This is a genomic window from Nonomuraea guangzhouensis (genome assembly GCF_019396345.1).
GTDB lineage: Bacteria > Actinomycetota > Actinomycetes > Streptosporangiales > Streptosporangiaceae > Nonomuraea > Nonomuraea guangzhouensis.
The window spans coordinates 227370-335151 of sequence record NZ_JAHKRM010000013.1 but is presented as its reverse complement, the minus strand read 5'-3'; the positions used below and the strand labels follow the sequence as shown (position 1 = coordinate 335151).

Genomic DNA, 107782 nt, shown 5'->3' with positions numbered 1-107782 from the left:
GGGGTGCGGGGTGCGGGGTGCGGGGTGCGGGGTGCGGGGTGCGGGGTGCCGGGTGCCGGGTGCCGGGTGCCGGGTGCCGGGTGCCGGGTGCCGGGTGCCGGGTGCCGGGGCTTAGCTATTTGCCGATGTGGCAAGAAACTTTGTCATGTCGGTGTATGCGGGTGAGAGTACGAGGCATGACAACACAAAACCTGCAGTCCCCGGCCGCCGATTCCGTACCTCCGGAGCAGCGCTATGACGTGGTGGTGCTCGGGGGCGGAGCCGCCGGGCTGAGTGGGGCGCTGGCCCTGGCGCGGGCACGGCGCTCGGTGCTGGTGATCGACGCCGGGCGCCCACGCAACGCTCCTGCGGCCGGTGTTCACAACTACCTGGCGCTTGAAGGCACTTCTCCCGCCGAGTTGCTGGCCTCGGGGCGGGCGGAGGTGAGCGGGTACGGCGGGGAGTTCCTGGACGGGACCGTCAAGACCGCTGAACGCCTTACGGGAGGGGGCTTCCGTGTCGTCCTCGACGACGGGACCGGGGTCGAGGCGGATCGGCTGCTGGTGACCACGGGCCTGGTCGACGAGCTGCCCGAGGTGCCGGGACTGGCCGAGCGGTGGGGGCGGGACGTGCTGCACTGTCCCTACTGTCACGGCTGGGAAGTACGGGATCAGGCGATCGGCATCCTGGCGACCGGGCCGATGGCGGTCCACGCGGCCTTGATGTGGCGGCAGATGAGCGCGAACGTGACGCTGTTCACGCACACCGCGCCCGAACCCAGCGACGAGGAACGTGAGCAGTTCGCCGCCCGTGGCATCTCCGTCGTCGACGGCCAGGTGACCGGCCTGGAGGTGACCGGCGACCGGCTCACCGGCGTGAACCTGGCCGACGGGCGGGTGATCCCCATCCAGGCGCTGGTGGTCATCCCGCGCTTCACCGCTCGCGCCGACGTCCTCGTCGGACTGGGCCTGGAGCCGGCCGAGCTGGAGGTACGTGGTCACGTGATCGGCAGCCACATCGCCGCCGATGCGACGGGGGCGACCTCCGTGCCCGGGGTGTGGGTGGCGGGCAACGTCGCCGACCCGATGGCTCAGGTCATCGGCGCTGCCACGGCGGGGTTGAAGGCCGGAGCGGCTATCAACGGCGATCTGATCGCGCAGGATACGGCTCGCGCCGTTACCGCGTACCGCGCCCGGAAACCGGCCGCGCACGATCCGTTCTCCGCCGAAGTGGAAGCAGAGCTGACCGAACGCGTTCTGGGCGACCGCCGCCACGGCTTGTGACAACTGAGGTCGTGTACGCCTCCGCCACCACTTCGCGGGCGACGCACGGTGGACCACGGACCACAGACGGTGGACCACGGACCACGGACCACGGACGGCGCACGGCGGACGGCGGACGGCGGACGGCGGACGGCGGACGGCGGACGGCGGACGGCGGACGGCGGACGGCGGACGGCGAGAGACCGTTGGCTGTGAGGGACCGCCGGGTGGCAGAGCAGGCCGGTTGCGGCGCAGGCCCAATGGCGGCGCAGGCCCAGCGGCGGGCGCAGGCCCAATGGCGGCGCAGACCCAGCGGCGGGCGCAGGCCCGGTAGCAGCCGCAGGCCCGGAGCCGGTGCAGAGCGAGCAACGGTGCAGGGTGGGTGGCGTGTCTACCGGATGGCTGCTGGGCCGATATTTCGTTTTCTAGTGGGAATCATGCCCGTTCGGGGAAGGCCTGGGTGTCAGGGGAGGCCACCATGAGCGACCGGACACGGGCGTTGGGCGTCTGTCTCGCGTCGGCGTTCATGGCCGGACTCGACGTGAGCATCGTCAACGTGGCGTTGCCCTCGATCCGGGCGGGCCTGCGGGCCTCCGAGGACGGGCTTCAGTGGACGGTGTCCGGGTACGCGCTCACGTTCGGGCTGCTGCTCGTGCCCGCCGGTCGGCTCGGTGACGCGCGTAGCCGCCGGGCGATCTTCATGGTCGGGGTCGCCCTGTTCACGGTGGCGAGCGCGGCGTGCGGTTTCGCGCCGAGCATGTCGGTGCTGCTGGTGTCCCGCCTGGTGCAGGGCATGGCGGCGGGCATTCTGAACCCGCAGGTGTCGGGGCTGATCCAGCAGATGTTCCGGGGCTCCGAACGAGGGCGGGCGTTCGGTGCTCTGGGCGCCACGATCGGCGTGTCCACGGCGCTCGGGCCGCTGATGGGGGGCGCGCTGGTCTCGGCTTTCGGGCCCGAGCAGGGCTGGCGCTGGGTGTTCCTGGTGAACCTCCCGATCGGCATCGTGCTCCTCCCCCTGGCCTACAAGTTCCTGCCCGCTCCGCAGACCGGCCTGCCTCGGCGGCAGGAGAGTCTCGACCCCGTCGGCGTACTCCTTCTCGGCACAGGCGTGGCCGCCCTGCTCCTGCCCTTCATCCAGCAGCACCAGTGGCCGGGAGGCACCAAGTGGCTGCTGCTTCCGGCCGCGCTGCTCGTGCTGGTGGGCTTCGTGGCCTGGGAACGGAGCTACCGCAAGGAGCCCCTGGTCGATCTCGGGCTGTTCGCCAAACGCTCATACAGCCTCGGCACGGCCATCGCGCTCTTCTACTTCGCCGGATTCACTGGCATCTTCTTCATCTTCACCCTGTACCTGCAGAGCGGTCTCGGTTACAGCGCGCTCCTGGCCGGGCTGTCGATCAGCCCCTTCGCGCTGGGCTCGGCGGGCGCGTCGGCGGCCGGCGGGCGCCTGGTCTCGCGGGCCGGGCGCCGCCTGGTGGCCATCGGCCTGGTCACCGTACTGGCCGGACTGGGGGCGACGATGGTCGCCACCATGCTGGTCCCTGGCGCCGGCGTGGGCGCGGCGACGGCGGTGCCCCTGCTGATCGCCGGGATGGGCAGCGGTTTGGTGATCTCTCCCAACCAGGCCATCAGCCTGTCGGAGGTGCCCCCGGAACAGGGTGGGAGCGCGGCCGGAGTCCTTCAGACGGGTCAGCGCCTCGGCTCGGCCATCGGCATCGCCGCCGCGGGGTCGGTGTTCTTCGGCGCGCTGGGGCAGGGCTGGCCGACCGCGTTCCGGCACGGTCTGTGGGTGGTGGCGCTGTTCGTCTCGATCGCGCTGGCGGCGGCGCTCTACGACCTGGGCCGCGAGTACGCCGACCGCCGCAGACTCCACTCCGCTCCATGACCGCGACCGTGTTCACCGGTCAACGCCCGACCATCTCCTGGTACGGCCCGGCGAAGGCGTAGTAGTCGCGTACGTACGCGGCGGCGCGTTTCTGAGCCGGCGGCTGGGAATAGGTCGGTCAACTATAGTGTCAGATGACACTATAGATGGGGACGTCATGGCCGAGCTGGATCCGGGATGGCAGCGGTTGGTGGACCTCACGGTCCTGGCCTTCCTGTCTGAGGCGCCGCGGCACGCGTACGACATGAACACGCAGGTTCAGCTGCGCCACAAGACGTTCGTCTCCGGCCTGCCCCGGAGCATGTACCGGGCGGTGGACCGCCTGCACAGAGCGGGTCTGATCGAACCGGCGGAGACCACCAGGGTCGGCAACCGGCCCGAACGCACGGTCTATCGCCTCACCGAGGACGGACGCGGAGAGTTCTTCCTGCGGCTCAACGCCCTGCTCTCCACCCCAGGCCCCGAGCAGGGCGGTTTCTCCGCGGCGATGTCGTTCATCGCCCACCTCGACCCGGCCGCGGCCGCCGAGATGCTCCAGTTGCGGGCGGTGGCGCTGGAGGGGCGCATCGCCCAGGTCGCGGCGGAGTCGGAGCTGGCGGAGCCGCACGTCCAGCGGGTGTCCCTGCTCGAATCCGAGCACCTGCTGACCGTGTGGCGGGCCGAGCTGGACTGGATCCGGCGGGTCATCGCCGACCTGCGTTCCGGAGAGCTGACCTGGGACCTGAGCGAGATGATCGCGCGCACCGGAACCGCCGAGGAGGACTCCACCAACGATGGCGAGCGCGAGGAGAACGAGCACCTGCGCGTGGTGAAGAAGGACGAATCTGCGTGAACCGTGATGATCTCCCCTGAGCTTGTCATACCTCTTTCGCGGAGTGGCCTGACGGCGACCGACCAGGGCGGGCGGAAGGCCGCGGTGCTGCGGGCGAACGGGCTGGGCGACCGCGCCTCCCCCCAGCGTCGGCGCGCTCGGCACCGACACGGGTGGGCTGCTGTCCCACCCGGCGATCATCGCCCGTGAATATCGCGTCCCCGCGGTGCTCGCCACCCGCGACGCCACCACCGTGCTCCGCGACGGCCAGACCGTCACCGTGGGCGGCAACGCGGGAACCGTCGACACCGGCTCGTAGCACCGTCGGGAGGACGCACCCCCTGCGCATCCTGTTCGCGTCACTTCTACCTCGCGTGGACGGCCAGGATGGCGGGCACGATGTCCGCGTCGGCGTGCTGTTCCGCCGATCACCCTGATGCGGCGCTTGACCTCCATGGGTTGAGGGCGCACGTCGGCTCCGGCGACATACGCGATGCCTCGGTCTTCCGCAGGTTCACCGTACGAACGGCAGGGGCCCTGCCGTCAGCCACGCCCGTCCGATCGCAGCCCGCGGCGGATGCGGCGCATATAGATGCCGGAACCCACGGCGAGCACGGCCAGGATGGCGACGAGAGTCGCGGTGGCCCTGGTGAAGGCGAGATCTGGCGGCAGGGTGACGACGTAGACGACCCGGCAGGTGGCCTCGATCATCAGGCCCACCGCCCAGAACGCGGTCATGATGTAGACGGCGCGGCGGAAGCTCGGTGCCCGCCAGCGCCGCGCGAAGAACGCCTCGCTCTCCGGTGTGCCGCCCGACTTGCGCATGAACTCGAAGATCAGCGGGCGCCGCACGATCACGGAGCCGAGCAGGATGAGGCCGAAGCCGCCGCTGAAGACGGCTTCCCTGGCGACGGCGATCCCGGGCCGCCCGGTGATCAGCGCCGCGCCGATGCCGAAGACCAGGATGAGCAGGACGAGCACGGCGAGCCCGTCCACGCGCCGGGCCTGAGCCAGGCGGACGACGAACCGGGCGAGCGGCGCCACCGCGGCGACGGCGAGCGAGGTGATCAGGCTCCAGCCCAGCACGTTGTGGCCGACCACGTAGATCGCGTACGGGATCACGGCGTCTATCAGGAGCGCGGGTAACAGCGACCGGATGAGCTTGCGGGGGTCGGGGCGCGGAGGCGGCGCCTGATCTGGCGACAGAGGACTCATGCCCGGCCCTTCCGCTGATGACATGTCGATTATCTATAATGTCATCTGTCATTATAGTCGACTGTCCCTAAGCTGAAGGGCATCGCCCACAAGGGATGCGAGCGGCCTTCGATCGGGCGCGTGGTGGGGTCGAAAGCGACGAGGCATGGATGAGCTGTTCGCGGGTGACCGATCCGTGGTCGACTGGCCGGCGGCGGCGTACTAGCGGATGCTCGCCCACCGCTTCCCCACAGCGAAGGTGATGCTGACGGTCCGCGTCATTGAATCGGGTTCTGGAAGCGACCGTCTGCCAGCGGGTCTTCTCCGGGGACACGGCGAACGAGGACCACCTGATCGCTCCGCTTTCTGAGCGATCAGGCCAACCTGCGGGGACCGCCGTCCGGGCGGGGGCCTGGTGGGGTGCGGATCGTGGCCCGGGCGCCCAGGATGATGACGCCCTCCCTGCCCACCAGCACCTGGTCGAGGTCCAGACGGGCCACCTCCGGCAGGTCGTTGGCCAGGCGGCCCACCCTGACCAGGAGATCCTCCAGGGCGTCGACCGCCACGGGCGGGTAGCCGTACTCGCCGAACAGCAGCGGGGCCGCGCGGACGGAGCGCACCAGCCCGGCGGCGTCCTCGCCCGCGAGCGGCGCGAGCCGGAAGCCCTGGTCGAGCAGGAGCCGCGCCGTCACCTCGCCGAGCCCGAAGGAGACTATGGGCCCGAACGCCGGGTTGTCGGTGACGCTCACCACGGTGGGTACGGCGGGCTGCGGCGCCATCCGCTGGACCGCCAGCTCCACGTCCTCCCCGAACTGGCCGGCGAACTCGGCGTAGGCGTGCCGCACACTGTCGGGCCCCGCCAGCCCGAGCCGTACGGTGCCGGCCCGGCGGGCCGCCTCAGGACCGGCCACCTTGAGCACCACCGGCCAGCCCAGCCGTTCGGCCGCCGCGACCGCCTCGTCCGGGGACCGCACCGCCTCGCCCGGCCAGACGCTCAGCCCGTAGCAGGCGAGCAGCTCGGCCACGTCGGCCGCCGCGGCCTCGACCGACGGCCCTGGCTCGGCGAACAGACTCCGCGCGGCAACGGAAGCCGCGGTGGGAACCGCAGTGGGAACCGCAGTGGGAGCCGCAGTGGGAACCGCAGTGGGAGCCGCAGTGGGAGCCGCAGTGGGAGCCGCAGTGGGAGCCGCAGTGGGAGCCGCGGACTCCGCAGGAGGCGCGACGGGAGCGACGGACTCCGCGGAAGGTGCGGCGGCGGTGGCTTCCGGATAGAGGATGCGGTGAATCAGGGTGCGGGCGCGGTGTGGGTCGATGTCCGGCAGTTCGGGCGGCGGCAGCGACGGCTGTGCGCGCCACCGCGCGTACCGGGCCACGTACGCCAGCGCCCTGACCGCCTCCTCCGGCGCCGCGTACGAGGGGATGGACCCCCGCGAGGGCACCGCGCCCACCCGCAGATCGGGATGCATGCCGAGATGTCCCTGGAAGGTGGCGAGCACCGGCTTGGCCGAGCCCTCCGACACCCGCAGCAGCTCGGCCGCCACCTCCGTGTCCTCGCCCGGGATCGGTGGCATGTAGATCACCACCACCGCGTCCACCGACGACGAGCCGAGCCGGTCCGCGAGTGCCGCGCCGAAGGAGGCGGCTCCGGCGCCGGCGCCCAGGTTCACCGGCGGCAGGGGCTCCAGGCCCGCGGCGACGCAGGCGTCGGCGGCCAGTAGGCCCAGGGCGTCGGAGTTGGTGACCAGCCCGACGCGTGGACCGGCGGGCAGCGGCTGGTAGGCCAGGAGCTGGCCCACGTCGAAGAGCTGGATGAGATCGTCCACCCGGATCAGCCCCGCCTGCGAGAACAGCGAGCTGATCGCCGAGTCGGGCAGCCCGAGCGCCTCCGCGGAGTGGCTGTCGGGCGTCCCGCCGCTCTTGACCACCACGATCGGCTTGCTCCGCGCCAGGCGCCTGGCCAGCCGGGTGAACTTACGGGGATTGCCCAGCGACTCCAGGTAGAGCAGGATCACCTCGGTCGAGGCGTCCTCCTCCCAGTACTGGAGCAGATCGTTGCCCGACACGTCGGCCCGGTTGCCCGCCGAGACGAACGACGAGATGCCCATCCCCCGCTGCGCCACCCGCTGGAGCAGGGCGGTGCCGAGCGCGCCCGACTGGCTGAAGAAGCCGACCCGGCCCCGGCCGGGCACGGTCGCGGCGAGGGTGGCGTTGAGCTTGACGGCCGGGTCGGTGTTGGCGATGCCGAGGCAGTTGGGCCCGACCACCCGCAGGCCGTACGCACGGGCGATGCGGGCCAGCTCGTCCTGCCGCTCACGGCCCTCGGTGCCCGTCTCGCCGAACCCGGAGGAGACCACGACCAGCCCGTGTACGCCCTTCTCCGCGCACTCCTTGACCACCTCGACGACACCGGCGGCGGGCACGGCCACCACGGCCAGGTCCACCTGGTCGTCGATCGCCGTCACGCTGGGATAGGCCCGTACGCCCGCCATCGCCCGTACCTCCCGGTGCACCGGGTAGACGGGGCCGCTGAAGTCGGCGGCGAGCAGGTTGCGCAGCACGGTGTGGCCGACGCCCCCCGGCTCGCGCGAGGCGCCGATGACCGCCACCGAGCCCGGCGCGAGCAGCCGGGCGATGGATCTGGCCTCGGCACGGTGTTCGCGGGCGGTCGTGACCTCGGTCGAGGTGTCGGTGGGTGTGAGGTCGAGCGTCATGCGGACGACGCCGTCGGCGAAGCGGCTCTCGGCCGTGTATCCGGCCTGGCGCAGCACGCCCATCATCTTCATGTTGGCGGGGAGCACGTCGGCCACGAAGCGTTCGATGCCGCGTTCGCGGGCCGTGGCGGCCAGGTGCTCCAGGAGCACCGAGGCCACTCCCCTGCCCTGGTGGGCGTCCTCGACGAGGAAGGCCGTCTCGGCCTCACCGGGCCCCGTCCGGTCGTAGCGGATCACGGCCACCATCTCGGTGCCGATGGTGGCGATCAGCGCGACCCGGTCGGCGTAGTCGACGGTGGTGAACCAGGCGACCTCCTTGTCGGAGAGCCGCGGCCTCGGGCCGAAGAAGCGGAAATAGATGGATTCGTCGGAGAGCCGGGAGTAGAAGGCACGCAGTCGGTCGGCGTCGGCGGGCTTGATCGGGCGCACGTGAGCGGTGCCGCCGTCGGCCAGGACGACGTCGGCCTCCCAGTGGGCGGGGTACTGAGCCTCCACAGTCCCGAGCGTAGACCGCATCCCGGTTGCCGAGCTCCGCAGGGCCTATTGGGCAACGCTTGTGCATCGACTGCCCCCCTGTGTCCGGGGTACGCCCCACGGGTAGCCCGGAAGCTGTTAGTTTTGCCGTTGGCCAGGCTCGTTCTGAAGGCAGCAAGGTGGTGGCATCATGACGCGGGTCGTCGTGGTGGGCGATCTCATGACCGACGCGGTCGCGCGCGCCCGTTATGCACTCGCCAGGGCGAGCGACACTCCGGCGATCGTGACGATGCACGGCGGTGGCTCAGGGGCGAACATCGCCTCCTGGCTGGCCGTCGAGGGTGCCGAGGTGGCCTTCATCGGCCGCCGGGGCGCCGACATCACCGGTCGAAACCGTGACATGGAGCTGATGGGCTACGGCGTGGACGCCCGGCTCGTCATGGACCCTGAGCGACCGACCGGCACCTGCGTGGTGCTCGTCACCCACAAGGGTGAGCGGACCATGCTCTCCGACCCGGGCGCCAACGCGGCGCTCTCGCCGGAGGACCTGCCCCGTGACCTGTTCGGCGGGGGTCATCTGCATCTGTCCGGCTACACCCTGATCAACGAGGGGTCCCGCGACGCGGGGCTGGCCGCGCTCGACATGGCGCGCCGGTCCGGGATGTCGATCTCGGTCGACTGCTCGTCGTCCGCGCCGCTGGAGCGTACGGGTGCCGAACCGTTCCTCGAGTGGACCAACGGGGCCAAGCTGCTGTTCGCCAACGTTGACCAGGCCAAGGTGCTGACCGGCCGCGACGATCCCGAGGCCGCCGCCAAGGTGCTCACCGCCTGGTTCCCGCAGGTCGTGATCAAGATGAACGACGAAGGCGCGCTCTGGTTCGGCAACAGCCGCTCCGAGCCCGTCCGGGTCGACGCCGAGCCGGTCGACCGGATCATCGACGGCACGGGGGCGGGCGACGCGTTCTGCGCCGGATTCCTGCCGCCGTGGCTGGAGGGCAAGCCGCCGACCGAGGCGCTGACGGCCGGCTGCCAGCTGGCGGCACAGGCGATCGGGCACCTGGGAGCGCGTCCGCGCCTCTAGTGCGATCTTTCCGGCGCCCTTTATCGTAGGAGTCCCGAAAAAGGACGATTCACGAAAAGGACGATAAGGAGCCGGATGCTGGGCGTGCGTCCGTTACGACCAGGCGACCCTGTGTCGGTTGGTTCCTATCAGGTCACCGGGTTCCTCGGCGAGGGTGGCCAGGGCAGCGTCTATCTGGGCACCTCCCCGAGCGGGGAGCGGGTGGCGATCAAGCTGCTGCACGCCAGGTTCGCCGACGACGAGCAGGCCGTACGACGCTTCCGCCGCGAGGCCGAGGCCGCCCGGCGGGTGGCCGAGTTCTGCACGGCCCGGGTGCTCGAAGTGGGCGCCGTCAACGACCAGCCGTACATCGTCGGCGAGTACGTGGACGGTCCCTCGCTCCAGCGCCAGGTGACCGGGGAGGGCCCGCTGCGGGACCAGGCGTTGATACGGCTGGCCGTCGCGACCGCCACCGCGCTGGCCGCGATCCACCGGGCCGGGGTGATGCACCGCGACTTCAAGCCGAGCAACGTGCTGCTCGCTCCCGACGGGCCCCGGGTGATCGACTTCGGCATCGCGCGGGCGCTCGACGTGAGCCAGAGCCTGACGACCAGCATCGTGGGCACGCCCGCGTACATGGCGCCGGAGCAGTTCCACGGCGAGCCGGCTCCGGCCAGCGACGTGTTCGCGTGGGCGGGGACGATGGTGTACGCGGCCACGGGGCACAGCGCGTTCGGGTTCGGGGCGCTTCCGGTGGTGATGCACCGGATCCTGAGCATGGATCCGGACCTGTCGGGGGTGCCGGAGCCACTCGCGGCGCTGCTCTGGACCGCGCTGGGCAAGGATCCCCGGCGGCGGCCCACGGCGGAGCAGGTGCTGGGCGAGCTCATCCGGACGAGCGCCCCACCACCGCCACCACCCGGCGCGGCCTACCCGCAGACCCCGCCACCCGGCGCGGCGTCCCCACAGGCTCCGCCACCTGGTGCGGCGCACCCTCAGTACCCGCAGGCCCCGTCACCGAGCGCGGCCTACCCACAGGCCGGCTCGCCGGTGGGGCCCCGCTGGGGGTCCGGGCCGCAGGTGCCTTCGCCGTACCCGCGGCCCTCGGGGACGGACCCCGGCGGCGTCACGCCCGTGACCGCGCCCGGCGCCCGGCGGCGCGGGGTGCTGGTGTCGGTGGCGGCGGTGGCCACGGCGCTCGTGGTGGGTCTCGGGGTGTGGCTGATCCCCCGCGCCCTCACCCTGACAGGATCGGAAACGGGCCCGACGGACCAGGCAACCCCCTGGTCCGACCGCTTCGACGCAGCGGTCGCGGCGGTCGCGAACCCGTCCACCAAGACAGGGGGCACGCTCCGCCTGGCCTCGGCGTACAGCCTGGACTCCACCGATCCGGGCAACACCTACTATCCCGACGTCATGAACGCCATCCGCCTCTACGGCCGGTCGCTGACGATGTTCAGGCCGGCCCCCGGCAAGGCGGGCACCGAACTCGTTCCCGACCTGGCCGAGTCCCTGGGGCAGGCGAGCGACGGCGGCAAGACGTGGACCTACCGGCTGCGGGCCGGCGTGAAGTACCAGGACGGCGCGCCGGTCACCGCGGCGGACGTGAAGTACGCGGTGCTGCGGAGCATGGACACCGACTTCAGCAACGGTCCCACCTATTTCGACACCATGCTCGACCTGCCCGCCGGCTACCTCGGACCGTACGACTCGCCCAACGCGAACACGGACTCGGCCATCCAGACGCCGGACGACCGCACGATCGTGTTCCACCTCAAGAAGCCGTACGGCGCCTTCGACGCCATCGTCCAGTTGCCCGAGACCGTCCCCGTGCCACGGGCCAAGGACACCCACGACAAGTACCGGTACGCGGTGATCTCGTCGGGACCGTACAAGTTCGACAGCGCCACGGACAACAAGATCGTCCTGGTCCGCAACCCGAACTGGGACCCCGCGACCGACCCGAACCGCAAGGCCCTCCCGGACCGGTACGAGCTGCAGTACGAGCAGTCCGCTATCGACGCGCGCACCAAACTGCTGAACGGCGACACGGAGGTCGGCTCACCGATCCCGGACCTGGACTCGGCCAAGGTCTACGACAGTCCGGGGGTCAAGAACCGCGCCGACGCCCCGGTCGGCACCAGGATCAACTATCTGGCGATCAACCCGCAGGTCCCGCCGTTCGACAAGGTCGACTGCCGCCGCGCGGTGATCCGCGCCCTGGACCTGACGACGATCAACCGGGCCTTCGTCGGGGGGCTGAACCAGGGCGGCCAGATACCGAACGCGCTCGTGCCGCCGCTGATCCCCGGCACGCACGCGCTCCTGCCGGGTCTCACGCCGTCCGGCGACGCGGACGCGGCCAAGGAGTCGCTCACCGCCTGCGGCAATCCCGGCGGGTTCACCACCACCTACGTCTACCGCGACTCCTTCGGCGAGTCCGCCGCCGCGCAGGCCGTGCAGGCGTCCCTGGCCAAAGCCGGCATCAAGGTGCAGATACGGGGCTTCCCGATCGCGGACTTCCACGCGAAGTACGGCGGCAATCCCGACTACCTCAAGAAGGAGGGCGTCGGCCTGATCGCCAGGGCGTGGGTGCCCGACTGGCCGGACGTGGAGTCGTTCGTCACCCCGCTGGCCGACAGCAGGGAGATCCTGGAGAAGGGCCACTCGATCAACGTGAACGTCCGCCTGCCCGCGCTCGACGCCCTCATCGACACGGCCAAGCAGGAGCTCGACGCCACCAGGCGCGCCCAGCGGTGGAGCGAGGTCGAGCAGAAGATCGCCGACGAGGCCGTGCTGGTGCCGCTCTCCTGGCAGCGCACGCTGCTCGTACGCGGCAAGAAGGCGACCAACGTGCACGTCAACCCGGTCTACGCCGGCTATGACCTGCTGACGATGGGCGTCAGCTGACCGTCGCCAGGGCCAGCGGCAGCACGGCGGGGGCGCCCGCGTGGCGTACGAGGGCGGCGGCGAGCGTCATCGTCCAGCCGGTGTCGATGCGGTCGTCGATCAGCAGGACGGGACCACCGCACGCCGCGATGGCGGCGCCGACGTCCTTCGGCATGGCCAGCGTCGCCCGGACCGCCTGAACCCGCTTGGCGCTGTTGAACTGCTTGCCCGGCGAACCGTCACGGTAACCGAGCTCACCCAGGTAGGTCAGCCGTCCGACCTGCGCGAGCCGCTCGGCGAAGCCGCGCACGAGCAGCGGCCGCGATGCCGACGGCACGTTGACCACGGCGACGGGCCGCTCCCGCCAGTCCCAGGCGGACAGCACCTGGATCACGGCCTTGAACATGTCGTCGGCCATCGGCCCGTCGGCGCCGTGGAACAGCTCGCGCAGCCGGTTGCCCCAGCCGATGTCGGTGAGCCGCCCGAGCGCCCGGCCCGGCTCGGCGCCGAGGTCCGGCTTGATCCGGCCGGACAGGTCGGACAGGCCGGTCGGCCACTGCCTGCGGGCGTCGACCTCGACGCCGGGCCTGGTCAGCCGCTCGCGGGCGCCCGCCACGGCCTGTGGGGCGATCTCCGGCGAGCGGTGGTGGCCGGTGCAGTTGTCGCACCTGCCGCAGGGGCCCGCCGTCTCGTCGTCGAGGTGGCCGCGCAGGTAGCGTTCGCGGCACTCGGTCGTGGTCAGGTAGCCCAGCATGGCCTCCTGCTCGGCCTTGCGCTCGCCGGCGATGCGGGCGTAGCGCTCGGCGTCGTAGTCCCACGGCCGGCCGGTCGCCTCCCAGCCGCCTTTGACCCGGCGTACGGCGCCATCCACGTCGAGGACCTTGAGCATCATCTCCAGCCGCCCCCGGCTGAGGTCGACGGCCGTCTCGAGCGCCGGGGTGGAGAGCACGCCACGCTCCTCGAGCGCCTGGAGCGTGGCCCGCACGACGGGCTCGGGCGGGAAGGCCAGCGAGGTGAAATAAGCCCAGATGTCACGGTCTTCGGTGCCGGGCAGCAGGATCACCTCGGCGCGTTCGACCCCGCGCCCCGCCCGGCCGACCTGCTGGTAGTAGGCGACGGGCGACTGCGGCGCCCCCACATGGACGACGAACCCGAGATCGGGCTTGTCGAACCCCATCCCGAGCGCGCTCGTCGCCACCAGCGCCTTGATCTTGTTGTTGAGCAGCGCCTCCTCGGCGGCCAGCCGCTCGGCGGGATCGGTCTGCCCGGAGTAGGCGGCAACCTCATAGCCCTGATCGCGTAGATATCCGGAGATCTCGTGGGCCGCGGCCACGGTCAGCGTGTAGATGATCCCGGACCCGGGCAGCTCCCGCAGCGCCTGGGCCAGCCACGCCAGCCGCTGCTCGGCCGTCGGCAGCCGAACGACGCTCAGGTGCAGGCTCTCCCGCTCCAGCGGCCCGCGCAGGACCAGCGTGCCCTCGCCCATCTGCTCGGCCACGTCACGCGTGACCCGCGCGTTGGCGGTGGCGGTGGTGGCGAGCACCGGAATGCCGGGCGGCAGCTCGTTGAAGAGCGTGGCGAGCCTGCGGTAGTCGGGCCGGAAGTCGTGCCCCCAGTCGGAGATGCAGTGCGCCTCGTCGACCACGACCAGGCCCGCGCTCTCGGCGAGCTCGGGCAGCACGTTGTCGCGGAAGTCGGGGTTGTTGAGCCGCTCGGGGCTGACCAGCAGCACGTCGACCTGCCCCTCGGCCACCTGCGCGTAGATCTCCTCCCACGCCTCGGGATTGGCCGAGTTGATGGTGACGGCCCGGATCCCGGCCCGCTCGGCGGCGGCGATCTGGTTGCGCATCAGGGCGAGCAGCGGCGAGACGATGACGGTGGGCCCCTCATCGAGCCCGCGCAGCAGCGCGGTGGCCACGAAGTAGACGGCCGACTTGCCCCATCCGGTGCGCTGGACGACGAGCACCCGGCTCCGGTCCACGACCAGCGCCTCGATGGCGGCCCACTGGTCGTCGCGCAGCCGGGCGTGATCACCGGCCAGCGCTCGCAGCCGAGTCTCAGCCTCTTCACGCAACATCGCCGAATCGGGGGCGTCAATCATGTGCTCCTTGTTACCACCTCCCACCGACTTTTGGCGCCGCATGTCTACGGTCCGGACAGACCCCCAATGTCTACGGTCCAGACAAACCCCTTCCATCCGTTACGGCACAGCCGCACCCACCGCCACCCGCCGCACGTGGCTGAGGGCCTCCAGGAAAACGCCCGCTGAACCCGCACGGGGCCGGGCGCCGCTACGTGCGCGTTCTCGGCCGGTGGCAGCCAGTGGTTCGGCCGGTGACCACGAGTGTCGCCCGCCCCATGCGATGGGTGGGCTTGGTGCCGCGTGCGGTGGGGGCGGCTATGCCGTAACGGAGAGAAGAGCGTTGCCCGGACAGCCCGGCGCAGCGGCGGTTTTCCTGGAGGCCCTCAGCCCGGTGTGGCTATTGGTGTTCTGGGAAAGCGTTGATCGTGACGCGGTGCATGCGGCGGCGCTCCGTGTAGTCGGCGACCGCGTAGTGCTGCGTGGGGCGGTTGTCCCAGAACGCCAGCGTGCCCGGCCGCCAGCGGAGCCGGAGCTGATACTCCGGCGACCGGATGTGGTCGATCAGCAGCGGCAGCAGCGCCTCGTTCTCCCGATCGGTCAGCCCGACCAGCCGGGTCGTCGACGCCCGGTTCACGAACAGCGCCTTGCGTCCGGTCTCGGGGTGTACGCGCACGACGGGCCGTTCGAGCGGCGGCCACTTCGCCTGGATCTCCGCCAGGTCGAACGGATGCCCCTTGGAGATGGCCTTCTTCATCGACATCGTGATGTCGTGCACCGCCGTGAGCTCGTCACAGAGCCGCTGGATCGACGGTGAGAGCGTCTCGTAGGCCAGGTAGGTGTTGGCCCAGCACGTGTCGCCGCCCACGCTCGGCAACTGGACGCAGCGCAGCAGCGACCCCATCGGAGGCGTCGGCTCGAAGGTGTTGTCGCTGTGCCACTCGTCGCCGCCCTCGCCCTTGGGGTCGGTCTGGTCGAGCACGTGGATCGGGCTGGCGCTGTCCTTCTTGAAGGCCGGGTGGTTGAGCGTGCCGAAGTTCAGGGCGAACTGCAGGTGCTGTTCATCGTCGAGTTCCTGGTCCCGGAAGAACAGCACGAGGTACTTGAGCCAGCCGGCCCGCAGGGTCTCGACCTGTTCCTGGGCCAGCGGCTTGCGCAGGTCTACACCTGTCACTTCGGCGCCGATGTGCTTGGTCACGGGATGGAATTCGATCATGACGCCTCCGGAAGCGAGTGTGCCGCTTATTTCCGAACGTAACGCCCAAGCAATTGCTTGGTCAAGCACACTCGTTCCGACCGGCGTAGCCGATGCGTCGCGGGCACTCAACTTTCTTCGGCACAATGTTCGACATGGCCCGACGTACGACTGCACCCCCACCCGAGGACTTCGAGGAGCGGATCGTCGACATCGACGTCTCCTCGGAAATGCGCGCAAGCTATCTCGAGTACGCCTACTCGGTGATCTATCAGCGCGCGCTGCCCGACGCGCGCGACGGTCTCAAGCCCGTGCAGCGGCGCATCCTCTACTCGATGAGCGAGATGGGTCTGCGTCCCGACCGCGGCCACGTCAAGTCCTCCCGGGTCGTCGGCGATGTGATGGGCAAGCTCCACCCGCACGGCGACGGCGCGATCTACGACGCCCTCGTCCGGCTGGCGCAGCCGTTCTCGATGCGCCTGCCCCTGGTCGACGGCCACGGCAACTTCGGCTCCCCCGACGACTCGCCGGCCGCCATGCGTTACACCGAGGCCAGGCTGGCCCCGGCGGCGATGCTGATGGTCGAGTCGCTCGACGAGGACACGGTCGACTTCAAGCCCAACTACGACGGGCAGGAGACCGAGCCCACGGTCATGCCGTCGGCCTTCCCCAACCTGCTGGTCAACGGCACGACCGGCATCGCGGTCGGCATGGCCACCAACATGGCGCCGCACAACCTCGCCGAGGTCGTGGCCGCCGCCCGGCACCTGATCAAGAAGCCCGACGCGACGCTCGACGAGCTCATGCGCTTCGTGCCCGGCCCCGACCTGCCCACGGGCGGCTCGATCATCGGCCTGCAGGGCATCCGCGACGCCTATGAGAGCGGCCGCGGCACCTTCCGCATGCGCGCCAAGTGCAGGGTCGACCAGATCACCCCGCGCCGCAAGGGCCTCGTCGTCACCGAGCTGCCCTACAACGTCGGCCCCGAGCGGGTCGTCGCCAAGATCAAAGAGCTGGTCACCAGCAAGAAGCTGCAGGGCATCGCCGACCTCAAGGACCTCACCGACCGGCACAAGGGCCTGCACCTAGTCATCGAGATCAAGAACGGCTTCATCCCCGAGGCCGTGCTCGAGGAGCTCTACCGGCTGACGCCGATGGAGGAGACCTTCGGCATCAACAACGTGGCGCTCGTCGACGGCGAGCCGCGCACGCTGGGCCTGCGTGAGCTGCTGAGCGTCTACGTCGATCACCGGCTCGAGGTCGTGCGCCGCCGCTCGGAGTTCCGCCGCCGCAAGCGCGAGGAGCGCCTGCACCTGGTCGACGGCCTCATCATCGCGCTGCTCAACATCGACGAGGTCATCCAGGTCATCCGCACCTCCGACGACTCGGCGCAGGCCCGCGCCCGGTTGATGGAGGTCTTCGACCTGAGCGACATCCAGGCCGCCTACATCCTGGACACGCCGCTGCGCCGCCTGACCCGCTTCGACAAGCTGGAGCTCGACCGCGAGAAGCAGACGCTGAGCGACGAGATCGCCGAGCTGACCGGGATCCTGTCGTCGGAGGCCCGCCTGCGCCAGGTGGTCTCGGGCGAGCTGGCCGACGTGGCCAAGAAGTACGGCACGCCGCGCCGGACCGTCCTGCTGGAGGCGTCGGGCGCGCCCCGCACGGCGGCGGTGGTGGACCTGCAGGTGGCCGACGACCCGTGCCTGGCGATGCTCTCCTCCACCGGGCTGCTGGCCCGCACCTCCGACGCCTCGCCGCTGTCGGGCGGCGACGAACGCTCCGCGCACGACGTGCTGGTCTCCGTGGTCCGCACCACCGTCAGGGGTGAGGTCGGCGTGGTGACGTCGGCGGGGCGGTTGATCCGCGTCGCGGTGGTCGATCTGCCGACGCTGCCGCCCTCCGCCAACCCGCCGTCGCTGTCGGGTGGCCATCCCGTCTCCGAGTTCGTCGCGCTGGAGCCGGACGAGACGGTCGTCGGGCTCGGCTCACTCGACCCCGACAGCCCCGGCCTGGCCGTGGGCACCGTGCAAGGCGTGGTCAAGCGGGTGGTGCCCGACTACCCGGCCAACCGCGACGACTTCGAGGTGATCACGCTCAAGGAGGGCGACAGCGTGGTGGGCGCCGTGGAGCTCCAATCCGAGGCGCACGACCTGGTCTTCATCTCCTCCGACGCGCAGTTGCTGCGCTTCCCCGCCTCACAGGTACGCCCGCAGGGACGTCCGGCGGGCGGCATGGCGGGCATCCGGCTCGACGACGCGGCCCGGGTGGTCTGGTTCGGCGTGGTCGACCCGTCGCGGCCGTCCCAGGTGGTGACGGTGGCGGGCTCGTCCACCGCCCTGCCGGGGACGCAGGTCGGCGGCGGCAAGGTGTCCGACTACGCCGAATACCCGGCCAAGGGCCGGGCCACCGGCGGGGTCCGGGCCCAGCGCTTCCTCAAGGGCGAAGACGTGCTGCTGCTGGCCTGGGCGGGGCCCGCGCCGGCCAAGGCGGTCTCCTCGGTGGGCAAGCCGGTGCCGCTGCCGGACGAGATCGGGCGCCGCGACGGGTCGGGCGTCCGCCTCACCAACACGATCGGCGCCGTCGGCGGCGCCCTCGGCGCCGGATCGGCGGACTCATCCGAGTCGGCCGACTCGGCCGGCTCGGACGCTCCGGCTCAGCCGGACGAGGACGCGCCGCTGTTCTAGCGTGCTGCCGCCCGGCCCACGTGCGGGCGCCCAGCTCACGTGATGCCGCCCCGCCGCATGCGGCCGGGTGGCATCATGTGGGTGCGCATGGGTTGTCAAAAAACGCTCCCGTGACACGATCCCCTAGAAGAGAGCGCTCTCTCTTGCCTTGGGAGGAATTGTGTCCCGATTAAGAACCCCGCTATGGGCGGCGCTGGCCCTGGTCGCCGCTCTGGTCGCCGCACCTCCGGCCCAGGCCGCCGCCGAGCCGCTGACCGTCACCGACTTCGAGGCCACGACCCTGCCCGCCGGCGTCTCCGCCTGGGGCAACGACGGCGCCTCGACCCCGGCCCTGACCGTCGAGCCCGACGCGACCCGGCCCGGCGCCCCCGCGACCAACCGGGTGCTCAAAGCCGTCTACAACGTGAGCCAGTGGGGCGGCTGGTCCCACGACCTGACGACAGCCCAGGACTGGTCCGCCTACGCGGGCTTCTCCTTCTGGGTCAACGGCACCGGGTCAGGGCAGAAGGTGTTCTTCGAGGTCAAGGACGGCGGCGGCGGAGCGGGCAGCGCCGAGCTGTTCGAGTCGTCCTTCACCGACGACACCGCCGGATGGCGGCAGGTGCAGGTGCCGTTCTCCGGCTTCACCCGCCGCGCCGACTACCAGCCGGGCGGCGCTCCCACCGACGGCGAGCTCGACCTGGTCGCCATGTGGGGCTACTCGATGCGCCTCCCCGCCGCCTCGGGCACGCTGTTCTGGGACGACGTGCAGGTGTACGGCACGGCCCCGCCCCGGCCGGTACGCCTGGCCACGGACAAGCCGGTCTATCCGGTGAACGAGAAGGGCACGGCCGAGATACGCGTCTCGGTCACCACGGCCACCGGCGGCCCGCTCCCCGCCGACCTGGCCGTCGGCTACCGCACCGGCACCGGCACGGCCACATCCGGCCAGGACTACACGCCGGTCGAGGGCACGCTGACCTTCCCCGCGGGCACCGCCTCCGGCTCGGCCAAGGCGTTCACGGTCAAGACGCTGGCCGACAACACGGCCGAGGTGGCCGAGACCATCCCGATCGTGCTGTCCGGCACCGGCACCAGGCCCCCGGCCGAGGCCCCGGCCATCGTGATCAACGCGCACGGCCTGCCGTACCTCGACGCCCGTAAGCCCGTCAAACAGCGGGTCGCCGACCTGCTCGGCCGGATGAGCACCGAGGAGAAGGTCGGCCAGATGACGCAGGCCGAACGCCTCGCGCTCGGCTCGCCGAACGACATCGCCACCTACCTGCTCGGCTCGCTGCTGTCGGGCGGCGGCTCCACCCCGCCGTCGAACACGCCGAAGGCATGGGCCGACATGATCGACGGCTTCCAGCTGCGCGCCCAGCAGACGCGGCTGCAGATCCCGCTCATCTACGGCGTCGACGCGGTCCACGGGCACAACAACGTGGCCGGCGCGACGATCTTCCCGCACAACGCCGGCCTCGGCGCCACCCGCGACGCCGAGCTGGTCGAGCAGGCGGGCAAGGTCACGGCGAAGGAGGTCAAGGCCACGGGCGTGCCGTGGGACTTCGCGCCGTGTCTGTGCGTGTCGCGGGACGACCGGTGGGGACGCGCGTACGAGTCGTTCGGCGAGGACCCGGCGCTGGTGTCGCGGATGGCCACGATCATCGACGGGCTGCAGGACAACGGTGTGCTGGCCACGGCCAAGCACTACGTCGGCGACGGCGGCACCACGTACGGCTCCTCGACCAGCGGCGACTACAAGATCGACCAGGGGGTCACCCAGCTCAGCAGGGAACAGCTCGCGGCCGTCCACCTGGCGCCCTTCGCCGAGGCGGTCAGGCGCGGCGTGGGCAGCGTCATGCCGTCGTTCTCCAGCGTCGACTTCGGCCAGGGGCCGCTCAAGATGCACGCGCACAAGGAGCTGATCACCGACGTGCTCAAGGGCCGGCTCGGCTTCAAGGGCTTCGTGATCAGCGACTGGCAGGCGATCGACCAGATCCCCGGCGACTTCCCGAGCGACGTGCGCACCTCGATCAACGCCGGGCTTGACATGATCATGGTGCCGTACGCGTACCCGCTGTTCACGAGCACGCTCAAGGACGAGATCGCGGCCGGGCGGGTGCCCATGGCGCGGATCGACGACGCGGTCGCCAGGATCCTGACGCAGAAGTTCCGGCTCGGCCTGTTCGAGCACCCGTACGCCGACCGGTCCGGCATCGGCGACGTCGGCTCGGCCGCGCACCGCGCGGTGGCCCGCACGGCCGCCGCGAAGTCCCAGGTGCTGCTGAAGAACGAGGACCGGCTGCTGCCGTTGCGCCGCGACGCCAAGGTGTACGTCGCCGGGTCCAACGCCGACGACCTCGGCAACCAGACCGGCGGCTGGACGATCACCTGGCAGGGCTCGTCCGGGCCCATCACACAGGGCACCACGATCCTGTCGGCGATCCGCGGCCGGGCGGCCTCCGTCACCTACTCGGCCGACGCCTCCGTGCCGCTGACCGGGCACGACGTGGGGGTCGTGGTGGTGGGCGAGAAGCCGTACGCCGAGGGCCAGGGCGATGTGGGTGTCAACGGGCACACGCTCGACCTGTCGGCCGCCGACCGGGTGGCGATCGACCGGGTGTGCGCGGCGATGAAGTGCGCCGTGCTGGTCGTCTCCGGCCGCCCGCTGCTGATGGGCGACCTGTCGAAGGTCAAGGCGCTGGTGGCGTCGTGGCTGCCCGGCACCGAGGGCGCCGGCGTGGCCGACCCGCTGTTCGGGGCCGTGCCGTACACCGGGCGGCTGCCGTTCACCTGGTTCCGTACGGCGGAGCAGGTGCCGATCAACGTGGGCGACGCGAGCTACGACCCGCTCTACCCGTACGGCTGGGGCCTGCGCACCGACCGGGCCCGCGACCGGCTCAAGGCGGCCCACGACCGGCTCTCCGGCGGCGACGGGGCCTCCAGGGCGGCTTCCGCGGCGCTGCTGGTGGCGCTGCCGGCCAACAACTGGAACGCCGACGGCTCGGTGCGGAACACCCGCGTCGTGCTGGGAGCGCTCGGCATCGCGGCCGCGCTGCTCGACCGTTCGGGCACGGACGCGTACTCCCAGGACGACGCCGTCGTCTCGGTGGCCAGGGACCTCGCCCAGGCCGGCGGCAGGCGGCCCGATCTGCAGGCGTCGGCCGACCACGAACTGGCGGCCGGCAACGTACGGAAGGCGGTGGACCTGCTGACGCGGGCGGCTCGCTGAGACGAGGACCGGCTCCTGGCGCCGGTACGCCAGGAGCCGGAATCCGCCGCTGGTTACCGGCAGAGGCAGAACGGGTGGCCGGCCGGGTCGAGGAAGACGCGGAAGGTGTCGCCCTCGCTCGGCTGGTACTCGTGCTTGGTGGCGCCGATCTCCAGCACCGCGGCCTCGGCCTTGTCCATGTCGTCGACCGTCACATCGATGTGCACCTGCTGGGGGTGCTCCACACCGGGCCAGACCGGCGGCCGGTAGTCGGCGACCTGCTGGAAACCCAGCCGCGCGGGCGGGCCCCCATCGGTGATGACGGCCCACTCCTCGTCGGACCCATCCAGGACGGCCCAGCCGAGCAGCCGGGAGTAGAACTGAGCCAGCTCCATCGTGTCGGCGCAGTCGAGGACCGTCGTGCGGAACTGTGCGATGCCGTTCATGTACTTCCCTCCGATATCCCTTTAACTACCGCCCACCAACAGGAAACCGTTCCTACGGGGAGGTACAGGCGACAATAGATGCCATGGCTGCCAACTCCTTCATGGTCCCTCTCGGTTCCCCAGCGCCCGATTTCCACCTGACCGCGATCAGCGGCGGCAGCGTCTCGCTCGCGGATCTCAAGGACTCGCCCGCCATCCTCGTGGCGTTTCTGTCGAACCACTGCCCCTATGTGCGCCACATTGAGCAGGGCCTCAGCGCCCTGGCCGCCGACTACGGAGCCATGCTGTCGATGGTCGCCATCTGCAGCAACGACAGCGTGAACTACCCCGACGACGACCCGACACACCTGGCCGAACAGGCGAAGCGGGCGCACTTCACCTTCCCCTACCTGCTCGACGACACGCAGGAGACCGCCAAGGCGTATCGGGCGGCGTGCACGCCCGATTTCTTCTTGTACGACGCGGCGTTCCGGCTGGCCTACCGCGGTGAGTTCGACGGCGCCCGGCCCCGCAACTCCGTACCGGTGACGGGCTCCTCGCTGCGCGCGGCGATCGACGCCCTGCTGGCCGGCGAGCCGGTGAGCGAGGAGCAGAACCCGTCACTCGGCTGCGGCATCAAGTGGAAGCCGGGCAACGCCCCGGTCTGACCGCGGTCAGGCGGTGGCCGCGATGGCGGCCGGCAGGGCGAGCAGGAGTGCGTGGGGCTCGCCCTGCCAGCCCCGGATCAGCCGGTAGCCGACCTCTCCGGGGTCGAAGTCGTCACAGCCCAGCGGACCGAAGCAGCCTGCCTGGTCGAGCAGCGTGAGGAGCGGGTCGTCGTCGGGGAGGCCGCTCGCGTAGGCGGCCGCGTCGAGGAGCGCCAGCGCGCACTTCGCGTTGCGGCCGTCGTCTCGGGTCTCCACACGGTCGAGGCGGCGCCGGGCTTGGGTACGCAGGTACGCGGCGAGCGATTCGGACCTACTCACGACAACCTTCTTCGATCACGTTCTGGACTGTGTTCGCACACTGGGCTACGACATCATCACGCAAAGTGATGGTCGTGCGTGGGACCTTGGGCAACTCCGGCCGTGTCGCCACCCCGGGAAACACCACGAAACGGGTATGAGGGATCATCTGTCCCATGAGTGCGTTTGACGACGTGATTGCTGGCAACGCGAAATATGCTGCTAAATTCCGGAATTCCGAACTGACCGGCCGGGCAGCTCGCGGACTCGGCGTGGTGACCTGCATGGACTCCCGCATCGACCCCCTGGGACTGCTCGGCCTGAAGGCGGGCGACGCCAAGATCCTGCGGAACGCGGGCGCGCGCGTCACGGACGACGTCCTGCGTACCCTCGTCCTGGCCGTCTACCTGCTCGGCGTCGAACGGGTCCTGGTGATGCCGCACACCGACTGCGGCATGTCCAAGGTCACCGACGCCGACGTGCACGAGCTCACCCAGCGGCACGGCGTCGACACCCGCAGCCTGGAGTTCCACACCGTCCCCGACCAGGACGCGGCCCTGCGCCACGACCTGACGCGGATCAACTCCTCGCCCTTCCTGCCCCCGGGACTGCCGGTGGGCGGCGCGATCTACGACGTGCACACGGGCAAGCTGCTGCCGGTCGACCTGTCCTGACTTTCCGTATTTCCCGATAACTCTGCGTTTTGTGATAAATATCGCACCAAAACGATCTCCCACATTGCCGGGCTGTTGCCTGTGATATTCCTGTGACCCGTCGGCGATCTTGTTCGCCGACGACAGAAACGGGGACGTCATGTTAACGATCAATCCGGCACCGCCTAGCGATCGGTGATCGTCGCCGGGGGCCAGACCCCCGCCGACGCCCTGAAGTCAGCGCATTCGCGCTGCTCCACATCCACCGAATCGTTAGGACGTAGATTTGCGTAAGTCTCTCAACCGTTCCATGGGCCGCCTGGCTCTCGGACTGAGCGCCGTGACCGTGCTCACCGGCGCCACGGCCTTCCCGGCCTCGGCCACGACCTTCACCGGCCAGAGCGCCGAGGAGATCGCCTCGGCCCAGGCCGCCGCCGACGGCCGGCCCGTACCCGTGCCGAGCCTGTCGGACGAGTCGAGCACCACCGTCGCCAACCCGGACGGCAGCTTCACCGCGACCATCACCTCGGGCCCCTCCCAGGTCCAGCAGAACGGCCAGTGGGTGCCCATCGACACCTCACTCGTCGCCGACGGCGCGGTGCTGAAGCCGCGTGTCTCGCGCGCCAAGGTCGAGGTCTCCAACGGCGGCGAGGGCACGCTGGCCAAGATGACCGACGACGACGGCCGCGTGTTCTCGCTCAAGTGGCCGACCGCGCTGCCCAAGCCGGTCGTCAACGAGAACGTCGCCACCTTCACCGACGCGGCCGGTCCGGGGGCCGACCTCGTCGTCACCGTCCTGCCCACGGGCTTCCGCCACGACGTGGTCCTGCGCGAGAAGCCCTCCGGCCCGCTGGAGCTCCGCATCCCGGTGCAGACCGAAGGCGTGGAGCTGTCCGAGTCCGCCGATGGTCGCCTGCTCCTGACCAGTACGGCCGATGACAAGGTGGTCGCCGCGGCGCCGCAGCCGGTGATGTGGGACGCCAAGGGGCACGGCAAGCCCCGCGGCGACTCGCTGTCGAAGATCGACACCGCGGTCGAGACGCAGAACGGGACCAAGGTCCTGGTGCTCAAGCCGGACGCCAAGTTCCTGGCGGACCCGGCGCGCGTCTACCCGGTGACCGTCGACCCGGTGATCACGCTGCCGAGCGTGACGGACACCGACGTCGCCACCTCGTGGGCCTCGCACCCCGGTGACCCGATGATCATCGCGGGCACGATGCCGTGGGAGAACGGCCAGGGCGGCGACGTCATGCGCAGCCTGGTCAAGTTCAACACCCACAAGCTGACCGGCAAGCGGGTCATCTTCGCCAACATGGCGCTGTGGAACCTGGAGACGAACGCCTGCGGTCTCGTAGTGGGTTCCGGCCTCACCGCCCAGCGGATCACCAGCGCGTGGGACGAGACCGACCTGAACTGGGACAACAAGCCCACGACCACCACGGCGGGCCAGGTGACGAACCGCCAGGGCCGCGGCCGCACCTGGACCGCCCCGTGCGCCGGGGGCGCCGGGTACCTGGCGTGGCCGGTGACCACCATGGCCAAGGCATGGGCCGCCGGCGCCACCAACTACGGCGTCCAGCTGAAGGGCGCCAACGAGTCGGAGACCACCAACTGGCGCGCCTTCGCCGCCTCGGAGAACAAGGACAAGGGCGTCAAGCCCCCGACCCTGACGGTCATCTACTGGCGCTGACCACCTGACGGCCGGCCGCTAGGGCCGACCAGCTGAAACACCGAAGGGGGCCGGGACATCCCGGCCCCCTTTCGCGTGTCCGGACCCGGCCGGGTCAGCTCGACGGGCCGGCCCGCATCTGCTCGACCTCGTCCTGGAACACGGCCTGCGTCCTGCTCATGAAGTCGGTGATCACCTCGAGCTGCTCATCGCTGTACTCGCTCAGCGATTCGCGCCAGGCCTTGAGCAGCGGCATGAACACCGGCGCCACGTCCACCGCCGCCCGCTCCAGCACGAGCGTCACCACGACCTTCCGCCGATCGGCGTCGTCGCGCTCCCGCCGTACGTACCCGACGGATTCGAGCCGGTCGATGACGCCGGTGACGGACGCGGTGGTGATCCCCGCTCGCCGGGCCAGCTCGCTGGCGGTCAGCGGTCCTTCACTCAACAGGTTGAGGCAGTGGAGATCGGTGGTGTTGATGCCGATGCGGACTGCGGCCGCCTGACTCATGGAGACCGACAGCACGTTGGTCTTGCGCAGCGCTTCCAGCAACGCGGTCACCAACGCCGCACGTCTTGACATCGCCCACCAAACTCCTTAACGTTCCAAGTGTCTAGGAAAACTAGAAATATCCGTTTCTAGTTACTAGCTCACCGAAAGGATATACTGATGAAGGACGTCGTCATGCGCCTGTACGACGAGGTGCTCAACCAGGGCAGGCTGGACGTGGCCGACGAGATCATCGCCAGCACCCTCTCCACTGCTCCCGGCGACTCACCTGGCCCGGAGCGCATCAAGCAGATCTCCACCCACATCCGCTCAGCCCTCCCAGACATGCACTTCGACGTCCAGGACATGATCGCAGAAGACAACAGGGTTGCCACCAGATGGACCCTGACGGGCACGCACACCGGCACCTTCTTCGGCGTCCCGCCGACGAACCAGCCTGTGGAGATCAAGGCCTGCGTCATCTTCGAGCTCAGGGACGACCAGATCACCAACCTGTGGCCGGTCCTCGACACCAGCTCCTTGCGCCCCGCCTAGTCTCTTCAGGGGCGGGTGGTCACAACTTCTGCCCGGCCTTGTCGACCACACCGACGGCGGTGCGGGTGGTCATCATCCAGACCACTCCCTTCTCGATGCTCCACTCCACGTGAGGAGACTCGGGAACCAGCTTGCCGTTCTTGACCGTGTACTGCTTGAACCCCGGCTGCGGATATCGCTCCTCATGATCAGCGATCGCGGTCTCGCGCCGGCCCCGGTAGGCGTAGGTCGCCGGGTCCAGCAGGATCTCGAACTTGCGCCACCCGTCGAGGACGCGGGAGACCGACAGCGCCGGACGGCCCTCGACGTCCACCGCCGACTCGTCCACCTTCACGCCGGGGAGCTTGGCCATCGCCTGGAAGATGGCCGCCTCCTGGGCCGGGGGGACGATGTTCTGGCCCAGGGTCACCTCGAACCGCTGGAAGACCCAGCCATCCGGATCTTTGTCCTTTACGGCGTTGATCTTGCGGAATCTGTCCAGCAGTTTGTCGGGATCGGTGGGCAGCGCGGCCACCAGGGCGTAGGTGTTCTCCGGTGTCCGGGCTCCGGGGTTGGTGGTCATCAGCTTGCCGTTCACCATGTATCCGACCCGCTTGCCGTCGGCTCGAGTCCAGAATTCCTCCACCGTGTTCTTCAACGGCGTCTGCGGGGTGAACCGCGTGCCCCTCTTGAACCCCTTGCCGCGGGCCTGCATGTGATCTTCGGTGTAGATCCACTGATCGTCGCGCGGCGGCACGAAGTCCTTCTTCTGTACGGCCGCCGCGATCCTGGTGAGCACCACCTGCGCGTTGGCGGCGGGCAGCGTCGGCTCTCCCCCGCCCACGGACTGCACCAGGGTCGCCCCCGTCGCGATCACCACCGCCGATGCGGCCACCGCCAGCGCCCGCATCGCCCACCTGCGCTTGGGACGGCGGCCGGCGGCTCGCGCCATGAGGGCGGCCCTGGCCGCCGCCTGCGCGGCGGGCGAGGGAGGCTCCGGCCCGTCCCAGGCCTCACGTAGCGTCTCCACGTCCTTCATGATCCGTCCCCTCCCAATGCGTCCTGGATCTTCCTACGGGCCCTGTGCAGCCGTGAGCGCGCCGTACCCGCCGGAATGCCGAGCGCCTGGCCCGCCTGCTCCGAGGTGAGCTCGGCCCAGGCGACCAGGAGCAGCACGTCCCTGTCGCCGTGGGCGATCTTGGCCAGCGCCTGGGCGAGCGCCGGTCTGCGCGCGACCGCGTCCACTTCTCCGGCGACCCGATCGGCGTGGTCCTCTACGGGACTCCCCGGGCCGGCCTTGGCCAGCGCCCGGTACTGGCGTTCCTCGGCGCGACGGCGCCGGGCGATCAGGTTGGAGGCTATGCCGTACAGCCAGGGCCGCGCGTCGGCGCGGGAGACGTCGTAACCGGCGCGCTTGTCGAAGGCGATCAGGAACGTCTCCGCTGCGACGTCGTCGGCCAGCCCGCCGCCCAGCCTGCGTGAGGCGTAGCCGTGGATCTCGGAGTAGTAGCGGTCGAAGATGGCGGAGAAACGTTCGGGCTCCCGCCAGGACTGCTCGATGATCACGGCGTCCCCGGTTTGAGCGGGTAACGCCTGTGTCATCGCGGTCACCTCTCGGTCCTTGGGTTCACACCCCTCCTTCACCGATCGACCGGGAGGTGTTCACGCCGGAACTGGCCGAAGGGACCGCGACGACTTCAACGACGGCTGCGCACGTCGCGGCGCCCAGCCCCGCGCACCGGAGGAGCGTGCCCCTGGACAGGCCTCAGCACGCTACGGCGATTGGGGCTCACCGTGCCGGCCGTAAAAGAGAAGCCTGAACACCCGCGCAGTGGGTCAGACTCTGCCGTCGACCTGCTTTCCGCTGGGCCCGTAGACGAAGTCGGTCGTGGTGTCCAGGATGAACTCCATCGGGAAGCCCAGGTCGATCGCGCTGGCCTCGTCCAGCCGGCGCACCGCCTCGTCGGGCAGTCGCAGGTCGATCGCGGCGAGGTTGTCGGTCAGCTGGTCCAGGTTGCGGGCGCCGAGGATCGGGTGGATCCAGGGCCGCTGCGCTCGCGTCCACGCGATGGCCACCTGGGAGGAGGAAACGCCCAGTTCGTCGGCCACGGCGTCCACCGTACGCGCGATGCCCAGGTCGCGTTCGGAGACGGTGGCAGGGTCGACCCGGGAGGGGCCATCGGCGCCGGAGCGGGTGAACTTGCCCGACAGGACGCCGCCGGCCAGCGGCGACCACGCGGCCACCGACAGCTCCAGAGCCTCGGCCATGGGCAGCAGCTCCCGCTCGATGTCCCGCTTGAGCAGGCTGTAGGGCAGTTGCAGGCCGGCGAACGCCGTCCACCCGCGAAACTCGGCGATGGTCTGCGCGCGGGAGATCAACCAGGCGGGCGCATCGGAGATCCCGACATACAGCACCTTGCCGGCCCGTACGAGATCGTCCAGCGCCCGCATCGTCTCCTCGACGGGGGTGTTGGGGTCCCAGATGTGCACCCACAGCAGGTCGATGTAGTCGGTGCCCAGCCGTCGCAGGCTGGCCTCCACCGAACGGACCAGGTTCTTGCGGTGGTTGCCGCCGGCGTTGGGGTCGGTGCCGTCCATGGTCAGCGTGTATTTCGTGGACAGCACGAAACGGTCGCGGTCGGAGCCCAGCAGGTCTCCGACGATTCGCTCACTGCTGCCCTCGGTGTAGCGGTTGGCGGTGTCGATCACATTGCCGCCCGCCTCGGCGTACACGCTGAACATCTTGCGGCATTCCTCGACCGAGGCGCCCCACCCCCAGTCCTCGCCGAAGGTCATCGTGCCCAGAAACGCTTCGGACACCCGCAACCCCGTGCGGCCCAGCAGCCGGTAACGCATCACATGCTCCCGTCGAAAAAGAACGGCCCGAGGGACACGGCACACTCGCCGAATCTCCGTCGCGCTCGGGCCAAGTTGGCGTCGCCGAGGAAACTATCCGCCGGGGTCGGCATCCGTATTGCACGTTCTTGCCCCGCCTGGATCAGCGTGCGGCCCAGCCGGTCCACGCCGTGCCGCGATATGTCGACTGGTACAGGGCGGGAGTCAGCCCGTAGGCCCGGGCGAACACCCGGGTCAGGTGGGGCTGATCGTGGAATCCCGTCTCGTACGCCACCTCGGCGATCCCCGTACCGCGCCGGAGCAGTTGCCTGGCCCGATCGAGCCGGAGACGCAGATGCAGCTTGTGCGGCGGCAGACCGAACCAGGCGGTGCACACGCGCACGAGCCGGTACTTGCTGAGCTCCGTCACCGCGCTGAGCTCGTCCAGCGTCACGTTGCGGGACAGGTTCGCCCGCAGGTATTCACGCACGGTCTCGGGGACACGCTGCGCCGTGTCCCGCCCGCCGTCGGAGCCGTAGCACTGCCGCGCCAGCGTGGAGACGAACTCCAGCACCTCCGTCTCCCGCCCCAGCGCCGAACCGGGCTGCCCGGAAGGCCGGTAGAGGGAGCCGTGTACGGACCGGAAACGGGCCGCCAGCCCGCTGTCCCGGATCACCGGATCCCCGTAGCGCACCGCCTCAGACGTGGCGACCTCGGCGATCAGGGACGGCGACACACACATGATCAGCCAGCGCGCCGACTCGAGATCGTCCGGCTGCCCGGAATGCGCGTCGTCCGGGTGGAGCGCGACCAGTTGCCCAGGAGCGGCCCGGAAGGTCGTGCCACGTCTGCGTACGGTGAGACCTGAGTCGATCATGAGGAGCAGTTTGAGCTCTTCATGCACATTGCCGCTGTAGGACTGCGCCCGCCCATCCACCACGACGACGTCCGGCACGTCGTCGGACACCCAGGGAATCTCAGCCCGATCCGCACCCGACACGGCCACCACCCTAGCCTCGCCGATCACCGGATCACGGGTCACCGCATCGGCGAGAGGCGCTCAGGCGTCGATGTGATCGCGGTCGACCTCGGCCGCGCTGTTGACGATGAACTCGCGACGCGGAGCCACATCGCTCCCCATCAGCAGGCTGAAGATCCCCTCCGCCGTCTCCGCGTCCTCGATCCGGACGCGGCGCAGGATGCGGTGGCGGGGGTCCATGGTGGTCTCGGCCAGCTGGTCGGCGTCCATCTCGCCCAGACCCTTGTAGCGCTGCACGGGGTCCTTCCAGCGCCGGCCACGCCGCTCCAGGTCGCGCAGCACCTTGTGCAGCTCGGCGTCGGAGTAGCAGTAGATGTACTTCTCCTTGCCCCGGCCGGGGTTGGTGAGCTCGATGCGGTGCAGCGGCGGGACGGCGGCGAACACCCTGCCCGCCTCGACCATGGGCCGCATGTAGCGGTGGAACAGGGTCAGCAGCAGGCAGCGGATGTGGGCGCCGTCGACGTCGGCGTCGGCCATCAAGATGACCTTGCCGTAGCGGGCCGCCTCGATGTCGAAGGACCGGCCGGAGCCCGCGCCGACCACCTGGATGATCGCGGCGCACTCGGCGTTCTTGAGCATGTCGCTCACGGACGCCTTCTGCACGTTGAGGATCTTGCCGCGGATCGGCAGGAGCGCCTGGAACTCCGAGTCGCGGGCCAGCTTGGCGGTGCCCAGGGCGGAGTCGCCCTCGACGATGAACAGCTCGCTGCGGTCGATGTCGTCGCTGCGGCAGTCGACGAGCTTGGCGGGGAGCGCGGAGTTTTCCAGGGCGCTCTTGCGACGCTGGTTGTCGCGGTGCTCGCGGGCCGCGATGCGGGCCTTGGCCGCGGCGACGATCTTCTCCAGCACGGCGCGCAGGGGCTGCTTGTAGCCGCGCGGCGGGTTGGCGAACAGCTCCTTGAGCTCGCGGGAGACCACGTGGGAGACGATGCGGGTGGCCGCCGAGGTGCCCAGCACCTCCTTGGTCTGGCCTTCGAACTGCGGCTCCGGCACCCGGACCGTGACGACCCCGGTGAGGCCCTCGGAGATGTCCTCCCCCCTGACCGGGTCGTCGCCGTTCTTCAGCAGGCGGGTCTCGCGCAGCAGCTCGTTGATCGTGCGGGCCAGGCCGCGTTCGAAGCCGGTGAGGTGGGTGCCGCCCTTGGGGGTGGCGATCACGTTGACGAACGAGCGGACGGTCGAGTCGTAGCCCTTGCCCCAGCGCACGGCCACGTCGACGGTGAGCTCGCGCTGCACCTCGGTGGGCGTCATGTGGCCCTGGTCGTCGAGCACGGGGACGGTCTCGTGGAAGTGGCCGACCCCCTGCAGGCGCAGCACGTCGCAGACGGCCTCGTCGCGGGCCAGGAACTCGGTGAACTCGGAGATGCCACCGTCGAAGTGGAACTCCTCCTCGATCCGCTCCTCGTGCCGGCCGTCGATCACGGACAGGGTCAGACCGGGCACCAGGAAGGCGGTCTGGCGGAGGCGGACGTGGATCTCGTCGAGTGAGACCTCGGCGTCGGGCAGGAAGATCTGCTTGTCGGCCCAGAACCGCACCCTGGTGCCGGTGACCCGCTTGGGCAGCTTGCGGTCCTTGCGCAGGCCGGACTTCTTCTTGAACTTGGCCTTCGGGCCCTCGCCGTCGAAGATGCCGGGCACGCCGCGGCGGAAGCTGATCTCGTGGATGATGCCGTCGCGGTCGACCTCGACGTCGAGGCGCTCGGACAGGGCGTTGACCACGGAGGCGCCCACGCCGTGCAGGCCGCCGGACGCGCCATAGGAGCCGCCGCCGAACTTACCGCCCGCGTGGAGCTTGGTGTAGACGAGCTCGACTCCGGCCAGCCCGCTCTTGGGCTCGATGTCGACGGGGATGCCGCGGCCGTCGTCGCGCACCTCGATGGAGCCGTCGGGATAGAGCTCCACCTCGATGCGGCTGCAGTGCCCGGCGAGCGCCTCGTCGACGCCGTTGTCGACGATCTCCCAGAGGCAGTGCATGAGCCCGCGGCTGTCGGTTGACCCGATATACATGCCAGGGCGCTTGCGGACCGCTTCCAGCCCCTCAAGCACCGACAGGTGACGAGCCGTGTAACCCGCCTCCACTAGCGTCACTCCGGCTCCCCTGCGTCTCGAATCCAAGCATCGAACATGTGTGCGTAGCCTATCGTTCTTCCCCTACGCACGCGTACAAGCTTGCCATGACGGCAGGTTTGGTGTTACCAGGCGGCTGCTCGTCATTACTTCCGGCCACATTCTGCTCTCGGCGTAGCGAGGCTGTGATTGGGAACGTCCACGTCCGGTTAGATGTTGTCCAAGTGACTGACGCCAGATCCTCGCTTCGGCGGGGGTGACCCGAAAGGCGATACGTGACTGGAGCTCTCGCCCCCGTTAAGCCGCTGACGGCCCTCGACCGCTGCGACCGTTGCGGCGCCCAGGCATACATTCGCGCGACCCTGCCCGTGGGTGGGGAGCTGCTGTTCTGCGCTCATCACGGGCGTCAGCACATAGCGGCGCTTCGCGAGAAGGGCGCCGACATCCTGGACGAGTCCGCTCGGCTCAGCGAAACCCCAGTAGTGGCCCCCAACGACGAGCGTTAACCCGCGCTGGTCGTGATGAGATAACAACATATTGCGCAACGCGGAACGGCGGTCCTGGTATGCCCGGGACCGCCGTTCCGTCATGTCTCGGCCAGGCTCATCTCACCCTGTAGTGGTAGCGCGCCCGCACCTCGAAGCCCTCGCTTCGATACAGGGCCTGAGCCGCCTCGTTGGGCGCCGTGGTCACCAGATAGGCCGACCGCGCCCCACCGCGCCGTACGAGGGCGCGCAGCACGCTTCTGGCCAGCCCACGACGGCGCGCCCGCGGCAATGTGGCCATGCAGTAGATCCCGAGCGTCTCCCCCTGCGGCACACCCCGTCCGACGGCGACGGCCCTTCCGTCTTCTTCGACCGCGGCATACAGAGCGGGCACCCCCTCGCAGATCCGCTCCGCCGCCGCCACGCCCTCGGCATACCGCCCGTCCACGGCCCACCAGGTCTCCAGCCACTCCGGCCAGGGCCGCTCCTCGACCCGCACCCGATGAACCGGCTCCGGCCCGCCGCCTCCCACCATGATCACGGTCGGATCGACGACCCCGTACCCCCGGGCGGCCAGCTCGTCGTCAAGCCCCGGCATGGCCCCCACCCCAACGGAGAACACACTCCGCTGCCCCTTCTCGGCGTAGAAAGCCTCGGCCGCCTCGATCGCACCGGCGAGATCGGCGGGCCGTCCCAGGGCGAGCACGGAGTTCGCCCGCTTGGTCACGCCGCCGGCGTAGCGAAGGATCCAGCCGTCGTGCGTCCGCTGCTCATAGGCCGGCCAGGCTTCATGAACAAGCAGGTCAAAGTCCATTCGCGCACCCTACCCAACCGGCCGGACCTGCCATGGAGGCGGCCAAGGACGCGTCGTATCGGCGGCCGGCCACGTGCGGGTTCAGCGGCCGTATTCCTGGAGGCCCCCGGCCACGGACGGCGGGTGGCGGGTGGGTGGGCTTGCCGTACAGGATGGAAAAGAGCGGCGACCACACAGAGCGTGAGGCCGCGCACGGCGGGCATCCATCGCGGCGGGTGGTGAAGGTTCTCTCCGACGAGAGCGGGGCGCCTTCCCGGAGGAGGGCGGATGGCCCTCTCCGAGAGGGGGCTCGGCGGGCGGTCTCACGAGCGGCGACGGACATTCACTATCCTGTAGCGTGCTGATTTTGTTGCCGCCTTCGGAGGGGAAGGCCGGAGAGGGCAGCGGTCCCCCCTTGGGGGAGCTTTCGTTCCCCGCCTTGGACAGACCGCGCAAACGCGTGCTGACCGCGCTCATCAGAGCGTCCAAACGGCGTGACGCCCTCGACGTCCTCAGCCTGTCGCCCGGCCTGGCGGGCGAGCTGGCCAAAAACCTGGAGCTCCAAACCGCCCCCGCCCTCCCGGCGTCCGATTTGTACACCGGCGTCCTGTACGAGAAGCTCGGTCTCGGCACCCTGACGGACGAGGCCAGGAAGCGGGCCGAGGAGTCGGTGCTCATCTTCTCCGGCCTGTGGGGCGTGTTGCGGATCATTGACCGCATCCCCCCGTACCGGCTGTCAATGGGGGTGAACCTACCGGCCCTGGGCGGACTGGCCGCCTTCTGGCGGCCCAAGGTGTCCAAGGAGCTGGAACGCCTGGACGGGCTGGTGGTCGACCTGCGTTCGGCCACGTACGCCGGAGCCTGGCAGCCCGGGGAGCGTTCCGTGGCGGTACGCGTGTTCCGTGAGGGCAAGGTGGTCAGTCACATGGCCAAGGCGACCCGTGGCGAGATCGCCCGCACCCTGTTGGAGATCGGGGCGGATCCCGCCTCGCCCGGCGAACTCGCCGAATTCCTCTCCGGCCAGGGCTACGCGGTCCACCTGATCGAGCCCGCCCGCCCCAACCGACCCTGGACCTTGGACGTCAGCCTGTGAAGTCACCCACGTGGTCCGCCGCCCAGGTCGCGAACGTGCGGCCGGGGCGGCCGATCAACCGCTCGAGGTCCGTGGTGATCTCGGCCGGGACGCCGTCGTTCGACTGCCACCAGTCCAGCAACGAGTCGGCGAAGGCTTCGGGGATGTAGTCGGCCATCTCCGCCTTCCACTCCTCGCGCGTGACGTTCTTGATGGCGATGTCCGTGCCGGTCACGTGGCTGAGGATGGCGATCTGCTCGGCGAACGTGATCGACTCAGGCCCGGTCAGCCAGTACGGCCGGCCGGCCAGGGCCGGATCGGTGAGGACGGCGGCGGCCGCCTCGGCGATGTCGGCCTCGTGGATGGGGTCGTTGGAGGAGTTCGGGAACGGCAGGCTCACCGGGTTGCCGGCCTTGACCGGCCAGGACCAGGCCAGCGCGTTGCCGGCGAACGTACCCGGGCGCAGCAGCGTGCCGCGGACGGGCGCGGCGGTCACGGCGCGCTCCACGTCCAGATGGGACTTGGCGAGGGGGCTGGCCTGGGCGTCCGGCGCGAGAACCGACGACGACGAGAGCAGCACGATGTGCTCGACTCCGGCCGCGGTCGCCTCCTTGACGAAGGCGTCGATGTGCGACGGTTCGGCGTACAGGAAGACCGAGGTCACGCCCGCCAGTGCGGCGGGGAACGTCGCCGGGTCGCTGAGGTCGCACGTGGCGATCGACGAGTCGACCGGCTGCCGGGAGGCCGGGCGGACGGGCAGACCACGTCGGCGCAGGAGGGCGATGAGCTCAGTGGCCACGGCGCCGCGAGCGCCGGTAACGAGGGTGGTCATATCGGATATGCCTTTCTGGTGATGGGTTTTACGCGGGCTGCTCAGCCGTGGTGGGGCTGGGCTTTGCGGGGCAGGAGCCACACCAGGCCGCAGCAGGCGATCGTGGCGGCGAGCACGACGAGCAGGCTGCCGGTGGCGGCCTGCGCCTGGTCGCCGGTACGGAAGTAGACGGTGGTCACGGCGGCGGCGCCGATGGCGTTGGCCAGTTGCTGGGTCGCGGCGAGCGCCCCGCTGGCGCTGCTGGCCTCACGCGGGTCGATGTCGCCCATCGTGACGTCATAGACGGTGCCGAAGCAGGTGCCCATGCCCAGCCCGATGACGAGCGCGGCGAGAACGAGGGGCCAGACGCCGCCCGCGACGCCGCAGACGACGGCCAGCAGCCAGCCGGTGCCGATCAGCCCGATGGCCAGCCCGATGACGATCAGGGTGCGGCCGAACCGGGCGATGAGCCGGTGACAGGCCACCGAGGCGATGACGATCCCCACCGCCACCGGGGCCAGGCCGAGCGCCGCCCGCACCGGCGTGAAGCGCAGGCCGTACTGCATGTACAGCACGAGCACGTACAGCAGGCCGGACACGGCGGCGAAGAAGACGACGCCCAGCACGAGGCCGGCGGTGAAGCCGCGGTTAAGCAGCAGTGACGGCTCGATCAGCGGATTGGCGGCGGTGCGCTGGCGTAGGCAGAACAGACCGAAGAACACCAGCCCACCGGCCAGACACAGGATCGGGACGAGCGTCCACCCGTGGGCCGAGCCGTCGATCAGGCCGTACAGAAGACCCCCCATGGCCACCGCCAGCACCCCGGCACCCACACCGTCCACCGCCACCCCAGCCGCCCCAGAACGGCCCTCAGGGCGGCTCTGGGAGCTGCCGTCAGCGGGACGCGGGTCGTCGGCGGGCAGGAGGCGGATGGCGGCCAGGAGCGCGGCGCCCCCGAGCACGATGTTGATCAGGAACATCGCCCGCCACCCCAGCCCACCCAGATCGGCCTCGATCAGAAACCCGGCCAGCACCGGCCCCCCGACCGAAGAGACGCCGAGCCCGGGGGCGAACACGCTGAAGGCCTTGCCCAGCTGATCCCGGGGAAAGACCGCCCCCAGGATCCCGAACCCCTGGGGGATCATCAGCGCCCCGAACCCGCCCTGCACCAGCCGGGCACCGATGAGCATGCCGGGGCCGACCGCCAGGCCGCAGGCGACGGAGGCGAGCGTGAAGCCGGTGATGCCGAGAAGGAAGAGCCGGCGGCGACCGTACCGGTCGCCGAGCCGGCCGCCGACCACCAGCAGGACCCCAAGCGCCAGCGCGTAGGCGGCGCCGAGCCACTGGATGAGGGCCGCTCCCCCGCCGAGGTCGGCCGCGATCGTCGGGGCGGCGACGTTGGTGATCGTCGCGTCGAGCAGGTCCAGGACGGCGGCGGCGAGGATGACCGCGAGGACGGCCCACCGCCGGTCCGCCCGGACTGGTGAGGCGCGGATGAGTGTGGACATGGGGATCCCCTCGATAGAATGTGTACGTGACACAAAGATTGCGTCACACAAAGATTGTGCGACGCAAGTAAATGTGAGGCATGGAGCGGCCTGGTGTCAAACCGAGCGGAAACGCTGAAGCGGATCATCGACGAGAGTCAGCGGCACTATGCGGCATATGTCCTGTTTAATCAGGCGCTGGCTGACCATTTGGGCATTCACTCCACCGACCTGCAGTGCGTGGCGCTGCTGGATGTGGAGTCCGGACCGGTGAGCACCGGCGAGATCGCCCGGCTGACCGGCCTGACGCCCGGCTCCGCCACCCGCCTGGTGGACCGGCTGGAGAAGGCCGGTCTGGTCGTACGGCATGCCGACCCCGACGACCGCAGGCGGGCGCTGGTCGCCCTCGCGCCAACGGCCCGTGCCCGGATCGGGGAAGCCTGGGACACGCCGGGCAAGGCGTTCAGCGAGGTGCTGGAGACGTACACGGACGCGGAGCTGGCCGTGATCGCCGACTACCTGCGCCGGGCCACCGCTGTAGGCCGCGCCCAGGCGGAACGCCTCACGCAGGGCGCGTAAACGCACCTGGCCCCGCACAGCGAGCGCTGTGCGGGGCCAGGGGTGAAGCGAGCGTGCGTTTTAGTCCAGGTAGTCGCGGAGCACCTGGGACCGGGACGGGTGACGCAGCTTGGACATCGTCTTCGACTCGATCTGCCGGATGCGCTCGCGCGTCACCCCGTAGACCTTGCCGATCTCGTCGAGTGTCTTCGGCTGCCCGTCCGTGAGACCGAATCGCATCGACACGACGCCCGCTTCCCGCTCCGACAACGTGTCGAGAACGGAGTGCAGCTGCTCCTGGAGCAGCGTGAAGCTGACGGCGTCGGCCGGCACGATGGCCTCGGAGTCCTCGATGAGGTCACCGAACTCGCTGTCGCCCTCCTCGCCGAGGGGGGTGTGCAGCGAGATGGGCTCGCGGCCGTACTTCTGGACCTCGACCACCTTCTCGGGGGTCATGTCCAGCTCGCGGGCCAGCTCTTCCGGCGTGGGCTCGCGGCCGAGGTCCTGCAGCATCTGCCGCTGAACCCGGGCCAGCTTGTTGATCACTTCGACCATGTGGACCGGGATGCGGATGGTCCGCGCCTGGTCGGCCATGGCCCTGGTGATCGCCTGCCGGATCCACCACGTGGCGTAGGTGGAGAACTTGTAGCCCTTGGTGTAGTCGAACTTCTCGACCGCGCGGATCAGGCCGAGGTTGCCTTCCTGGATCAGGTCCAGGAACAGCATGCCGCGCCCGGTGTAGCGCTTGGCCAGCGAGACCACCAGGCGGAGGTTGGCCTCCAGCAGGTGGTTCTTGGCCCGGCGGCCGTCTTCGGCGATCCACTCGAGCTCGGCCCGGACGTCGACCGGCAGGACCTCGGTCTCGCCGCCGCCGAGCTGCTCCTCGGCGAACAGTCCCGCCTCGATGCGCTTGGCCAGCTCGACCTCCTGCTCGGCGTTGAGCAGGGGGACCTTGCCGATCTGCTTGAGGTAGTCCTTGACCGGGTCGGCGGTGGCGCCGGCGGCGGCCACCTGCGCGACCGGCGCGTCATCGTCGTCGTCGGAGAGGATGAGGACCTCGTCCTCGGTCTTCTCCGTGGCGGCGACGGCGGCCACGTCGGCGGCCTTGGGCTCTTCCTCGGTGTCGTCGTCGGAGTCGGAAGCGTCCTCGGAATCGGAGTCGTCCGCGGCGACGATCTCCTCGTCGTCGACCACGATGTCTTCGAGGTCTTCGAGGTCGACGTCCGCCTCGATCTCGATGTCCTCGTCGTCGTCGACGCCCTCAGGGCTCTTCGGCTTGGTCTCGGCAGGCCCAGCGCTCTTCGGCTCGGCCTTCTTGGCGGGCACGGCCGCCTTCTTCGCCGCCGGAGCGGCCTTCTTGGCGGGAGCCGCCTTCTTGGGGGCGGGCTCGGCTTCGGCGGCGCCCACGACCGCGGTCACGGTCTCAGGCTGCTGCTCTTTGGCGGCCGCTGCGGCCTTGGTCTTGACGGGGGCAGCGGTACGGCGCTTTGCTGGACCACGAGACTTTTTCGGCGCAGCCGAATCCGCGGCGGTCACCACCACGGTCACGCCCTCTTTACTGAGGTTCCGCAAAAATGCGGCGGCGTGAGACATGGGGATGTCCGCCTCCTCGAAGGCCTGACGGACATCCTCAGACTCGAGGAAACCCTGCGAGCGCCCACGCTCGAGCAGTCGCTGAATGACGGGCTCGTTCAGCTCTTGTGGCTTCGAGCGAGTCGAACTTGCAGGCGACACGAACACCTCTCGAACGAACGCGTGGCGACAATGGACCCAGATGCCCGCTGGGGGGCTGTTGCCTCTCTCGGAGAACGATGCGGCCGTGCGGATCGCGACGGACCTGCCCAGCATTCTGGCACGACCACGCACTCCATACGGCCACCTCCCGGCGGTTGACTTCCACCCTAGGCCGACCCAGACAGTAGTGCGTACGTAAGCGCGGCACTGATACCCGAAAGCAACCCTTATGACTGATTCATTCAGTCACTCTTCGTGGCGGGCGGGACGTGGATAGCCAGGGCGGTAACGTCATCATCCTGTTCATATCCCGACAACATGCGGTCAACCAGGAAGTCCAGCAACATATGCGGGCTACTGACGACCTCAGGCGGCGCTTCGGTCACAACACTGCAAAGCTCTGCGAGTCCTGCGTCCAAACCGCGTTTCCGGTTCTCCACCATGCCGTCGGAGTAGAGCACGGCGGTGTGACCGGGCGGCACCACGAACCTGAACTGCCGGCGGCTGGTCGGCCAGCCCAGCGGCGTGCCGGGCTCGACGTCGCCGAGGATCGCCGTGCCCTGCGGTGAGACCAGGACGGGCGGCGGATGGCCGGCCAGCGCCAGCGTGCCCTCGCCGGTGACGGGCTCGACCACCATGTAGGCGAGGGTCGTGACCTGCTCCTCCTCTTCGGTGGCCTCGAAGACCCGGTCGAGACCGGTGAGCACGGCCGCGGGCGGCGGGTTGGTCAGCGCGAGGGCGCGCATGGCGTTGCGGATGCGCCCCATGCCCGCCGCGGCCTTGACGCCCTTGCCCATGACGTCGCCGACGACCGCGGCGACCCGGCCGTCCTGCAGCACGAACGCGTCGTACCAGTCGCCGCCGACCTGCACGTGGCGGCTGCCCGAGCGGAACCGCTGGGCCAGCACCAGGCCCTTGACCACCGGCAGGCGGTCGGGCAGCAGGCTGCGCTGGAGCGTCTCGGCGGTCTTGTGCTCGCGCTCGAACAGCGTGGCGCGCTCCACGGCGAGCGCGCACTGACCGGCGAGCGCCTCCAGGAAGACGCCGTCCTCCTGGGAGATCTTCTGCGGTCTCGTGAACGAGAACCGCAGCGCGCCCAGCGCCCGTCCGGCCGCCAGGAGCGGCAGTCCGACCCAGGCCCGCTCGTCACTGTGCGTGAGATAATTGCCCAGCACCTGTTCGTCGCCGCCGGCCTCGAGAAGCTGGGATTTCAGGCTGTCAGGCGACTCGGCGAACACCGGCCGGCGGCTGTTGACCGCCATCGTCATCACGCTGGAGGAGGAGAGCGGGATCTCCTCGCCGGACATGCCCGACGCTTCCGGGACGCCCTCACCGTTGATCAACTTGAGCGCGGCGCGGTCGGTGTCGAGCAGCGCGACCGCGGAGCGGTCGGCGGCCAGGGCGGTGCGGCCGACGTCGATGATGACCTGCACCACCTGCTCGACGGTGAGCGCCTCGGCCAGCATCGCGGTGGCGCCCTGCAGGCGCGCCGTGCGCAGCGCCGCGGCGCCGAGCTGGTCGGTCAGCCTGCCGCGCATCTCCTCGGCCTCGCGCTGCGGGGTCACGTCGGTGTTGGCGCCGACCCACTCGACGACCCTGCCATGCCTGATGATGGGTACGGCCCGCACCTCGAAGTGGCGGAAACCGCTGGCCCGGGTGCGCACGCGGTAGTTCCACTCGAACATGGTCCGGCCGCGCAGCGCCTCCTTCCAGGCTTCCTCGGTCTGCTGGCGCTCCTCGGGATGGACGGCCTCCAGCCAGCCGACCGCCAGGTATTCCTCCAGCCCCTGCCCGGTGATCGCGCGCCACTGCGGCGCGTCCTCCACCACCGTGCCGGTCGGCGAGGTGATCCACACAAGCTGCGACTGCGCCTCGACCAGCGAGCGGTAACGCTCCTCGCTGCGCCGCAGGTCCTCTTCGATCTGGCGGCTCTCGGTCACGTCGAGGCCGATGAGCGCGATCGCCCGCAGCTCGCCCGCCTCGTCGTGCACCGGCGAGAACGACAGCGACCAGTGCCTGGTCTCGCCCTCGGACGAGCGCACGCGTACGCGGCTCTCGGTCACCGGCGCGTCGCTCTCGGTGACGGCCTGGACCGCATGGGTGATGAGCTGGCTGAGATCGGCCGTGAGCGTCTCGACGGGCGCGCGGCCGACGAGCCGCTCGGCGGGCACGCCGACGACGTCGGTGAACACGTCGTTGACCAGTTGTACGTGGCCGGCGGCGTCGAAGAACGCGAAGGCGAACTCGGCCTCCGACAGCATGCCCTTGAAGAGGGCGGAGTCTGAGATGTCCACATCCGACTCCCGGGGACGGGGAACGGAGGTCTCGGCGCTCATGGTCGGCACCTCCGTCGCGTGCCAGGGTCTCCCACGCGGCACATCTCCATAACTGTGTATCGGCGTAGCGCAGCTCCGGGCGACCGGATTCTGCAGTACATCATCGGCGATGGGCAGGCGCGGACGGAAGCCCCGGCCGCCATACGGTCAACGCATCCTGTCAAAATCGCTCCACGTTGCGCAGCAAGATCAGGCTACTTGGCCTTGGCCGCGCGCTTGGCCTCCTGCTTGGCGGCCCGAACGCGACCCAGTGTGTCGGCGTCGACCACATCCGCTACCGAACGCAACGACCCCTCCTCGCCATAGGGTCCAGCCGCCTCGCGCCATCCTGGCGGTTGAACCCCCATTTGCTTGCCGAGCAATGCCAAAAATATCTGAGCCTTCTGCTTGCCGAAGCCGGGAAGTCCCAGAAGCCGGTTGAGCAACTCTTTGCCGTCGGCGGCGTCACTCCAGAGACTCTCGGGCTTGCCGTCGTAGTGCTCCACAAGGTAGGCGGCCAGCTGCTGGACCCTGTCGGCCATCGCCTTCGGGTAGCGGTGCACGGCCGGCTTCGCGGACAGCAGCACGGCGAACTCCTCGGGGTCGAGGGCCGCGATCTCCTCCGCGGTGAGGTCGTGCCCGAGGCGTTCGGAGATGGTGTGAGGCCCCGTGAACGCCCATTCCATCGGGATCTGCTGATCGAGCAGCATGCCGACGAGCAGGGCGAGCGGACTTCGGCCGAGAAGATCGTCGGCCTCCGTCCGCTGGGCGAGCTGGATGCGCATGGGAACAGCTTCGCACGGATGCGGTTCCGAAGAAGCGAACACAGGCGTTGTGGAGGCTTGACACTCAGCCGAGAAAAGATGAAATGGGAGCGCACGTCGCCCTGCAACCATTCCTGGGGGGTTTGCCCCAGGCTTCCAGAGGAATCTCACATCTATGCTCGCTCTGGCCACACGCTTCCTCAGGGAGCCGGTCAGTCTCAGGCTGGCCGAAGAGTTCCTGACCATACCCGTGGACACTATCGACCGGTGCGTGGCCGACGTCTGCGCCTGCGCGCAGCACCTCGGCATCTCCCCGACGCCCGATGTCATCGAACGCATCGCCCGCGAACATCTGCTGGCGATCGTCAACTCCGCACCACCGCCCCGGACTCCCCGATAACATCGGGGTCACCAGGCCGCGTTCTACGCACCGTTTCAGCCTGGAATGCGAGAGAGTGAGGGCGTGCGCCGACACCGACGAGATCCCCGGGAGAGCACTCCGCCAGACGATGTCTTCAAGGAGATGGTGCAGGCGGCTCGCGAGCTGCTGGCCGTGCGCAGCCCCCTTGACGCCGAGCTGATGGTCTCCGACATGATCGGAGCCTGGTGGGGCAGGCGCGTCCGGGGTGGTGACGTCGAACAGGTTCTCGGCGAGGGCCTGGTCGACTACGCCGCGAAGGCCGGCACTCCGGCGTCGCTGACGCTGCTCATCTGCCTGGCCTATCTCGGCACGGCCCGCCAGGGCGCCAAGGCCGAGGGCGCGGCGCTGGCGATGATGGAGTCGGGCGTGGCCAGGCCCGGCTGGGCCGAGCGGGTCGGCGCGGTCAAGCCGACCGGCTGCTACGTCTCCCGCGACGCCTACGGCGACCAGGACACGGTGATCTGCACGTTCGGCTACCGCTGGAGCGACGGGGCCCGTGAGGAGCCGGCGGCCGGTGACGCGGCGCCGGTCGTCGAGCAGGAGCAGGACCGGCACGCGCTGGTCATGGTCGTCGATCACAACATGTCGGGCATGGCGCGCGACGCCTGGGTGTCCTCGCAGGTCGACACGCTGCTGGACAAGGCCCGCGCCGAGGCGGCCGGCAACGCGATGCTGCTGTTCGAGGAGATCGAGCCCCAGCAGGCCAGGGCGCTGCTGGAGTCGGCCATGAAGGCCACCAGGGAGCCGAAGACCCCGCCGCCGGTCAGCGACAGCTACAGCGCCTACCACGCCTTCGCCCGCGCCCGGCTCAAGGCCCTCCCGCCGGGCCGCAAGCGCCCCGCTCCCCTGCACATCGAGGCGCCCTACAGCCGCGAACGGCGGGCGATGCTGGCCGCGGAGTTTCTCGCCTCCGACGCGGCCGAGCACCTGTCCGACCCGTCGGCGGCCTCGCGGTGCGCCGACCACATCATCGACTACGGCTGCGAGCAGGACTTCAACCGGCCGCTGCGGGTGAGCCCGACCAAGTGCGAGACGTTCCTGCTCGACTGGCTGCCGCGCAAGGTGATGTTAAGCATGGCCGAACAGGAGGCCATGCCGCACGTGCTGTCCGCGTGGGTGCGCTTCGCCGCCCGCCGCACCGGCCTGCCGGAAAGAGGGCTCAAGGCCACGCTCGACGCGGTGTGGGAGGCGACCGGCAAGTTCCCGGAGGCCTACCGGGATCCGACCTCCTTCGGCCTGGACCGCCCGCTGCTGGAGCGGCTGCTGCCGGATGGCGACCTGTCGGCGCTGGCCAGGCGGGTCTTCGCGTTCCCGTTCCTGCAGGGCGTGCACGGCGGTGTCGACCTCGACGCGCTCAATCCGGCCGACGAGGCCGACCGGCGCACGCTGCTGGAGATCGACCACGTCGGCGCCATCGACGAGGAGCACCTGGCCTGGCACGAGGAGATCGCCGCGCGGCTGTGGGACGGCGACCCGCCGCAGCTGTGGGAGGCGGCCCAGCGGCTGCTCGACCTCGGCCATGACCGCCACGACGTGCTGCACGTGCTCATCGAGATCGCCGAGCGCATCGGGGGCGACCCGGACGAGCTCGCCTCCGCCCTCGACGACATCGCCGACATCCCCGACGAGATCTAGTCCGGCGCCCGGCATTGGCGCTGTTCGTCGCGCCGAGGTGGCCGCTACCGCCATGATGGGAAGCATGGTGATCGACCTCAACGCTGATCTGGGCGAAGGCTTCGGCGTGTGGCGGCTGGGCGACGACCTGGCCCTGCTCGACATCGTCACGAGCGCGAACGTCGCCTGCGGATTCCACGCCGGCGACCCCGTGACGATCAGGCGCACCTGCGCGGCGGCCGTGGACCGCGGCGTGGCCATCGGGGCGCAGGTGTCCTACCGCGACCTGGCCCACTTCGGGCGCCGGGAGATGGACGCCGAGCCGGAGGAGCTCTGCGCGGAGGTGCTCTACCAGCTCGCGGCCGTCGACGGCATCGCGCGGGCGATGGGCGGCCGGGTCTCCTACGTCAAGCCGCACGGCGCGCTCTACAACCGCATCTGCCGCGACGAGGTCCAGGCGGCCGCGGTGATCGAGGCCGTGGCCGACTACGACACCTCGCTGCCGGTGCTCACGCTGCCCGGCTCGGTGGTGCACGGCGTGGCCGCCGCCGAGGGCGTGCCGACGATCACCGAGGCGTTCGCCGACCGCGCCTACACGGCCGCCGGGGCGCTGGTCTCGCGGCGCGAGCCCGGGGCGGTGATCCACGACGTCGCCACGGTCTCCGCGCGCGCCGTGCGGATGGCCGTCGAGGGCCGGGTGACCGCCGTGGACGGCAGCGCGGTGGTGGTCTCCGCCCGGTCCATCTGCGTGCACGGCGACACGCCTGACGCGGTACGCCTGGCGCAGGCCGTACGCGATGGGCTGCTGGAGGCGGGAGTGGTCCTGCAGGCCTTCGCATGATCCGGGTGGCCGGCGAAGCCGGGCTGCTCGTCGAGACCGGGTCGCTGGCGGTCTCGCACCGGCTCGACGCGGCCCTGTGCGCCTCGCGGCCCGCGGGGGTGGTGGAGATCGTGCCGGGGCCCGAGACGGTGCTGGTGGTGGCGCCGGGGGCGGACCAGGGTCTGTTGCGGGGGCGGCTGGAGGAGTTGCTCGGCGAGGTGCTGGCGTCGGAGCCGGGTCCGGAGCGCGAGGCCGGGCAGGCCGTGGTCATTCCCGTCGTCTATGACGGGGAGGATCTCGATTCCGTGGCCGAGCTGGCCGGGATCCCGGTGGACGACGTGATCGCGCGGCACACCGGGCGGGAGCTGGTGGTGGGCTGGCTGGGGTTCGCGCCGGGGTTCGCCTACCTGACGGGGCTGGATCCGGTGCTCCACCTGCCGCGGCTGGCGACCCCGCGCACGTCGGTGCCGGCCGGTTCGGTGGCGATCGCCGGACCCTACTCCGCGATCTACCCCACCGCCTCGCCGGGTGGCTGGCGGCTGCTGGGCCGTACGTCGACGCGGATCTGGGACGTCGAGGCCGACCCGCCGTCGCTGTTCCGGCCCGGCACCCGCGTACGGTTCGAGCCGGCATGATCGAGATTCTCGTGCCGGGCCCCTACGCGACCGTGCAGGACCTGGGCCGGCCCGGCTACGCGCACCTGGGCGTGCCCTGCTCCGGCGCGGCCGACGAGGCGAGCCTGCGGCTGGCCAACCGGCTCGTCGGCAACCCCAAGGAGGCGGCGGGGATCGAGCTGACCTACGGGCAGGCGCGGCTGGCCTTCCACGTGGGCGCCTGGGTCGCGGTGACGGGCGCGCCCTGTCCGCTGACCGCGCGGTCGGCTCTTCCGGTGAGCGCCGGGATGGGTGTGCCGTTCTGGGTTCCGGCCGAGACCGAGGTGCGGTTCGGGGCGCCCGCGTGGGGGCTGCGGACCTACCTGGCCGTGCGGGGCGGGATCGCCGTCGAGCCGGTGCTCGGCAGCCGGTCGACGGACTCGCTCTCCGGGCTCGGACCGGCGCCGCTGCGCCAGGGGAGCATGCTCCCCGTGGGTGAGTCGGGGAGCCTGGTGGAGATCTCGGTGGATCTGGCGCCCGCCGGGCAGCCGCCGCCCGCCGTCCTGCGGCTCGTGCCGGGGCCGCGCGACGACTGGTTCGCGCCGGGCGCGCTGGCCGAGCTCTGCGCGCGGCCGTACGAGGTGAGCCAGGACAGCAACCGCGTGGGGGTACGCCTGCGCGGCCGGGAGCCGGCGCGGGCGCGGGAGGGTGAGCTGCCCAGTGAGGGCATGGTGACGGGGGCGGTGCAGGTGCCGCCGAGCGGGCAGCCGATCATCTTCCTCGCCGACCATCCGCCGACCGGCGGCTATCCGGTGATCGGGGTGGTGCGGGCCGCGGACCTGCCGATCGCCGCGCAGCTCCGGCCGGGTGACCGGGTGCGGTTCACAGTTCGACCTGGCCGGTGACGCACGTGACGCTGGAGCCGCCCACCCAGACCGTGGGCGCGCTTTCGGGGCCGGTGGTGATGTGGACGCGTCCGGCGCGGCCCAGCACGGTGCCCTGGCCGGCCAGGTAGGGGGCGGTGACGCGGCCGGTGCGCAGCAGCCACTGGGCGACCGAGGCGTTCAGGCTGCCGGTCACCGGGTCCTCGACCGTGCTGCCGTTGAGCGGGAAGAACGCCCGCAGCTCGATCGCGAGCGGCGACCCCGGCGGATAGGGGCCCACCACGCCCAGGTCGAGGTCGATCGGCCCGGGACGCAGCGCGAGCACGTCGTCCGCGCTCCGCAGCAGCACCGCCACCCAGCCGGGTCCGTTGTCGGCCCACTCGGCGTCGACGATCTCCTCCCGGCCGATGCCCAGCAGGCCGGCGATGCGCTCGACGAGCGGCTCGTCCACCGGCCCCGACCGCAGCAGCGGGGGCGCGGCGAACGCCAGCCCGCCGTCCGTCCTGCGCAGCCTCACCAGCCCGGCGCCGCACTCCTGCACGACCGACTCCGGCTCCTTCGGCACGCCTCCGGCCTCCAGCCAGGCGTGGCAGGTGCCCAGCGTCGGGTGCCCGGCGAAGGGCAGCTCGGACGTCGGTGTGAAGATCCGCACCCGGTAGTCGGCGCCGGGCGCGGTGGGCGGCAGGACGAAGGTGGTCTCGGACAGGTTCGTCCAGTGAGCGAACCGCTGCATCGCCTCGGTGCTCAGGCCCTCGCCGTCGAGGACGACCGCGAGCGGGTTTCCCTGGTAGGGCGTATTGGTGAAGACGTCGACTTGCCGGAACGGGCGCAACATGCGCTCAGTCTCTCAGAGCGGTCTTGGGGGTCGCGCGCATGCCGACGTACACGCACTCGGTGCCGTTGGCCAGGGTGGCGAAGACCACGGGCATGTAGTCCTCGCTGAAGGAGGGGCCGGCGCCGGAGGCGGCGAAGACCGTCTCCGTGACCGGCTCCAGGGTCATCTCCAGGGGCGGGGAGAGGTCCTTCATGCCGTCGACGAACTCGTAGCGCATGTGCGCCCTGCCGTCGTCCTGCCGTGTGACGGTGATGACGACGCCCTCGCGCCGGTACGTGCCGAGCAGCGGCGCCAGGTCGATCGCGGGCGGCTCGGCGGCCGGGAGGAAGGGGGCCGGCATCCGCACTCCGGCGAGTTCGCCGAGCAGGTCCCGGAACAGGTCGGCGTACAACTGGCGGGCGCCGCCGCCGTTGGTCAGCAGGGCGACGGCCACGCCCGCGTGCGGCACGACCCGCAGGTAGGCGTACTGGCCGATGGCGGCACCGTCGTGGCCGTAGCCGGCGATGCCGTCCCAGTCGTACAGGGTCCAGCCCAGGCCCCAGCCGTCGGCGCTGACGGTCCACTTGTCCGGCACGTCCACCTCGCGGCGCTGCATGGCGGCGACGGCGTCCGCCGACAGCACGCCGTCGCCGCCGTTGAGGTGCATCTGGGCGAAGCGCACCATGTCGCCGGCCGAGCTGATGATCCGGCCGTAGGGGCCCGCCGAGCGCGGCATCAGGTCCCAGTGGGGCGCGGGCTCGGGGTCCTGACCGGCCTCGCCCAGGTGGCTCATCGCCGCGCGGAAGCGCAGCGCCTCCTCGGGCAGCGTCATCGAGTGGCCGAGCCCGAGCGGGGTGAAGATCCGGTCCTTGAGCGCCTGGTCCCAGGTCTGGCCGGTCAGCACCTCGATGATGCGGCCCAGCACCACGTAGCCGAGGCTGCCGTAGGAGATCGCGGTGCCGGGCGGGCAGTCCAGCGGCACCCTCTGGGCGGCCTGGACATAGCGGGCCAGGCAGTCGTCACCCCGGCCGGCGTCGTAGGTGAAGTCGTTGGTCACCCCGCCGGTGTGGGAGAGCAACTGGCGAGGCGTGATGGTCTTGGTGGCCTCGGGGTCGGGGGTGGCGAACTCCGGCAGCACATTCACCACCGGCGCGTCCAGGTCCAGCGCACCGGAGTCGGCCAGCTGCATCACCAGCGTGGCGGTGTAGACCTTGGCGATCGAGCCGGACAGGAACACCGAGTCGGTCGTCGCCTCCACACCGGTCCCCCGGTGCAGCACCCCGCTCGCCAGCTCATGGATCTGGCCGTCGACCAGCACGGCCAGCGCCGCGCCCGGCACGTGGTGGGCGGCGCGCAGCTCGTCCAGCCGCGCCTGCCAGCGGGTGGTCAGGTTCGTCGACATCTGGATGCTCCTCATGTTGCGTACATGATGCTCTTGATGCGAACACTGTACGCATGAGGGTTCGATGTACGCAACTGGGCCGGGATAGTGTGGTTACGTCGGCTCTGACTCTGAGCCGGTGGAGCAGTCATGGCTCAGGTGGCTTCGGAGCGTTCCGCGAACCGGGCTCGCCCTTACCTGGACGGGTCCAGCTTCGTCGGGCGCAGGCACGAGCTGGCCGCAGCCAGGAGGGGACTGTCGCAGGCCCGGTTGCTGACCTTGACCGGCACAGGCGGTGTCGGCAAGAGCCGGCTGGCGCTCAGGATCGCGGAGCTCCTGCGGGGCGCCTACAAAGACGGCGTGGAGGTCATCGAACTGGCCACCCTGGAGGCCGGTGACCTGCTGGAACCGATGGTCGCCGGGGCACTGGGCCTGCGCGAGGCGGGATCCGACCCCATGACCGTGCTGATGGACCATCTGGCGGACAAGCGGATGCTGCTGGTCCTCGACAACTGCGAACATCTGCTCGACGACTGCGCCCGTTTCGTGGACCGGCTCCTGCGCGGCGCTCCCAGGCTGCGGATCCTGGCGACCAGCAGGCAGACGCTGGGGGTGTACGGCGAGCAGGTGCTGCCGGTTCCGTCGCTGTCCGTGCCGGACCCCGGCCATCCGCCCCGCCGCGTCGCCCGGCACGATTCGGTGCGCCTCTTCGTGGAGCGGGCGGCGAGCGTGTCACCCGGTTTCGCCCTGGACACACATAACGCGGCCTGCGTGGCACGCCTGGCCCGGCGCCTGGAGGGGATCCCGCTGGCGATCGAGCTGGCCGCCGTACAGCTGCGGGCCCTGCCCTTGGAAGAGCTCACGCGCGAGCTGGACGAGTGCTTCGAGGTGCTGGCGGCGGGGAGCCCCGCCACGACGCCACGCCATCAGACGCTCCGCGCGACCATGGACTGGAGCTTCCGCCTGTGCTCACCGGCGGAGCAGCGGTTGTGGGCCCGGCTGTCGATGTTCCCCGGCGGGGTCGACCTGGACACCGCCGAGGCGGTGTGTTCCGGTGCGGGGATCGCCCCCGACGAGATGATCGATCTGGTGACCGGGTTGGTGGACAAGTCGGTCCTGGTCGGCGAGCGGGGGGCGACCGGCCTTCGGTATCGCATGCTGGAGAGCATCCGCGCGTACGGGTCCGAGCAGCTGGCGTCCACCGAAGAGCGGGCACTGCGCCGGCGCTATGTCGGCCACTACCGGGACCTGGTCGACCGGCACCGGATCGACGCGATCGTCCCCGACCAGCTGGAGCGGTACCTGCTCCTGCAACGAGAGCTGCCCAACCTCCGCGTCGGGCTCGAGCTGTGCCTGAGTGACCCGGCCCTGGCTCTCGTGGGGCTCGAGACGGCGTCGGCGATGTGGTCCTTCTGGCTCCTCGCCGGCTCCCTCACCGAGGGCCGCTACTGGCTGGAGCGCACCCTGAAGCCGGTGCGGGCGGCGAACAGCGCCCGGGCGACGGCGCTCTGGGTGGACAGCATGCTCGCCCTCCGGCAGGGCGACCTGGCGAAAGCCATGCCGAGACTTGAGGAATGCCGCCGCATCGCACGGCGGCCGGGGAACGAGGATGTCCTGCCGTTCGCCATCCGGACCTCCGGTGTCGCAGCGTGCTCCACCGGGGACGCCCGGCGTGGCCTCGCGCTCTTGGAGGAGTCGCTCGCCCTCTTCCGGGCCGCCGGGGACGTGGACGGTGAGATGTTCAGTCTGTACTACGCGGCCGTGTACGGTTCGATCGAGGATCCCGGCCGGGCCGCCGGATTCGGCGCGGAGGCCCTGGCGCTCTGCGAGGCTCATCACGCGCAGGTGTCGCGCGGGTACGCCCAGCTGGCGCTCGGCATGGCCGTGTGGAACCTGGGCGACTACCAGCGGGCCGACACGCTGGTGAGGGAGGCCGCCGAGTTCACCGGGGAGATCAACGACCGGTGGTGCCTGACGCAGTGCCTGGAGGTGCTGGCGTGGATCGCCGGTGCGCGCCAGGACCATGAAAAGGCCGCCCGCTTGCTGGGGGCGGCGCACTCGTTGTGGCAGGTGGTGGACGCCTCACCCATGCGGCTGTCGTACCACGCGAGATGGCACGAGCGCTGCGTGGAGCAGGCCCGCGACGCCCTGGGGGATCGGGCGTTCACGGCGAGCTTCCGAGACGGGGCGAGTCTCGGCCTCGAACGCGTGCTCACCTGTGAGGATGATGGGTGACCCCGGCCGACCTCGTGGGGAGTTCGAACCAGACGGTCTTTCCCTCGGCTGTGGAGTCACTGCCCCAGCAGCAGGCCAGCACGTCGATCATGTCCAGGCCGCGGCCTTGCTCGTCGCCCGGCAGGGCGTGGTGGACGCGGAGCGGCGGCGCGGCGCCCGCGTCCTCGACCTCGCCGCGCAGCAGGCCGTCGGTGACGGAGAGAGTCAGCCGGTACGGTCCTGGCGCATACCGCAGCGCATTGGTGACGATCTCGCTGACCAGCAGCTCGGCGACCTCCGCCGGTTCGTCGAGACCCCATGCGGCCAGCCGGGCACGGGTGAGACGTCGTACCCGCGGCACTGTGGACATGCTTGGCGAAAGCCACCATGAGGCGACCTGCTCGCCGGGCACCTGGCCGGAGCCGGTGGCGTACTCCCCCAGGCGCCGGACGCCGGCCTTGAGCCGGGTCCAGAGCGAGGTGTGACCGTTCCAGGGCATGGCCGCGTCCCGCGAGCCGTCCTGCGGGGGCGCTTCCATGAGCGCGGATCCGAGGTGCTGGTTCATGCCGCCCGCCCGGAGTAGTCGTAGTTGGCGGCGACGCAGCGCCCGTCGGGCAGGATCTCGCCATTGTCCTCGAAGACCACTACGCCGTTGCACAGCAGGCCCCACCCTTGTTCCGGGTGGAACGCCACCAGGCGGGCGGCCTCGTGGTCGAAGGCGTATGCGGATGGGCACCGGGGCTGGTGCTGGCACATGATCGTTCCTCTATATCTTCGCCGGTATCACAGCGGTTCTTTCTGACGCAACCATCATGCGCAGGCAAACGGCGGGTGTAAGACGGGATAAATGCCTATACGAACCCCCGTTTCTACCTACGTAGGTAGGTAGAGGCAGCCTCCACCGCAGGTCAAGGCGGCATGACGCGAGCGCCTGTCCACAAGGGCTCGGCGAACTCACCGGGCCGGGATGAGCTAGCCTGAAATTGTCATGGGGGCAATGACACGGCGGCATACGGGGAACCTGCCAGCCGAACTGACGAGTTTCGTTGGTCGTCGGCACGAACTGGCCGAGACCAAGCGACTGCTTGCCGCTGGGCGGATGGTGACGCTGACCGGTCCCGGCGGAGTGGGCAAGACGCGGCTGGCGATGAGGGTCGCGGCGGAGATGTCCCGGGTCTTCCCCGACGGGATGTGGCTGATCGACCTGGCTCCGCTCACGGCCGAAGAGCTGCTCACGGAGACGATCGGCGAGACGATCGGCTGCCACCACCCGGATGTGGCCTCTCTCTCCGAGCACCTGTTGGGCAAGCGGCTGCTCCTGGTCCTGGACAACTGCGAGCACCTGCTGAACGAGTGCGCCATCCTGGCCGGCAAGCTGCTCTCCGCGGCGCCCGAGCTGCGCATTCTCGCGACCAGCCGGCAATCCCTGGGGGTGCAGAGCGAGCACCTGCTGGAGGTGCCGCCGTTGACGGTGCCGGGGGCGGACGAGACCGTGCTCGCCGATGCCGAAGCACACTACGAGGCGGTGCGGCTGTTCGCCGACCGGGTGGCGGCCGTCGTGCCAGGGTTCACCGTCAACGAGGCCAACAGCGGGGCGGTGACGCAACTGTGCCGGCGGCTGGACGGGATCCCGCTGGCCATCGAGCTCGCGGCGGTGCGCATGCGGGCCTTGTCCGTGGACCAGATCCTCGATCGGCTGAACGACCGGTTCCAGTTGCTGTCGAAGGGGCACATGGTCGCGGTGCCACGGCAGAGGACGCTGCAGACGCTGGTGGACTGGAGCCATCACCTGTGCTCGCCCGAGGAACGGACCCTGTGGGAACGGCTGTCGGTCTTCTCCGGCGGCTGCGATCTCGAAGCGGTCGAAGAGGTGTGCTCGGGCGACGGGATCACCCGCGAAGACGTCCTCCACGTGCTGACGGAGCTGGTCGACAAGTCGATCCTGCGGCGCAAGACGCAGAGCTCCGGGATGCGTTACGAGATGCTGGAGACACTCCGCCAGTACGGCTGGGAACGTATCGCCGACCCCCAGCAGCGGACGGCGCTTCGGCTGCGGCATCGCGACTGGTGCCGCGACCTGGCCGCGCGGGCGGAGGCCGAGTGGTTCGGCGAGCATCAGATGGAGTGGCTCGTCCGGATCCGCCAGGAGCAGGCCAACGTACGGGCGGCACTGGAGTTCTCCTTGAGCGAGCCGGGCCAGGCCTGGGCCGCCCTCGAGATCGCCGCCGCGATGTGGAGCCACCGGCTCTCGTGGAGCTCCCCCAGCGAAGGCCACCACTGGCTGGAGCGGGCGCTGGCGCAGGAGCCCGGCCCCAGCGCCGCGCGGGCCAAGGCCCTGTGGGTCGACGCCTGGCTCGTCCTGCTGCAGGGCGACCCCTTGGCCGCGCGACCGCTGTTGCGGGAGTCGCGCGCGCTGGCCGAGCAGTTGGGTGACGAGGCGCAGTTGGCCGGCACGGTCCACATCACCGGCTTCGCCGCACTGCTGGCCGGAGACTTCGCGCGGGCGTACACCCTGCTGGAGGACGCCGTGGCCCGCCGCCGCGCCCTCGGCCACCCGGGCCACGCATGGGTCGCCCTCTTCCAGCTCAGCATCGCCGCCGTCCTCCTGGGCGACGACCGCTCGACGGCGCTCTGCCAGGAGGCCCTGGAGCTGTCCCGGCGCGTGAACGCGGACTGGTCCGTCTCCTACGCCTTGTGGGTCACGGCCCTGGACCGGTGGCGGCGCGGCGATCCCGGCAGCGCCCTGCCCATGATGCGCGACGCGCTGAGACTCAAGCTGCGGTGCAACGATCATCTCGGCATCGCCCAATGCCTTGAGGGTCTCGCCTGGATCATGGCCGATCAGCAGCGGGACAAACGGGCCGCCCAATTGCTGGGCGCCGCGCAGATGGTCTGGCGCTCGATCGAGACGTCGCTGTCCGGACTCGGGCATCTGGCCGGTCTGCACATCCTGTGCGAGGCCCGGCTACGGGAGAGCCTCAGGGAGGAGGCGTTCACCGCGGCCTTCACGTATGGCTCCGAGCTCACGCTCGATCAGGCCGTCGCCCACGCTCTGGAGGAGAAGCCGTCGCGGGAGGCGGGCAGCGCCCAGCCGGAATCCGACGTCGCGTCCGTCCTGACCCGCAGAGAACGCGAGATCGCCGAGCTCGTCGCACGGGGGCTGAGCAACAAGCAGATCGCGGAGACCCTGGTGATCGCCCAGCGCACCGCCGAAGGCCATGTCGAGAACATCCTGCGCAAGCTGAGCTTCACCTCCAGGTCGCAGGTCGCCAAAGCCTGGAGCTCGCGACAGCGGGCCGGCAGACAGTGATTCCGAGCCAAGCATCGCGGCCCGCCTCCGAACCGCTTGCCCGCATCCGCGGAGTGAGCAAGCGGTTCGGCGGCACTTCCGCGCTGGAGGGGGTGGATCTCGACATCCACCGCGGCGGCGTCCTCGGCCTGCTCGGGCAGAACGGCGCCGGCAAGTCCACACTGATCAAGATCCTGGCCGGGGTCTATCGCGCCGACGAGGGCGAGGTGGTGGTGGCCGGCCATCCACTGGGCAGCCAGGGCGCCTCCAGGAGCATGTCCTTCATCCACCAGGACCTCGGTCTCGTCGAGTGGATGACCGTCGCCGAGAACATCGCGCTCGGCACCGGCTATCGCCGGCGTTGCGGTCTCATCTCCTGGCATCAGGTGCGCGACCGCTGCGCGGAAGCCCTCCGGCTGCTCGCGATCCACCTCGACCCCGCTGAGCGGATCTCCAACCTCACGCGCGCCGAGCGGTCACTCGTCGCCATCGCCCGCGCGCTGGCCGCCGAGGCCGAGCTCATCGTGCTGGACGAGCCGACCGCGAGCCTGCCCGCACCCGACTGCGCCCGCCTGTTCGAGGTGCTGCGCGCGCTGCGCGACCGGGGTCACGGCATCGTGTACGTGAGCCACCGGCTCGACGAGGTGCGGGCGATCGCCGACAGGGTCGCGGTCCTGCGCAACGGGCGCCTCGTCAGCCAGGGACCCCTCACCGGCGGCTATCGCACCCGCCTCGTCCACGACATCGTCGGGCACGAACCGACGCCCCACCGGCGCCCGAGTCGCCACGCGGGACAGGTCGTGCTGAGCCTCGCCGACGTGCGGACCGGGCAGGCCGGCCCGATCAGCCTCGACCTGCGGGCCGGCGAGGCGATCGGTCTGGTCGGTCTCACGGGCGCCGGTCACGCGGATCTCGGCCGCGCTCTGGCCGGCTCGCACCCCGTTCTGGCCGGCCGCGTCCTGCTCGACGGGCGTCCGTACCAGCCCAGGTCGGTCTCGGCGGCCGTCGGCGCGGGTGTCGGTCTCGTGACGAGCGACCGGCAGGAGGAGGGCATCGCCCCGGACCTCAGCGTCCGGGAGAACTTCCTGGCGAACGCCAAGGCGCACGGCCGCTCACCCCTGAGCTGGATCCGGCCGGGCCAGGAGCGCGCCGAAGCGGCGGCGCTCGTCGCGTGCTTCGGCGTCCGCCCCGAGGACACCGAGGCGCCGCTCGCCACGCTGTCGGGCGGAAACCAGCAGAAGGTCGTCCTCGGCCGCTGGCTCGGGACGAATCGTCATCTCCTGATCCTCGAGGAGCCGACGACCGGTGTCGATGTCGGCGCCAAACCCGAGATCTACCGGCTCCTCGACGACGCCGTGGCCGCCGGACTGGCCCTGCTCCTCAGCTCCGCCGACTTCGAAGAGGTCGTGAACGTGTGTGACCGCGCCCTCGTCTTCGTCCGGGGGACGGTGACCGCCGAGCTGGCCGGTGACGCCCTCACGGTCACCGCGCTCACCCGGGCCGCGTCGGCCGCGCCCGCCACCGGGATGATCGGCCGATGACCACGGGGCTCCCGCGCCGGCGACGGCCCACCGCCGGCCACCTCATCGGCAGCTACGGACTGCTCGCGCTGGCGGTCGTCCTGTTCGTCGTGTTCGCGCTCGTCCTGCCGGACACCTTTCCCACGATGGCCAACCTGAGGTCGATCCTGTCGACTCATTCGATCACCGCGATGCTGGCACTGGGCGCGATGATCCCCATCGTCACGGGGAAGTTCGACCTGTCCATCGGCTACGGCCTCGGGCTCTGGCACGTCCTGACCCTGCAGCTCATCATCGCCGTCGGCTGGCCATGGCCCCTGGCCTGCCTCGGCGTGCTCATCGGCGGAGCGCTCACCGGCGTGATCAACGGTCTGCTCGTCGAGTTCGCGCGGATCGACTCCTTCATCGCCACCCTGGGCACCGGCAGCGTCATGTACGCCATCACGGGCTGGGTGACCATGGGCGCCCGGATCGTTCCCGACTCCGAAGGCCTGCCCGCGGACTTCATCGGCATCTCCGAGGCGAAGTTCCTGGGCCTGCCGGTGCCCGCGTTCTACGTCCTCGTCCTCGCCGCGGTGCTCTGGATCGTGCTCGAGCGCCTCCCCCTCGGCCGCTACCTCTACGTCATCGGCTCCAACCCGCGCGCCGCCGACCTGATCGGGATCCCGACCCGCCGGTACGTCGTCTACGCTTTCACCGGCTCCGGGCTGGTCACCGGCGCCGCGGGCGTCCTGCTCGCCGCGCAGCAGCAGATCGGCAATCCGAGCGTCGGGATCGACTACCTGCTGCCGGCGTTCGTCGCTGCCCTGCTCGGCTCCACCGCGATCAGGGCCGGGCGGCCCAACCCGCTCGGCACCGTCGTCGCCGTCGCCATCCTCGCGATCGGCCTGTCGGGCATCAGCCAACTGGGGGCGGACTTCTGGGTGACGCCGCTGTTCAACGGTGTCACCCTGCTCATCGCGGTCGGGCTGGTCGGCTACACGACCCGGCGCCGGCTGCGTACGGGGCCGAGCGCGCCGCGCCGCACGCCACCACCTCCGTCGGAGGAGGCGTCGGTCGAGTCCGCCGCCACACCGGCCGGCGGCCCGCCACCGCCCTGGACCGTTCCACCCGCCGAGTGAGGAGCCGAGCGTGAACCGCACCCGAAACCGCTTCTCGCGCACCGCGTCAGCGCTGGCGGTGGCCGCCGTGCTCGTCGGCGGCTGCTCGCGCGCCTCGTCCAGCCTGGCTCCCACCCCCGATCCCGGGCGGCCGACGAGCACCTGCCCCGGTGTCCTGGACGTGGCCAAGCAGGCCGTCGCGCGGGCCGAGGGCGTCGACGCCTGGGACGGCCCCACGAGCGGGCCACCCGCGGTCCGGGGCAAGAGCATCGTGTTCGTCGCGGAGGCCATGATCAATCCCGGTGTCGCGGGCACGGCCAAGGGGGTGGAGGAAGCCGCGCGGTCCATCGGCTGGGACGTCCGGGTGATCGACGGTCAGGGCACTCCCGCCGGCATACGGGCGGCCTTCGGCCAGGCCATCGCCCTGCGCCCGTCGGGGATCGTCATCGGCGGCTTCGACCCCAACTCCACGGCCGAGCAGGTCGAGCAGGCCAACGACGCGAACATCCCGTTGATCGGGTGGCACGCGACGAGCCGGCCCGGGCCCAGCCAGAATCCGAGGCTCTTCACCAACATCACCACCCGGGTGGAGGACGTCGCGCGGATCAGCGCGTACTGGATCATCGCCCAGTCGAACGGGACCGCCGGAGCCGTCATCTTCACCGACTCCTCGATCCCCTTCGCGGAGAACAAGTCACAACTGATCAAGAAGACCCTGCTGAGCTGTTCCAGCGTCAAGCTGCTCTCCTACCAGAACATCCCGCTTCCCGACACGGGCAGCCGTACGCCTCAGGCGGTCTCCGCGCTCGTGTCGCGCTTCGGTGATCGATGGACCTACTCGGTCGCCATCAACGACCTCTACTTCGCCGACGCGGCGGCGGCCCTGCGCGCCGCGGGCAAGGCGGGCGACGGGGCCCCCTTCTCGATCGGCGCGGGTGACGGCGACCCGTCGGCGTTCCAGCGCATCCGAGACCGGCAGTTCCAGGCGGCGACCGTGCCCGAGCCGTTGAACGCGCAGGGCAGCCAGATCGTCGACGAGTTCAACCGCGCGTTCGCCGGTCAGCCCCCGAGCGGCTACGTCCCGCCCGTGCACCTGACCACGACGCAGAACGTCGACGGCACCGCGTCGTGGGACCCCCCGGGCTATCGCGCGGCCTACGAGCGGATCTGGAACGGCTGAGGCCGGCCTGCCTGGGTAGGGGAACGCGCATGGCAACCCTCATGGACCGGGTGCGCGCGTACCTGCGCAGCCCCAAAGGCCGACAGAACATCGAGAAGGCCAAGCGCATGGCCAGAGACCCGAACAACCAGCGCAAGGCCCGCCAGTTCCTGGACCGGTTGCGCTCGAAGCGGCACTGAGGCCGGTCAGCGGGTGAAGCCGATGTCCTGGTAGCGCAGGTCGTAGAAGCCGCGGGCCCCCACGTTGGCCAGCGTCGCCCGAGCCGCCACGTTCTGCGGCCGCTGGTACAACGGCAGCACGTTGACCTCCTGCCAGATCAGCTTGTCGGCCGCGTTCGTGTCCGCGTGGGCCTGCTTCAGGTCCAGGTTCTGGCCGGCCTTGTTCATCGCCGCGTCGATCTCGGGCGACCCCACGCGGCCGAAGTTGGCGTTCCAGGTCTGCCCGTTCGGGGAATTCGCGTAGATCCCATAACTACTCGAAACCGGAAAAGGCGTGCCAATGTACGCAAACGGGGTGATGTCAAAGTTCCCGGGGATGACGTACTTGGTGAAGAAGTCGTCGCTGGGCACGGCCTGAATGGTGAGCTTGACGCCGATCTGCGTGAGCATGTTCTGGGCAAGTTCGCCCTCCGACTTGCTGATCTGTATGCCCGACGGGACCACGAAGCGCAGGTCGAGCGACTTGCCGTCCTTCTGGCGGACGCCCCCGGCCGCCACCCGCCAGCCCGCCGCGTCGAGCAGCCGCTTGGCCTGGGCCGGGTCGTAGGCGCCCGCGGCGCCGGCGTTGTCCTGGTAGCCCTCCTGGGTGTTCATGAAGAAGTGGTTGTTCAGCAGGGTGATCGGCCAGTCGAGGCCCTGCAGGTCGGACTGGGCGATCGCCTGGCGGTTGATGCCGAGCTGGATGGCCTGCCTGACCCGCTGGTCCTTCAGCAGGTCGCTGGAGCCGTTGAAGGTGAAGTGGCGGAAGTCGGGGCCCGCCGCCTGCCGCACGGCCGCGCCCGGGGTGGACTTGGCGCGTGCGTAGTCGGGCGCCGACGGGCCGACGTCGGCGATGTCGAGTTCGCCGTTGCTGAACGCGCCCACCAGCGAGTCCTGCTCGGAGGCGCGGTAGATGATCTGGTCGAGCTTCGGCCGGTCGCCCCACCAGCTGTCGTCGCGGACGATCGTGATCGTCTTCGCCGTCTGGTCGAAGGCCTTGAACTTGAACGGCCCGGCGGTCACCGGGATCTTGTTCAGCCAGGCGGTGTTGTAGGCCTCGGGCGTCCCGTTGGTGGAGGCCGGCAGCAGCGGGCCGAACAGCGACTTCCAGTCGCCGAAGGGCCGGGAGAAGGTCACCACGACCGAGTAGTCGTCGCGGCCCCGCCGTACGTCGGAGATGTCCTGGTAGCCGGTGGACGAGACGATGTGGAAGGCGGGATTGGTCCCGTTGAGCGCCTTCCACTGGGCCTGGTAGTCGGCCCAGGTGATCGGCTTGCCGTCGGACCACTTGGCCTTGGGGTTGAGCGTGTAGGTGACGACCTGCTGCGGGTCGCGATCGGTGACCTCGGCGCCGAGCAGGTAGTTGGGGTCGGGGGTGATGTCCGCCTTCTCGTCGGATCTGAACGGCGCGGGCAGCAGCGCGTTGCTGACCAGCGCGGCCACCGCGAGGTTGCCGTCGACGTGGTTGCGGTTCCACTGGGTGGGGAACTCGTTGATGCCCCAGCGCAGCGTGCCGCCGTCCTTGACCTTGTCACGCGGCTGCGGGTTGATGTCGTACGCCTTGAAGCCCATCTCGTCCCCCCGCGAGCCGCCGGCGACGCCGCCGTGGCCCCCGGGGCCGCCGCCGCAGCCCGCCACGCACAGCGATCCGGCCAGGGCGGCGGCCGTGATCAGACGTGATGCTTTCATCGAGCGAATCCTCCCGCTTAAGTTATTTCCAGCTTTTCGGCGTAGTGACAGGCCGCGCCCTGGTCCGGGTCGAGCAGGCGCACCGAAGGCTCGACGGTCACGCACAAGGCGCGTTCGTCGTCGGTCAGCGCGGCCCTGAACTTCGGGCACCGGGTACGGAAGCGGCAGCCCGACGGGGGATGGGCCGGGCTGGGGAGATCGCCTTCGAGCAGGATCCGCCGGCGTGAGCGCTCGCGGACCGGGTCGGGCAGCGGGATCGCCGAGAGCAGCGCCTGCGTGTACGGGTGCGCCGGGGCACCGTAGACGGCGTCGACCTGCCCGATCTCGGCGATCCTGCCGAGGTACATGACGGCCACCCGGTCGGCGATGTGGCGCACCACGGCCAGGTCGTGCGCGACGAACAGGTAGGACAGCCCGAGCTCGGTCTTCAGCGCGTCGAGCAGGTTGATCACGCCGGCCTGGATCGACACGTCGAGCGCGGAGACCGGCTCGTCGAGCGCCAGGAGCCGGGGTTCGAGCGCGAGCGCGCGGGCGATGCCGATGCGCTGCCGCTGCCCGCCGGAGAAGTCCTGGGGGTAGCGGGCGGCGTGGGAGGCGTCGAGTCCGACCAGGTCGAGCAGCTCGGCCACCCGCATGCCCGGATTGCCCCTGCCGTGGGCGCGCAGCGGCTCGGCCAGGATGTCGTAGACGGTCATGCGCGGGTCGAGGGAGGCGAGTGGGTCCTGGAAGACGACCTGCATGTCACGGCGGATCGCCATCCGGTCCGCGCCGCCGAGCCGCGCGGTGTCGTGCCCGAGCACGACGATGCGGCCTTCCTGCGGCTCGGTCAGCTCCAGGATCTCCATCAGCGTCGTGGTCTTGCCGCAGCCCGACTCGCCGACGAGCCCGAGCGTCTCGCCCTCGCGTACGTCGAAGCTGACGCCCGCCACCGCGTGGACGGTGCCGACCCTGCGCTTGAACACCGATCCCCGCAGCAGCGGATAGTGCTTGACCAGCCCGTCGACCTCCAGCACCGCCTGCCGGTCCTGGCGCGGCCGTCCCTCGCCGGGGTGGACGGGGACCGCGTGCTTGGCCGCGGCGCGCGGGCGTACCTCTTCCCAGCGGATGCACGCGGCCCGGTGCGCCGGCCCGACCTCGAACAGCGGCGGCTCGGCCGCGTCGCAGGCGTCCACCCGCATCGGGCAGCGCGGCGCGAACGGGCAGCCCGGCGGCAGCGCCGCGGGCGACGGCGGCGCGCCCTCGATGGGCACGAGCGGCTGCCGCCCGTCCCTGTCGACGCGCGGGATCGAGCTGAGCAGCCCGACGGTGTAGGGCATGCGCGGCGCGTAGTAGATGTCGTCCACGTCGCCCACCTCGACCGGCCGGCCCGCGTACATCACCAGCACCCGGTCGGCGAACCCGGCCACCACCCCGAGATCATGCGTGATCATGACGATCGCGGCGCCCGTCTCCCGCTGCGCCTTCTTCAGCACTTCGAGCACCTGCGCCTGGATGGTGACGTCGAGCGCGGTCGTGGGCTCGTCGCAGATGATCACGTCGGGGTCGTTGGCGATGGCCATCGCGATCACCGCGCGCTGCCGCATGCCGCCGGAGAACTCGTGCGGGAAGGCCAGGGCCCGCTCCGCCGGGTTGGGGATGCCGACCAGGTCGAGGAGTTGGACGGCCTTGACCGCGGCCTGCTCCTTGGTCACCTTCTGGTGGATGCGCACGGCCTCGGCGATCTGGTCGCCCACCCGGTAGACGGGGGTCAGCGCGGACAGCGGGTCCTGGAAGACCATCGACATGGTCTTGCCGCGGAAGGCGGTCAGCTCCCGCTGCCGGGCGCCGATCAGCTCCTTGCCGTGCAGCCGCACGGAGCCGGTGACCTTGGCGCCCGGCGGCAGGAGGCCCATGACCGCGGCCGCGGTGACGGACTTGCCGGAGCCCGACTCGCCGACGATGCCGAGCACCTCGCCCTGGCCTACCGAATAGCCGACACCGCGTACGGCGAGCACGTCGCCGAAGGAGACGTTGAGGTCGGTGACCTCCAGGACGGGGGTCACCGCGGCCTCTGGGAGGCGGGGTCGAACGCGTCGCGCAGCGCGTCGCCGATGAGGTTGACCGCGAGCACGGTGATCACCAGCAGCCCGGCGACGAACCAGAACGTCCACGGCGCGTAGATGGCGGTCCTGGAGCCGTCGGCGATGAGCGTGCCGAAGGAGACGTCGGGTGGCTGGATGCCGAAGCCGAAGTAGGACAGCGAGGTCTCCGTGAGGATGGCCGCGCTGACGTTGAGGGTGGCGTCGACGATCAGCAGCGACGACAGGTTGGGGATGATGTGCCGGAAGATGATGCGTACCGGCGAGACGCCCATGAACCGGGCGGCCTGGATGAACTCCCGCTGCTTCAGCGAGATCGTCATCCCTCTGACGATCTTCGAGGTGACCATCCAGAGGAACAGCGCCAGCATGATCACGAACAGCACCCACTGCCCCGCCCCGAACAGCGGCGACATGACGGCCAGGACCAGGAACGCGGGCAGCACCAGGAGCAGGTCGGTGCCCCAGGTGAGCAGCCGGTCGGGCCAGCCGGGGAAGTAGCCGGCGAACGCCCCCACGACGGCGGCCAGCGCGGTGGAGATGAGCGCCGCCAGCAGCCCGACGATCAGCGACTTACGCATGCCGCGCAGCGTCACCGCGTAGACGTCGGCGCCGGTCTGCAGCGTGCCGAACCAGTGCTCGGCCGACGGCGGGCTGAGGAAGGCCGTAAAGTCCTTGTCGGTGTAGGACCACAGGCTGAAGCCCGGCCCGGCGAAGGCCAGCAGGAACAGCAGCACGAGCACGGCGAAGCCGATCCGCCCCTGCGCGGACTGGAAGAAGCGCCAGGCGACCACCCGCAGCCGTGAGGGCGCCCTGCTGGCGGTGAGCAGCGTCATCCGGCCCTCACCCGTGGGTCGAGGGCGGCGTGCAGCAGGTCGGCCGCCAGGGACGCGCACAGCACCGCGATGGCGGCGATGCAGGCGATGGCCGCCACGGTGTTGACGTCGTTGGTGAAGATGGAGTTGATCAGTTGCTCGCCCAGCCCGTGCCAGCCGAAGATCTTCTCGGTGAACGTCGCGCCGGTCAGCAGCGCGCCGAAGGTGAACGCGAAGTAGGTCGCGACGGGGATCAGCGCGGTGCGCAGGGCGTGGTGGATGAGCGCCTGGCTCCTGCTCAGCCCCTTGGCCATGGCGGTGCGGACGAAGTCGGCGCCGAGCACGTCGAGCATGGTGTTGCGCTGGTAGCGGCTGAAGATCGCGATGAGCCCCAGCGACAGCGAGATCGTCGGCAGGATCAGGTGTTTCAGCCGGTCCGCCACCGTCCCCCAGAAACCGGTGTCGAGCCCGTCGCTGTATTCGCCGCTGACCAGGAAGAGCCGGTGGCCGAGCCGCTCGTTGACCGCGGTGCCGATGAGGATCAGCACGTTGGCCAGCACGACCACGGGCATCGCGAGCACCAGGAACGACAGCCCGGTCGACAGCCGGTCGAACCACCCGTACTGCTTGACCGCGGCGGCGGCCCCCACGACCACCCCGAGCAGGCTGCCGCAGATGAGCCCGAGCAGCACCAGCCGGAAGGTGACGCCCATGCGCCGCTTGAGGTCCTCGTTGACCGGCGCGCCGGTCACCGTACGGCCGAAGTCGCCCTGCACCACGCCGCCCGCCCACGTCGCGTAGCGCTGGATCAGGGGCGTCCGGTCGTTGAGGTTGAGCTCGGTGAGCTGCGCGTCGACGACGGCCGGCGGCGGCTTGGGCGTCCGGTCCGCGTAGTTGGAGCGCGGATCGAGGGCACTCGCCGCGAGCATGTAGGCGAGGCTGGCTGCGACGGCGACTAGCACCAGATAGTTGAGCAGCCTGCGGGCCAGGAACCCCGCCATCGCCCTCCCCTTCGGCGCGCACGATGTGTAGTCATATTGCTACACCATGCGAGCATCGGGGCGCACGGAACTGCCAAACTGGAGTCTGGTTAACGTCCGGAAAGTTCGTCCACGGCCATGCGGACATCGTCGCTGGTGATAGTCGTCAGCTCGGCCGAGCTGGCCGAGCCGCCGCCGCCCGCCAGCGCGGCGAGCCGTACGTCACGGCGCATGGCCGCGCGCTCGAACAGCGACCTGGCGAAGCGCCCGTTGCCCAGCCCGTCGATCAGCCGCTCGTCGCAGACCCAGGCGAAGACCTCGTCGAGGTCGCGCAGCGCGGCCTCGTCGAAGCGGTCGCCCGATTTGTCGGCCAGCAGCACGGCGATCTCGGACAGCTCCTGCGCGGAGTAGCTGGGGAAGGCGACCCGCTGGCTGAACCGGCTGGCCAGGCCGGGGTTGGTGGCCAGGAACGCGTCCATCTCGCGCTGGTAGCCGGCCAGCACCACGACGAGCCGGTCGCGGTCGTCCTCGGCCCGTTTGAGCAGCGTCTGCACGGCCTCGGCGCCGAACGCGTCACCGCCGGAGTAGCCGGTGTTGACCAGGCTGTAGGCCTCGTCGATGAACAGCACGCCGCCCAGCGCCCGGTCGACCAGCTCGTTGGTCTTGATCGCCGTCGCGCCGAGGTGCTGGCCGACCAGGTCGGCTCGCTGGGCCTCGATCACGTCGGGCCTGGCCAGCAGGCCGAGCGCGGCGAAGATGCGGCCGATGACCCTGGCCACCGTGGTCTTGCCGGTGCCCGGCGGGCCGGCGAACACGAAGTGCCGCATCTGCGGCGGCGTGGGCAGCCCGCGCTCCTGCCGCATCCGGGCGACCTGGAGCTGGGCGGCGATGGCGTGCACCTGCCGCTTGACCGGCTCGAGCCCGGCCATCCTGTCGAGGTCGGCCAGCGCCTCCTCGATCGTGGGGGTGTCCTCGTAGCCGCGGAAGCGGGCGGTCAGCTCGTCGAACGCCTTGGTCACGTCGGCGGTCGTGGTGGTCACCAGGTCCTCGGTGGTCGGCGTGCCGCCCGCGCCCACGACGCGTACGTCACGGGCCGTCGCCGCGGCCTCGACGAGGCTGCGGACGAACCGGGCGTTGCCCAGCTCGTCGACGAGCCCGCGCCGCTGGACGTCCTCGAACAGGCCGAGCAGCGCGGCGCGCGCGTCGGGCGCCATCGTGTCGCCCCGGTGCCGCTGGAGCACCTCGGTGATCTCCGCCAGCTCGCCGGGCGAGTAGCTCGGGAAGCGCACCCGGGTGGCGAACCTGCTGGCCAGGCCGGGGTTGGTGGACAGGAACGAGGTCATCTCCTGCTCGTAGCCGGCCAGGATGATGATCAGCCGGTCGCGGTCGTCCTCGGCCCGTTTGAGCAGCGTCTGCACGGCCTCGGCGCCGAACCTGTCGGGCTGGCCGTCGGAGGAGTTGATCAGGCCGTAGGCCTCGTCGATGAACAGCACGCCGCCCAGCGCCCGGTCGACCAGCTCGTTGGTCTTGATCGCGGTCGCGCCGAGGAACTCGCCGACCAGGTCGACGCGCTGCGCCTCGACCACGTAGGGGGTGTCGAGCAGGCCGAACGCGTAGAAGATCTTCGCCACCGTGCGGGCCACGCTGGTCTTGCCCGTGCCGGGCGGGCCGAGGAAGACGAAGTGCCTGGTCGGGCGCCCGGCCTTGTAGCCGGCCTCGGCCCGCAGCCGGGACGCCTCGATGGAGGCGGCGATCGAGCGGACCTGCTCCTTGACCGGGACGAGCCCGATCATGTTCTCCAGCTCGGCCAGCGCGTCCTCGACCGAGATGTCGGGCAGCCCGCCGGCCTTCTCGGCGGGCGGCTCCGGTCTGCCCTCGCGGGCCCTGACCCGGACCTGCTCCTCGGCGGTCAGCGCGCCCCTGGCCCGGCGGGCGGCGATGAAGCGGTGGACGAGGACCGCGGTGGCGGCGGCGTAGGCGACCCAGACCGCGACGACGCCGGAGACCGGCGAGACGGCCGCGGCCAGCGCCCCGGCGGGGACGAGCGCCATCAGCACGGTCAGCCACGGCGTCACCCAGCGGATCAGGTGCGCGGCGGCGGCGACGGGCACGGCCAGCAGCATCAGCAGCGTGGGGGCCATCGAGGGCGGCGGGAAGAGCGCGTAGAACACCGGCAGCAGCGCGCACCAGCCCGCGAGCACCAGCACGGTCGCGGCGGCGCGCGGGAAGCGCAGCGTCAGCGCGAGGAACGCGAGCACCAGCAGGGTGATGAGGAAGGTCTTGAACAGGTCCCAGCCGAGCGCGGCGGCCACGCCGACGGAGGCGATGAGCACCACCACGTGCATCACCCGGCGCACCGCCGGAGGAAGCTGGAAATAGCGCAGCCGCACCTGTTCAAACAGATCCCGCGCCGCGGTCCGCCCTGCGGCCTGGGTCCTGCCGGACTCACGCATCACGCCTCCCCGGTCCGCCCCTGGTTATACCGCACCAGACCGACGATTGGGCGGACCTGACACGCTAGGTGGCGGTGACGAACTTCGCGATGTGGCGGCCGAGTTCGGTGCCCGCGTCCTCCTGGAGGAAATGACCGGCACCGGTGATCACTGGGTGCGATCGTCCCCTTGCGCCCGGCATTGACTTGATCAGGATCGGCGCCATTCCTCCGGTTATGGGATCTCCGTCGGAGAACGCCACCAGGAAGGGGCGATCAAGTGTGGTGAGGACCTGCCAGGCGGCGCGGTTGGCGGGCGCGGCGGGATCGTCGGGCGTGATCGGGACGAGCCCCGGCAACGCCTTCGCGGCGGCCTTGTACGACTCGTCCGGGAAGGGGGCGTCATAGGCGGCGCGCACCGCGGCGGGGAGTTCGGTCTTGCAGCCCGCCTGGACGAATCTGGCGATGTCCAGCGTGGGAGCGTTCATCACCGCGGCTCTGAAGCGATGCCACACTTCGGGCATGGGAATGTCACCGGTGGGCAAGCCCGTGTTGGCCGCGACGATCATGGCGACGCGCTCCGGGTGCTCGGCGGCGATCCGCAGCCCGATCAGGCCGCCCCAGTCCTGCCCGACCATGGTGACGCCGGTCAGCCCGAGCGCGTCGAACAGCAGCGCGCGCGTCCACTCGACGTGCCTGGCGTAGGTGTGGTCGGCCCGTTCGGCCGGCTTGTCGGAGCGGCCGAACCCCACCAGGTCGACGGCGATGGCCCGCAGCCCGGCCGCCGCGAGCTCGCGCATGACGTGGCGGTAGAGGAACGACCAGGTCGGCTCCCCGTGCAGCAGCACCACCGGCGCCCCGTCCGCGCGGCCCGCCTCGACGTAGGCCATGCGCAGGCCGTCCGCCACCTCGGCGTAGCGCGGCTCGTACGGGAAGTCGGGCAGGTCGGCGAAACGCTCTTCGGGGGTACGGAGAGTCCGCATAGAACGATATTCTAGCTAGCGCCGCTGGTGCCGCCCAGGAAATTCCCCCATCAGCACCTGCTTGGGAGTGACCCGGAGCAGGTCCGAGTCGGCCACGGCGATGCCGCGCACCTCCACCCAGAACCTCCGCTGCAACGGATCGGCGGCGAACACCGCCACCCGGGGATCCGCCTCGACGGCCGCGCGGGCCTGCGGCTCGGGGACCAGCCGGAGCTCTCCCGACGGGGTGACGGTCGCCGCCGTGCCCACGACGCGCGGGCCGAGGGAGTCGCCGAAGGACAGGACGACGCTCCTGGCGTACGCGAACGCCTGCCGTATCTCCGGAGTGACCGCGACCGACGGCGCGTCGCCCGTGGGCAGGTCGCACATGATCAGTGACGCGCGCCAGGGGCCGGGCCCGCCGCGCCACCAGGCACGCGCGGCACGCAGCGCGAACACCACCACCGCCGCGCAGAGCGCGCCGAGCCCGGCCCGCCACGCCCAGACGAGCCCCAGCAGGCCGCCCGCGGCACAGGCCACGGACGCCAGCACGACCAGGCCGGTCGCGACCGCCAGCCACCCGTCCTCGCCGTAGCGGGCCCGCCGGTAAGAGGCCAGCATCGGGTACGGCACCGCCACCGCGAGCACGGCGGCCCGCGGCTCCACGGCCAGCGCCCCGCACACCAGGGGCACCAGCACCGACCACGTCCGGCCGAGCACGATCCAGAGCGTGACGCCCCCGTTCCGCCTGGCCGTGCGCTCGGCGGGCGCCCGGGCGAACTGGGCCAGGGCCCGCAGCGGTCTGCCGCGCCACAGCTCGGCCAGCGCGCGGACGGCCGCCGTCACCGGCCAGCCGAGCACCACGATGCCCGCCAGGGCGGCCCACAACGGGTCGGACGCCGACGACAGACCTGGCGGCGCCGGCAGCGCGCCCAGTGTCAGCCAGGCCGCGAAGGCGGCCACCGACACGGCCGCCGACGCCAGGGCGGCGCCGAGCCAGGGGTCGCGGCCGAGCATGGCGGGCACGTAGGACCACACCCTGACCCGGCGCGCCTGCCTGAGCGTGATCGGGACGAGCAGGACCAGCACCAGGAGGCCGCCGAGCCGGCCTTCGCGGCCCCGGTCGAAGGCGAGGGCGGCCACGACGACGGCGATCGTCGCGAGCGCGAGCAGTAGGCGGGACTGGCGCGACCAGACCTCCAGCGCCCGTCTGGCCCGCCCGCTCTCGCGCGGGTCGATCGGCCAGGCGGGGTCGCGGTGGGCCGGGAAGCGGTCCCAGCGCAGCAACGTCAGCCCGAGGTTGACGCGGGCCTGCGGATGCGCGGGATCCCGGTCGAGCGCGGTCAGGTAGGCGCGTTCCGCGGGGGTGTGCTCGGCGCGGAGCAGTGCCTGGTCGCCGTGGAGCACGTGGGGGTCGGCCTCCTCGGGGGCGTACCTGCGGGCCAGCGCCGCCTGCTCGACGGCCTCGGCCCAGCGCCCGGGGACGCGGCGCAGCGCGGTGCCCAGCCGCAGCCGCGCCGGCCAGGACCCCCGGGCGAGGCTCACCGCGTGCTCCGCGGGCGCGACCGCGTCGGCGTCGCGGCCCTGGCGCTCCAGCGCGAGGCTGATCAGGCGGTAGGCCCACTCGTTGGCCGGCTCCAGGTCGGCGGCCAGGCGAGCGGCCTCCAGCGCGGTGTCGGGATGTCCCGTTCTTAGCCGGGCAACCGCCTCTTCGCACCATTCGCGGGGAGATCTGGCGGTCCTGTCGGCGCTTTCCGCGGTCCCCACGGAGTCCATGATCGGCTGACCGGACAGAGTTGGATAGGCCGGGACATATGGCTGTGTCTCTCTAGAGAGGTGCCTCAGGCCGTGGATCACCCGATACGGCTGTCCGGATCGCATGGCATGGCCTAAGCTGCCACGCAAGTTCATGTGGGCCTTGCGTGAGATCGGATCGGCCTGCAAGGAGGCCCATGACCGTCACTCAGGCCGCACCGACTCTCCGGCGTGCGGTTCAGGAACATCAGGACAACCGCTGGTCCATCCTGGCGCTGCTCTGCCTGAGCCTGCTCCTGATCACCGTCGACGCGACCGTCCTGCACATCGCCGTCCCCACGCTGACCGCGGCGCTGGAGCCGACGGCGGTGCAGTTGCTCTGGATCATCGACGTCTACTCGCTGGTCGTGGCGCCGCTGCTGGTCCTGTTCGGCACGCTCGGCGACCGATACGGGCGCAAAAGGCTGGTGCTCGCGGGTTTCGTGCTGTTCGGAGTGGCCTCGGCCGTCGCCGCCTTCTCCCCCACGGCCCTGGTCCTGATCCTGGCCAGGGCGCTGCTCGGGGTGGGCGGCGCGATGATCATGCCGGCCACGCTGTCGCTGATCCGCCAGGTCTTCCCCGACCGGCGCGAGCGGGCCATCGCGCTGGGCGTCTGGAGCGCGGTCGCCGCCGCGGGAGCCGCCGTCGGCCCGCTGATCGGCGGGGTGCTCGTCGGCATCTGGTGGGGCGCGGTCTTCCTGATCAACGTGCCCATCCTGCTCGTGCTGCTGCCCGCCGCCGCCCGGCTGCTGCCGGAGTCGCGGGAGCGCAGCGGGCAGCCGTGGGACGGTCTCAGCGCCGCGCTGTCCGTGGTGGGCCTCCTGGCGCTGGCGTTCGGGCTGAAGGAGGCCGGGGCGGGCAGCCTGATCCCGTTCGGGGTCTCCGTCCTGGTCTTCCTCGCCGGGGTGGCGCTGCTGGTCTGGTTCGTACGGCGGCAGGTCCGGCTGGCGTCGCCGCTGCTGGAGGTCGGGCTGTTCCGGCGGCGTGAGTTCGCCACCGGCGTCGCCGGAGTGCTCCTGGGCGTGTTCGCGCTGGTGGGGCTGCAGCTCATGCTGGCGCAATACCTGCAACTCGTGCTCGGCGACAGCCCGCTGCACGCGGCCGTCCGGATGCTGCCGCTGGTGATCTCGGCGATCTCCGGCGGGCTGGCCGCCGCGCACATCCTGCCCAAGATCGGCATGCGGGCGACCATGAGCGGCGGCCTCGGCCTCGTCGCGCTCGCGCTCACCCCCACGCTCACCTGGGGCGTCGAGGCGCACCCCGTGCTGCTGACGATCTGCTTCGTGGGCGTCGGGTTCGGCGTGCAGGTGGCGCTGCTCGCCGCGTCCGACACGATCATGTCCTCGGCCCCCGAGTCCCAAGCGGGCGGAGCGGCGGCCATCGAGGAGACCGCCTACGAGCTCGGCGCCGGGCTCGGGGTCGCCGTGCTGGGCACGATCACCACGATCGCCTACGCGCCCGCGCTGCCCGCCGTTCCGGGAGTGCCCGACGGCGGCATGGACGAGGCCAGGCAGTCTCTCGCCAGCGCCGCGCACGTGGCCGACGAGATCGGCGGTGGCGCCGGCGGCGCGCTGCTCGACGCCGCCCGGTGGGCCTATGTCCATGCCCTGCACACGACCGTCGTCGTGAGCGTCGTCCTGCTCAGCCTGACCGCCGTCGCCGTGGCCACGCTGCTCCGCCGTGATTGAGGTGTGTGATGTCCCGATTAGGGCAGACAACAACCGTGAAACAGGCCTTTCGTGATCTTGCTTCGCTGGTCGCCCGCCTCGGTGTGGGCGGCATCTTCTTCGCGAACGGCTGGACCAAGCTCGAGGACGGCCTGAACGCCACGGGGGCGAAGTTCCTCGCGCAGGGCGCGCCCGCGCCACGCGCCTGGGCCACGGTCACCATGCTGACCGAGCTGATCGGCGGGGCGTTATTGATCGCCGGGCTGATCGTGTCGGTGATGGGGCTGATCCTCTTCGCCGAGGCTTTGGCCGTCTTCCTGATCGCGCCGCCGCTCAATCCGATCAGCACGAACGAGCTGGTCCTGCTGGGCGTGGCCGCGCTGCTGCTGGCCGTGGTGGGGGCCGGGCGGATATCGGTGGACCACCTGGTGGTGATCCGCCGCAGGGAGTCGGCGGCGGCCAACGAGTTCGCCGCCGAGACGGAGGCCGACGAGGTCATCGCGGCGCTGCGCGACCCCGACTCCCCGGCGTTCCGCGCGCCTGCCCGGGCCAAGGGCGGGTCTTCGGGCTCCGCGAGTTCTGGTTCTTCGGGTTCTTCAAGCGGGTCGGGCGGTTCTTCGAGTGGCAAGCCGTCAGGAGGCCGGTCATCGGGCTCACGCTCCGGCTCGTCCGAGGGCGAGTCGGACGGGCCTGGGCTGGAGGACACGGCCCCGCATCCCCGGCCGCGCCGGTCGGGGACCGAACCGGCGGACGAGCCCGTCCCTTCGGCCGCACCGGGCGACACGCTGGTGGCCGGACGCAAGAAGCCGCCCGCCCGCGGCCGCCGCACGACCCCCGACGAGTGATCCCCGACGGGTGGTCCCTGCGGGGTGCTCCCTGCGGGGTGGTCCCTTGGTCCCCGCGGAGTGGTCCCTGCCAGGTGGTCCTTACCGGGTGACCACCGCCCCGCCACCGCCGGGATCGCGGGGCGGCGGTCACCGCGTCACAGCTCCGCTGTCAGGCGGGCGATCACCCGCATCTTGTTCATCGCGTCCAGGGCGGCGACCTTGTAGGACTCGGCGAGCGTCGGATAGTTGAACACGGCGTTGACCAGGTAGTCGACCGTACCGCCACAGCCCATCACGGTCTGCCCGATGTGGACGAGCTCGGTGGCGCCCGTGCCGAACACGTGGACGCCGAGCAGCCGCCGGTCCTCGGAGGAGACGAGGAGCTTGAGCATCCCGTACGAGTCGCCGATGATCTGCCCCCGGGCCAGTTCGCGGTAACGCGAGATGCCCACCTCGAAGGGGATCTTGTCCCGGGTCAGGTCGTCCTCGGACTTACCGACGAAGCTGATCTCCGGGATGGTGTAGATGCCGATCGGCGGCAGTCCCTCCATCTCCCCGACCGGTTCGCCGCAGGCGTGCTGCGCGGCCAGCCGGCCCTGCTCCATCGAGGTGGCGGCCAGCGCGGGGAAGCCGATCACGTCGCCGACGGCGTAGATGTGCGGGACGGTCGTGGCGTAGTTCTCGTCCACCGTTATCCGGCCGCGGTCGTCGGCGGCGAGCCCGGCCGCTTCCAGGCACAGCTCATTCGTCTTTCCCTGGCGTCCGGCCGAGTACATGACGCAGTCGGCGGGGATCTTCTTCCCGCTCTCCAGCACGGTCAGCGCCCCGCGGGGACGCCGCTCGACCGCGGCGACGTTCTCCCCGAACCTGAAGGTGACGGCGAGGTCCCGCAGGTGGTACTTCAGCGCCTCCACGATCTCCAGATCACAGAACTCCAGCATCCGGTCACGCCGCTCGACCACGGTGACCTTGGTGCCCAGCGCCGCGAACATCGAGGCATACTCGATGCCGATGACCCCCGCTCCGACGACGACGAGCGTCTCGGGCACCTGGTCGAGGTGCAGGATCGCGTCGGAGTCGATGACCGTCCTGTCGTCGAACTCGACCGTGGACGGACGGGCCGGAGAGGTGCCCGTGGCGATCACGATCTTCTCGGCCGTGACCTTCTTCTCCTCCTTCTCCTCGTCACTGGCGACCCCGACGGTGTGCGGGTCGAGGAAGCGCCCGGTTCCCTGCAGGACCGTCACGTGGTTACGGCCGAGCTGGCTGCGGATCACCTGGATCTCGCGGCCGATCACGTGCTGGGTACGCATGCCGAGGTCGGCGACCGTGATCTCTTCCTTCACCCGGTAGCTCGCCCCGTACAGCTCCCGCTGGTTGAGGCCCGTGAGATAGAGGACCGCCTCGCGCAGCGTCTTGGAGGGGATCGTCCCGGTGTTGATGCACACGCCGCCGAGCATGTGGGTCTTCTCCACGACCGCGACCCGCCGGCCGAGCTTCGCCGCGGCGATCGCCGCCTTCTGCCCGCCGGGACCGCTTCCGAGTACGAGAACATCGAAGTCATACATGAGTGCCGCCGCCCATCAGATGAGGGCGCGCGAGGACGGCGACCCGGTCGCCGGGCTGTGCGGCCGCGATGGCCGCCTTCTGCCCGCCGGGTCCTGAACCTACGACGAGAACGTCAAAATCGGCCACACATCAAGTGTCCACCTATCCGGACATCCCCGCCATGACACGATCGACGATTCCCTGATTGCCCTCTTGGCGGGCGCAGTGGGCACAGCAGTACCAGTGCTCGCCCGACTGGACACCGTGCCCGATCACCTTGGTCCCGCAGTGCTCGCAGATGGGCGCCATGGACTGGATGGCGCACTGGAAAGAGTCGAACGTGTGCACCGCGCCCTGGGCGTGCACCTCGAAGGACATGTCGTAATCGTTGCCACACGTTTCACAGACGGCCATGGCCCGGGGATACCCGGATGCCGGTCCTCGTTGTCTCATGGGACGGCTATTTCCGATGAAAATCCGGCTCAGTCTGGTGAGGGCCGTTCCGCGAGATAGCGGACCACCAGAGGTACGGCCAGGAGCCCCATGGCGGCCAGCGCGCCCGGCAGGCCGAGCCGGCTTGTCAGGGCGGCCACGAGCAGCGGGCTGATGACGAAGCCCGTGTAGGAGATCGCGGAGACCGTGGACACCAGCACCCCGCCCGCGTCGTCGGCCGCAGCGCGGCTGAGCACGGCCGGCACCAGCGGCCCGAGCGCGAGCCCGGTCAGCGCGAACCCCACCATCGACGCGAGAACCGAGCCGCCGAGCCCCGCCAGCGCCATCCCCGCGAGTCCGCCCACCCCGCCCACCAGGTAGAACGCCCGCAGCGTGAACCGGGGCAGCGCCTGCGCGGCGATCCGGCCCACCGTGAGCGCCGCCATGTAGACGGCCGGGGCCGCGCTCGACACCAGTGCCGAGGCCCTCCGGTGGTCTTCGAGGAGCAGCACCGACCACTGTTCGATCGAGTTCTCGATGATCAGCGCGCACGCGGCCAGCGCGCCGAGCACGATCGCGACCGCCCAGCGCCGCCTGCCGCCCGCTCCCCCGGTGGCGGGCAGGCCCCGGCCCAGGCGCAGGGCCGGCAGTGACGCCGCCGAGGCCAGCACGAGGACCGCGGCCACCACCAGCACCGTGCCGGTGCCCAGGCCGAGTGAGCGGGCCAGCCCGGTGGCGGGTGCCGCGACTATCACGGCGAGGGGAAAGGCGGCGTGCACCTGCTGGAACAGCCTGCGCCCGTGCTCCCGCTCGGCCCGCCCGGTGGCCATGTTCAGCGCGACGTCGAGCGCGCCGCTGGTCATGCCGACCAGGAGCAGCGTCAGCCCGAGCGCCGTCGGCGAGCCGACGGGCGCGATGGCCACGACGCTCAGCGCGAAGGCCACGGTGACGGCGATCAACGCCGTACGTTCCCTGCCCCCGGCCAGCCGCCCGGCCACCGCCATCGCCGGAATCGCCCCCACCGGCACCGCGCTCAGCGCCAGCCCCAGCTCGGCGGGGGACGCGCCGAGCTGCTCCTTGATCGCCGGCAGCAGCGCCGACCACGAGCCCCAGAACCCGCCCCAAGCCGCGCTGACCGCGATCAACGGTATGCCGCGTTCCCCCACCAGCCCCCCTTGTCATGCATTACGGTTATGCACAGTAAAGATCTTTAATGTCCTTAATATCCACAATCGAAGGAATGCTTGTGCTCACGCGAACGGCCATCGCGGCCGGCTTGGCCGCCGCCGGGATCGCCGCCACCCCCACCGCCGCGACAGCCACCCCCACCATCGCAACTCCCGCCGCCTCGTCGGTGACGGCCGCGCCCTACACGCCGGAGCGCGTCTGCGGACCCGGCTTCCGCAGGGTCAGGGACGGTCACCGGGAGATGCGGACGCGCGAGGGCGCGGTGTTCGGGCACGTGTACCTGATGTACAGCAAGCGCTCCGGCAAGAACTGCGTGGCCGCGATCAAGACGGCCTACCTCGGCACCAAGACCACCACGGGCGCCGGCATCGTGGTGCGGGGCGGCGGCCGGTCGGAGGACGTACAGAAGTATCGCTTCTACGCCGAGACCGGGCACGTCAACGGCAGCTGGAAGTGCGTGAAATTCTGGGGCTGGACCCGCGACCCCAGCGGCCGCGTCGAGGCCAGCGGCGGCCGCAACTCCTGGGGCAACTGCGCCGGCTGACCCACCCCGCCCACCCGCCCGGTGCACGCGCGAGGACAGGCCGGGCAGGCCAGCTGGACTGGCCGGGCAGGCCGCGCGGGCGGGCCAGGCAGGCCGACCGGACAGGCTGGGCAAGTCGAGCAAGCCGACCGGACGGGCCAGGTGGGCCGACCGAGCGAAGCCCCCGCGCGGGTGGGCCGACCGGAGCCCCCGCGCGGGCAGGCCAGGCAGGCCGATCGACCGGAGTATGCGCAGGCGGGTCGGGCGGCTGCTGCAGGCAGACGTCGGGATACGAAACGTCCTTGAAGCGGCGTCCCGCTCCGCGACGGACAGCGTGCGTCCGGCACGCCGGCACACGGCGGCGGCCACTCGCCCGGGGGGCCTCGAAGACGGTCCCGTCGCCCTCTGTTTACAGCGCGCCGTCGTAGGCGCCGAACCCGACGTTGCCCACGTCGGTGTCGTGCAGGTTGAACGCGCCGCAGAGCCGCCGCCTGGCCGCCACGTCCCAGAGCTGGAGCAGGCCGGCCGTGGTGTACGTGGCCGGCAACCCGCCGCCAGGGGAGAAGCCGAGCCCGCCGACCTCCCCGAGGCATGCGGACCGCTGCGGCGTGGGCCTGCTCACGTCCCACTGCGCGATGTGTCCGCTCGCCTGTTGCCGTCGGCTCGCGACCTCGCCGGTCTTGGTCAGCGACATGTCGAGCATACGGGCGACGCCGAAGTCGATCACTCGCGGGCCGCCGGGGCCGAGCAGCACGTGTCGGGCTTGAGGTCACGGAGGGAAGACACCCACGTCGAGGATCGCGGTCAGCGCGGTCGCAGGCCGTGATCGCGACGGCCGGGGTCGCGACGGCCGGTGCAGGTCGTCCCCGGCGAACCGCAAGCACTCGACTGCCTGGCGCAGGTCTGAGCACCTTCCACCAAGGGAGGCCGCTCCCCCGGTAGAAATGCATGGAACGACCGGACGTCCTCCGGTTAGGTTGTGGCGCATGGCGGTTGCAACTCCCCGCCAAGCCACTGTCAAGCGGTGGCGCGCACAGTACAGGGACAAGCGCACGAGAGGGGGCAGATCATGAGACGCGTACGGATCGTCAAGGCGGCCAAGCGGCGACAGGACCGGAACACGGGCCTGGACCTGCGTACCCCATCGGGCCGTCGGCTACCTTACTGAAACGATACTTACATCGAACTTACCGGGGTACCTGTAGATAACATAGGTAACAAGAACGTCACGGGGGGCTCACGATGAAGAGACTAGTGGTGGTGCCGCCACACGTCGCCCGGCACAAGATCCGCGATATCCGGTCGGGAGACCGCCGCAGGCCCGTCGTGCACGATCACGACCCCAAGGTCGTCGATCTCCGAGCCTACAGCGGCCGTAACGTGATCCGGTTCCCCGGAGGCCCCACCCCCGCCGCGTGATCGGCCGAGCAGGTCAGCCGTAGAGCTTCTTGGCGTAGGTCTCGCCGTAGTAGTTCTCGAGTTGCTCGAGAGTCTCCTCGACCTTCTGCACGTCCTTGACCAGGGTCGCGTGCGACGGCAGCGAGTCCTCGGCCCAGCGGTCGGGCTTCCAGAGCCCGGAACGCAGGAAGGCCTTGGCGCAGTGGAAGAAGATCTGTTCGATCTCCACGACGAGCGCCAGCTGCGGGCGGTGGCCCTTGACGATCATGTCGTCGAAGAACGGCGCCTCGCGGATCAGCCGGGCGCGGCCGTTGAGCCTGAGGGTCTCGTTGCGGCCGGGGATCAGGTAGATCAACCCCACGTGCGGATTTTTCAGGATATTGCGGAAGCCGTCCGCCCGGCGGTTGCCCGGCCGGTCGGGGATGGCGATCGTGGTGTCGTCGATGACGTACGTGAAGCCGGCCGGGTCGCCCTTGGGCGAGACGTCGCAGTTGCCGTCGGCGTCGGAGGTGGCGATCAGGCAGAACGGCGAGTTCGCCAGCCATTCCCGGTCGCGCTCGTGCAACCGCGGCCGGTCCTTGGTAGCCGCTCGCGGCATTACTTCACCCAGTAGTTCGCGTAGTTCCGTCTCCGAGCCGATCTCCACCCAGCTCATGCCGTCTCCTCTCGGGGGTTACGCGTAATTCTGTCAGGGAATCGGGTTGAGCATCCGATGAGGGGTCCGCAATGCCTCACTGACCGGATCATCCCTGGTGCCTTCCAGCCCCGGACCCGGCCGTACCTCCGCCTCCCCGATCGGGACCTGCACGCCGCAGGTGGCACAGCGGGCGGCGCCGTCGATGCGGGTGCCGCAGGCCAGGTGGTGGAAGACGCGGCGCGGTCCGGTGCTGGTCAGATGCCGCTCGCCCCACTCGGCCAGGGCCAGGACCGGTAGCCAGAGCTCATGGCCCATCGGGGTCAGGACGTACTCGTCGCGCGGCGGCGCGTCCCGGTAGCGGCGCTTGTCGAGGACCCCCGCCTCGACGAGCGCGGCCAGCCGCTGCGAGAGCACCGCCCGGGGGATGTCGAGGTGGGCGAGGAAGTCGCCGTAACGCCGTACGCCGTACATCGCGTCGCGTACGACGAGCAGCGTCCAGCGCTCGCCGATCACCTCCAGGGCCTTGGCCAGCGAGCAGTCCTGAGCGTCGTAGTTCTTGCCTAGCGCCATGCCACCCCCTTCAGTTCATTCATTGAACCATGGTAGCTTGCCCGACATGAGTTCAATCACTGAACCGACTCGGGTGCTGGTGCCCGCCGGCCGAACGCTCGCCGTGGCGTCGTCGGCGCCCCTGCTCGTGCTGACGAACTACACGGTGCCGATGGTCACGCTGCCCCAGACCGCACGGGAGCTGGGCGCGGGCCCGACCGGGCCGGTGTGGATCCTGGGCTCGATCGCGCTCGGCCTGTCGGCACTGCTGCTGGTCTCCGGCGGGCTGGCCGACGACTACGGCCGCAAGCGGGTGCTGGTGGCGGGCACGGCCGTGCTCGCGCTCGCCAGTGTGGTGGCCGCGTTGAGCCCGGTGGTCGTGGTGTTCGTGGCGGCCCGGCTGGTGCAGGGCGGCGCGAGCGCGGCGATGCTGGCGGCGAGCCTCGGCATCGTGGGCCATGCCTTTCCCTCGGGGATCGAGCGGGTGCGGGCCACCGGTCGGTACGGCGCGATGATCGGGCTGGGCACCGCCGTGGGGCCGCTGCTGTCCGGGGTGCTGGCGGAGGTGACCGGCTGGCGGGCGGCGTACTGGCTGATGGCGGCGTGCGCGCTGGCCCTGGCCGTGGTGTCGGCGCGCACGCTGGAGGAGTCGCGCTCGGCCGTGCCCCGGCGGTTCGACGTGCCCGGCGTGGTGCTGCTCAGTCTGGGCGTCGTCGCGCTGCTCGCGGGCGTGACCGAGGGCCGTCTCGGCTGGTCGCGGCCGGTGGTGCTGGTGGCGTTCGCGGCGGCGGTGGTGCTGGTGGCGGCCTTCGTGCTGGTGGAGCGGAGGCGGGCGGAGCCGCTGATCGACCTGGAGCTGTTCCGGCGGCCGGTGTTCCTGGTGGCGACGGGTGGGGCGCTGGTGGTCGGGGCGGCGGTGGTCGGGCTGATGAGTTACCTGCCGACCGTGCTGCAGACGGCGCACGGTCTGACGCCGCTCGCTACCGCGCTGCTGTTCATGCTGTGGTCCGGGATGTCGTTCGTGACCGCGCTGCTGTCCCGGCGGCTGCGGCTGGCCACGGCCGCCCGGCTGGCGCTCGGGCTGGCGCTGACCGCGCTGGGCTTCGGCGGGCTGCTGGGTCTGGGCGGGACGTTCGCGCCCGCGCTCGTGGTCGGCGGGCTGGCAGTGAGCGGGGCCGGGGCCGGGCTGATCAACTCCTCGATCACGCACCTCGCGATCGAGAGCGTGCCGTCCCATCGGGTCAGCATGGGGTCGGGGGCCAACAACACCGCCCGCTATGTGGGCAGTTCGCTGGGGGCGGCCGGGGTGGCGGGGGTCATCGGGGGGTTCGGGGCGCAGCAGGGGGTGGTGATCGCGGTGGCGGCGTGCATGGCGCTGGCAGGAGCCACGGCCGTGGCCGCCCTCATCACCCGTCCTTGAGGCGGGTGCGGTGGAGGCGGACCTTCTCGCGGTTGCCGCATCGGCGCATGGAGCACCACTGACGCTTGCCCGCGTTGGACCGGTCGGTGAAGCGCAGGCCGCAGGTGGGGCTGGCGCACACCCGGATGTGGTGGCGGTCGTCGCCGCCGAGCAGCGTCACGGCGTCGTACGCGATGTCGGCCAGCGCCCCGCCCGCCGGATCGAGGGGCGCCACGCGTACGAGGGAGAGGTCGGGAGCGAGCCGCACCACCGGCGCCCGGCGCCGCGCGGCCCAGGCGTTGACCACCTCCAGATCATCCGGATCCACGCCGGCGGACCCCGCGAGAACGGCGTCCACGCACCGGCTGATCGCGTCCCGCAGGTCGCGAGCCTGACGCAGCAGTGCCTCGTCCGCCCGCGCGCCGGCGTAGCCCGCCGCGTCGAGCCAGGCGGCCAGATCGGCGGGCTCGCGGAGCATCTCCCGGCCGCCGGTCTTCCTGTCGCGGTACGTGTTGATCAGATCGAGACTCGACCGGCCCCCGTCCCACACCCAGTCCATGACCTAACTATATGATGCGGTTACCATGTAACCTCATCATGGAGTTAGCAATGGCTGAATCAAGGATGGCCGAGCTCGACGGGCTCCGGATGCACTACCTGATCGAAGGCGACGGGCCGCTGCTCGTCCTGCTGCACGGCTGGCCCCAGACCGGCCACTGCTGGCGGCGGATCATGCCCGAACTGGCCGAGCGCTACACGGTGGTCGCGCCCGACCTGCGCGGATACGGCCGGACGGACAAGCCCACCACCGGCTTCGACAAGCGGACCATGGCCGCCGACATCCGCGCCCTGGCCCGCTCGCTCGGCCACTCGACGTTGACGCTGGCCGGCCACGACCGCGGCGCGCGGGTCGCGCACCGCTACGCGCTGGACCACCCCGGCGAGGTCGAGCGGCTGATCGTCATGGACATCATCCCCACCAGGGAGATGTGGCGCCGCTTCGACATGCGGTCGGGGATGGCCCTGGGCACCTGGCACTGGACGTTCCACCTGCAGCCCGACCTGCCGGAGCTGCTCGCGGGGGCGAACGTGGCGGCCTATCTGGGTTACTTCTTCGAGAAATGGACGGTACGGCGGGCGGAGCTGGAGGTGGACGAGTACGTACGGGCCTTCTCCCAGCCCGGAGCGCTGCGGGCCGGGTTCGACGACTACCGGGCCTCCTTCCCGCACGACGCCGCCCACGACGACGCCGACTGGGACGCGGGCAAGCGCCTGGAGATGCCGGTACTGGCCCTGTGGGGGTCGGCGGGGCTGCCGAGCCGGGTGCCGGTGCTCGACATCTGGCGCGAGTACGCCCGTGACGTGCGGGGCGCGGAGATCCCGGACTGCGGCCACTTCCTGGCCGAGGAACGCCCTGACCTCGTCCTGTCACACCTGCGCGACTTCCTCACGCCCGCCTGACCCGGGTGGTGACGGAGCTGACCTACCAGCGCCGGGCCTGGGCCATGACGTCGAGGAGGGCGTCGCGTTCGGCGGCGAAGGCCGGGTCCGCGCCTTCCCGTTCGGCCCGCAGGTGCAGCATGGTCAGCTCGGTCGCCGCCTGCTGGTAGTCGCCCATCGCCCGCCCGAGCCCCACGCCCTTGGCCCACTTGCGCGCGGCCCGGCGGCCGGACAGCGTGCTCAGCATGGTGATGTCCGGCGGGGTGACGTGCCCGGTGGCCTGGTAGGCGGGCAGGTAGCCGCCCACCTTGGCCAGCAGGTGCCTGCGCTCGCGTACGGTCACCAGAACGAGCCCGACGAGCGCCGCCATGATCACCAGGTAGGCCAGAGCCAGCCAGCCGATCGACCGGAGCGAGGCGGCGCCGTTCCAGAGCCCGTGCAGGAGGACCGCGCCGAAGTAGCCGAGCGGGATGGCGGCGAACCTCGCGGGGCCGCGGCGGGTGAGCGCGTACGCGACGCCGAGCCCGGTCATCGCGGTGTACACGGGGTGGCCGAGCGGGTCGATCAGCCCTCTGATCACGAACAGTTGCATGGCCCCGCCCACGCCGTCCTCGGTGAACGCGCTCAGGTAGTAGCCGACGTTCTCCACGACCGCGAAGCCCAGCCCGGCCATGGAGCCGTACACGATGCCGTCGGTGAGCCCGTCGATCTCCCGCCTTCTGATCAGGAGCAGCAGCAGCGCCGAACCCTTGAGCGCCTCCTCGATCACCGGGGCCAGGTAGACCGTCCCCACCTCCTCGACGGTCCGCGTGCCATAGCCGGCCCTGGCGAACATGGCCTGGCCGGCGATGGTCAGTGCGACGCCCAGCACGATCGCCACGCCGGCGCCCCACGCGAACGCGAAGCTCAGGTGCAGCCGGGGCTCGGGCTCCAGCCGGTCGAGCGAGAGGACCGCCGCGAGCAGCAGGGGCAGGGGCGCCACCGCCAGCAGCATGGACAGGCCGAAACCGAGCGGACCGCCCTTCAGCAGCAGGCCGGCCAGCACGAGCACCGCGAGGACGCTCGAGATCACCAGGCCGATCAGGAGCGCCTTGCTGGGTCGCCGCGGCAGCGAGGGAGGCCGGGTCCGTACGGTCATCGCCATACCTCTTTTCGGACGGGAGTCCCACTATGGAGCGGACCCGTCGACAGACGCTTGACGATTACTTAACGGCCATGATCAACGCGCTTCCCGGTAGTAGGGGTCGGCCACCCCGCCCTCGTACGAGTACACCTCGCGGCCGTCGACGAAGACCCGCAGCGCCCGGCTCATGACGTCCAGCGGGTCGCCGGACCAGATCACCACATCGCCGTCGAGCCCCGGACGCAGCGCGCCCACGCGGTCGTCCAGGCCCATGATGTGGGCCGGGTTGACGGTGATGGACCGCAGCGCCACGTCCCGGTCCAGCCCCTCCTTGACCGCCAGCGTCGCCTGGTGGACCAGGAAGTGGATCGGCACCACGGGATGGTCGGTGGTGATCGCCAGCTCGACCCCGGCCCGCGCGAGGATGCCCGGATTGCGCAGCGAGCGGTGCCGGAGCTCGACCTTGGAACGGCTGGTGAACAGCGGCCCGATGATGACCGGGACACCGCGCTCGGCCAGCACGTCGGCGATCAGGTGCCCCTCCGTGCCATGGTTGATCACCACCCGGTAGCCGAACTCGTCCGCCAGCCGCAGCGCGGTCGCGATGTCGTCGGCCCGGTGCGTGTGCTGGCACCAGGGCAGCTCGCCGTCGAGCACGCGGACGAGGATCTCCTGCGTGGCGTCGCGATCGAACGGCTTGCCCTCGTCATAGGCGACGGACCGCCTGGCCTTGTAGTCCTGCGCCTTCATGAACGCGTCGCGGATCACCGCCGCCACGCCCTGGCGGGTGGACGGCAGCTTCTTCTGGTCGCCGTAGACGCGCTTAGGGTTCTCGCCGAGGGCGCTCTTCACGCTCACCGGCTCGCGGATCAGCATCTCGTCGACGGTCCGGCCCCAGCACTTGACCGCCACCGTCTGCCCGCCGATGGGGTTGGCGGATCCGGGCTTGATCACCGCGGTGGTGACGCCGCCGGACAGCGCGTCGGCGAAGCCCAGGTCGGCGGGGTTGATGGCGTCGAGGGCACGCAGGCGGGCCCCGTTGGGGTCGGTCGTCTCGTTGGTGTCCTGGCCGGCCCAGCCCTCGGCCTCCTCGTACACGCCCAGGTGGCCGTGGGCCTCGACGAAGCCCGGCAGCACCCAGCCGCCGGCCGCGTCGACGACGGGGGTTCCCTGGGGTATCTCGACATCGCGCCCGACCGCGGCGATCTTCCCATCCTGGATCAGCACGGTGCCGCCCTCGATGGGATCGCCGTCGACCGGGACGACATATCCGCTGGTGATCGCAAGATTCATGTCAGCAACCTACATTGGATGATATTTCGGCATAGGGGGGACACGACGCTTCGCTGCCTTCGGTAAGGTTCCGACAACAGGGCAAAGGAGAATGAATTGGCCGAGGACCAGGCCGTCTACGGTCCCGGCGCGGGGCTCGGGCCCAGCGGCCTGCCGGACGAGGACCTGTCACACCTGCTCAGCCGCCAACGCTTCGGCGCGCTGGCCACGCGGGGCGGCAACGGCCACCCGCACGTGTCCACCGTCGTGTACGCCTGGGACCCCGCCCAGCGGGTGGTCCGCGTCGCGACGGTCGACGGCCGGCCGAAGGTGCGCCAGTTGCACAAGGACCCACGTGCGGCACTGTACGTGGCCAGCGACGACTTCTGGTCGTACGCCGTGGCCGAGGGCCTGGCCGAGTTGTCCCCGGTGAGCGTCGAACCCGGCGACGAGGTCGGCCGGGAACTGCTGGCCATGCAGTCGGGGGGTTACGCCGACCCGGGCGCCGAGGCCGCGTTCCTGGGCCAGGCCGTCGCGGACAAGCGGCTGGTGATCAGGCTCCGGGTGTCCCGGTTGTACGGGACGTCGCTGCCCGCTCCGTCCGCCGGATAGCGCGCCGTCTGTTGTAGTCGACCACCGCGACCACGGCGAGGATGAGCGCCAGGTCGATGGCGGCCGACGAACGTATCGCGCCGACGTGGTCGCCGCCCGCCGCGGCCGCGAAGTAGACCGCGCCGATCACGGCGACCCCGCCCGAGCCCCCGAACTGCTGGGCCGTACTGAGGAAGCCCGAGCCGATGCCCGCCTGGTGCGGCGCGACCTCCACCAGCGCCGCCCCGATGAGCTGCGGGATCACCAGGCCGTTGCCGAGGCCCACGAGCACGAGCGAGGCGATGATCCACGGCAGTCCGGCCGCCGCCGCGCACAGCAGCAGTGTCAGGCCCGACGCGGTCACGGCTCCGCCGATCATGACAACCTTCAGGCCGTACCTCCTGACCAGGCGGGTGCCCAGCAGCGAGGTGATCGTGAACAGCACGCCCATCGGCGCGAACGCCAGCCCGGCCTGGAACGCGGTGAGCCGCAGCCCGCCCTGGAGCAGCAGCGTGAGCGTGAACATGAACGACGCGAAGTACGCCATGAACGCGGTGATCGCGCCGACGCCCGCCAGATAGGAGTGCACCTTCAGCAGGGCCAGGTCCAGCACCGGCTGCCCGCCACGCCTGCCGAGCACGTACTGCCAGCGACCCGTCAGAACGAGGACGGGCACACTCGCGCCCATGCAGATCCACGTCCAGGCGGGCCAGCCCGCGCTGTTGCCGAGGCCCAGCGGCACCAGGATCAGCGCCAGGCCGATCGCCAGCCCGGCGGCGCCGAGCAGGTCCAGCCGCGACCGCCTGGCCGGCTCGACCCTGGGCAGCAGCCAGGCGGCCAGCGGGACCACGACCAGACCGACGGGCAGGTTGATCAGGAAGATCACCCGCCAGCCGAGTCCGAACAGGTCGGCCGACAGCAGCAGCCCGCCCAGCACCTGCCCGGCGATCGAGCCGAGTCCGCCGGTCGCGCCGTACCAGCCCACGGCGCGGCGCCGCTCGTCCGGCGGGAAGACCGCGGAGATCATGGCGAGCACCTGTGGCACCATCGCCGCGCCGGCCAGCCCCTGCAGCAGCCGGGCGGCCACGAGCTGGGCCGGGTTCAGCGCGATCCCGCAGAGCAGGGACGCGATCGTGAACGCGATCACGCCGCCGATGAACATCCGCCGGTAGCCGTACCGGTCGCCGAGCCGCCCGCCGGTGATCATGCCCGCGGCGTAGGTGAAGGCGTAGCCGCCCACGATGAGCTCCAGCGCCGCGGGGCTCGCGTGCAGCTCACGCTCGAACGACGGGGCCGCCACGTTGACCACGAAGAAGTCGAACTGGGCCATGAACCACGCCGACAGAAGCACCGCCAGCGTCCCGCCGAATCTCATTCTGACCAGGCTAGGCCCTCAGAACCGGCGGCGGCCGAGCGGGGCTGGCAGAGTTGAGGGCATGGATCATCTCCCCCACTTCAGCCGCGAGATCCGCGCGTTCGAGGCGGCGGTCCGTGCCGCGGGATCCGGTCTGGTGCCGTCCTGCCCGGGCTGGGGCGTGCCCGATCTCGTCATGCATCTGGGCGGTGTGCACCGCTACCTCGCGTGGGTGATCGGCGACCGTCTCACCGAGCAGCCGGACCCGTCGGACCTGTCCTTCCTCGATCTGCCACCCGACCCGGCCGGCTGGCCGGATCCGGCGCACGCGCCAGCGACCGGGCCGCTGCCGCCCGGTCTGCTCGACTGGTTCGCGGAGGGGGCCGCCAAGCTGGAGTCCCTGTTCGCCACCACCGATCCGGACGTGCCGGTGTGGACGTGGTCGGGCGAGCAGAGCGTCAGGTTCTGGGTGCGCATGCAGACCATCGAGGCGGCCGTCCACCGCTGGGACGCCGAGAGCATGGCGGGGACCGCCGGGCCGATGGACGCCGAGCTGGCGGCCGACGCGGTGGGGCAGACGTTCGAGGTGATGGCCCCGGCCCGGCGGGCCTGGACCGCGGCGCCCCCCGGAGCGGGAGAGTCGTACGGCTTCCGGCAGACCGACGGGCCTGGGCGGTGGACGGTCCGCTTCGATGGGCCGACCGTGGCGGTCACCCAGGCGGAGGAGGACGGCCGCGACGTCGAGGTGGCCGGGAGCGCGTCGGACCTCATGCTGTTCCTCTGGCAGCGTGTCCCGGCCGAGCGACTGGACGTGCGCGGCGACCGGGCCGTGCTCGACCGTTATTTCACCCTCGTCCCACCTGTCTGACCTATTGGACGGTGTCGCCCAGCGACTCCAGGAGCTCGCGGAGTTCGTGGGCCAGGGCGGCCTGCCGGTTCTCGGAGAGCGCGGCGAGCAGCCGGCGCTCGGTTTCGACGTGGTCGGGCAGCACCCGGTCGATCAGCTCCCGCCCTTCGTCGGTGAGGGCGACGTGCACGACGCGCCCGTCCTTCTCGCTGGGCGTGCGGGACACCAGGCCGCGGGCCTGGAGGCGGTCGAGGCGCTGGGTGATGGCCCCCGAGGTGACCATGGCCGACTTCATGAGCTCGGCCGGGGTCAATGACCGTCCATTGCGTCGCAGCGTGGCGAGCACGTCGAACGAGGCCGAGTCGAGCCCGTGGGCGCTGAACGTACGGCCCAGCTCCACACCGATCAGCCGCGACAGGCGGGACAGCCGCCCGATCACCGCCATCGGCGACACCTCGACGTCAGGGCGCTGCTCGGCCCACTGCTCCAGCACGCGGTCAACATGATCTGCCACCCATTCATCTTAGCGGTGAGACAAATACCTTAGCGATGAGATACATTGTCTTAGTGCTAAGAAATCGACTTGCCCTGATCCTTGTGACGGCACTGGCCCCGGCCATCTGGGGGACCACCTACCTCGTCACCACCGAACTGCTGCCACCCGGCCGCCCGCTGCTGGCGGCCGTCGTCCGCGCCCTCCCCGCCGGACTGCTGCTCGTCGCGCTCACCCGGCGGCTGCCGAAGGGGGTGTGGTGGTGGCGCGCCCTCGTGCTCGGCGCGCTCAACATCGGGGTGTTCTTCGCGTTGCTCTTCGTCGGCGCCTACCGGCTGCCCGGCGGGGTCGCCGCGACCATCGGCGCGGTGCAGCCGCTGCTGGTCGCCGGCCTGTCCGCCGGTCTGCTCGGCGAGCGTTTTTCCGCGCGTACGGCGATCGCCGCCGTGGCGGGTGTGGCCGGGGTCAGCCTGCTGGTCCTGCGGGCCGACGCCCGGCTGGACGCCATCGGCGTCGCCGCGGCCGCCGGGGGCGCGGTCGTCATGGCCACCGGTGTGGTGCTCAGCAAGCGGTGGACCTCACCCGCGCCCCTGCTCGCGACCACCGGCTGGCAACTGGTGGCCGGCGGCCTGCTGCTGCTCCCGGTGGCGCTCCTCGTCGAGGGGCCGCCGCCCGCGACGCTGACCTCGGCGAACCTGACCGGGTACGCCTACCTCGCCATCATCGGCTCGGCGATCGCCTATGCCCTGTGGTTCCGCGGCATCCGTGCCCTGTCCCCCACGCATGTCACCTTCCTCGGCCTGCTCAGTCCGCTGGTCGCCACCACGCTGGGCTGGCTCGCCCTCGGTCAGTCGCTCAGCGTGGCCCAGATCGTGGGCGGGCTCGTCGTCGTGGCGGCCCTCATCACGGCCCAGACCCAGCGCCGCCGCCCGGCCAAGCGGCCGCGCCCGCTCCCCGACCGCCTGATCCCCGCCGACCAGTGCTGATCCCCTGTCCGGCAGCCAGCGGTATCAGCGGCGAAGATCCCCGAGCAGCCGCGTGGTCGCTTCGTCGGCGGGAAAGTACGCCTCGACGGCCACCCCTTCGAGCGTGATGTCGAACGCCGCGCCGAACGTCGTGATCGTACTGAAGAAGCAGAGCTCGTGCCCCCGGTACGTGATCCGGACGGGCAACGCGATGTCGGCGGGGTCGGGCACCGGCGCCTCGCCGTGGTCCCCAAAGGCGTCTCCATAGGCCAGCACCTCCTCGTAGAGGGCGCTCAGCTCCGGGTCGCCCGTACCGGCGACCTGCCTGGCCAGGCGCGGCAGCAAGAACGCGCGGACCTGCGCCAGGTTCCGCACCCGCGGCGCGAACCCGTCCGGATGCAGCCCCAGCCGCATCATGTTCACCGGCGGCTCCAGGAGGGCCGGGTCCACGTCGTCGAGGAAGACGTTCATGGCGTTGTTGGCCAGCAAGAGGTTCCAGTGGCGGTCCAGGGCCAGCGCCGGATACGGCTCGTGCCCGCGCAGGATCCGCTGGAGCGCCTCATATGCCTTGCCCAGGCCGGAATCGTCAAGCGGGCGCTCGGGGTAGATGGGCGCGTACCCGGCCGCGAGCAGCAGCCGGTTGCGCGCGCGGAGCGGCACATCGAGCTGCTCGGCCAGGCGCAACACCATGGACCGGCTGGGGATCGTCCGCCCGGTCTCGACGAAGCTGACGTGGCGCGCGGACACGTCGGCCTGAAGGGCAAGATCGAGCTGCGTGAGCCCGCGCCGGTACCGCCAGTCCCGCAACAACTCCCCTATCGGCTGGTCCATCTGCATAGTGGCTGGTTCTACCTGGTCTGACGGGGTGGTGTCGATTACCTGCCTTGTAATGCCAGTGGGGGGCGGCGTATGGCCAATGCCCGATTTTAAACTATTTACAAGCCTTTGACCGCTTTGTTAGCGTTCGTCCCGCCTAGTCCACTCACCTGCGTGGAGCCGGGGACCCAAGTTCCCTCTGGGGCGAATCGGCATCGCCGTAGGGCCACTTCCAGGCCCGAGCCCGTCAGCTAACCCGGTAGGCCGTATGGAAGGACACAGCAGTGGCTCCCCTCGCCATCTGCCTGGCGGCTGCCATCGCCGGGCTCACTCTGGCCGCTCCGGCCCACGCCGGCCCCACCGCTCCTACCGGCACCGAGAGCAAGCTCAGCCAGCAGAACCGCCAGACCACTCCCGCCTGGAAGATCGCCCTTGACTTCGCCATGAAGAAGCGCGGTATCCCGTACGTCTGGGGCGGGACCAGCGACAGCGGCTACGACTGCTCCGGGCTCATGCTCAGGGCGTACGAACACGCCGGGATCGAGTTGCCGCGCACAACGACGGAACAGTACAGCGCGTTCTCCAAGAAGATCTCCTGGGACCACCTCAAGCCAGGTGACCTGGTCTTCTTCCACGGACTCGGGCACGTAGGGATGATCTCGAGGCCCGGATACATGGTGCACGCACCGCACACCGGAGACGTGGTCAAGGAGGAGAAGCTCTCCGACTGGCGCAGGGACTCGTTCGCGGGCGCCGTACGGCCAGACCCCAAGGGCGTGCGGCTCTCCATCAAACAACACAAGACCCCCGCGCCCCCGATGTTCACCGTCGGCCTGCGGCCAACGGCGGGGGCCCTGCGGATTCCGGTAGAGATTCCCGTCCGGTAGCGCCCACGGCTCAGTGACAGAAGCCGTCACGTCGCGGAGCTGAGGCGATCTCGTGGTGATGCACTATCACCTGATCCCTCGGGCCCGGAGTCCTCTTGCCACCCCCGCGTCGCTTGCGCGCCAAACCGCTGGTCGAGGCGGCAAAAGGACTCGTGGAGAGCAAAACGGCGACTCGACAAGCGACAGGCTGTTTGATCATGGAAATGGCTAAGCGATCTCCACAGCAGCCGGTCCCCGAACCGCGGGACGTGCCACACGGCATGTTCTAAAGCCACCAAGACAGCCGGAGTTCAGCCGGCAGTGTCGGTGGCGCCAGGGGGCCAGATGCCGACGTCCAGGAGCTTGTGGGCGTAGGAGTACGCGACGAGCTGGCTCCGGTTGCTGCAGGCGAATCGGTCGAGGAGCTTGCTGATCCGCTCCGCCACCGTGTATCTGCTGAGGTTCATCTCGCGGGCGATTCTCGTTGTCGTATATCCCCTGGCCAGCAGGACGATCAGCCACGTGTCGCGATCACTCGTCACGCCCGGACTGCCGGTGGGCATCCGCAGCGTGTACGGATCACGTGGCTTGGCGTTCACTCGACCCATGTGCCGATGATGATCAGACTCGGGGTGATCGCACAACGCGCCCTCTGTCGTTCGGCATAACGTCCCCGTCCAGCCCACGTTCGTGGGGTTGTGTCGCCTGCTGATCGCCGGTCCATACTCGACCAGCAACACATCTCCAGCACCAGCGGAAACCGCCGCCTGCACGTTCGGTGGAGCGGGTCGAGGTGAAGGGTGGTGCCGATGCGGACAGACAACTCCTCTCTGTCGTGGCTGCTCTCGGAGTCCGACCGGTCCAAGGTCCGGTTGCCGGGCACGGACAGAGCTCACCACCCGGCGGCCACGCGGGAGATGGCCGACCGGGCGGCCCGGATGGTCGGGATCACCAGGGTCGCGGACATCACCCGGCTGGACACCATCGGCATCCCAACATTTCAGGCCATCCGGCCGACTGCCCGGACGCTCGCCGTGTCTCAGGGGAAAGGAGTCACCGCCGAGCTGGCGAGGCTGTCCGCGATGATGGAGGCCGTTGAGCTCTGGCATGCCGAGCAGCCCATGACGCCGGTGACGACGGCACCTCCTCGCGACGTCATCGGGCACCTGGGCTATGACGTCCGCGACCTCCCGCTCTCCCCGCCGACCGTGCTGCACGACGGGCTGCCGCTGGACTGGCTCGCCGGCCGGTCGCTGACCGACGGCTCGAAGACGCTGGTTCCCAAGGATTCGGTGGGATTCTCCCTCGTACGGAAGACCGGCTGGAACCCGCCGGTGTTCTTCGAGTCGACGAACGGCCTGGCCAGCGGGAACACGGCGGCCGAGGCCGTACTGCACGCGCTGTACGAGGTGATCGAGAGGGACGCCGTGACCACGGCGATGGCCGCCGGCGACAAGGGGATCCTCGTCGACCCGGGGACCCTGGGGTCGCCGGTCGTCGACGAGTTGTGCGAGACGATGGCGCGGGCCCGGGTCTGTCTCGAGGTCAGGTCCGTGCCGTCGCCCACCGGGTTGCCGTGCTTCCTGGCCCGGATCTCCTGTGACGACCATCCACCGGCGTTCATGGGATTCGGCTGCCACCTCGGCGCGGAGACAGCGCTCGCCCGTGCCGTCACCGAGGCCGCGCAGGCCAGGCTCGGCTACATCTCAGGCGCGAGAGACGACCTCCACGACCTGGGCATGAGGCGTCGGCCCGCGCCCACGGCGGACACCGGCGAGGCGATCCCGAGACTGACGGCTCACCAGAGCCTGGTCGATGATCTGGAGGACGTGGTCGAGCGGGCCGCGCTCGCGTTCTCCGCCGCCCCTGTCGTCATCGATCTGACGAGGGACGAGATCGGCGTCCCCGTGGTCAGAGTGGTGGCGCCGGGAAGCCGCGTCACCCCGGAGGTGTTCCGGTGAGCCGCCAGAAGACAGTCGTCTACGCCGGGCCGACGATCTCTCATGACGAGGTCCGCGCCGTGCTTCCGGAGGCGCGGACGCGGCCGCCCGTGGCCCGGGGCGATCTTCTCAGGGAGGAGTGGGGCCGGGAGGACACCGCCGTCATCATCGACGGGTACGACCGGGAGCGGCTGTCCGTGGGCCACAAGGAGATTCTCTGGCTGCTCAACGAAGGCGTGAACGTCATCGGCGCGGCGAGCATGGGGGCGTTGCGGGCGGCTGAGCTGAGCCCGTACGGGATGCGTGGGGTCGGGTCCGTCTTCCGCATGTACGCGAGCGGCGAGGTCGACGGGGACGACGAGGTGGCGGTCCTGCACGGGCCCGCGGAACGGGGATACCCCACCGGTACGGTGGCCATGGTCAACATCCGCTACGGCTGCCAGGAGGGAGCCAGGACCGGCCTCGTTCCGGCGGCGGCGGGTGAGCGGATCGTCGAGACGGCGAAGTCCAGGCCCTTCGTCCACCGGACCTGGCCCGAGCTGGAAGAGGCCCTGGGCCCGGAGTCCGGCGACGCGCTGAGCACGCTCGAGCGGATGATCGGGACGGGTGAGTGGGATCTGAAGCGGCTGGACGCGGTGGCGGCCCTGAGCGCCGTCGGCAGGCACCGAGCCGAGGCGCCCAGCGCGTGGGCGGCCGACGCGGCCCTGACGGGGATCACCCACTACGAGGCGCTGGCCTGGCGGTCGATGCGGGAGTACGCGCCGGGCCGGTGGATGTCCGATCTCGATGTCCTCGACGCGGCGCGGCTGTTCGGCGAGGACTACCCGGAGCTGCACGAGCAGGTGCTGACCGGCCTCCTGACGGACTTCGCCGGCGCGCGGGGCCTGGGGCTGGAGGCGTACACGCGGGCCAGGCTCGGAGTCGATGATCATGCCGGTTTGTCGCCCAGCCTCGCATCGTGGCTCTCCGAGACCGAGCGGGACACCCTGCCCGCCGCCGAGCAACTCCGATTGATCATGGTGCGGGTGTGGCCGGTCTGGCAGTCGGAGGATTGGCGGCCGATCGTCCTTGCGCGGATCCGGGAATCGAGCCGCTGGTCCGAGTGGTCCGATCTCGTCGCCCGTGCCGATGAGACCGCGGAACAGACTCGCGGCCGGCTGGTCGTCCCGGCACCGGCGACCTGCGGAAGGATCTTCTCCCGACGCTGGAACGGGCCCGGAACGTCAGCGGAGGTCGAGCTGGCGCGGCGCGGGTTCCTCAGCATGACGGATCTGGGACAGACCGTCAGCAGGTTCTTCGCACTGGAGGTGCGGACGGCCGAGGGGTGATGAGCGCGACTTCCGCGGTTGCCGCTCCGACAACCGCGGCTACAGGCAGTCATAGGTACCTCTCACATACGGGTGGCCGGCTTGAGTAACCCTGCTGCTCTGGCTGTCCGCAGGGCGGACGCGCATAGTGTGCCGGAAGAGCAACCGCGCTCAAACTCGGGTGGTCAGGTGGCACAACCGATGGAGTCCACCCCCTCGGGCGAGGCCATGCCCGCTCTGCGGGTCGTCGTGGGCGAGCCGGATCGGGTGGTGCGCGCCAGGCTCAGGAGCGTGCTCCACATGGGCAATGGCATCTACGTGGTGGGCGAGGCGGGCGCCGCCGACCGGCTGGGCGATCTGGTCATCCGGCATCGGCCGAGGGTGGCGGTCGTGAACGCGGCGCTGCGGCAGGCGGACGGCGTGGAATTCACCCGTGTCGTCGCGGCGCAGTCGCGGAACCGGATGCGCGTGGTGGTGGTCTCCGAAGCGCTGGACGAGGAGCTGCTCGGGCGCGCGTTACTCGGGGGCGCGGGCGGTTTCGTGCACCGGGCATCGCTGTTCGAGGAGATCGTGCCCGCGATCCGGCTGGTCGCCGCCGGGCACACCTTCATCTCCTGCTCGATGATCACGCGGCTACGTGATCGCATCGCCGCGGTGACCACCGGGGTCGATCACCGGCTCGCGGAACTCACCCGCCGCGAGGCCGAGGTGCTGGATCTCGTCGCGGCCGGCCTGTCGAACGCCGGCATCGCCGACAAGCTCGGCATCGGCACCGGGACGGTGCGTTCGCACCTGGCACGCATCCTCACCAAGCTGTCGGCGGTGAACCGGGCGCACGCGGTCGGCATCGCGTACGAATCCGGATTCATCACCGTCGGCTCGGCGCACCGCTGGCACGAACACGGGTAGCCGACCTCGAATTCCCCTGGAACTCCTGCTCCGCGATCGCCGTCGGCGCGGTTGGACGCCGCCACGTCACCTTCCGGCAACGCCTGTTTGAAGGGCGTCAAAGGGGAGAACCCTTCACATGGAGAAGATCAAGGACCTGCCTGAGTTTCAGGTGGAGGGACGCGGCTAGAGGATCGCCGCTCGGCTCATCTCCGGTCAGGGCACGACGTCGCAGTGTGACGACATCCGGAAGGGACGACATGGCAGAGCGCCATTCGCACGACGCACGCCCCGGAAACTTATGGCCACTCGTCGGGCGCGCCGCGGCGCTGCGCACGGTCCTGGACGCGGCGACGCAGGCCGACGTCGGCGGGGTGATGATCGTGGGAACACCGGGTGTGGGCAGGACGCGCCTGGCCAAGGAGGCGGTCACGCGGCTCGCCGCGGCGGGCCACCCGACGGCCTGGGCGACCGGGACCCGTGCCGCCGGGGCGATCCCCTTGGGCTCATTGCTGCACCTCGCGCCCCCACACGACGCCGCGGGCTCCGTCACGGGGCACCTCTTCGGCCAGATCGTGGAACGGTTCAGCGCGCCCACCGGGAAGCGGCCCGTGTTCGTCGTGGACGACACCCATCTGCTCGACAACGCCTCGGCCGCGCTCGTCTATCAGCTCGCCGTACACACAAGGACCTTCGTGCTGCTCACGGTACGGCAGGGGCAGACGGCGCCCGACGTGATGACGGCGTTGTGGAAGGAAGGGGTGGCACACCGCGTCGAGCTGCGGCCGCTGAGCGACAGCGAGATGGACACGCTGCTCGAACGCGGCCTGGGCGCTCCGCTGGACGCCGTCACGCGACACACGTTCCGTCGCCTGTCCGCCGGCAACCCGCTCGTGCTGCGCGAGCTCGCACAGTCCGCGTTGGAGGGATCCACGCTGCTGCGGCTCGACGGCCTCTGGCACCTGGGCGGTCACCTGCGGATCACCGGCCGGCTCGGTGATCTGATCGAGGCGCAGATGCAGGTCGACGATCCGGCCGTGCTGGGCGTACTCGAGGTGCTCGCCTGTAAGGAGCCGCTCGGCCAGCCCGTGCTCGAGGACCTCACCGGGCACTCCGCCGTGGTGCGGGCCGAACGGCAGGGGCTGGTGACGGTCGAGCCCTCTGGAGCGCGACGCCAGACGCGACTCACGATACCCGCGTACGGGGAGGTCATCCGCGCGCGCATGCCACGCGCCCAGGCGCACGCGATCTGGGCACGGCTGGCCGACTCCCTTGCCGCATCACCACGCCGTCGGGCGGACGACGCACTCGAACTCGTCATGTGCCGGCTCACCGCGGGCCGTGACTCCTCCGGGCAGGAACTGCTGGCCGCCGCGGAACGCGCCGCCGAACGGCTGGAGCTCGAGGTCGCCGAACGGCTGGCGACCGCCTCCGGTGCCGCCGATGGCGGGGTGGACGCGAAGCTGACCCTGGCCGAGGTGATGGCGTTGCAGGGCCGCTTCGCCGACGCGGCCGACGTACTCCCGGCTCCAGCGGACTGCGACAACGAAGAACGTGCCGACCGGCGGGCGATTCTCAGGGAGAAGATCGAATATTGGCAGCACGAAACCGCACCGACTCAGGGGAATCCGACCGGCGAACGGGCGGCGGAAGCGGTGCGAGCCTGGACGATGCTGATCGAGGGACACGTCGCGGGAGCTCTGTCCATCGGCACGGCACTGCTCACCCGGCCAGGACCGCGGCTGCCGGCGGAGGCGGCGGCACGGGCGGCCACGGCGGTTGTGATCGCCGCGGGTCTCATGGGAGACATCCGCCTCGTCGAACGAGCGAGCGCCACCGGCCTGGAGGTCGCCTCCGCGCACCGGACCGCCTCGCCGTGGATCCAGGCTCAGGTCGGCGCCGCCAGATGCCTCGCGCTCCTGCTGGCAGGCGCTCTCACCACCGCGGCCAAGTCCGTGGAAATCGCCTATCGAGAGGCCGTCGAGACGCAGCTGGCGGCACCCATGGTCGGCATGTGGGCGATCGTGTGTGGCCTGGTGGCCAAGGCTCAGGGACGGGTGAAGCCGGCACAGCAGGCGCTGCGCGAGGCGGTGGTGTTACTCAGCGAGCACGACCCGCTGCGATTACAGGGCGTCTACCTGGCCGAGCTGGCCGGCGCGCACGCGATGGCAGGAGACACCGTCCAGGCCGATGCGTGGCTCAGCCGAATGGACGGCTGCCCACCACCACGGGGTGCGCTCATCGACGCCTGGATCGAGCGGGACCGTGCCTGGGTCGCCGCCGCCGCGCTCGATCTCCCCACCGCCGCCGGCCACGCCCTCAGGGCCGCGAAGACGGCGGGCAAGGCCGGAGCGCCGATGCTCGAGGCCCTGGCGTTGTTCGACGCCGCGCGGTTCGGCGCCGCGAACGAGGCGTGCGACAGGCTGCACCAGGTCGCCAGGGACACCGCCGCACCCGCGACGACGGCCTTCGCCACGATGGCCACCGCGCTCGCCACGGACGACGCCCACCTCCTCGGGGAGGCGGCCGAGAGGCTGCATCGCCTCGGCCATCTGCTGCCCGCCGCCGAGGCGGCCGCGACAGCCCACCGGCTGCATGCCGGGGCGCGCCGGCGTACGGCGGCCAAGGCCGCGCTCGTGTTCGCCCGTGAGCTGCTGACCGAGTGCGACGGCGCCCGCACGCCCCTGACGGACCTGACGGGGAGCGAGGTGTCGCTGACTCCTCGAGAGCTGCAGGTGGCGAAACTGACCGCGGCGGGATTGCCCGGACGCGCCGTCGCCGAGCGCCTCGGTCTCTCGCTCCGAACCGTCAACAACCATCTGGGCCGGGTGTACGCCAAGCTCGGGGTGTCCGGGCGTGACGCCCTCGCGCAGGTGCTGGGCCAGCCGGAGGGCGAAGAGCCCCATGCCGATGCCTGTCGGATGCGGCCCAACTAGCCGCCTTACCAGGCATGTAATCGACACCGCCCCTCGGCCGGTGTCAGCGTTCTCCCATGACGAACAGCAAAGAACTGATCATGTCCGGCTTCGCGGAGTTCGCCGCCGGCAACGTCGACGTCCTTCAGACGCTCCTGCGAGAGGACTTCATCGAGCACAGCCCGGGCAACCCGTCGGGCAGGCAGGCCTTCATCGACTTCATCAAGAACGCTCCCGTGGCCGACGCGCGCCTTGAGCTCAAGCGGGTCGTCGCGGAGGGCGATCTCGTGGTGATGCACTATCACCTGATCCCGCGAGAGGGCGGGCGCGGGCTGGCGGTCGCGGACTTCTGGCGGCTCGAGGACGGCCTGATCGCCGAGCACTGGGACGTCGTCCAGCCGGTCCCCGAACCGGAGGAGGTGCCGCACGGCATGTTCTGACGGGTCTGTTCGACCTCACAGCCAGTATGTGTCGTGTTCGCGGAAGAACTCCGCCCTCTCCTCGTCGCTCTTGCCCGCCAGGGTGAGCAGCCCCTCGAAGTATCCCTCTCGTGGCGCGCCCGGCGCGAAGTGCAGCAGCATCGACGCCGGCGCGCCCGATTCATTACGGAACGCGTGTACGCCACCCTCCGGGACGTGCACGAAGTCGCCCGGCGTCGTGTCGATCCAGCGCCGCCCGTCGTAGATCCGCACGGTGCCGGACAGGATGAAGAACGACTCGGAGATCGACCGGTGGAAGTGCGCCGCGGGCCCACTGGGCTCCGGTCCCATTTCCCAGCGATAGAGCCCGAACTGTCCGTTGGTCGACGCACCGGTCGCCAAGTAGTGCACCGTGTTCCCGCTCGGGTAGGTCAGCTCGGGAACCGCGTCCGGACTCCGGTACGTCGCCCGCGGCTCGCCGGCGTCACCGTCGTAGGTCGGCGGTGGATAGGTCATGGCTGGCCTGCTTTCGCGTCTCGGATCTTCATCAAGTACCGGACAAGTTACCCCGAGGTGGTCGCGAGGGTGAGGCGGGTGCCGACCACTGCGGCGGCGAGACCGGCAACGGCGCAGACAAGGTAGACGCGGGCGAAGTCGGACACGCCGCCGGCGGGAGTGTGCCCGGCGAACATGGCCACGAGAACGGCGACACCAAGCGCGCCGCCCACCTGGCGAGCCGCGATGTTCAGGCCGGTGCCCGCGGCGAAGCTCGCCGGCGGCACCGACAGGGCCGCCGCGCTGGAGACACCGACGCTCACCGCGCCCATCCCAGCACCGGCGATCAGACCCGCTGGAAGCCAGACCCCGAGGAAGTTCGGCGTCGCGGGCAGCCACAGCGCGAGTGCCCCGCTGGTGGCGGCGAGCGCGAGCGCCCCGATCACCGTCAGGGTCCGCGGCGATGGCCGGCGCGCGACGCGGCCGACGATGAGTCCCACGACGGCCGACGCGATGGCGCCCGGGGTCATGGCCAGACCGGCCTGGAGCTCGGAGTAGTGCCACACCTCAGTGAGGAACAGCACGCCCAGCAGCAGCGACGCGTACAGTGCGACGCCGAAGAGCACCGAGACGATGTTCGCACCGGCGTAGGCACGGACGCGCCAGAGGGTGATCTGGACCGCCGGCTCGGCATGCCGCGATGAGCGGACGAGTGAGACGACGACTGCCGTCGTGGCGCCCAGGAGGCACGCCGGCGTCCAGCCGTGTGTCCATCCCTGGGCAATACCGAGTACCAGGAGGGCGACCCCGCAGGTCAGCAGCATGGTGCCGATGACGTCGGGCAGCCGCTTACGGGTGGTCACACCCGCGGGCATGCGCAGGGCGAGCACCCAGAGGCCGACCCCTGCGGGAACGTTGACGAAGAAGAGCGAGCGCCACCCGAAGGCGTCCACGAGCACTCCCCCGAGCGCCGGTCCCAGGGCCGCCGCGACCGAGGCGGCGGCGCTCCAGAGGCCGATCGCGCTCGCCCGCCGCGCCACCGGGGTGTCGGCCAGCACGAACGCCAGCGACGCGGGCATCAGCGCCGCGGCCCCCACGGCCTGCGCTCCGCGCGCCACCAGCAACAGCCCGAACGTCGGCGCGAGCGCCGCCAGCAGGGACGCGACCGTGAACACCGCGACCCCCACGGCGAACAGGCGACGGCGCCCGAGCACATCGGCCAGCCGCCCGGCCGGGGCCAGCAGAGCGGCGAAAATGATCGTATAGAGGGTGACCACCCAGGACAGCGACGTCAGGTCGACTCCGCCGAAGTCGACCGCCAGGGCGGGCACCGCGAGGTTGGTGATCGTCACATCGAGGAACGCCAGGAAGGACCCTCCGCAGGCCAGCAACAGAGGGAGCCTGATCAATGGTTCCGCCTTGGAGCGGGAGATGGTCATGGCAAGCAGTCCAGCAGCGGGCGGCCGTCGTGGTCTGGCAGGTTTGCGACGACACCGCCGCGCTGCACCGACATCATGGTCATGTCGGATTTCCGCCAGCCCCGATGGCCTGCCACAGGCGATGCTGGCGGGGTGCATGACGACGTGGAGCAGTGCGTTCGGGCGGTCCGATCCAAGGACGCCCGCTTCGACGGCTGGTTCTTCGGGGCGGTGATCACCACCGGCATCTACTGCAGGCCGAGTTGCCCGGTGGTGCCGCCCAAGGTGGAGAACATGCGCTTCTATCCCAGCGCCGCCGCGGCGCAGCAGGCCGGATTCCGGGCGTGCAAGCGCTGTCGTCCCGACGCCAGTCCGGGCTCCCCCGAGTGGAACCAACGCGCCGATGTGGTGGCGCGGGCGATGCGCATGATCGCTGATGGGGTCGTCGACCGCGACGGTGTGCCCGGCCTGGCGGCACAACTCGGCTACAGCACCCGGCAGATCGAACGGCAACTGCTCGCCGAGCTCGGAGCGGGACCGCTCGCGCTCGCGCGGGCGCAGCGGGCCCAGACCGCCCGGCTGCTGATCGAGACCACGGCCCTGCCGATGGGCGACGTCGCCTTCGCGGCCGGGTTCGCCAGCATCCGCACGTTCAACGAGACCGTGCGGGAGGTCTTCGCCCTGACACCGACCCGGCTACGGGATCGCGTCGCCCGTGGACGCCCGGCCGACACCCCGGGGGCGTTGTCGCTGCGGCTGCCGTTCCGGGCTCCGCTGTGTCCTGGCAACCTGTTCGGTCACCTCGCGGCCACCGCCGTGCCGGGGATGGAGGAGTGGCGCGACGGCGCCTATCGCCGAACCCTGCGCCTGCCCCACGGCCAGGGCATCGTCACCCTGCGCCCGCAACCCGACCACATCGGCTGCCAGCTGTCCCTCACGGACCTGCGGGACCTGTCCACCGCGATCAGCCGCTGCCGGCGCCTCCTCGACCTCGACGCCGACCCGGTCGCCGTCGACGATCTGCTGCGCGGCGACCCGGTGCTGGCTCCTGTCGTGGACAAGGACTCCGGCCGCCGGGTCCCCCGTACCGTCGACGCGTTCGAGTTCGCGGTACGGGCGGTGCTCGGGCAGCAGGTGTCCACCGCGGCCGCCCGTACCCACGCCGCCCGGCTGGTCACCGCCCACGGTGAGCCGATCACCGACCCCGCCGGAGGACTCACCCACCTCTTCCCCGACCCGTTCGCGCTGGCCGGCCTGGACCCGGCGGCGCTCGCCCTCCCCCAGGCCCGCCGCACCACGCTCACCGGGCTGATCACCGCTCTTGCCGCCGACGAGATCGACCTCAGCGTCGGAGGCGACTGGCACCGGGCGAGGGCACAGCTCTCGGCCTTGCCGGGACTCGGGCCCTGGACCGTCGAGACCATCGCGATGCGCGCCCTCGGCGACCCGGACGCCTTTGTCCCCACCGATCTCGGAATCCGCGTGGCCGCCCGCGAACTCGGTCTCCCCACCACCCCTGCCGCGCTCACCCGCCGCGCCGCGGCCTGGCGGCCATGGCGCGCGTACGCCGTTCAGTACCTGTGGGCCACCGGCGACCACCCCATCAATCACCTGCCCACCGACTCGCGAAAGAACGCACCATGACCCACAGGACACACACGGTGGTGGACAGCCCTGTCGGCCCGCTCACCCTCGTCGCGGCCGACGGAACCCTCACCGGCCTGTACATGCGAGCCCAGCGACACCGACCTCCAGAGGAGACCTTCGGCGACCCCGACCCCGCACCCTTCACCGAGGTGGCCGACCAGCTGGAGGAGTACTTCGACGGCCGGCGAACGGTCTTCGAACTGCCCATGGTCTTCGCCGGCACCCCGTTCCAGCAACGGGTCTGGGCAGCCCTGCGGGACATCCCCTACGGCGAGACGACCACCTACGGTGAGCTCGCCGACCGCATCGGGCAGCCGACAGCCGCCCGTGCCGTGGGCCTGGCCAACGGCAAGAACCCGATCGGCATCATCGTCCCCTGCCACCGCGTCATCGGCTCCACCGGCAACCTCACGGGGTACGGCGGCGGGCTGGCGACGAAGCAGTATCTCCTCGGCTTCGAGGGAGGCACCATCGGCGCCGCCCTCTTCTGAACCGGTCGGCATCGCGCCGATGACCGCCGTCGGCACAGGTTGCGTCAAACGCCGTGGTCACCATCCCCGCACAGCACGGTAGCCACCCCTTTGGCCAGTTTCCCACCGAGCTTCGCCATCCCTCAGAGGCTGATCGGAGCACTGGTCATCGGATTCGGGCGACGCGCGCAGGTGCCGGGCGGGGAACGCCACACGCCCGCCCGCCCGCCTGACCTCGCCGTCCGTCGCCGCTGGTCGCGAGGCGGCGGTGCAACCGTCTTCCACTCACCGGTGTTCCTCTCCTGTCGGCTCGATCGCACGCCGACGACCGGCCGCGCGGTCGGATGCGACAGCCACCAGACGGGAGGGAAGCAATGACCGAACTCGATGCCATCACCGGGGCGCGGGACAGGCCCGCCGAGGATCGGATGACGTCCCGGCACCGTCTGACCCTGAGTCTCCTGCTCGGTGCCCAGTTCATGCTCGCGGTCGATTTCTCGGTCCTCAACATCGCCGTGCCCACCATCGGATCCGAGCTCGGCTTCGAGCTGAGCAACCTGCAGTGGATCGTCACCGGATTCATGCTGCCGGCAGCGGGCTTCACGCTGCTGTTCGGCCGCGTCGCCGATCTCTTCGGCCGGCGCAACCTCTTCCTGGTGGGCATACTCGTCCTCGGCGTGGCGTCACTGGTCGGCGGCCTCGCCCAGTCACCGAGCATGCTCCTGGCGGGCCGCATCGGACAGGGGCTCGCCACCGCGCTGGCGACGCCCGCCGCGATGTCGCTGCTGACCACGTCGTTCCCCGAAGGCCCGCTACGCCGGCGCGCCCTCGGGCTCAACGGAACCCTGCTCACGGGTGGCTTCGCTCTGGGCTCGGTGCTCGGTGGTGTCCTGACCGAACTACTGAGCTGGCGCTGGGCCTTTCTGATCAACCTGCCGGTCGTCGTACTCATCCTCGCTCTCGGCTCGCGCGTTCTGCACGACACCAGCGTCCGGACCCGTACCCGGCTCGATGTTCCCGGCGCGGTCACGGTCACCGGTGCACTGCTGAGCCTGGTCTACGGCATCTCCGCGACCGAGCGGAGCGGCTGGGGCGACCCCGCCGTCATCGGCTGCCTGGCTCTGGCCGGGGTGCTGCTGGTGGCCTTCTGGTTCATCGAGTCGCGCAGCTCCCACCCGCTGGCTCCGGTCAGCGTGCTCAAACGGCCCACCGTGCGCTGGGGCAACTGCGCCGGCCTCCTCGTCATCAGCATGCCCAGTGCGGTGGTCTTCCAGATGACGCTCTATCTCCAGGACGTACTCGGCTACAAACCGCTCACCGCGGGCCTGGCGTTCGGCGGATCCAGCATCGCGGCCATCGTGGGCGGCCTCCTCGCTCCTCGCGTGATCGGCGCGATCGGCAGCAAGCGGACCCTCGTCACCGCCCTGACGGTTCAGGGCCTCGGCATCCTGGCGCTGCTCACCGTGGACAAGGGCGACGCCGGACTCTATATCGTCCTCACCGCCGTCGCGGTCGCCTTCTTCGGTCACGCCATGGGCCTCGTCTCCTACACGGTCATCGCCACCTCCGGCCTGCCCGACGAGGAGCAGGGCCTGGCCACCGGCCTGAGCACGATGAGCCAGCAGATCGCCCTCACCCTCGGCACTCCGGTGCTGGCCGCCGTCGCGGCCTTCGGCACCCACTCGGCCGACGGCGTTTTGACGAGCATCGGCGACACCCTTGACGGCATGCACCGGGCGGTGCTCGCAGCCGCGGTCGCCAGCCTCGTGGTCGCGGCCCTGGTGGCCACCTTCTTCCGCCCCGAAGCCGCGACCCGCACCCCATGAACCCGCCAGAGCGAACTGGAAACGACGCCACCGAGGCACTGGCGCAGAACACTTGGTCAGTACAGCCAGATGGCGTTGCGACGGTGTCGCGCCGGGAGAACTTCGAGATCATCGAGAGCCTCGCCATCGGTTGTGGCGTTGAGCCTCTGGGTGATGGCTTCAAGCCTGAGACGCAGGCGTTGACGTGCCCGGCGCTCCTCGATGTCGGCCCATTCAGAGACCGACCGATCTCGGGGATTCGCCCTGGCCCAGGAGTAGACGTCGGCCTTGTGCCGGAGGGACACCGGGCGTGGCCGGTGACCGGCCCGCCGGGCCTGGCGCAGGCACGCGGCACTGTAACGGAGATCAACTATCGTTACCGATCGCCATGGGGGCTCCTTGCGGCGAATCGGACGATCAATGTGATGAGCGGTGCGGGACATATGGCTCCCTGAGTAGCATCGCCAGGTATTTCCTGGCGCGCTACTTGAAGCCGGTCGGTCCCGTTGATCGCTGTTGGTTCATGGCCGGACCCTGGCATCGCGCGGCGAGCTCATCGAAGAGGGCCCGGAACGATGTCCGGGCCCCCTCCTCAAGCAGGCACGATGGGCCTCAGCCGAGCAAGCCGAGAGTCGCGGCTGCCGCGAGCTAGCTGCAGCCGCTGGTCGAGCCGCAGCCCTCGCAGACGTAGCAGCTGCCCGCCGGGCGCATCTTGGTGCCGCAGGTCATGCAGAGCGGCGCGTCGGCGGTGATGCGCAGGTGGCTCTCCAGCGTGAGCTGCTCCTTCACCGGCTCCGGCTCGGTCTTCGCCTCGATCGGCGCCGACTGGGCCAGCGCCTCGCGGTCGACCGTCTCCTGCTGCGCGGCCGGGTCCTCGCCGCGCTGCTGCGCGGCGCGCTCGGCCGCCGAGAAGATGCCCAGCGCCGCCCGCTCGTCGTAGGGCAGGTGGTCGAGGGCCAGGCGGCGGAAGATGTAGTCCATCACCGAGGTGGCCATCCGGATGTCGGGGTCGTCCGTCATCCCGGCGGGCTCGAAGCGCATGTTGACGAACTTGCTCATGTACGTCTCGAGCGGCACGCCGTACTGAAGCCCTATCGAGATCGCCACCGAGAAGGCGTCCATGACGCCCGCCAGCGTCGAACCCTGCTTGGACATCTTCAGGAAGACCTCGCCGAGCCCGTCGTCGGGGTAGGACGAGGCGGTCATGTAGCCCTTGGCGCCGCCGACCGTGAAGCGGGTGGTCATGCTCGGCCGCTGGTTGGGCATCCGGCGCCTGGTGGGCCGGTTGACCTCGATGACCCGGACCTCCGGCTCGGCGACCTCGGCCGCCTTGTCGGTCTTCTCGGATTCCTTCTTGCTGCCGCCGGCGGACAGCGGCTGGCCGACCTTGCAGTTGTCGCGGTAGACCGCCAGCGCCTTGAGGCCGAGCTTCCAGCCCTCCAGGTAGACCTGCTCGATGTCGTCGATCGTGGCCGACTCCGGCAGGTTGACCGTCTTGGAGATCGCACCCGACAGGAACGGCTGCGCGGCGGCCATCATGCGGACGTGGCCCATCGGGGCGATGGCCCGCTCGCCCATCGCGCAGTCGAACACCTCGTAGTGCTCCCTGCGCAGGCCGGGGGCGTCGACGACGTGGCCGTGCTCGGCGATGTACTCGACGATGGCCTCGATCTGCTCCTGCTGGTAGTTGAGCTGACGGAGCGCGCGCGGGATCGTCTGGTTGACGATCTGCATGGAGCCGCCGCCGACGAGCTTCTTGAACTTGACCAGCGCCAGGTCCGGCTCGATGCCGGTGGTGTCGCAGTCCATCATCAGGCCGATGGTGCCCGTGGGCGCGAGCAGGCTGGCCTGGGCGTTGCGGTAGCCGTGCTTCTCGCCGAGCTTGAGGCACTCCGACCACTGGCGGGAGGCCTCGGCGTGGATCTTGGCGTCCGTCGAGCCGACCGTGCGCAGGTCGTCGTTGGCGGCGGCGTGCTTGCGCATGATCCGCTTGTGCGGCTCGGCGTTGCGGGCATAGCCGTCGTACGGGCCGACGACCCCGGCCAGCTCGGCGCTGCGCCGGTAGGACACACCGGTCATCAGCGACGTGATCGCCCCGGCGACCGCGCGGCCGCCGTCGGAGTCGTACGCGTGGCCGGTGGCCATGAGCAGCGCGCCCAGGTTCGCGTAGCCGATGCCGAGCTGGCGGTAGGCGCGGGTGGTCTCCCCGATCTTCTCGGTCGGGAAGTCGGCGAACGTGATCGACACGTCCATGGCCGTGATGATCAGCTCGGTCAGCTTGACGAAGTTGGCGACGTCGAAGGTGTCGTCGTCCTTCAGGAACTTCAGCAGGTTGATGCTGGCCAGGTTGCAGGAGGAGTTGTCGAGGTGGACGTACTCGCTGCACGGGTTGCTGGCGGTGATGCGCCCGGTCTCGGGGGTGGTGTGCCAGTCGTTGATCGTGTCGTCGTACTGGACGCCGGGGTCGGCGCACTCCCAGGCGGCCTTGGCCATCTTGCGGAACAGGTCGCGCGCGTCGACCTTCTCGATCACCTCGCCGGTCAGGCGGCCGCGCAGGGCGAAGTCGTCACCCTTCTCCACCGCGTGCATGAACTCCTCGGAGACGCGCACCGAGTTGTTGGCGTTCTGGTATTGGACCGAGACGATGTCCTTGCCGCCCAGGTCCATGTCGAACCCGGCGTCGCGCAGCGCGCGGACCTTGTCCTCCTCGCGGGCCTTGGTCTCCACGAACTCCACGATGTCGGGGTGGTCGACGTCGAGCACGACCATCTTGGCCGCCCGGCGGGTGGCGCCGCCGGACTTGATGGTGCCCGCGCTCGCGTCGGCGCCGCGCATGAACGAGACCGGGCCGCTGGCAGTGCCGCCGCTGGAGAGGAGCTCCTTCGAGGAGCGGATGCGGGACAGGTTGACCCCCGAGCCCGAACCGCCCTTGAAGATCACACCCTCTTCCTTGTACCAGTCGAGGATCGACTCCATCGTGTCGTCCACGGCCAAGATGAAGCAGGCGCTCACCTGCTGCGGGCTCGCGGTGCCCACGTTGAACCAGACCGGCGAGTTGAACGCGAACACCTGGTGCGTCAAGGCGTGCTTCAACTCATGGTCGAAGATCTCGGCGTCCTCGTCGGTGGCGAAGTAGCCGTGCTCGACCGCGGTCTTCGTGTAGACGCCGACGACCCGGTCGACCAGCTGCTTGAGGCTCCACTCGCGCTGCGGCGTGCCCACGGCGCCGCGGAAGTATTTGGTCGTGACGATGTTGGCGGCGTTGACCGACCAGAACTCGGGGAACTCGACGCCCCGCTGCTCGAAGTTGATCGAGCCGTCGCGCCAATTGGTCATGACGACGTCGCGGCGCTCCCACTTGATGTCGTCATAGGGGTGCACACCGGGCTTAGTGAAGATCCGCTTCATCTTGAGCCCCTTACGCGGACGCTTACCTCCGCGCGTGACTGAACCGCTGGCCGTCTCCGTCATGACTCCCCCTTCTCCGCCTTCAACTGTTCGATCTCGGCCTCGAAGTCCGCCAGGCTCTCGAAACCGCGATATACCGATGCGAACCGCAGGTAGGCCACCTCGTCCAACTCCCGCAACGGGCCCAGGATCGCCAGCCCCACCTCGTTGGAGGGGAGCTCGGCGGCACCCTTGGCTCGGATGGCCTCCTCGACACGCTGCCCCAACTGGGCCAGCGAATCCTCGCTCACCGGCCTGCCCTGGCAGGCCCTTCGCACGCCCGCGACGACCTTGTCGCGCGAGAACGGCTCTGTCACTCCGCTACGTTTGCTCACCATCAGCAGTACGGTCTCCTGCGTGGTGAACCGGCGCCCGCATTCCGGACAGGTACGGCGGCGCCGAATGGCCGCGCCGTCCTCTGTCGAGCGGCTGTCGATGACCCTCGTGTCGGGATGACGACAGAACGGACAATGCACGCTTTCGCCCTCCTCGACCACGTGGCCACCACAGGCGTAAAGCGCTCGTCGGCGTACGCTCGCGCACGCACCACGGCTCGCCATGGTGCGGTCACAGAAACACAATTTGTGGTGAACTACATCGGTGTAACTACTAGATGTTGTGGTCCAACCGTAGAAGCGAGCGACCATGAACGCAAGTTGGGCGCGGCCTTCTCGCCGAAGTCGCTGATCAGCGCAGCCACCTTAGTCCGGTCCGGGCGTGTCGTCGTCAACACCGGGCCGGGAGGGCGTGTTCCTGGGCTCGTGTGTCACCTTGGTTCGCCCGTCTCACGTGGGTGAACGCAGCTCACAGGCATCTCGTACGGCACATCTGTCGGCACTCGTCGCCGCGGTTTCGGTTGGGGACAGACCATTTTCGGACCTGTGCCGGGACAGACCATTTTCGGGCCTGTGCCGGGACGGAGCTTCGGGGAGTGCCGGGATGGAGCTTCGGGGGTGCGATGCGGGCTGCCGACCGGCCGCTGCGTGCCCACCCAACGCCACCGCGATGCCCATCCGACGCCGCTGCCTGCCCCACCCGGCAATGGGCCGCACGCCGAGGCGGCGGCGAGCCCGAACTGCCGGCGATCGCGGGGAGGCGACCCGGCTTCGCAGCGACGTACGCCTCCGCCGACGGCCATCCGTGAGCACCACGGTGGCCGTCCACCACGGTGGCCGTCCGTGAGCACCACGGTTGGCCGCCCGCGAGCACCACGGCGGCCGTCAGCCAGACCGTCCAGGTCGGCCCGGCCATCAGGCAGGCGGCCAAGGCTGCAGGCGTTCGCCGCTCAGCACCCGTTCACCGGCTTACGGTAAGGCGCGGGCGCTCGGGACGTACAGGCGGGTGCCGGGGCGGATGAGCGAGTCGGGCAGGCCGTTCAGACGCTTGATCTCGGTCACGACCGCTCCGGGGTCGTTCTCCTCGGGAGCCACCGCGTCGACGATCGTCCAGAGCGTGTCCCCCTCGTGGACGGTCACCCAGGGCAGACCCGCGTGACTCGGTACGGCGGGCGCCACGTTCGCCAGGCTGACCGCGCGGGTGCCGAGCCAGAAGCCGCCCAGGGAGAGCAGGGCCATGGCCATCACCAGCACGGCCCGCCCCCGCCGCGTGAGCCGTACGGGGGGATTGCGCCGTCCTCGCCGCGAGACACCGGCACGCCTCCTGGACAGACGGGTCCGATCTGCGGGCAGGGCGCCCTTGCGTCGGGGGCGGCGCGCGTACGAGCCGGAGACCTCACGGGCCCGGCCATCGGAACGCCCGGCCGCTTCACGACCCCGACCTCCAGAGCGACCGGCCGCCTCACGACCTCGACCCCCAGAACGACCAGCCACTTCACGACCCTGACGCCCCGAACGACCGGCCACCTCACGACCCCGACCCCCGACGCGCCCACCTGCACCGCGAGACCGCGCACCGTAACGGTCCCCCGCCCCGCGCGACCGCCCCTTGGACCGGACTGCCGCCTCGCGCGACGGGTCCTCCGCTCCTTCACGCGGCAGCGCCTCCACATGGCCATCCGGAGCATGAAGCGTCGAGTTCTCAGCCTCCGCCGGTCGCCCAGCCTCCATTGAGCGGCCACGCCCTGCTTGGCGACCAAGCCCTGCTGAGCGTCCGGGCTCCGCCGATCGCCCAGCCTCCGTTGGGCGTCCTGGGGCTACCGAGCGATCAAGCTCTGCTGAGCGATCGGTAGCGCCCGTAGGCCGTACACCTTC

General features: G+C 70.4%; 89 protein-coding genes, 3 pseudogenes and 1 riboswitch. Of the genes and pseudogenes, 44 read left to right on the top strand and 48 right to left on the bottom strand.

Features of this window, described 5'->3' with window-relative positions:
* Window positions 1-176 precede the first annotated feature (176 nt).
* From KME78_RS27805 to KME78_RS27790, 4 genes and pseudogenes are all read left to right on the top strand, one after another.
* A complete protein-coding gene (locus KME78_RS27805; protein ID WP_219532298.1) occupies window positions 177-1262 on the top strand; it encodes an NAD(P)/FAD-dependent oxidoreductase in 1086 nt (361 codons plus the stop codon).
* 457 nt (window positions 1263-1719) lie between these two features.
* Window positions 1720-3123, top strand: coding sequence for an MFS transporter (locus KME78_RS27800; protein WP_219532297.1), 1404 nt, complete (start codon window positions 1720-1722; stop codon window positions 3121-3123).
* Window positions 3124-3280: 157 nt separating this feature from the next.
* Window positions 3281-3955 (top strand): PadR family transcriptional regulator, encoded by a 675-nt coding sequence (locus KME78_RS27795; protein WP_219532296.1) that lies wholly within the window; start codon window positions 3281-3283, stop codon window positions 3953-3955.
* 136 nt (window positions 3956-4091) lie between these two features.
* Window positions 4092-4253 (top strand): annotated as a pseudogene (locus tag KME78_RS27790) (PEP-utilizing enzyme); the annotation flags it as partial.
* Between the two features lie 224 nt (window positions 4254-4477).
* Here KME78_RS27790 and KME78_RS27785 read toward each other — a convergent pair.
* Together KME78_RS27785 and KME78_RS27780 are read right to left on the bottom strand one after the other, a co-directional pair.
* Complete coding sequence (locus KME78_RS27785) at window positions 4478-5149, bottom strand: VC0807 family protein (protein WP_219532295.1); 672 nt, start codon at window positions 5147-5149, stop codon at window positions 4478-4480.
* A 353-nt stretch (window positions 5150-5502) separates the two neighbouring features.
* Window positions 5503-8355 carry a bifunctional acetate--CoA ligase family protein/GNAT family N-acetyltransferase gene (locus KME78_RS27780; protein WP_246651936.1) on the bottom strand — a complete coding sequence of 951 codons (2853 nt, stop codon included), beginning with the start codon at window positions 8353-8355 and terminating at the stop codon, window positions 5503-5505.
* Between the two features lie 148 nt (window positions 8356-8503).
* On the opposite strand from KME78_RS27780, the gene KME78_RS27775 reads away from it, so the two are divergent.
* Both KME78_RS27775 and KME78_RS27770 read left to right on the top strand, forming a co-directional pair.
* Window positions 8504-9394: a carbohydrate kinase family protein gene (locus tag KME78_RS27775; protein WP_219532294.1), complete on the top strand. Its 891-nt coding sequence runs from the start codon at window positions 8504-8506 to the stop codon at window positions 9392-9394.
* A 111-nt stretch (window positions 9395-9505) separates the two neighbouring features.
* The gene (locus tag KME78_RS27770; protein WP_219532293.1) at window positions 9506-12283 is read left to right on the top strand and encodes an ABC transporter substrate-binding protein; all 2778 of its coding nucleotides are present in this window, start codon (window positions 9506-9508) and stop codon (window positions 12281-12283) included.
* On the opposite strand, the gene KME78_RS27765 is transcribed toward KME78_RS27770, so the two are convergent.
* Together KME78_RS27765 and KME78_RS27760 are read right to left on the bottom strand one after the other, a co-directional pair.
* Window positions 12276-14363, bottom strand: coding sequence for a RecQ family ATP-dependent DNA helicase (locus KME78_RS27765; protein ID WP_246651934.1), 2088 nt, complete (start codon window positions 14361-14363; stop codon window positions 12276-12278). The two genes, KME78_RS27770 and KME78_RS27765, sit on opposite strands and share 8 nt — an antisense overlap.
* Before the next feature lie 379 nt (window positions 14364-14742).
* A complete protein-coding gene (locus tag KME78_RS27760) occupies window positions 14743-15558 on the bottom strand; it encodes a TauD/TfdA dioxygenase family protein (protein WP_219532292.1) in 816 nt (271 codons plus the stop codon).
* A gap of 125 nt (window positions 15559-15683) precedes the next feature.
* On the opposite strand from KME78_RS27760, the gene KME78_RS27755 reads away from it, so the two are divergent.
* Together KME78_RS27755 and KME78_RS27750 are read left to right on the top strand one after the other, a co-directional pair.
* On the top strand, window positions 15684-18224 hold the full coding sequence (locus tag KME78_RS27755) for a DNA gyrase/topoisomerase IV subunit A (RefSeq protein WP_219532291.1): 2541 nt from the start codon (window positions 15684-15686) through the stop codon (window positions 18222-18224).
* Window positions 18225-18384: 160 nt separating this feature from the next.
* Complete coding sequence (locus tag KME78_RS27750; RefSeq protein ID WP_308127154.1) at window positions 18385-21435, top strand: glycoside hydrolase family 3 N-terminal domain-containing protein; 3051 nt, start codon at window positions 18385-18387, stop codon at window positions 21433-21435.
* Window positions 21436-21488: 53 nt separating this feature from the next.
* Here the strand turns inward: KME78_RS27750 and KME78_RS27745 are convergent, their stop codons facing one another.
* A complete protein-coding gene (locus KME78_RS27745; RefSeq protein ID WP_219532290.1) occupies window positions 21489-21860 on the bottom strand; it encodes a VOC family protein in 372 nt (123 codons plus the stop codon).
* A gap of 83 nt (window positions 21861-21943) precedes the next feature.
* Here KME78_RS27745 and KME78_RS27740 point away from each other — a divergent pair, with 83 nt between their 5' ends.
* Complete coding sequence (locus KME78_RS27740; protein WP_219532289.1) at window positions 21944-22507, top strand: thioredoxin family protein; 564 nt, start codon at window positions 21944-21946, stop codon at window positions 22505-22507.
* Window positions 22508-22513: 6 nt separating this feature from the next.
* Here KME78_RS27740 and KME78_RS27735 read toward each other — a convergent pair whose 3' ends face one another.
* Complete coding sequence (locus tag KME78_RS27735) at window positions 22514-22825, bottom strand: hypothetical protein (protein ID WP_219532288.1); 312 nt, start codon at window positions 22823-22825, stop codon at window positions 22514-22516.
* Window positions 22826-22980: 155 nt separating this feature from the next.
* Between KME78_RS27735 and KME78_RS27730 the strand changes: the two genes are divergently transcribed.
* Together KME78_RS27730 and KME78_RS27725 are read left to right on the top strand one after the other, a co-directional pair.
* Window positions 22981-23478: a beta-class carbonic anhydrase gene (locus tag KME78_RS27730; RefSeq protein ID WP_219532287.1), complete on the top strand. Its 498-nt coding sequence runs from the start codon at window positions 22981-22983 to the stop codon at window positions 23476-23478.
* 289 nt (window positions 23479-23767) lie between these two features.
* On the top strand, window positions 23768-25147 hold the full coding sequence (locus KME78_RS27725; protein ID WP_219532286.1) for a DNRLRE domain-containing protein: 1380 nt from the start codon (window positions 23768-23770) through the stop codon (window positions 25145-25147).
* A 94-nt stretch (window positions 25148-25241) separates the two neighbouring features.
* Here the strand turns inward: KME78_RS27725 and KME78_RS27720 are convergent, their stop codons facing one another.
* Entirely contained in the window at window positions 25242-25709 is a 468-nt protein-coding gene (locus KME78_RS27720; protein ID WP_219532285.1) for a MarR family winged helix-turn-helix transcriptional regulator, read from the bottom strand.
* A gap of 87 nt (window positions 25710-25796) precedes the next feature.
* Here KME78_RS27720 and KME78_RS27715 point away from each other — a divergent pair, with 87 nt between their 5' ends.
* Window positions 25797-26171, top strand: a complete 375-nt coding sequence (locus tag KME78_RS27715; RefSeq protein ID WP_219532284.1) for an ester cyclase — start codon at window positions 25797-25799, stop codon at window positions 26169-26171.
* Window positions 26172-26190: 19 nt separating this feature from the next.
* Here KME78_RS27715 and KME78_RS27710 read toward each other — a convergent pair whose 3' ends face one another.
* The 5 genes from KME78_RS27710 to KME78_RS27690 all read right to left on the bottom strand — a co-directional run bounded on the left by KME78_RS27710 (window position 26191) and on the right by KME78_RS27690 (window position 32112).
* The gene (locus tag KME78_RS27710; RefSeq protein ID WP_219532283.1) at window positions 26191-27189 is read right to left on the bottom strand and encodes a CU044_5270 family protein; all 999 of its coding nucleotides are present in this window, start codon (window positions 27187-27189) and stop codon (window positions 26191-26193) included.
* On the bottom strand, window positions 27186-27752 hold the full coding sequence (locus KME78_RS27705; RefSeq protein WP_219532320.1) for an RNA polymerase sigma factor: 567 nt from the start codon (window positions 27750-27752) through the stop codon (window positions 27186-27188). Before KME78_RS27705 ends, KME78_RS27710 begins: the two co-directional genes overlap by 4 nt.
* A gap of 234 nt (window positions 27753-27986) precedes the next feature.
* The gene (locus KME78_RS27700; protein WP_219532282.1) at window positions 27987-29006 is read right to left on the bottom strand and encodes an aldo/keto reductase; all 1020 of its coding nucleotides are present in this window, start codon (window positions 29004-29006) and stop codon (window positions 27987-27989) included.
* A 142-nt stretch (window positions 29007-29148) separates the two neighbouring features.
* Window positions 29149-29952, bottom strand: a complete 804-nt coding sequence (locus KME78_RS67330; RefSeq protein ID WP_219532281.1) for an AraC family transcriptional regulator — start codon at window positions 29950-29952, stop codon at window positions 29149-29151.
* Window positions 29953-30045: 93 nt separating this feature from the next.
* Window positions 30046-32112, bottom strand: coding sequence for a DNA gyrase/topoisomerase IV subunit B (locus KME78_RS27690; protein WP_219532280.1), 2067 nt, complete (start codon window positions 32110-32112; stop codon window positions 30046-30048).
* Between the two features lie 254 nt (window positions 32113-32366).
* Here KME78_RS27690 and KME78_RS64685 point away from each other — a divergent pair, with 254 nt between their 5' ends.
* The gene (locus KME78_RS64685; RefSeq protein WP_308127153.1) at window positions 32367-32597 is read left to right on the top strand and encodes a DUF7455 domain-containing protein; all 231 of its coding nucleotides are present in this window, start codon (window positions 32367-32369) and stop codon (window positions 32595-32597) included.
* A 97-nt stretch (window positions 32598-32694) separates the two neighbouring features.
* On the opposite strand, the gene KME78_RS27685 is transcribed toward KME78_RS64685, so the two are convergent.
* Window positions 32695-33390: a GNAT family N-acetyltransferase gene (locus KME78_RS27685; RefSeq protein WP_219532279.1), complete on the bottom strand. Its 696-nt coding sequence runs from the start codon at window positions 33388-33390 to the stop codon at window positions 32695-32697.
* A 337-nt stretch (window positions 33391-33727) separates the two neighbouring features.
* Between KME78_RS27685 and KME78_RS27680 the strand changes: the two genes are divergently transcribed.
* Window positions 33728-34462: a YaaA family protein gene (locus KME78_RS27680; protein ID WP_219532278.1), complete on the top strand. Its 735-nt coding sequence runs from the start codon at window positions 33728-33730 to the stop codon at window positions 34460-34462.
* On the opposite strand, the gene KME78_RS27675 is transcribed toward KME78_RS27680, so the two are convergent.
* Both KME78_RS27675 and KME78_RS27670 read right to left on the bottom strand, forming a co-directional pair.
* Window positions 34452-35273 carry an NAD(P)H-binding protein gene (locus KME78_RS27675; protein ID WP_219532277.1) on the bottom strand — a complete coding sequence of 274 codons (822 nt, stop codon included), beginning with the start codon at window positions 35271-35273 and terminating at the stop codon, window positions 34452-34454. The genes KME78_RS27680 and KME78_RS27675 overlap by 11 nt on opposite strands.
* Window positions 35274-35314: 41 nt before the next feature.
* Window positions 35315-36760 (bottom strand): MFS transporter, encoded by a 1446-nt coding sequence (locus tag KME78_RS27670; RefSeq protein ID WP_219532276.1) that lies wholly within the window; start codon window positions 36758-36760, stop codon window positions 35315-35317.
* Between the two features lie 93 nt (window positions 36761-36853).
* Here KME78_RS27670 and KME78_RS27665 point away from each other — a divergent pair, with 93 nt between their 5' ends.
* The gene (locus tag KME78_RS27665) at window positions 36854-37318 is read left to right on the top strand and encodes a MarR family winged helix-turn-helix transcriptional regulator (RefSeq protein ID WP_308127152.1); all 465 of its coding nucleotides are present in this window, start codon (window positions 36854-36856) and stop codon (window positions 37316-37318) included.
* A gap of 60 nt (window positions 37319-37378) precedes the next feature.
* Here KME78_RS27665 and KME78_RS27660 read toward each other — a convergent pair whose 3' ends face one another.
* The 3 genes from KME78_RS27660 to KME78_RS27650 all read right to left on the bottom strand — a co-directional run bounded on the left by KME78_RS27660 (window position 37379) and on the right by KME78_RS27650 (window position 42131).
* The gene (locus KME78_RS27660) at window positions 37379-39031 is read right to left on the bottom strand and encodes an RNA polymerase sigma factor (RefSeq protein ID WP_219532275.1); all 1653 of its coding nucleotides are present in this window, start codon (window positions 39029-39031) and stop codon (window positions 37379-37381) included.
* Window positions 39032-39273: 242 nt separating this feature from the next.
* Window positions 39274-41367 (bottom strand): SpoIIE family protein phosphatase, encoded by a 2094-nt coding sequence (locus KME78_RS27655; RefSeq protein WP_219532274.1) that lies wholly within the window; start codon window positions 41365-41367, stop codon window positions 39274-39276.
* A 194-nt stretch (window positions 41368-41561) separates the two neighbouring features.
* Entirely contained in the window at window positions 41562-42131 is a 570-nt protein-coding gene (locus KME78_RS27650) for an HhH-GPD-type base excision DNA repair protein (RefSeq protein WP_219532273.1), read from the bottom strand.
* Between the two features lie 154 nt (window positions 42132-42285).
* Between KME78_RS27650 and KME78_RS27645 the strand changes: the two genes are divergently transcribed.
* From KME78_RS27645 to KME78_RS27625, 5 genes are all read left to right on the top strand, one after another.
* Window positions 42286-42510: a hypothetical protein gene (locus KME78_RS27645; protein ID WP_214635673.1), complete on the top strand. Its 225-nt coding sequence runs from the start codon at window positions 42286-42288 to the stop codon at window positions 42508-42510.
* Between the two features lie 123 nt (window positions 42511-42633).
* Window positions 42634-44166 (top strand): hypothetical protein, encoded by a 1533-nt coding sequence (locus tag KME78_RS27640; RefSeq protein WP_219532272.1) that lies wholly within the window; start codon window positions 42634-42636, stop codon window positions 44164-44166.
* A gap of 64 nt (window positions 44167-44230) precedes the next feature.
* Window positions 44231-44986: a LamB/YcsF family protein gene (locus tag KME78_RS27635; protein WP_219532271.1), complete on the top strand. Its 756-nt coding sequence runs from the start codon at window positions 44231-44233 to the stop codon at window positions 44984-44986.
* Window positions 44983-45600, top strand: coding sequence for a 5-oxoprolinase subunit B family protein (locus KME78_RS27630; protein ID WP_219532270.1), 618 nt, complete (start codon window positions 44983-44985; stop codon window positions 45598-45600). The genes KME78_RS27635 and KME78_RS27630 overlap by 4 nt, the downstream gene beginning before the upstream one ends.
* The gene (locus KME78_RS27625) at window positions 45597-46463 is read left to right on the top strand and encodes a 5-oxoprolinase subunit C family protein (RefSeq protein WP_219532269.1); all 867 of its coding nucleotides are present in this window, start codon (window positions 45597-45599) and stop codon (window positions 46461-46463) included. The genes KME78_RS27630 and KME78_RS27625 overlap by 4 nt, the downstream gene beginning before the upstream one ends.
* Here KME78_RS27625 and KME78_RS27620 read toward each other — a convergent pair.
* Complete coding sequence (locus KME78_RS27620; protein ID WP_219532268.1) at window positions 46441-47277, bottom strand: PhzF family phenazine biosynthesis protein; 837 nt, start codon at window positions 47275-47277, stop codon at window positions 46441-46443. The genes KME78_RS27625 and KME78_RS27620 overlap by 23 nt on opposite strands.
* A gap of 4 nt (window positions 47278-47281) precedes the next feature.
* Complete coding sequence (locus KME78_RS27615; RefSeq protein ID WP_219532267.1) at window positions 47282-48658, bottom strand: serine hydrolase domain-containing protein; 1377 nt, start codon at window positions 48656-48658, stop codon at window positions 47282-47284.
* Between the two features lie 129 nt (window positions 48659-48787).
* Between KME78_RS27615 and KME78_RS27610 the strand changes: the two genes are divergently transcribed.
* Window positions 48788-50872: an ATP-binding protein gene (locus KME78_RS27610; RefSeq protein ID WP_219532266.1), complete on the top strand. Its 2085-nt coding sequence runs from the start codon at window positions 48788-48790 to the stop codon at window positions 50870-50872.
* On the opposite strand, the gene KME78_RS27605 is transcribed toward KME78_RS27610, so the two are convergent.
* Window positions 50850-51416: an ATP-binding protein gene (locus KME78_RS27605; protein ID WP_219532265.1), complete on the bottom strand. Its 567-nt coding sequence runs from the start codon at window positions 51414-51416 to the stop codon at window positions 50850-50852. The genes KME78_RS27610 and KME78_RS27605 overlap by 23 nt on opposite strands.
* Window positions 51413-51607, bottom strand: a complete 195-nt coding sequence (locus KME78_RS27600; protein WP_219532264.1) for a DUF5999 family protein — start codon at window positions 51605-51607, stop codon at window positions 51413-51415. Before KME78_RS27600 ends, KME78_RS27605 begins: the two co-directional genes overlap by 4 nt.
* A 241-nt stretch (window positions 51608-51848) precedes the next feature.
* Here KME78_RS27600 and KME78_RS27595 point away from each other — a divergent pair, with 241 nt between their 5' ends.
* From KME78_RS27595 to KME78_RS27575, 5 genes are read left to right on the top strand one after another with little or no spacing between them, the layout of a single operon-like run.
* Window positions 51849-54161, top strand: coding sequence for an ATP-binding protein (locus tag KME78_RS27595; protein ID WP_219532263.1), 2313 nt, complete (start codon window positions 51849-51851; stop codon window positions 54159-54161).
* Between the two features lie 53 nt (window positions 54162-54214).
* Window positions 54215-55681, top strand: a complete 1467-nt coding sequence (locus KME78_RS27590) for a sugar ABC transporter ATP-binding protein (RefSeq protein WP_219532262.1) — start codon at window positions 54215-54217, stop codon at window positions 55679-55681.
* Window positions 55678-56781, top strand: a complete 1104-nt coding sequence (locus tag KME78_RS27585) for an ABC transporter permease (protein ID WP_219532261.1) — start codon at window positions 55678-55680, stop codon at window positions 56779-56781. Before KME78_RS27590 ends, KME78_RS27585 begins: the two co-directional genes overlap by 4 nt.
* Window positions 56782-56791: 10 nt before the next feature.
* The gene (locus KME78_RS27580; RefSeq protein WP_219532260.1) at window positions 56792-57940 is read left to right on the top strand and encodes a substrate-binding domain-containing protein; all 1149 of its coding nucleotides are present in this window, start codon (window positions 56792-56794) and stop codon (window positions 57938-57940) included.
* A gap of 29 nt (window positions 57941-57969) precedes the next feature.
* The gene (locus KME78_RS27575) at window positions 57970-58119 is read left to right on the top strand and encodes a hypothetical protein (RefSeq protein ID WP_219532259.1); all 150 of its coding nucleotides are present in this window, start codon (window positions 57970-57972) and stop codon (window positions 58117-58119) included.
* A 6-nt stretch (window positions 58120-58125) separates the two neighbouring features.
* Here KME78_RS27575 and KME78_RS27570 read toward each other — a convergent pair whose 3' ends face one another.
* The 7 genes and pseudogenes from KME78_RS27570 to KME78_RS27540 all read right to left on the bottom strand — a co-directional run bounded on the left by KME78_RS27570 (window position 58126) and on the right by KME78_RS27540 (window position 68868).
* Window positions 58126-59826 carry an ABC transporter family substrate-binding protein gene (locus tag KME78_RS27570; RefSeq protein WP_246651933.1) on the bottom strand — a complete coding sequence of 567 codons (1701 nt, stop codon included), beginning with the start codon at window positions 59824-59826 and terminating at the stop codon, window positions 58126-58128.
* Window positions 59827-59843: 17 nt separating this feature from the next.
* Window positions 59844-62036: pseudogene (locus KME78_RS27565) on the bottom strand (dipeptide ABC transporter ATP-binding protein); the annotation flags it as partial.
* Window positions 61943-62740, bottom strand: a pseudogene (locus KME78_RS27560) (ABC transporter permease); the annotation flags it as partial. The pseudogenes KME78_RS27560 and KME78_RS27565, both read right to left, overlap by 94 nt.
* A complete protein-coding gene (locus KME78_RS27555; protein ID WP_219532256.1) occupies window positions 62737-63720 on the bottom strand; it encodes an ABC transporter permease in 984 nt (327 codons plus the stop codon). The pseudogene KME78_RS27560 and the gene KME78_RS27555, both read right to left, overlap by 4 nt.
* Window positions 63721-63809: 89 nt before the next feature.
* Window positions 63810-66152: an AAA family ATPase gene (locus tag KME78_RS27550; RefSeq protein ID WP_219532255.1), complete on the bottom strand. Its 2343-nt coding sequence runs from the start codon at window positions 66150-66152 to the stop codon at window positions 63810-63812.
* Between the two features lie 64 nt (window positions 66153-66216).
* Complete coding sequence (locus KME78_RS27545) at window positions 66217-67113, bottom strand: haloalkane dehalogenase (protein ID WP_219532254.1); 897 nt, start codon at window positions 67111-67113, stop codon at window positions 66217-66219.
* A 15-nt stretch (window positions 67114-67128) separates the two neighbouring features.
* Entirely contained in the window at window positions 67129-68868 is a 1740-nt protein-coding gene (locus tag KME78_RS27540; RefSeq protein ID WP_219532253.1) for a hypothetical protein, read from the bottom strand.
* A gap of 176 nt (window positions 68869-69044) precedes the next feature.
* On the opposite strand from KME78_RS27540, the gene KME78_RS27535 reads away from it, so the two are divergent.
* A complete protein-coding gene (locus tag KME78_RS27535; RefSeq protein WP_219532252.1) occupies window positions 69045-70574 on the top strand; it encodes an MFS transporter in 1530 nt (509 codons plus the stop codon).
* Window positions 70575-70609: 35 nt separating this feature from the next.
* Window positions 70610-71398, top strand: a complete 789-nt coding sequence (locus tag KME78_RS27530) for a DoxX family protein (protein WP_219532251.1) — start codon at window positions 70610-70612, stop codon at window positions 71396-71398.
* A 137-nt stretch (window positions 71399-71535) separates the two neighbouring features.
* Here the strand turns inward: KME78_RS27530 and sthA are convergent, their stop codons facing one another.
* The 4 genes from sthA to KME78_RS27510 form a co-directional block, all read right to left on the bottom strand.
* Window positions 71536-72948: a Si-specific NAD(P)(+) transhydrogenase gene (gene sthA, locus KME78_RS27525; protein WP_219532250.1), complete on the bottom strand. Its 1413-nt coding sequence runs from the start codon at window positions 72946-72948 to the stop codon at window positions 71536-71538.
* Window positions 72941-73075, bottom strand: coding sequence for an FAD-dependent oxidoreductase (locus tag KME78_RS68080; protein WP_219532249.1), 135 nt, complete (start codon window positions 73073-73075; stop codon window positions 72941-72943). The genes sthA and KME78_RS68080 overlap by 8 nt, the downstream gene beginning before the upstream one ends.
* A gap of 15 nt (window positions 73076-73090) precedes the next feature.
* Window positions 73091-73342, bottom strand: a complete 252-nt coding sequence (locus KME78_RS27515) for a metallothionein (RefSeq protein WP_219532248.1) — start codon at window positions 73340-73342, stop codon at window positions 73091-73093.
* 68 nt (window positions 73343-73410) lie between these two features.
* On the bottom strand, window positions 73411-74526 hold the full coding sequence (locus KME78_RS27510; RefSeq protein ID WP_219532247.1) for an MFS transporter: 1116 nt from the start codon (window positions 74524-74526) through the stop codon (window positions 73411-73413).
* 80 nt (window positions 74527-74606) lie between these two features.
* Between KME78_RS27510 and KME78_RS27505 the strand changes: the two genes are divergently transcribed.
* Window positions 74607-75092 (top strand): hypothetical protein, encoded by a 486-nt coding sequence (locus KME78_RS27505; protein WP_219532246.1) that lies wholly within the window; start codon window positions 74607-74609, stop codon window positions 75090-75092.
* Between the two features lie 388 nt (window positions 75093-75480).
* Here KME78_RS27505 and KME78_RS27500 read toward each other — a convergent pair whose 3' ends face one another.
* Window positions 75481-75825, bottom strand: coding sequence for a hypothetical protein (locus KME78_RS27500; RefSeq protein WP_219532245.1), 345 nt, complete (start codon window positions 75823-75825; stop codon window positions 75481-75483).
* Window positions 75826-76313: 488 nt separating this feature from the next.
* Here KME78_RS27500 and KME78_RS27495 point away from each other — a divergent pair, with 488 nt between their 5' ends.
* On the top strand, window positions 76314-76490 hold the full coding sequence (locus tag KME78_RS27495; RefSeq protein ID WP_219532244.1) for a hypothetical protein: 177 nt from the start codon (window positions 76314-76316) through the stop codon (window positions 76488-76490).
* Window positions 76491-76503: 13 nt separating this feature from the next.
* Here KME78_RS27495 and KME78_RS27490 read toward each other — a convergent pair whose 3' ends face one another.
* Complete coding sequence (locus KME78_RS27490) at window positions 76504-77124, bottom strand: pyridoxamine 5'-phosphate oxidase family protein (protein ID WP_219532243.1); 621 nt, start codon at window positions 77122-77124, stop codon at window positions 76504-76506.
* 33 nt (window positions 77125-77157) lie between these two features.
* A complete protein-coding gene (locus KME78_RS27485; protein WP_219532242.1) occupies window positions 77158-77676 on the bottom strand; it encodes a winged helix-turn-helix transcriptional regulator in 519 nt (172 codons plus the stop codon).
* A gap of 46 nt (window positions 77677-77722) precedes the next feature.
* Between KME78_RS27485 and KME78_RS27480 the strand changes: the two genes are divergently transcribed.
* Window positions 77723-79075, top strand: coding sequence for an MFS transporter (locus tag KME78_RS27480; protein WP_219532241.1), 1353 nt, complete (start codon window positions 77723-77725; stop codon window positions 79073-79075).
* Here KME78_RS27480 and KME78_RS27475 read toward each other — a convergent pair.
* Window positions 79062-79613: a CGNR zinc finger domain-containing protein gene (locus tag KME78_RS27475; RefSeq protein ID WP_219532240.1), complete on the bottom strand. Its 552-nt coding sequence runs from the start codon at window positions 79611-79613 to the stop codon at window positions 79062-79064. The genes KME78_RS27480 and KME78_RS27475 overlap by 14 nt on opposite strands.
* A gap of 50 nt (window positions 79614-79663) precedes the next feature.
* Between KME78_RS27475 and KME78_RS27470 the strand changes: the two genes are divergently transcribed.
* Window positions 79664-80515 carry an alpha/beta fold hydrolase gene (locus KME78_RS27470; protein ID WP_219532239.1) on the top strand — a complete coding sequence of 284 codons (852 nt, stop codon included), beginning with the start codon at window positions 79664-79666 and terminating at the stop codon, window positions 80513-80515.
* A 22-nt stretch (window positions 80516-80537) separates the two neighbouring features.
* On the opposite strand, the gene KME78_RS27465 is transcribed toward KME78_RS27470, so the two are convergent.
* Together KME78_RS27465 and KME78_RS27460 are read right to left on the bottom strand one after the other, a co-directional pair.
* Entirely contained in the window at window positions 80538-81632 is a 1095-nt protein-coding gene (locus tag KME78_RS27465) for a PrsW family intramembrane metalloprotease (RefSeq protein ID WP_219532238.1), read from the bottom strand.
* Between the two features lie 81 nt (window positions 81633-81713).
* On the bottom strand, window positions 81714-82910 hold the full coding sequence (locus KME78_RS27460; RefSeq protein WP_219532237.1) for an amidohydrolase: 1197 nt from the start codon (window positions 82908-82910) through the stop codon (window positions 81714-81716).
* 96 nt (window positions 82911-83006) lie between these two features.
* On the opposite strand from KME78_RS27460, the gene KME78_RS27455 reads away from it, so the two are divergent.
* The gene (locus KME78_RS27455; protein ID WP_219532236.1) at window positions 83007-83501 is read left to right on the top strand and encodes a pyridoxamine 5'-phosphate oxidase family protein; all 495 of its coding nucleotides are present in this window, start codon (window positions 83007-83009) and stop codon (window positions 83499-83501) included.
* On the opposite strand, the gene KME78_RS27450 is transcribed toward KME78_RS27455, so the two are convergent.
* On the bottom strand, window positions 83443-84855 hold the full coding sequence (locus tag KME78_RS27450; RefSeq protein WP_219532235.1) for an MFS transporter: 1413 nt from the start codon (window positions 84853-84855) through the stop codon (window positions 83443-83445). The two genes, KME78_RS27455 and KME78_RS27450, sit on opposite strands and share 59 nt — an antisense overlap.
* 61 nt (window positions 84856-84916) lie before the next feature.
* On the opposite strand from KME78_RS27450, the gene KME78_RS27445 reads away from it, so the two are divergent.
* Window positions 84917-85702, top strand: a complete 786-nt coding sequence (locus tag KME78_RS27445; RefSeq protein WP_219532234.1) for a maleylpyruvate isomerase family mycothiol-dependent enzyme — start codon at window positions 84917-84919, stop codon at window positions 85700-85702.
* A 1-nt stretch (window position 85703) separates the two neighbouring features.
* Here the strand turns inward: KME78_RS27445 and KME78_RS27440 are convergent, their stop codons facing one another.
* Window positions 85704-86195, bottom strand: a complete 492-nt coding sequence (locus KME78_RS27440; protein ID WP_308127151.1) for a MarR family winged helix-turn-helix transcriptional regulator — start codon at window positions 86193-86195, stop codon at window positions 85704-85706.
* An 83-nt stretch (window positions 86196-86278) separates the two neighbouring features.
* Here KME78_RS27440 and KME78_RS27435 point away from each other — a divergent pair, with 83 nt between their 5' ends.
* A complete protein-coding gene (locus KME78_RS27435) occupies window positions 86279-87160 on the top strand; it encodes an EamA family transporter (RefSeq protein ID WP_308127150.1) in 882 nt (293 codons plus the stop codon).
* A 24-nt stretch (window positions 87161-87184) separates the two neighbouring features.
* Here KME78_RS27435 and KME78_RS27430 read toward each other — a convergent pair whose 3' ends face one another.
* Window positions 87185-87970: a helix-turn-helix transcriptional regulator gene (locus tag KME78_RS27430; protein WP_246651930.1), complete on the bottom strand. Its 786-nt coding sequence runs from the start codon at window positions 87968-87970 to the stop codon at window positions 87185-87187.
* A 129-nt stretch (window positions 87971-88099) separates the two neighbouring features.
* Window positions 88100-88236: riboswitch (cyclic di-AMP (ydaO/yuaA leader) on the top strand.
* Window positions 88237-88239: 3 nt separating this feature from the next.
* Here KME78_RS27430 and KME78_RS64680 point away from each other — a divergent pair.
* Window positions 88240-88842, top strand: coding sequence for a C40 family peptidase (locus tag KME78_RS64680; RefSeq protein WP_219532231.1), 603 nt, complete (start codon window positions 88240-88242; stop codon window positions 88840-88842).
* 290 nt (window positions 88843-89132) lie between these two features.
* Here the strand turns inward: KME78_RS64680 and KME78_RS27420 are convergent, their stop codons facing one another.
* Window positions 89133-89429 carry a response regulator transcription factor gene (locus tag KME78_RS27420; RefSeq protein ID WP_219532230.1) on the bottom strand — a complete coding sequence of 99 codons (297 nt, stop codon included), beginning with the start codon at window positions 89427-89429 and terminating at the stop codon, window positions 89133-89135.
* A gap of 201 nt (window positions 89430-89630) precedes the next feature.
* Here KME78_RS27420 and KME78_RS27415 point away from each other — a divergent pair, with 201 nt between their 5' ends.
* From KME78_RS27415 to KME78_RS27395, 5 genes are all read left to right on the top strand, one after another.
* Window positions 89631-90782, top strand: a complete 1152-nt coding sequence (locus KME78_RS27415) for a YcaO-like family protein (RefSeq protein WP_219532229.1) — start codon at window positions 89631-89633, stop codon at window positions 90780-90782.
* Window positions 90779-92089 carry a TfuA-like protein gene (locus KME78_RS27410; RefSeq protein ID WP_219532228.1) on the top strand — a complete coding sequence of 437 codons (1311 nt, stop codon included), beginning with the start codon at window positions 90779-90781 and terminating at the stop codon, window positions 92087-92089. Before KME78_RS27415 ends, KME78_RS27410 begins: the two co-directional genes overlap by 4 nt.
* Before the next feature lie 180 nt (window positions 92090-92269).
* Window positions 92270-92977 (top strand): response regulator transcription factor, encoded by a 708-nt coding sequence (locus KME78_RS27405; RefSeq protein WP_219532227.1) that lies wholly within the window; start codon window positions 92270-92272, stop codon window positions 92975-92977.
* Between the two features lie 239 nt (window positions 92978-93216).
* Window positions 93217-95892 (top strand): helix-turn-helix transcriptional regulator, encoded by a 2676-nt coding sequence (locus KME78_RS27400; RefSeq protein ID WP_219532226.1) that lies wholly within the window; start codon window positions 93217-93219, stop codon window positions 95890-95892.
* Window positions 95893-95948: 56 nt separating this feature from the next.
* On the top strand, window positions 95949-96311 hold the full coding sequence (locus tag KME78_RS27395) for a nuclear transport factor 2 family protein (RefSeq protein WP_219532225.1): 363 nt from the start codon (window positions 95949-95951) through the stop codon (window positions 96309-96311).
* A 15-nt stretch (window positions 96312-96326) separates the two neighbouring features.
* Here KME78_RS27395 and KME78_RS27390 read toward each other — a convergent pair whose 3' ends face one another.
* Window positions 96327-96806: a cupin domain-containing protein gene (locus tag KME78_RS27390; protein ID WP_219532224.1), complete on the bottom strand. Its 480-nt coding sequence runs from the start codon at window positions 96804-96806 to the stop codon at window positions 96327-96329.
* A gap of 47 nt (window positions 96807-96853) precedes the next feature.
* Window positions 96854-98194: a DHA2 family efflux MFS transporter permease subunit gene (locus KME78_RS27385; protein WP_219532223.1), complete on the bottom strand. Its 1341-nt coding sequence runs from the start codon at window positions 98192-98194 to the stop codon at window positions 96854-96856.
* 162 nt (window positions 98195-98356) lie between these two features.
* Between KME78_RS27385 and KME78_RS27380 the strand changes: the two genes are divergently transcribed.
* The 3 genes from KME78_RS27380 (at window position 98357) to KME78_RS27370 (ending at window position 102146) form a co-directional block, all read left to right on the top strand.
* A complete protein-coding gene (locus tag KME78_RS27380) occupies window positions 98357-99847 on the top strand; it encodes an AlkA N-terminal domain-containing protein (RefSeq protein ID WP_219532222.1) in 1491 nt (496 codons plus the stop codon).
* Window positions 99844-100341 carry a methylated-DNA--[protein]-cysteine S-methyltransferase gene (locus KME78_RS27375; RefSeq protein ID WP_219532221.1) on the top strand — a complete coding sequence of 166 codons (498 nt, stop codon included), beginning with the start codon at window positions 99844-99846 and terminating at the stop codon, window positions 100339-100341. The genes KME78_RS27380 and KME78_RS27375 overlap by 4 nt, the downstream gene beginning before the upstream one ends.
* 353 nt (window positions 100342-100694) lie before the next feature.
* Window positions 100695-102146, top strand: coding sequence for an MFS transporter (locus tag KME78_RS27370; protein WP_219532220.1), 1452 nt, complete (start codon window positions 100695-100697; stop codon window positions 102144-102146).
* Between the two features lie 627 nt (window positions 102147-102773).
* Here KME78_RS27370 and KME78_RS27365 read toward each other — a convergent pair.
* From KME78_RS27365 to KME78_RS27355, 3 genes are all read right to left on the bottom strand, one after another.
* Window positions 102774-105596, bottom strand: a complete 2823-nt coding sequence (locus KME78_RS27365) for a vitamin B12-dependent ribonucleotide reductase (RefSeq protein ID WP_219532219.1) — start codon at window positions 105594-105596, stop codon at window positions 102774-102776.
* Window positions 105593-106048: a transcriptional regulator NrdR gene (nrdR, locus tag KME78_RS27360; protein WP_214636146.1), complete on the bottom strand. Its 456-nt coding sequence runs from the start codon at window positions 106046-106048 to the stop codon at window positions 105593-105595. Before nrdR ends, KME78_RS27365 begins: the two co-directional genes overlap by 4 nt.
* A gap of 828 nt (window positions 106049-106876) precedes the next feature.
* A complete protein-coding gene (locus KME78_RS27355; protein WP_219532218.1) occupies window positions 106877-107146 on the bottom strand; it encodes a LysM peptidoglycan-binding domain-containing protein in 270 nt (89 codons plus the stop codon).
* Window positions 107147-107782 lie beyond the last annotated feature (636 nt).

What these genes read in the sequence shown, in the direction of transcription:
- KME78_RS27805 (WP_219532298.1), top strand. Translation starts at nt 177, where the DNA reads ATGACAACACAAAACCTGCAGTCCCCGGCCGCCGATTCCGTACCTCCG.
- KME78_RS27800 (WP_219532297.1), top strand. Translation starts at nt 1,720, where the DNA reads ATGAGCGACCGGACACGGGCGTTGGGCGTCTGTCTCGCGTCGGCGTTC.
- KME78_RS27795 (WP_219532296.1), top strand. Translation starts at nt 3,281, where the DNA reads ATGGCCGAGCTGGATCCGGGATGGCAGCGGTTGGTGGACCTCACGGTC.
- KME78_RS27785 (WP_219532295.1), bottom strand. Translation starts at nt 5,149, where the DNA reads ATGAGTCCTCTGTCGCCAGATCAGGCGCCGCCTCCGCGCCCCGACCCC.
- KME78_RS27780 (WP_246651936.1), bottom strand. Translation starts at nt 8,355, where the DNA reads ATGCGGTCTACGCTCGGGACTGTGGAGGCTCAGTACCCCGCCCACTGG.
- KME78_RS27775 (WP_219532294.1), top strand. Translation starts at nt 8,504, where the DNA reads ATGACGCGGGTCGTCGTGGTGGGCGATCTCATGACCGACGCGGTCGCG.
- KME78_RS27765 (WP_246651934.1), bottom strand. Translation starts at nt 14,363, where the DNA reads ATGATTGACGCCCCCGATTCGGCGATGTTGCGTGAAGAGGCTGAGACT.
- KME78_RS27760 (WP_219532292.1), bottom strand. Translation starts at nt 15,558, where the DNA reads ATGATCGAATTCCATCCCGTGACCAAGCACATCGGCGCCGAAGTGACA.
- KME78_RS27755 (WP_219532291.1), top strand. Translation starts at nt 15,684, where the DNA reads ATGTTCGACATGGCCCGACGTACGACTGCACCCCCACCCGAGGACTTC.
- KME78_RS27745 (WP_219532290.1), bottom strand. Translation starts at nt 21,860, where the DNA reads ATGAACGGCATCGCACAGTTCCGCACGACGGTCCTCGACTGCGCCGAC.
- KME78_RS27740 (WP_219532289.1), top strand. Translation starts at nt 21,944, where the DNA reads ATGGCTGCCAACTCCTTCATGGTCCCTCTCGGTTCCCCAGCGCCCGAT.
- KME78_RS27730 (WP_219532287.1), top strand. Translation starts at nt 22,981, where the DNA reads ATGAGTGCGTTTGACGACGTGATTGCTGGCAACGCGAAATATGCTGCT.
- KME78_RS27725 (WP_219532286.1), top strand. Translation starts at nt 23,768, where the DNA reads ATGGGCCGCCTGGCTCTCGGACTGAGCGCCGTGACCGTGCTCACCGGC.
- KME78_RS27720 (WP_219532285.1), bottom strand. Translation starts at nt 25,709, where the DNA reads ATGTCAAGACGTGCGGCGTTGGTGACCGCGTTGCTGGAAGCGCTGCGC.
- KME78_RS27715 (WP_219532284.1), top strand. Translation starts at nt 25,797, where the DNA reads ATGAAGGACGTCGTCATGCGCCTGTACGACGAGGTGCTCAACCAGGGC.
- KME78_RS27710 (WP_219532283.1), bottom strand. Translation starts at nt 27,189, where the DNA reads ATGAAGGACGTGGAGACGCTACGTGAGGCCTGGGACGGGCCGGAGCCT.
- KME78_RS27705 (WP_219532320.1), bottom strand. Translation starts at nt 27,752, where the DNA reads ATGACACAGGCGTTACCCGCTCAAACCGGGGACGCCGTGATCATCGAG.
- KME78_RS27700 (WP_219532282.1), bottom strand. Translation starts at nt 29,006, where the DNA reads ATGCGTTACCGGCTGCTGGGCCGCACGGGGTTGCGGGTGTCCGAAGCG.
- KME78_RS27685 (WP_219532279.1), bottom strand. Translation starts at nt 33,390, where the DNA reads ATGGACTTTGACCTGCTTGTTCATGAAGCCTGGCCGGCCTATGAGCAG.
- KME78_RS27675 (WP_219532277.1), bottom strand. Translation starts at nt 35,273, where the DNA reads ATGACCACCCTCGTTACCGGCGCTCGCGGCGCCGTGGCCACTGAGCTC.
- KME78_RS27670 (WP_219532276.1), bottom strand. Translation starts at nt 36,760, where the DNA reads ATGTCCACACTCATCCGCGCCTCACCAGTCCGGGCGGACCGGCGGTGG.
- KME78_RS27655 (WP_219532274.1), bottom strand. Translation starts at nt 41,367, where the DNA reads ATGAGCGCCGAGACCTCCGTTCCCCGTCCCCGGGAGTCGGATGTGGAC.
- KME78_RS27650 (WP_219532273.1), bottom strand. Translation starts at nt 42,131, where the DNA reads ATGCGCATCCAGCTCGCCCAGCGGACGGAGGCCGACGATCTTCTCGGC.
- KME78_RS27645 (WP_214635673.1), top strand. Translation starts at nt 42,286, where the DNA reads ATGCTCGCTCTGGCCACACGCTTCCTCAGGGAGCCGGTCAGTCTCAGG.
- KME78_RS27640 (WP_219532272.1), top strand. Translation starts at nt 42,634, where the DNA reads ATGGTGCAGGCGGCTCGCGAGCTGCTGGCCGTGCGCAGCCCCCTTGAC.
- KME78_RS27635 (WP_219532271.1), top strand. Translation starts at nt 44,231, where the DNA reads ATGGTGATCGACCTCAACGCTGATCTGGGCGAAGGCTTCGGCGTGTGG.
- KME78_RS27630 (WP_219532270.1), top strand. Translation starts at nt 44,983, where the DNA reads ATGATCCGGGTGGCCGGCGAAGCCGGGCTGCTCGTCGAGACCGGGTCG.
- KME78_RS27625 (WP_219532269.1), top strand. Translation starts at nt 45,597, where the DNA reads ATGATCGAGATTCTCGTGCCGGGCCCCTACGCGACCGTGCAGGACCTG.
- KME78_RS27620 (WP_219532268.1), bottom strand. Translation starts at nt 47,277, where the DNA reads ATGTTGCGCCCGTTCCGGCAAGTCGACGTCTTCACCAATACGCCCTAC.
- KME78_RS27615 (WP_219532267.1), bottom strand. Translation starts at nt 48,658, where the DNA reads ATGTCGACGAACCTGACCACCCGCTGGCAGGCGCGGCTGGACGAGCTG.
- KME78_RS27610 (WP_219532266.1), top strand. Translation starts at nt 48,788, where the DNA reads ATGGCTCAGGTGGCTTCGGAGCGTTCCGCGAACCGGGCTCGCCCTTAC.
- KME78_RS27605 (WP_219532265.1), bottom strand. Translation starts at nt 51,416, where the DNA reads ATGAACCAGCACCTCGGATCCGCGCTCATGGAAGCGCCCCCGCAGGAC.
- KME78_RS27600 (WP_219532264.1), bottom strand. Translation starts at nt 51,607, where the DNA reads ATGTGCCAGCACCAGCCCCGGTGCCCATCCGCATACGCCTTCGACCAC.
- KME78_RS27595 (WP_219532263.1), top strand. Translation starts at nt 51,849, where the DNA reads ATGACACGGCGGCATACGGGGAACCTGCCAGCCGAACTGACGAGTTTC.
- KME78_RS27585 (WP_219532261.1), top strand. Translation starts at nt 55,678, where the DNA reads ATGACCACGGGGCTCCCGCGCCGGCGACGGCCCACCGCCGGCCACCTC.
- KME78_RS27575 (WP_219532259.1), top strand. Translation starts at nt 57,970, where the DNA reads ATGGCAACCCTCATGGACCGGGTGCGCGCGTACCTGCGCAGCCCCAAA.
- KME78_RS27570 (WP_246651933.1), bottom strand. Translation starts at nt 59,826, where the DNA reads ATGAAAGCATCACGTCTGATCACGGCCGCCGCCCTGGCCGGATCGCTG.
- KME78_RS27555 (WP_219532256.1), bottom strand. Translation starts at nt 63,720, where the DNA reads ATGGCGGGGTTCCTGGCCCGCAGGCTGCTCAACTATCTGGTGCTAGTC.
- KME78_RS27550 (WP_219532255.1), bottom strand. Translation starts at nt 66,152, where the DNA reads ATGCGTGAGTCCGGCAGGACCCAGGCCGCAGGGCGGACCGCGGCGCGG.
- KME78_RS27545 (WP_219532254.1), bottom strand. Translation starts at nt 67,113, where the DNA reads ATGCGGACTCTCCGTACCCCCGAAGAGCGTTTCGCCGACCTGCCCGAC.
- KME78_RS27540 (WP_219532253.1), bottom strand. Translation starts at nt 68,868, where the DNA reads ATGGACTCCGTGGGGACCGCGGAAAGCGCCGACAGGACCGCCAGATCT.
- KME78_RS27535 (WP_219532252.1), top strand. Translation starts at nt 69,045, where the DNA reads ATGACCGTCACTCAGGCCGCACCGACTCTCCGGCGTGCGGTTCAGGAA.
- sthA (WP_219532250.1), bottom strand. Translation starts at nt 72,948, where the DNA reads ATGTATGACTTCGATGTTCTCGTACTCGGAAGCGGTCCCGGCGGGCAG.
- KME78_RS27515 (WP_219532248.1), bottom strand. Translation starts at nt 73,342, where the DNA reads ATGGCCGTCTGTGAAACGTGTGGCAACGATTACGACATGTCCTTCGAG.
- KME78_RS27495 (WP_219532244.1), top strand. Translation starts at nt 76,314, where the DNA reads ATGAAGAGACTAGTGGTGGTGCCGCCACACGTCGCCCGGCACAAGATC.
- KME78_RS27490 (WP_219532243.1), bottom strand. Translation starts at nt 77,124, where the DNA reads ATGAGCTGGGTGGAGATCGGCTCGGAGACGGAACTACGCGAACTACTG.
- KME78_RS27485 (WP_219532242.1), bottom strand. Translation starts at nt 77,676, where the DNA reads ATGGCGCTAGGCAAGAACTACGACGCTCAGGACTGCTCGCTGGCCAAG.
- KME78_RS27480 (WP_219532241.1), top strand. Translation starts at nt 77,723, where the DNA reads ATGAGTTCAATCACTGAACCGACTCGGGTGCTGGTGCCCGCCGGCCGA.
- KME78_RS27475 (WP_219532240.1), bottom strand. Translation starts at nt 79,613, where the DNA reads ATGGACTGGGTGTGGGACGGGGGCCGGTCGAGTCTCGATCTGATCAAC.
- KME78_RS27470 (WP_219532239.1), top strand. Translation starts at nt 79,664, where the DNA reads ATGGCTGAATCAAGGATGGCCGAGCTCGACGGGCTCCGGATGCACTAC.
- KME78_RS27465 (WP_219532238.1), bottom strand. Translation starts at nt 81,632, where the DNA reads ATGACCGTACGGACCCGGCCTCCCTCGCTGCCGCGGCGACCCAGCAAG.
- KME78_RS27460 (WP_219532237.1), bottom strand. Translation starts at nt 82,910, where the DNA reads ATGAATCTTGCGATCACCAGCGGATATGTCGTCCCGGTCGACGGCGAT.
- KME78_RS27450 (WP_219532235.1), bottom strand. Translation starts at nt 84,855, where the DNA reads ATGAGATTCGGCGGGACGCTGGCGGTGCTTCTGTCGGCGTGGTTCATG.
- KME78_RS27445 (WP_219532234.1), top strand. Translation starts at nt 84,917, where the DNA reads ATGGATCATCTCCCCCACTTCAGCCGCGAGATCCGCGCGTTCGAGGCG.
- KME78_RS27430 (WP_246651930.1), bottom strand. Translation starts at nt 87,970, where the DNA reads ATGGACCAGCCGATAGGGGAGTTGTTGCGGGACTGGCGGTACCGGCGC.
- KME78_RS27420 (WP_219532230.1), bottom strand. Translation starts at nt 89,429, where the DNA reads ATGGGTCGAGTGAACGCCAAGCCACGTGATCCGTACACGCTGCGGATG.
- KME78_RS27415 (WP_219532229.1), top strand. Translation starts at nt 89,631, where the DNA reads ATGCGGACAGACAACTCCTCTCTGTCGTGGCTGCTCTCGGAGTCCGAC.
- KME78_RS27405 (WP_219532227.1), top strand. Translation starts at nt 92,270, where the DNA reads ATGGAGTCCACCCCCTCGGGCGAGGCCATGCCCGCTCTGCGGGTCGTC.
- KME78_RS27400 (WP_219532226.1), top strand. Translation starts at nt 93,217, where the DNA reads ATGGCAGAGCGCCATTCGCACGACGCACGCCCCGGAAACTTATGGCCA.
- KME78_RS27395 (WP_219532225.1), top strand. Translation starts at nt 95,949, where the DNA reads ATGACGAACAGCAAAGAACTGATCATGTCCGGCTTCGCGGAGTTCGCC.
- KME78_RS27390 (WP_219532224.1), bottom strand. Translation starts at nt 96,806, where the DNA reads ATGACCTATCCACCGCCGACCTACGACGGTGACGCCGGCGAGCCGCGG.
- KME78_RS27375 (WP_219532221.1), top strand. Translation starts at nt 99,844, where the DNA reads ATGACCCACAGGACACACACGGTGGTGGACAGCCCTGTCGGCCCGCTC.
- KME78_RS27370 (WP_219532220.1), top strand. Translation starts at nt 100,695, where the DNA reads ATGACCGAACTCGATGCCATCACCGGGGCGCGGGACAGGCCCGCCGAG.
- KME78_RS27365 (WP_219532219.1), bottom strand. Translation starts at nt 105,596, where the DNA reads ATGACGGAGACGGCCAGCGGTTCAGTCACGCGCGGAGGTAAGCGTCCG.
- KME78_RS27355 (WP_219532218.1), bottom strand. Translation starts at nt 107,146, where the DNA reads ATGGCCCTGCTCTCCCTGGGCGGCTTCTGGCTCGGCACCCGCGCGGTC.